This is a genomic window from Streptomyces sp. TLI_146, from assembly GCF_002846415.1.
Taxonomy (GTDB): Bacteria; Actinomycetota; Actinomycetes; order Streptomycetales; family Streptomycetaceae; genus Streptomyces.
Window position 1 is genome coordinate 2,272,247 of the sequence record NZ_PJMX01000001.1, and the last position, 113,647, is coordinate 2,385,893.

Here is a 113,647-nt window from a genome sequence, read left to right on the forward strand (position 1 = left end):
CGTTGACGGCGATCGAGTCGCCGTGCCGGGCGCCCTCGGTGACGACGGGGCCGCGCAGGCGGAAGCGGGAGGAGTCGCCGAGCTTCTCGACGGCGGTGACCTCACCCAGCTCTTCGACGATTCCGGTGAACACGCTCATCGCTCCTTGGGAGTGGCACTGATACGGAGATCGGGGCCGATGCGGACGGTCTCGGTCAGTTCGAGCCGCAACGCGTCGGCGATCGTGGTGATTCCGGCGCCGGTGAGGGCCGCGGGGCCCGCGCCGAGCAGGACGGGTGCCAGGTAGCCGACGACCTTGTCGACGGCGCCCGCGGCGACGAAGGCCCCGGCGAGGGCCGGGCCGCCTTCGAGGAGTACGGACCGGACGCCGCGCCCGTGCAGGGCGGCCAGCAGCGCCGGGATGTCCAGACCGGAGGCCGCGCGCGGCAGGCGCACGACGTCGATGTCGGCATCCGCCAGCGGGGCGGTGTCGGCGTCCTCGGCGACCGCGACCAGGGTCGGCGCGGCGTCGTCGAGGACCCGGGCGCCGGGCCGTACGGCCTTGGCCTCCGTGTCGACGACGACCCGCAGCGGCTGGACGGCGCCCTCGACGCCCCGTACCGCGAGGTGCGGGTCGTCGGTGCGGGCGGTGCCGGAGCCGACCACCACGGCGTCGGCCTCGGCGCGCAGCCGGTGGACGTCGGCGCGGGCCTCGGGCGAGGTGATCCAGCGGCTGGTGCCGTCCTCGGCCGCGATCCGGCCGTCGAGGGTCGCCGCGTACTTCCACAGGACGTAGGGCCGGCCGAGCCGTACGGAGGTGAGCCAGGCGGCGTTGCCCGCCTCGGCCTCCTCGGCGAGCAGGCCCTGCTCGACCTCGACCCCGGCCGCCCGCAGGGTGTCGGCGCCGCCGGTGGCCTGCGGGTTCGGGTCGCCGACCGCGTACACGACCCGGGCGATCCCGGCCTGGAGGAGCGCCTGGGCGCAGGGGCCGGTGCGGCCGGTGTGGTTGCAGGGTTCGAGGGTGACGTACGCGGTGCCGCCCCGGGCGCTGTCGCCCGCGGCGGACAGGGCGTGGACCTCGGCGTGCGGGCCGCCGGCCTGCTGGTGGAAGCCCTCGCCGACCAAGGCGCCCGAGGCGTCGGTGATGACGCACCCGACGACCGGGTTGGGGCTGGTGGAGCCGAGTCCGCGCGCGGCGAGCTCAATGGCTCGGCGCATGGCGTCTGCGTCGGCTGCGGTGGCCACCGGGTCCTCCTGCCTCTTCGGGCACGGACTCCGGGGCTGTCGATGAACGACAGAGAGCGGGAAACAAAGCCGTACAGACTGCTCACGCATGGCCGAAGGACACCGACCGTCGCGGACGACGATCAGCGGAACGGCCGGCATGAGCCCTGATGGGGCCCGCCCGCCGCGCACTGCCTCCCATCCGGACTTTCACCGTCGGTCCAGGAATTCCACCTGGTCAACCGGCCACTGGATGCGGCCGGGTCGCGGACTATTACCGCCGGTTCGGAATTACACCGACCCCGGAGTGCGCTGCTGCTGGTACAGGGTCAGTGTGCCACGACTGATCGTCGGCCATACGGGCGAACATCTATGGCCTGGGTCACAGTGCGGTCGCGGCCCGTAGCGGAGGTTCACCGTCCGCCCCATCGCGCGGCCCTCGCGGCCCCTGCATTGGTCCATACCTATTGACGCTCTGGTCTAGTCCTCTTAATCTCCGTGTCACCTCAGAGGTGAGGCCCGCCGGTGTGCGCACGCCGGGGCGCCGCCGCACGACCGCCTGCAGTCCTGTGCCCCACCGACCTCCCCTGGAGGAACAGATCGTGCTGTCCCCCACTCGTACGAGAGCCACGCTGCTCGCGGCCGGTGCCGCGGTCGCCGGGCTGGTGCTCTCCTCGCTCTCCGCGGGCGTCTCGCACGCCGCCGACAACGAGACCTGTCGCCCCGACGGGCTGTACAAGACGCCCGGCGTCGACGTCCCCTACTGCTCCGTGTACGACACGGACGGCCGCGAGAAGATGGGCGCCGACCACCAGCGCCGGGTCATCGGGTACTTCACCGGCTGGCGCACCGGCCAGGACGGGACCCCCGCCTACCTCGCCTCCGACATCCCGTGGGACAAGGTCACCCACGTCAACTACGCCTTCGCGCACATCGGTTCCGACAACAAGATCTCGGTCGGCGGCGACAGCGAGAAGAACGCGGCGACCGGAGCGACCTGGCCGGGCGTCGCGGGGGCCGAGATGGACCCCGCGCTCCCCTACAAGGGCCACTTCAACCTCCTGAACAAATTCAAGAAGCAGCACCCGAACGTCAAGACGCTCATCTCCGTGGGCGGTTGGGCCGAGACCGGCGGCTATTTCGGCGACGACGGAAAGCGCGTCTCCTCGGGCGGCTTCTACTCGATGGCCACCAACGCCGACGGTTCGGTGAACCAGCCGGGCATCGACACCTTCGCGGACTCGGCCGTCGCCTTCATCAAGAAGTACGGGTTCAACGGCGTCGACATCGACTACGAGTACCCCACCACGATGAAGGACGCGGGCAACCCGCTGGACTGGAGCCTGTCCAACGGGCGCCGTGCGGGCCTGGTCAAGGGCTATGCGGCGCTGATGAAGTCGCTGCGCGAGAAGCTGGACCGCGCGGGAGCGGCTGACGGAAAACACTATCTGTTGTCTGTCGCCGCACCTTCGTCCGGCTATCTGCTGCGCGGCATGGAGACGTTCCAGGTCCAGAAGTACCTGGACTACGTCAACATCATGTCGTACGACCTGCACGGCGCCTGGAACGAGTACGTGGGGCCGAACGCCTCGCTCTTCGACGACGGCAAGGACGCGGAACTCGCCGCGGCGGGCGTCTATTCGACCTCCCAGTACGGCGGAATCGGCTATCTCAACGCGGACTGGGCCTACCACTACTTCCGCGGCTCGATGCCGGCCGGGCGCATCAACATGGGCCTGCCGTACTACACCCGCGGCTTCAAGAACGTGAGCGGCGGGACGGACGGGCTGTGGGGCAAGGCCGCGACCACCAGCTGTCCGGCCGGGTCGGGGCTGACCAAGTGCGGTGACGGCGCCACCGGCATCGACAACCTCTGGCACGACCTCGACGACAACGGCAAGGAGGCCCCGGCGGGCTCCAACCCGATGTGGCACGCCAAGAACCTGGAGAAGGGCGTCGTCGGCGACTACGCGGCCAAGTACGGCTTCCCCGCCGACACCAAGCTGACCGGCACCTACGCCCGCAAGTACGACGCGACGCTGGTGGCGCCCTGGCTGTGGAACGACCAGAAGAAGGTCTTCCTCTCCACCGAGGACGAGCAGTCGGTGAACGCCAAGGCCGACTACGTGGTCGACAAGGGCATCGGCGGCACGATGGTCTGGGAGCTGGCGGGCGACTACAAGTACAACGCCGCCAAGGGGCAGTACGAGCCGGGCTCGACGCTCACGTCCGCGATGTACGACAAGTTCAAGTCGGCAGCCCCGTACGGCGCCAAGCGCTCCACGGTCACGCTGCCCACGCAGGCGCTGAACATCGGGGTGGACTTCGGGCAGTTCCCGCTCGGCGACTCCAACTACCCGATCAGCCCCAAGGTGACGCTGACCAACAACACCAAGGCGACGCTGCCGGGCGGTACGGAGTTCCAGTTCGACTACGGGACCTCGGCCCCGGCGAACGCCAAGGACCAGTCCGGTTTCGGCACGGCGATCGTCCGCAGCGACCACAGCGGCAGCAACGTGGGCGGTCTGAAGGGTGACTACAACCGGGTCTCGCTGAAGCTCCCGGCCTGGCAGTCGCTGGCGCCGGGCGCCTCGGTGACCCTCGACTTCGTCTACTACCTGCCGGTGTCGACGCCCTCCAACTGGACGGTGACGTTCGGCGGCCGCACCTACGCGCTGGCCGGGGACCTCACCCGGGGCGCGACGGTCACCGAGCCGGAGACCGGCACGCCGTCTCCGTCGCCCTCGCCGTCCGGCGGTACGACGGGCGGCTCGACCGGCGGCTCCACGGGCGGCGGCTCCTGCACGGCACCCGCCTGGACGGCCACGGCCGAGTACGGTGGCTCCACGACCGTCTCGTACAAGTCCCACAACTGGAAGTCGAAGTGGTGGACGAAGGGCGAGGAGCCCGGAACCACCGGCGACTGGGGAGTCTGGCAGGACCTCGGCGCCTGCTGATCCCCCGCCCCCGAACGCCCGGCGGCGCGACTCGAGGCCCTTGCCGCTGTCGCCGGGCACCCCCTGACGCCCGCGCCCCGGCCGGATCTCCCCGGCCGGGGCGCGGGCGTCAGAACAGCTCGTCCTGGGCCGCGTCCCGGGCCGCGAGCAGGGCGCCGCGCAATACCGCCCGGTCGCCGAGTTCGCTGGGCCGGACCTCGGCGCCCAGCGGGGTGAGCGCGGCGAGCCTGCCGCGCACCCGGGTGGCGAGCAACGCGCCGCCCGTGTGGCCGAGTTCGCCGCCGAGCACGATCAGGCCGGGGTCCAGTACGGAGACCACGGCCGCCGCGCCGATGGCGATCCGCTCGGCCAGCGCGTCGAGGAACGGGCCGGCCGCCTCCCGCACCAGCGTCTCGGCGCTGCCCGTCAGACCGTGCGCGGCGGCGAGGCGCACCACCGCCTCGGCGCCCGCGAGCGCGTGGAACCCGCCGTCGCAGCCGGTCGCGGAGGGCAGCGCGCCGGTGCCCGGAACGGGCAGGAAGCCGATCTCGCCCGCGCCGCCGGACGCCCCCCGGCGCAGCTTCCCGTCCAGGAAGACCGCCGCGCCCACGCCCTGGCCCAGCCAGAACAGCACGAAGTCGTCCTGGCCGCGCGCGGCGCCGAGCCGGTGCTCGGCCAGCGCCGCCAGATTCACCTCGTTCTCCACCAGGACCGCGGCCGACAGCCGCCGCTGGAGGGCGGGGACCAGCTCCCGGTGCCAGGCGGGCAGGCCCGTGCTGTCGCGCAGTTCGCCCGTCGCCGGGTCGATCAGGCCGGGCGCCCCGATGCCGACGCTGTGCAGCCGCTCGGCGCCCGCCTCCTTCGCGGTCCGCTCCAGGAGCGCCACCGTCCGCTCCACCGCGGGCCCGGTCCCGGCCTCGGCCCCGATCGGGAGGGCGGCCTCGGCGAGGGGCGCGCCGAGCAGATCGGCCACGAGCACGGTGACGCCGTCGGTGCGCACGTCCAGGGCGGCGAGGTGGGCCCGGTCGGCGACGATCCCGTACAGCCGGGCGTTGGGTCCGCGCCGCTCGGCGCCGGACTCCCCCACGACCTCGACGAGCCCCGAGCCCTGGAGCCGTTCGACCAGGTCGGCGACGGTGGGGCGGGACAGCCCCGTGAGCTTCTTGAGCTGACCCGCCGTCAACGGGCCCTCGTCCTGGAGCAGCCGCAGGGCGAGGCGGTCGTTGATGACCCGGGCGGTGCTGGGTGATGCGGGCATGCCGGGAATCCTTCCAGACGACCGGAACCCGATGGACGGCGGAGTATTTATCAGGCAGGGTTCCTGATAGTTTATCGCACACCGGAACCCAGGGGAGGGCCGCGCTGATGGCGAGCGAAGCGGACGACGGCATACGGCAGTTGAGGCGGGCCAGGATCGCGATCGCCGCGGTGTTCTGCGTCCACGGCACGGTCACCGGGAACTTCGCGACCCGGCTCCCGTGGATCCAGGACCACACCGGGGCCTCCACCGGCCTGCTCGGTCTGGCGCTGGCGTTCCCCGCCATCGGCTCGTCGCTGACGATGCCGCTCTCGGGCGCGGTCACCCACCGCTTCGGGGCGCGCCGCGCACTGCGCGGGCTGCTCGCCCTGTGGACCCTGGCCCTCGCGCTCCCGGCGCTCGCGCCGAACCTCTACACGCTCTGCGCGGCGCTCTTCGTGTTCGGGGCGACCGCGGGGATGTCGGACGTGGCCATGAACGCGCTGGGCGTGGAGACCGAGAACCGGCTCGGCCGCTCCATCATGTCCGGGCTGCACGGCCTGTGGAGCGCGGGCGCCCTGATCGGCTCGACCACCGGCACGCTCGCCGCGCACCTCGACGTCGACGCGCGCGTGCACCACCTGGTCGCGGCGACCGTCCTCACCGCCCTCGGCGCGCTCGTCTGCGGCGGCGTGCTCGACCTGCGCAGCGCGCCCGACGAGACCCCGCCGCCGCGCTTCGCCCGGCCGCCGAGGTCGGCGCTGGTCATCGGGCTCGTCGCGTTCTGCGCGGTGTTCGCCGAGGGGGCCAGCCTGGACTGGTCGGCGGTGTACCTGCGGGACACCATGGACGCCTCGGCCGGTCTCGCCGCCGCCTCGACGACCGCGTTCACCCTGACCATGGCGGTGGCGCGGATCGCGGGCGACAAGGTCGTGGACCGGTTCGGCGCGGTACGGACGGTCCGCTGCGGGGGCGTGCTGGCGACCGTCGGCGGCCTCGCGGTGGTCCTCGCGCCCGGGCCCGCCGTGGCGATGGGCGGGTTCGCGCTGATCGGCCTGGGGGTCGCGGTCGTGGTGCCGCTGGCCTTCGCGGCGGCCGGACGCAGCGGCCCCCATCCCAGCCAGGCCATCGCGGGCGTCGCCACCATCACGTACACCTCGGGTCTCATCGCCCCCTCGACCATCGGCGGCATCGCCGATCTGACCTCGCTGGTGGTGTCGTTCGGCCTGGTCACGCTGTTGGCGCTGGGGCTGGTGGCGGGGGCGGAGGTGCTGCGTACGGGAGTGCGCGCCCGGACGGGCGGCGGCCACGCGGCGAAGGCGGCGCCGGTGCGGTCCACCGACGCTGCCCAGTAGCGGCGGCCGAACCGTATGGGGGGGGCGGTTCGGCCGGGGCGCTCCTTCCGCCTCAGCCCGCGATCGAGTCCAGTTGTTCGGCGGCGGGGCGCAGCGCCCAGAGGTCGCCGGCGGGCGGGGCCTGGAGCTTCGGCACGGCCGCGCGGGCTTTCTTGTCGCCCGCGTCGGCCGCCGCGTGCACCACGTCACTGGCCGCGTACCGGTAGAACTCCAGCTCCGGGTGGGGCCAGACGGCCGCGCCGGTCGCGGCGGGCAGCAGATAGTCGACGGCCTTGAACAGGCTCTGCCCCTGCGGCCCCCGGTAGCCCCACAGGTCCACCCCGACCTGCTGGCCGATGGCGGCGAGCCGGGCGTACGCCACCAGGTCGAAGACCGAGTAGTGCCAGCTGCGGGTGCGGGCGAGCTCCTTGGGCTGGCTGCCGTCGGCGGCGATCTGCGGATCGATACGCAGCTTCCCGACGGCCCGGACCTTCTTCGCCGCGAGGGCCCTGTCGCCGGTGGCCAGCGCGAGTGCGGCGATCTGCATGTCCTGGAAGGTGCCGTGGTTGTTGTCGGCCGCCGACTCCTCCTTGCCGAACGGCGAGGTCACCAGCCAGTTCAGGAACTTCTTGTTCCAGTCGAGCATCCGCGCGCGGTCGTCCGCCCGCCAGCCCGGCGCGCCCAGGTCGAGGACGGCGACCGCGTCCAGGACGCCGGTGTACTGCTGCGAGAAGTCGATGATGCCGATCGCCCGGCCGTCGTACTTGCAGGGGATGAACTGCCCGTGGTCCAGGTTGGGGTTCATCCGGGTCGCCGGGTCCAGGAACCAGGTGCGCAGGGCGGTCGAGGCCTGTTCGGCGTACTGCGCCCGGCCGGTGTAGTACCAGGCGAGGCTGAGCGTGGTCACGGAGCTGACGACCTTGCCGAGGTCGGGCCGGTCGGTGCCGGTGTCGACCTCGGGGTTGCGCTGCCCGTCCCTCTGCACGTACGGGCAGCCCCAGGGGTTGTCGGCGGTCCTGGGCTTGGAGGGCCACCAGTACGGGGCCTGGCTGAGGTAGTCGTGGGGGTCGCCGCCCGGCGCGGGCTTCGGCTTGTCCACGACCGTCCAGGGGCCCTGCCCGAGCCAGCCGTCGGCGGCCCCGGTCAGCTTCGCCACGGCGGTGCGCAGCGCCGGGTCGCCGGCGTCGAGCCGCAGCCGCGCGTCCCGCATGCGCGCCCCGTCGACGACCACGGTGTGCGGGGCCTTCACGGCGGCGGGCTTCCTGGTGGCGGCGTGCGAGGCGGCCGGTACGAGCACCGACGCGAGCAGCGCGGCCGTGGCCAGCAGGGCCATGAGCCCGCTGCGAGATCTTCCGCCGTCCATAAGGGCATCCTCTTCGGCCGGAGTTTCACAGTCAGCCAGAGTTCACGGGATTCATATATGCGAACTCTGTTCATGGATAGGGCGGTTGGAGCGTAGGGCCAGCAGTTCCGGGTGACAATGCCTCGCGCAGGATTCACGGATGGGACCTGAGATCACGGGGCCCACTACCATTGCGCTGATTCTTCTCAGCACGGAACGAACTGGAGCAAACTCATGGGCCTCGGCGTGCGCTGGACCCTGCACGGTGACGGGCGGACCCCCGCCCCCGGCGCGGTCGTCCGTCCCGACGAGCGGCTGTCCTGGCCGCGGACGATCGGCCTCGGCGCGCAGCACGTGGTGGCCATGTTCGGCGCGTCGTTCGTCGCGCCGGTCCTGATGGGCCTGGACCCCAACCTCGCGATCATGATGTCCGGCGTCGCCACGGTCATCTTCCTGCTCGCCACCAAGGGCCGGGTGCCCAGCTATCTGGGCTGCTCCCTCTCCTTCGTCGGCGTCGCGGCCGCCATCCGGGCCACCGGCGGCACCAGCGCCACCGTCACCGGCGCCGTCTTCGTCGTCGGGATCGTGCTGTTCGCGGCGGGCCTCGCGGTGCAGCGGTTCGGCGCGCGGATCATCCACGCCGCGATGCCGCCGATCGTGACCGGCGCGGTGGTCATGCTGATCGGCTTCAACCTGGCGCCGGTCACCGCGTCCACCTACTGGCCGCAGGACCAGTGGACCGCGCTCCTGGTGATGCTCTTCACCGGGCTCGCCGTGGTCTGTCTGCGCGGCTTCTGGTCCCGGGTCGCGATCTTCCTCGGCCTGCTCTTCGGCTACGGCGTCTCCTGGCTCTTCGACCGCCTCTTCGGCAAGATCCACTCGGTCGCGGGTGCGGGCGAGGCCACCGACCACTGGCGCCTGGACCTCTCCGGCGTCGGCCGGGCCGACTGGATCGGCCTGCCCTCCTTCCATGCCCCGCACTTCGAGTGGTCCGCCATCCTGGTCGCCCTGCCCGTCGTGATCGCGCTCGTCGCCGAGAACGCCGGGCACGTCAAGGCCGTCGGCGAGATGACCGGCGACGACCTCGACGACAAGCTGGGCACCGCGATCGCCGCGGACGGCGCCGCCTCGATGCTCTCCACCGCCGTCGGCGGCCCGCCCAACACCACGTACTCCGAGAACATCGGCGTCATGGCCGCCACCCGCGTCTACTCGACCGCCGCCTACTGGGCCGCCGCCGCCTTCGCGCTGCTCTTCGGCGTCTGCCCCAAGTTCGGCGCGATCGTCGCGGCCATCCCCGGCGGCGTACTCGGCGGCATCACCGTCATCCTGTACGGCATGATCGGCCTCCTGGGCGCCCAGATCTGGATCAACGCCAAGGTGGACCTGCGCAATCCGCTGAACCTGGTCCCGGCGGCCGCGGGCATCATCATCGGCATCGGCGGCGTCACGCTGAAGTTCACCGACGACTTCCGGCTCAGCGGGATCGCGCTGGGCACCATCGTGGTCATCACCGGCTACCACGTGCTGCGCGCCCTGGCCCCGGCCCATATGAAGGAGCAGGAGCCGCTGCTCGACGAGGGCACGTCGTCGTACGACGAGGCCGGCGCCGGGGACGAGGCGGCCGAAGGGGCTCAGCGCGCCAAGTCGTAGGCGTAGTCGGGGGTGAAGCTGCCCGCCGCGCCCCGGCAGCCGTCGGACTCGCCGGGCACCTTCACCCACAGATAGGCGTCGACGCGCGCCTCGCCCGTGTGGGTGGTGGGGGCGTGTCCCAGCGCCCGCCCGGCCGGGTCGCACCACTGCCCGTCGGGCGGCGCTCCCCTGCCGTTGCGGCTGGTGTCGATCACCGCGCCCAGCCGCGCGGGACCGCCCAGCGCCTTGAGCACCCGCCGCGCGTACGCCACCTCGTCGGAGGTGCGGTGGAAGTTGGAGACGTTGGTGAAGACGCCGTCGCCGCTGGTGGCCGCGCCCGCCGCGCGCAGCAGGCCCGCCATCTCCTCGGCGTCGCGCCATCCGGAGTGGCCCGCGTCGAAGTACACCCTGGCCCGGGCGTCGGCGGCGTGGATCGCGCGCCCCGCCCTGGCCAGCGAGGCGAACCGGGCGGCGCGCTCGCTCTCGGAGAGGCAGTCCGACTGGGCGATCGCGTCCGGCTCCAGGACCACGATGACCGGTGAACGCCCGAGCCCCGCCGCGAAGTTCCCCATCCAGGTGTCGTACGCCTCCAGGCTCGGCGCACCGCCCTGGGAAGCGCCGCCGCAGTCCCGGCCGGGAATCGCGTACGGGACGAGCACCGGCACCCGGCCCTGCCCGGCCGCCGCCGAGGTCACCGCCCGCACCTCGCGGGTGATCGCGCCGGGGTCGTACTCGGTGAACCAGACCGCCGTCGGCTGGTCCGCGATCCGCCGCTCGATCAGCGCCCGCCGGGGGTCGTCCGGGTGGGCCCGCACCCAGTCCAGGACCTGCGAGTCGGGCGAGCGGTAGAGCGCGGCGGAGACCGCGGACCGCGGCGGCGACGGGGTGGCCGAGGGCTTCGGGGCGGGGGACGGGCTGGCCAGGCGCGGCGTCGCGCGCGTGGCGGACGGCGTCGCGGACGGCGAGGTGGGCACGGCGGGCAGGGTCACCGTGGCGGGCGACGCGGTCGCCGTGGGCCGGGCCGTGTCCTCGCCCCCGCCCCCGAGGGCCGCCACGGCGCCCGAGACCGCGCCGACGGCCGCGACGGCGCAGGCCAGCGAGACCATGGCGGTGCGCCGCGCGGCCGAACGGCGCTCGGCTCTGTCGTCCCGGCGTCTGCGCGCGCGTGACGGCGGTGTTCCCGACACCGTGAACTCCCCTCCCCCGAGGCCCCGATGGCCCCTCGTTCACCCGTTCCGGGGAAGCCCCGGGCCCGGCGACGTCCCGAAAAGCGCGGTGCTGGGACGCTGCCCTCATGGTGCTGATCGAACAGCGGGCAGGTGGAACGGCGCTCTCCGGGGTGTCGGTGGACACCGTAGCGGTGCGGATGCGGGCGCTGCGCGCGAGCCTGCCGCCCAAGGACGGCCTGGCCGTCTTCAACCGGGTCTATCTGGCGGTCACCGAGGAGATCGGCCGGTCCCTCACCGGGGGCGCGTTCGACGACCCCCGGGCCGCGGCGACGCTGGACGTACTCTTCGCCGGGCGCTATCTGCGGGCGGTCGACGCGGTGGCGGCGGGGCTGCGGCCGCCCGCCTGCTGGCGGCCGCTGTTCCAGTACCGGCGCCACCCCGGCGTACGCCCGCTCCAGTTCGCGCTCTGCGGCATCAACGCCCACATCGGGCACGACCTGGCGCTCGCCGTCGTCGACAGCTGCCGCGTCCTGGGGTGCGAACCGGAGGAGCTCGAGCGGGACTTCGAACGGGTCGGCGACACGCTGGTGGCCCTTGAGGAGCGGGTGCGCGAGGAGCTGATGCCCGGGCCCGACCTGCTGGAGATCGCGGACCCGCTCACGCACCTGCTGGCGTCGTGGAGCCTGGAGCGGGCGCGGGACGCGGCCTGGTCGTCGGCCCGGTTGCTGTGGAGGCTGCGGGAACTTCCTGACCTCTCCCGGGAGTTCAGGGAGCGGATGGACGCGGGTGTCGGCCTGGTGGGGCGGTGCCTGCTGACGCCTTACGCAGATCCTTCTTCCGCACGAGGAGTTCACCCATGGCGATCCGGCTCGGACTCGGCCTTCCGCAGATGAGGCAGTACGACATCGGCCGCGACATCCCCGCGGTCGCGCGCGCTGCCGAGGAGCTGGGCTACGAGAGCCTGTGGGTGTTCGAGCGGGTGCTCTTCCCGACGCCCGCGACCCAGGGGCTGTACGGAATACCGGGCCTGGCCTGGCCGGACGCCTACCGGTCGGTGGCCGACCCGCTGGTCTCGCTCACCCTCGCGGCAGCGGCCACCGAGCGGGCGCGCCTGGGCACCAGCGTGCTGGTGGCCCCGCTGCACATGCCGTTCCAGCTGGCCCGCTCGCTCGCCTCGCTGGACGCGGCGAGCGGCGGCCGGGTCCTCGCGGGGATCGGCACGGGCTGGTCCCTCGACGAGTACGCGGCGGCGGCCGTGGCGCCGTTCGAGCAGCGCGGCAAGGTGCTCGACGAGACGCTGGACGTGTTCGCGGCGGTCTGGGGCCCGGACCCGGTCGCGTACGAGGGCGAGTTGACCACCATCGCCCCCTCCGAGGTCGGCCCCAAGCCGGCCCGGCCGATCCCGGTGTACCTCGCGGCGGCGGGCCCGAGGGCGGTGCGCCGGGTGGTGGACCGGGCGGACGGCTGGATGCCGGTGGCCCAGGGCGCGGCGCAGCTCGGCGAGGCGTGGCACAAGCTGCGGGAGCAGGCCGCCGAGCGCGGCCGGGAGCGCCCGCTGGAGGTGTGCGTCCGCGTGAACGCGCGGTACACCCCGAAGCCGTACGAGAACGGCGAGCGCCCGCCGTTCACCGGCAGCGCGGCCCAGATAGTGGAGGACCTGGTGGCCCATGCCCACGAGGGCATAGGCGAGTTCCTGCTCGACCTCCAGGGCTCCGCGCGCGACGCGGAGGAGCTGAAGGACGTGGCGGCGGAGGTGTACGGGCTGGCGCGCGCGGCGGGGCTGTGACAGCGGCGGAGCTGTAACAGCGGACCGGCGGCAACCGGACGGACCGAAACGGAACGGGCCCGGGGGCAGAAGCCCCCGAGCCCGTCGCGATCAGCGGCCCTCTTGGGCCACCGGCGGCCGTCAGTCCTCCGGCAGCTCGACCGGCGCGATCTCGTCGTAGACGTCGCCCGGGCCGGGGTTGGTGGCGTCCGTGGCGCCGCCGAGGTGGTGCATGACGCCCCACACCGCGTTCAGGGCGGTCTGCACCGCGCCCTCGGCCCAGCCCGCCGTCCAGGAGATGTCGTCGCCCGCGAGGAAGATGCCCCGCTTGTCCTCGGGCAGCGAGTCCTGCATGAAGTGCGTGAACAGACGGCGCTGGTAGCGGTAGTGGCCCGGCAGGTTCGCCTTGAACGCGCCCATGAAGTAGGGCTCGTTCTCCCACGACACGGTCACCGGGTTGCCGATGATGTGCTTGCGGATGTCGACCTTCGGGTAGATCTCGCCGAGCGACTTGAGCATGACCTCCATGCGCTCGTTCGCCGACAGCGGGAGCCACTTCAGGCTGTCGTCGCACCAGGTGTAGGAGAGGCAGATGACGGCGGGCTGGTCCGGCCCGTTGTCCAGCAGGTAGGTGCCTCGGGTCATCCGGTCCGTGAGCGTCATCGACATGACGTCCCGGCCGGTCTCCTCGTCCTTGTCCAGCCAGAACGGCCTGTCCACCGGAATGAAGAGCTTCGAGCTCTCCATGTAGTGGGTGCGTTCCATCGCCGTCCAGTGGTCGATCGGGAACAGCGAGTCGTCGCACTCGATCTTGGACAGCAGCATCCACGACTGCGCGGTGAAGATCGCCGCGCGGTAGGTGCGGATGTCTCCGGAGGCGTCGGTGACGGTGATGCGGTTGCCGGCCGTGCGGTGCAGACGCGTCACCGCCGGGCGCGGGGTGCCGTCGTGCAGGGAGGACAGCGAGGTGCCCTGCGCCCAGTGGACGATCTTCTCGGGCTCGCGCTCCCACAGGCGCAGCGGCAGCTGCTGCGAGCCGCCGACGATGCCGCGGTGGTGGTCGTCCGCCTCGGTGTAGACGACGCGCAGGATCTCCAGGATGGAGTTCGGGAAGTCGGTGTCCCAGCCGCCGGTGCCGAAGCCGACCTGGCCGAAGATCTCGCGCTTGCGGAAGGACTGGAAGGCCTCGGACTTGCAGAGGTAGCCGTAGAAGGTCTCGTCGTCGAGCTTCTCGACGAGCCGGGCCCAGATCTCGCGGATGCGCGGGACGTCCCGCTCGCGCATCGCGGTGTTCATGTCCGAGAAGTCGGCGCCCTCTTCGAGGCAGGCGTTCCACGCCTCGGCGACGTCGCGGTAGATCTGCGGCAGGTCCGCGATCGTCTCCGCGTAGTGGGTCTCGCCCTTGAGGTCGACGACCGTCGACGGGGTGGCCTCGGCGAGCGGGTTCGGGAACGGCTCGGTGACCAGGCCGACGAGGTCGATGTAGTGCTGGAGCGCCGTCGAGGAGGGCGGGAAGCGCATCGCGCCCATCTCGGCGGTCAGACCGGCCGTGCCGGGCCCGTCGAACTCGACGGTGCGCAGCCGCCCGCCGATCTGGTCGGCCTCGTACACGACGGGCTTGAGGCCCATCTTCATCAGCTCGTACGCGGAGATGATGCCGGACAGACCGCCGCCGATGACGGCGACCTCGGTGCCGTGCTCGGTCGCGGGTATCTGGCCGAGCCCGGCCGGGTGGGCCAGGAAGTCGTCGTACGCGTAGGGGAAGTCCGGACCGAACATGGTGATCGGCGGCTGGCCGTCGGTGTGCGGGACAGCGGTGGGCACCGTGGACGTCATGGGGTACGGACTCCTTGCGCGGTACGAAGGGGGGTGGGGGCGGGCCGGAAGGGTCCGGGTCAGACGAGGGAGGTGTAGAGGCCGGGGCGGCGGTCCCGCAGATACGGGTTGCCGGCGCGCGAGGCGGCCAGGAACTCGGGGTCGGCGTCGCCGACGACCAGTTCGGCCTCGCGGCCCGCGCGGGCCCGGGCGGTGCCGTCGGGCCCGGCCAGGCAGCTCAGCCCGACGAACTCGAACTCGCCCTCGGTGCCGGTCCGGTTGACGTACGCGATGTACATCTGGTTCTCGAAGGCGCGCACCGGCACCACGGACTCGGCGACGAACTGGAAGGGGTGCATCTGCGCGGTGGGCACCAGGAGGAGGTCGGTGCCGGCCAGCGCGTGCGCCCGGACGTTCTCGGGGAACTCCACGTCGTAGCAGATCATCATCCCCAGCCGCAGCCCGTTCAGCTCGGCCTGGACGACCTGCTGGTCGCCGGGGGTGAACCACTCCTGCTCGAAGCAGCCGAAGAGGTGGGTCTTGCGGTAGTTCGCGAGGCGCCGCCCGTCGGCGTCGATGAGCTGCGCCGAGTTGTAGACGGTCTCGCCGTCCCGCTCGGGGTAGCCGTAGACGACCGCGAGCCCGTGGCGCACGGCGATCTCGGCGACGGCCTGCGCCCCGGGGCCGTCGGCGGCCTCGGCGAGCCTGGGCACGTCGTCCCCGATGGCGTAGCCGGTGAGGAACATCTCGGCGGTGACCAGCAGACCCGCTCCGGTCGCCGCGGCCCGGGCCGCCGCCTCGTCCAGCACCTTCAGGTTCGCGGCGACGTCACCCGGACGGCCGGAGCTCTGAAGCAGGGCGGTGCGCAGCGGCGGCATGGCAGACCTCGGGGGCGTAAGGGGGTGGAGGGGTCGCATATGACGGTACGTTCCGGCCTTCGGCCCGGACAAGGCGCGACCGTTGCGCGCCGGAGGATGATTCATTGCGCGTCGGTGGCCTTCGGCGGTGATTCGTTGCGTGGCGTTGACGGGGCCCTTACGCCTGGGGGCGTACGTGGGGACCCGCTTCCCCCGCCGCACGGCGGAGGCGGTCCCTCCTCGGGTGCGATGTGGCGGACCCCGCGGCGGCGGGAAGCTGAATGCGCCCGGAGGAACCGGGCCACCACGACCGCTTCGGAGGACCCGCCATGAACCGCCCCGCCCTCACTCGCCCCCGTACCCGCACTCTGGCGCTGGCCGCGGCCCTGCTGATCGGGGCGGGCGCCGCCGGGTCGGCGGTGGCCTCCGACAACGGGGCCGGACCGGGCGCGCCGCGCGAGGCGGCCGCGCTGACGGGCACGGCCAAGCTCTACCGCCCGGCCGGTGACGACATCACTTTCTCCTTCGACGCGCATCTGGCGGCGCGGGACGTCAAGGACCCGGAGAAGGCGTTCGGCACGTTCACCTTCCGGCACGTCTTCCCGGACGGCCGGACCGGGACGGCCAAGGCGAAGGTGGACTGTCTGGTCACCGGCGGCAAGGTCGCGGTGGTGACCGGGATCGTCACCGACACCGACACCCCGTTCAAGGGCAAGCGCGTCGGTGTCTCGGTCCACGACCAGGGCACGCACGACCGGCTCGGCTACAGCTGGATCGGCTCGGAGGACGAGGCGACCAAGAAGCTGCCCAAGTGCATGAGCGCCGCCCCCTTCGAGAAGGTCAAGGCGGGCACGGGCGACTTCCACGTGCTGCCGTGGCAGGTCCCGTACAAGTAGAGCCGGTCAGGCGGGCGAGCCCGACGAGAACCGCCTCAGCAGGGGGGACAGCACCAGGACCGACTTGGTGCGCTCCACGTACGGCTCGCCCGCGATCCGTTCGAGGACCCGCTCGAAGTGGCGCATGTCCGAGGCGAAGACCTGGACGATCGCGTCCGCCTCACCGGTGACGGTGGAGGCGGACGCGACCTCGGGGTACCGCTCCAGCCCGCGCCTGATGGCGTCGGGCGAGGTGTTGCGGCGGCAGTAGATCTCGATGAAGCCCTCGGTCTCCCAGCCGAGCGCCGCGGGGTCCACCCGGACGGTGAATCCGGTGATGGCCCCCTCGGCGCGCAGCCTGTCCACGCGCCGCTTCACGGCGGGCGCGGACAGGCCGATCAGCGAGCCGATGTCGGCGTAGGAGCGGCGGGCGTCTTCAGCGAGCGCGTGGACGATGCGCTCGTCGAGGTCATTGAGTCGCACTGCGGGTGGATCACTTCTCTGCGGATGCGGTCTCCGTGGCCGTGGCCAGTCGGGAGCGGCGGATGCCGTATCCGAAGTAGATCACGAGACCGACGGCCATCCAGCCACCGAAATACTGCCAGGTGATCCCCGGCAGGTTCCACATCAGATAGCCGCAGCTGAGGAAGCCGAGCACCGGGATCACCCAGCCGAACGGCACCCGGAAGGTGCGGTGCATCTCGGGGCGGGTGCAGCGCAACACCACTACGGCGACGTTGACCAGGGCGAAGGCGAAGAGCGTACCGATGCTGGTGGCGTTCGCCAGCTCGCCGAGCGGGATCGCGGCCGCGAGCACACCGCAGAACAGCGACACGATGACGGTGTTCACGACCGGCGTCTTGGTGCGCGTGCTGACCTTGGCGAAGGTCTTCGGCACCAGGCCGTCGCGGGACATCGCGAAGAGAATGCGGGTCTGCCCGTACAGCACGGTCAGGACGACACTCGCGATCGCGATCACGGCGCACGCGGCGAGGAGCGTGGCCCAGAAGGACTGACCGGTGACGTCCTTCATGATCCCGGCCAGGGCCGCCTCCGAGCCCTCGAACTTGTCCCAGGGGCGGGCGCCGACCGCGACGACGGCGACGAGGACGTACAGCGCGGTGACGATGACCAGCGAGAGCATGATCGCGCGCGGCAGGTCGCGCTTGGGGTCCTTCGCCTCCTCACCGGCCGTGGAGGCGGCGTCGAAGCCGATGTACGAGAAGAAGAGCGTCGAGGCCGCGCCGCTGACGCCCGCGGTGCCCATCGGCATGAAGTCCGAGTAGTTGCCCGACTTGAAGCCGAGGAAGCCGATCACGCAGAACAGCACGAGCGCGGCCATCTTCACGCACACCATGATCGTGTTGGCGCGGGCCGACTCACGGGCGCCGCCGAGCAGCAGCACCATCGCGAGCACGACCACGATCAGCGCGGGAAGGTTGAAGTACCCGCCGTCGCCCGGCGGCGCGGCGATCGCGTCCGGGATGGTGACGCCTATCGTCCCGTCCAGGAACTCGTTGAGGTACTGGCCCCAGCCGACGGCCACGGCAGCGACCGAGACGCCGTACTCCAGGATCAGGCACCAGCCGCAGATCCAGGCGATGAACTCACCGAGCGTTGCGTAAGCGTACGAGTACGACGAGCCCGCGACCGGGATGGTGCCGGCCAGTTCGGCGTAGGCGAGGGCCGAGAACAGCGCGGTGAGACCGGCGATGACGAAGGAGATCGTGACGGCCGGACCGGCCTCGGGAACGGCCTCGCCGAGGACGACGAAGATGCCCGTGCCGAGCGTGGCGCCGATGCTGATCATCGTGAGCTGCCACATGCCGAGGGTGCGGCGCAGAGTGCCGCCCTCGCCCTTGCCACCCTCGGCGACCAGCAGTTCTACCGGCTTGCGCCGCATCAGCGGATTGCCGGGCCGCTTCGCCCCAGCGGCGGGTGCTTCTGCGGCGGGGGGCGCTGTGCCGTGGTCCAACACTTCAGTGGGCTCCTTGTCGCTGCCTTCGGAAGCCGACGACCGCGACGGTCCGGCCGTTCCCCTACGAGGGGGGAATCCGGGCATGACTGAGCACACCGTGGCCGGTACCGCCGAGCAGGCGGTCGCCGCCACTCCACGTATGGCGAGAAGAGTAAAGGGTTCCGCTTCCCGCTCGTAATGCAGCAACCTTGCGCATCGGTGAATGATCATTGCGCACAAGGGCGACGGATGGGTGTTTGTTGCGCATCAGCGTTCGATCCGTGCGCGAAGGGTGCTCATCGCTGCTCGTCGGCGGGGTAGGAGTGAAGTCCCGCACGTCCCTGGCGGGAGGGTCCGAAGACGATCGGTGGTGCCTGGGTGAACTGGCTGGATCCGGAGCCGTTTCTGCGCGGAGTCGCCTGGCGGGGCACATCGGGCAGGCCGCTGCGCGCCGACCCGGCGCAGCTCGGCCGGCTGCCCCTGGACGTCGTCGAACGGGCCGCGCTGCCGGTCGGCGTACGGCTGGAGTTCACCGCCGAGGGCGCCTCGGCGGTCGAGATCCGCTACCGGGCGGAGGTGCCCGAGCCGTCGCAACCGCTCGCCCCGCTCGCCCACACCTTCTCGGTCTGGACGAGCGAGCGCCAAGTGGCCGAGACGACGGTCCCACCGGCGGGGGAAGCGCTGGTCCGGCTTCAACTGCGGCCCGGCGCGGGCCCGTTCACCGTCCACCCGCCGCAGGCCGTGGCACCCCGGATACTGGCCCTGCGCGGCATCGGCGGCACCCTGCGGCCCGTGCCCGCGGGGCCGCGCTGGCTGGTCCACGGCGACTCCATCACCGAGGGCTGGTGGTCGACGCGCCCCGCCCACGCCTGGCCCGCCGTCGCCGGGCGGGCGCTCGGCCTGGACACCGTCAACCTCGGATACGCGGGATCCGCGCGCGGCGAACTGGCCACCGCCGGACAGCTCGCGTCCCTGCCCGCCGACGCGCTGACCCTCGCGTTCGGCACCAACTGCTGGTCGGACGTGCCGAGTTCGGCGCCGCTGCTGTACGAGACGACGCGCGCGTTCCTGGCCCTGGTGCGCCGGGGCCACCCGCGCACCCCGCTCCTGCTGCTCTCCCCGCTGCTGCACCCGGCGGCCGAACACACCCCGAACGCCCTGGGCGCCACGCTGAGCGCCTTGCGCGCCGCGATGGAGGCGGCGGCCCAGGAGCGCGTGAAAGACGGCGACAGCCACCTCTACGTGCTTCCTGGCCGCAACCTGCTACAACCCGAGGACCTGGCAGACGGCCTGCACCCGAACGACACCGGCCACGAGAAGATCGCGGCAGCGGTGACGAAGACACTGGGCCCGCACCTGAAGAAATGGGCCCCCCGCGCATACGGCACGGGGGGCCCACGTCTTACCTAGGGGCGCGGGGAACTGCGCGACCAGCCACAACCGACCCGCAGACGAACCCCGGGCCTAACTCCAGCTGGCATGCAGCGGCTTGCCCTCGGCGTAACCGGCCGCGGACTGGATCCCCACGACCGCCTTCTCCTCGAACTCCGCCAGCGAGCTCGCGCCCGCGTACGTGCACGAGGACCGCACACCCGCGATGATCGAGTCGATCAGGTCCTCGACGCCCGGCCGGCTCGGGTCGAGGAACATCCGCGAGGTGGAGATGCCCTCCTCGAACAGCGCCTTGCGGGCCCGGTCGTACGCGGACTCGTCGCTCGTACGGTTGCGGACGGCACGCGCCGAGGCCATGCCGAACGACTCCTTGTAGAGACGGCCGTCGGCGGTCTGCTGGAGGTCGCCCGGGGACTCGTACGTACCGGCGAACCAGGAGCCGATCATGACGTTGGAGGCACCGGCGGCGAGCGCCATGGCGACGTCGCGCGGGTGGCGCACACCGCCGTCGGCCCACACGTGCTTGCCGTACTTCTTCGCCTCGGCGGCGCACTCCAGGACCGCGGAGAACTGCGGGCGGCCCACGCCCGTCATCATCCGGGTGGTGCACATGGCGCCGGGGCCCACACCGACCTTGATGATGTCGGCGCCGGCCTCGATGAGGTCGCGCACGCCCTCGGCGGCGACGATGTTGCCCGCGACGATCGGGACCTGCGGGTCGAGGCCGCGCACGGCCTTGATCGCGGAGATCATCGACTCCTGGTGGCCGTGCGCGGTGTCGACGACGATCGTGTCGGCGCCGGCGTCCAGGAGCTGCTTGGCCTTGCCCGCCACGTCACCGTTGATGCCGACGGCGGCGGCGATGCGCAGCTTGCCCTCGGCGTCGGTGGCCGGGCTGTACAGGGTCGCGCGCAGGGCGCCCTTACGGGTGAGGATGCCGGCCAGGCGGCCGTCCTTGTCCACGGCCGGGGCGTAGCGGCGGTTGGCGTTGTCGAGCTTGTTGAACGCCTCGCGCGGGTCGATGTCCGCGTCGAGCAGCAGCAGGTCCCTGGACATGACCTCGGAGAGCTGCGTGAAGCGGTCGACGCCGGTCAGGTCCTCGTCGGTGACGACGCCGACCGGGCGCTGGTCGCCGTCGACGACGACACCGGCGTTGTGGGCGCGCTTGGGCAGCAGCGCCAGCGCGTCGGCGACGGTCTGCGTCGGGGCGAGGACGATCGGGGTGTCGAGCACGTGGTGACGTGTCTTGACCCAGGTGATGACGTCGGTGACGACCTCGATCGGAATGTCCTGCGGAATGACGACGATGCCGCCGCGGCGCGCCACGGTCTCGGCCATCCGCCGTCCCGCGATGGCCGTCATGTTGGCGACGACCAGCGGGATCGTGGTGCCCGTGCCGTCGGGCGAGGCCAGGTCGACGCCCTGGCGGGAGCCCACCGCGGAGCGGCTGGGGACCATGAACACATCGTCGTACGTCAGGTCGTACGGCGGCTTGATGTCGTTGAGGAAACGCACGTGCAGAACATCCCAGTCGATCGGAGTGACCCCAGGCATTTCAGCCGGGGCTAAACGCACGTACTTCATTGTCCCATGTTCGGGTGATTGCGCCGCCCGGGCCGATCATCCAGGGCTTGGGCAGTGCCCTGGTGGGATCACACGAAGGCGCCGAGCGCGAGCACCACGGCGAGGGTGCCGCCGTCGCCGTCGCCCGCCGCCTCGTCGAACACGTCCCGGGCGGTCTCCCACTCGTCGGGGCGCGCCGCCGCGTACCCCTGCCAGCGCCGCACCACGAGGAGGCGGCCGGGTTCGGCCGGGCCCCAGTCGGGGTCGCCCAGGCAGTCGGCGAGGGCGTCCCAGTTCCGGCCGAACCACTCCGGCAGGCGCAGCGCGCGGGCGCAGCGGTCCATGAAACCGGCCTTGTCGGTGACCCCGGCGAGGTCGAGCACGTCGACCTGCCAGCCGGAGGCCCGTACGGCGTCGAACGGGTCGGCCGTCATCGCAGCACCGCCTTGAACGTCTTGTAGTGGTCGCCGGTGTAGTAGACCTCGCCGCTCTGCCCGGTGACCAGGCGCCGGGCGCCGCGGTCGCGCGACTTCGGAGTGGTGACCGTGTACTCGTGGTAGTAGCCGCGCTTCTGCTGCGGCAGGGCCTTCTCGAAGTTCCCGAAGACCGTCCCGTCCTTGGCGTACGGGAACGGGCCGCCCTGGTCGATCAGCTTCAGGGTCTGCTGGGCCTCGGGCGGCAGCTGGGAGGCGCGGACGGTGGCCCTGCCCTTGGCCCAGCCGGGGGTGGCGGCGGTGCTGGAGGCGGCGGCCCCGGAGGGCTTCGCCTCCTTCTTCGACGCTCCCCCGCACCCCGCGAGCAGGAGCGCCAGACACGCGAGCAGGACGGCGACGGTCGTTCGGGCGGACCTGGTGAGCATGGGCCGATGCTGTCATCCAGAGCCTGCGGGCGCGAACGCGCCGGGTGACGATGAGGGCATGCTCCTCGCCGATGTGGCCCTCACCTCCCGGGAGATCGCGGCGACCTCCTCCCGTACGGAGAAGTCCGCGCTGCTCGCCGCGCTGTTCCGCCGGACCGCGCCGGACGAGGCCCCGCTGGTGGTCACCTATCTGGCGGGACGGCTGCCGCAGCGCCGCACCGGGCTCGGCTGGAGCACGCTCAAGGACCGCCCGCCGCCCGCCGCGAGCCCCGCCCTGACGGTCCAGGAGGTCGACGCGGCGCTCGACCGGATCTCCGCCCTGGCGGGCAAGGGCGCCGGGAGCGAGCGCAAGCGGCTCGCGCGTGAGCTGATGGCCGCCGCCACCGAGGAGGAGCAGCGCTTCCTGATCGGCCTGATCACCGGCGAGGTCCGCCAGGGCGCGCTGGACGCGGCCGCCGTGGAGGGGCTCGCCGAGGCGGCCGGCGCCCCGGCGGCGGACGTGCGGCGCGCGGTGATGCTCGGCGGCTCGCTGGGGACGGTGGCCGCGGCGCTCCTCGGCGGCGGCACCGACGCGCTCGCCGCCTTCCGGCTGGACGTGGGCCGGCCCGTGCTGCCGATGCTGGCGCAGACCGCCAAGGACGTGGACGAGGCGCTGGACCGGCTCGGCCCGTGCGCGGTGGAGGAGAAGCTCGACGGCATCCGGGTCCAGGTGCACCGCGACGGCGAGGAGGTGCGGATCTTCACCCGTACGCTCGACGAGATCACCGGACGGCTGCCCGAAGTGGCCTTCGCCGCCCGGGAGTTGACGGCACAGCGGGCGATCCTCGACGGCGAGGTGATCGCGCTTGACCTGGAGGGGCGGCCGCGGCAGTTCCAGGACATCGCGGGCCGGGTCGGCTCGCGGCTGGATGTGGCCGGGGCGCAGGACCGGTTGCCGCTGTTTCCGGTCTTTTTCGATCTGCTCTCGGTGGACGGCCGCGATCTGCTCGACCTCTCCGTACGGGAGCGCGCCGCGGAGCTCGTCCGGGTGGCGCCCGAGCCGCGCCGGGTGCGGCGGGTGGCGGTGGAGGACCCGGACGACCCCGAACAGCGCGCGGCGGCACGGGAGTTCGCGGCCCTGACGCTGGAGCGCGGCCACGAGGGCGTGGTGGTGAAGGCGCTGGACTCGGCCTACAGCGCGGGCCGCAGGGGCGCCTCCTGGCTCAAGGTCAAGCCGGTGCACACCCTCGACCTGGTGGTGCTCGCGGCCGAGTGGGGACACGGCCGGCGCACCGGCACGCTGTCCAATCTGCACCTGGGCGCCCGCCGCCCGGACGGCTCCTTCGCCATGCTGGGCAAGACTTTCAAGGGCCTCACGGACGTGCTGCTCGCCTGGCAGACCGAGCGGCTGAGGGAGCTGGCGGTGGCCGAGGAGCCGTGGGGGGTGCGGGTGCGGCCGGAACTCGTCGTAGAGATCGCCTTCGACGGGGTGCAGAGATCGTCGCGCTACCCGGAGGGGGTGACACTGAGGTTCGCGCGGGTAGTGCGCTACCGCGAGGACAAGAGCGCCTCGGAGGCGGACACGGTCGCCACGGTGAAGGCACTGGGCGGCGGGAGGGACTGAACAAGTGCGGTCGGAGCAGGTGCGGGAGCGGGTACAGCGGGCCCGGCAGGAGGCGGCGCGGCTGGCCGCCGAAGGGGTTCGCGCGGTGGCGCTGACCTCGGTGGACAACGCGGGCATCGCGCGCGTGAAGGCGGTGCCCGCGGGCCGCCTCCCGGCGGTCGTGGAGCGCGGGGTCGGCATGTCGCCGTGCTTCGACGCCTTCCTGGTGGACGACTCGGCCACCTCCAGCCGCTACAGCGGCGGCCCGGACGGCGATCTGCGGCTCTTCCCCGATCTGGACCGGCTCACCGTGCTCGCCGGACAGCCCGGCTGGGCCTGGGCCCCGGTCGACCGCTACGACCAGCAAGGGGGTGAACACCCGGGCTGCCAGCGGCTGTTCGCCAAGCGGATGACGCGCCGGGCCGCCGAGCGGGGCCTGTCGCTGCGGATGGGCTTCGAGACGGAGTGGACGGTCTCGCCCTCCCTCGAAGGCCCGGCGTACGGGATGGCGCGGGTCGTGGAGCGCTCCGCTTACGTGGGTGATGTGCTCGGCGCACTCCTGGAGCAGGGCGTGGAGGTGCTCCAGATCCACCCCGAGTACACCGAGGGCCAGTTCGAGGTGTCGGTGGCCCCCGCCGATCCGGTGGGCGCGGCGGATCTGGCGGTGCTGGTGCGCGAGACGATCCGCGCGGTGTCGGTACGGCACGGGCTCACCCCGCTCTTCGGCCCGGTCGTCACGGCGGGCGGCGTCGGCAACGGCGCCCACCTCCACCTCAGCCTCTGGCAGGAGGGCCGCAACCTGTGCGGCGGCGGGGACGGCCGCTTCGCCATGACGTCGGACGGCGAGTCGTTCCTCGCGGGCGTCCTGGCGGCCCTGCCCGCCCTCCTCGCCGTCGGCGCCCCCTCCCCCGCCAGCTACCTCCGCCTGGAACCCTCCCGCTGGGCCGGCGCGTTCCAGTGCTGGGGGCTGGAGAACCGGGAGGCCGCCCTCCGCTTCATCGCCGGCGCACCCGGCGACCCGGACGCCGCCAACGCCGAGGTCAAGTGCTTCGACCCGGCCGCCAACCCGTATCTGGCGGTGGGCGCGGTGATCGCGGCGGGCCTGGCGGGCCTGGACGCGAAGGCGATGCTGCCGGATCCGGTCACGGGTGACCCGGCGGTGGTCGGCGGCCGCCCCCGGCTCCCCGCCTCCCTGCCCGAGGCGCTGCGCCACTTCACCGCCTCCGACGTGCTGCGCGAGGCGATGGGCGACCCGCTCTTCGAGTCGTTCGCGGCGGTCCGCCAGGCGGAGGCGGCCCTGTTCGAGGGCAAGTCCGCCCAGGAGATCGCGGACGCGACGCGGGGAAGGTACTGAGGTGGCGGGAACGGACGCCCCCCGGAGCACCGCCGTGCAGGCACCGCCGGGCACCCTCCTCGACCACCACTGCCACGGCGTGCTGCGCACCGACCCCGACCCGGCGGCCTTCGAGGCGTTCCTGACCGAGGCCGACGGGCCCGCCGCGCCCGGCACCAGCTTCTTCGACACCCAGCTCGGCTTCGCGGTACGCCGCTGGTGCCCGCCGCTGCTCGGTCTGGAGCCGCACTGCGCGCCGGAGCGCTATCTGGCCCGGCGCCGCGAGCTCGGCGCCCGCGAGGCGACCCGGCTGCTGCTGCGGGGCAGCGGCATCGGGGCGTACGTCATGGACACCGGCCTCCCCGGGGACATCACCGGGCCCGCCGAACTCGCCGAGCTGAGCGGCGCCCCCGTCCACGAGATCGTGCGCCTGGAGCGGCTGGCCGAGCTCGCCGCCGACACGACCGGGGACGCGGACGCGTTCCTGGCGGAGGTGGCGGCGGGGATCCGCTCCGCGGCGAACACGGCGGTGGGCTTCAAGTCGGTGGCCGCGTACCGCTACGGGCTCGACCTCGCCCCCGAGCCGCCCGCGCTCCACGAGGTGCGCGAGGCGGCGGCGAATTGGCTGAAAAAACGGCCGAAGGGCGACCGCCCGAGAGAGAAGGACGACCGGCTGAGGGATCCGGTCCTGCTGCGCCATCTGCTGTGGTCGGCGGTGGCCACCCGGCTCCCGCTCCAGCTGCACACCGGTTTCGGCGACCCGGACCTGCGGCTGCACCGCTGCGACCCGCTGCTCCTGACCGACTTCATCCGGGCCACGCGCCGCTCCGGCACCCCGCTGATCCTGCTGCACGGCTACCCGTACCACCGCAACGCGGCCTATCTCGCCCACGTCTATCCGCACGTGTACGCGGACATGGGCCTCACCCTCAGCCACACGGGCGCCCGGGCCGGCGCCGTACTGGCCGAGATGCTGGAGCTCACCCCGTTCGGCAAGCTCCTGTTCTCGACGGACGCGTACGGCCTGCCCGAGCTGTACGTGGTCGGCGCCCGCCTCTTCAGGGAGGGCCTGGACGAACTGCTGGGGACCTGGACGGGTTCGGGGGCGTGGTCACGTACGGACGCGGACAGGGTGGCGGAGCTGCTGGCGAGCAGGAACGCCGAGCGGGTGTACAGCGCCCCGTAGCGCCCTGGACACGCGGGTGTGCAGCACCACCGTCCCCCTAAGGGGCGCGGGGAACTGCGCGACCAGCCATCCACGGTCCGCAGACGAAAGGGGGCCGGGGGCGAAGCCCCGGAAAGGGGCCCGGCCCCGCCGGAGGACTCAGTCCCCGTCGGGGTCGGCCCGGTCCAGCGCGGGCCGAGGCTGCGCGCCGGTCTCATGCAGCAGGAAATCGGCCGCGGCGGTGTCCGTCACCAGGCTGGTGACGAGGCCGGACCGCAGCACCGCGTCGATGGCGGACGCCTTCCGCTGCCCCCCGGCGATCGCCACGACCTCCGGGATCCGCCGCAGCCGGTCCGCCTCGACCGTGATGCACCGCTCCCCGAGGTCCCGGCCGACCCGGCGGCCCTCCGCGTCGAAGAGGTGCGCGGACATCTCCGCCGCGACGCCGAGCGAGGCGTAGTGCGCCCGCTCCTCGTCGGTCAGCATGTCGTGCACCGTGGAGATGCCCGGCTCCCACGAGCCGATGGAGACCGCCGCGACCGTCACCTTGTCGAAGTACTCGAAGGCCCGCGCGATCCCGGTCTGGTTGCGCAGCGCGGCCGCGGTGGCCGCGTCCGGCAGCAGCATCGGCGCGTAGATGGGGTGGGCGTCGCCGCCGGAGACCTGGGCGGCGCGCCGCACGGCCTCCACCGAGCCGCGCTCGGCCGTGCCCGCGTCGTACACCCCGGTGAGCTGCACGACCGTGCACGGCGGCAGCCGGTCGAGGGCCGCGGCCATGTGGATGGTGGACCGGCCCCAGGCCAGACCGAGCACATCGCCCTCGCTGACCAGCTCGCCGAGCAGGTCAGCGGCGACCTCGCCGAGGTTCTCCGGGTCGGGCGACGACTCGTCCTCGCCGGCCTCGGGGGACTCGACGACGACGGCGTGCCGCAGCCCGTACCGGGCGCGCAGCGCGTCCGAGCGCTCCGCGTCCAGCTCGGCCGGGACGCGGATCTCGATCCGCACCAGGTCGCGTTCGAGGGCGGTCTCCAGGACCCGGGCCACCTTGAAGCGGCTGACGCCGAACTCCTCGGCGATCTGGATCTTGGACTTGCCCTCCAGATAGAAGCGGCGGGCCATGGCCGCCGCCTGCACCAGCTCCGCGGGTCCCATCCGCAGGGCTGACCGACCCGCCGACATTGCAGACACCGCGATCTCCTCACTGCTGTTCACACTCTGGACTCGCTGTTCATCCTGTCAGATCCAACGGTCCTTGATCAGCCCCGTAGGGCCGCGTTCACCGAGCCGTGGCTCAGTGGCCGCATGCCCATGGGGCGCTCGCCGTGCTGCGTTCCGCCATGGAGCGCAGGGTACGCACCGCGTCGGCGGGGTCCTTCGCTCCGTATACGGCCGACCCGGCCACGAAGACGTCCGCGCCCGCCTCCGCGCACCGCTCGATGGTCGTCGCGGAGACCCCGCCGTCCACCTGGAGCCACAGTTCGAGGCCGTGCTTGGAGATCAGCTCCCGGGTGCGGCGGATCTTCGGCAGCATCACGTCCAGGAACGGCTGGCCGCCGAAGCCCGGCTCCACGGTCATGATGAGCAGCATGTCCAGCTCGGGCAGCAGGTCCTCGTACGGCTCGATGGGCGTCGCGGGCTTGAGCGCCATCGACGCCCGCGCCCCCTTGGCCCGGATCTCCCGCGCGAGCCGCACCGGCGCGGCGGCGGCCTCCGCGTGGAAGGTGACCGATCCGGCCCCCGCCTCGACGTACTGCGGGGCCCATCGATCCGGGTCCTCGATCATCAGATGGCAGTCCAGCGGGGTCTCCGTCGCCCGGCGCAGGGATTCCACGATCGGCACGCCGAGCGTGAGGTTCGGCACGAAGTGGTTGTCCATGACGTCCACGTGCAGCCAGTCGGCGCCTTCGACGGCCTTGGCCTCTTCGGCGAGGCGTGCGAAGTCGGCGGAGAGAATGCTGGGGTTGATCTGAGCCATGCCCCAAGCCTGCCATGCCTCGCACCACTTGCCTGCCACGGTACGGATACGGGGCCCCCGGGAGGCGAGACCTACGTCTCTCCTACGACTCGCCGGAGCGCGAGACTCCGTGTAATCCTGGTGTTTCAGGCCATTTCGGAAGCGGCATCCCGCGCCGACCGCGGGCCCCCTGGGGGACGTGATGTCCGACGCGCGCAACCACCCTGACCTCAGCGAAGAACGCCCCGCGGCGACCGGGCGGGCCCCCGGCCCCCGCGGAGTCGCGTGGCTGGTCTGCGGCCGCCGTACCAAATGGCTGGTGCTCGTCCTCTGGCTGATCGTGGTCGCGGTCGCCTTCCCGCTGGCGCAGAAGCTCACCGACGCCCAGGACAACGACGCCACCTCGTGGCTGCCCGGCAGCGCCGAGTCCACCCAAGTCTTCAACTCCGCCAAGGCGTTCAGGCCGGAGGAGGTCCCGGCGATCGTCGTCTACGCGCGCGACGGCGGCCTCACCGTCGCCGACAGGCAGAAGATCGGCGCCGACGCGACGGCGATGCGCGCGATGAGCGCGGACGGGATCCAGGGCGCCCGCGTCCAGGGCCCGCAGTTCGACGCCGGTGCCACCGCCGCGCAGATCCTCGTGCCGATCAAGATGGACAAGAACGGCTGGAACCACATCGCGGACGCCGTGGACCGGCTGCGCGACCGGTCGGGGACCGGCGACAACGGGCTCCAGGTGCACATCACCGGCCCGGGCGGCACCTCCGCCGACTTCGCCAAGGCCTTCTCCGGCATCGATTCGACCCTGCTCTTCTCGGCGCTCGCGGTGGTCGTGGTGATGCTGTTGATCACGTACCGCAGTCCCACGCTGCTCCTGGTGCCGGTGATCTCCGTGGTCTGGGCGCTGTCCGCCGCGCAGGCGCTGATCTATCTGCTGGCCCGGCACGCGGGCCTGACCGTCAACGGCCAGAGCGCGGGCATCCTCACCGTGCTGGTCTTCGGCGCGGGCACCGACTACGCGCTGCTGCTCGTCTCCCGCTACCGCGAGGAGCTGCGCCGCCACGAGGACCGGCACGAGGCGATGGCGCGCGCCCTGCACCGGGCCGGGCCCGCGGTCCTCGCCAGCGGCGCCACGGTGGTCCTGGGCATGCTGGTGCTGATGGTGGCCGAGATGAACTCCACCAAGGGCCTCGGCCCGGTCGCGGCCATCGGCGTCGCGGTCGCGCTGCTCGCCATGCTCACGCTGTTCCCGGCGCTCCTGGTGATCTTCGGCCGGTGGATCTTCTGGCCGGTCAAGCCGGTCTTCGGCTCCCTGGACCCGACCGCGCGCGGGGTCTGGGCCCACACCGGCCGCCGCATCGCCACCCGTCCCCGTACGGTCTGGGTGACGACCGCCGTGGTGCTCGCGGCGTGCTCGCTCGGCCTGCTCCAGCTGAAGGCGGACGGGCTGAGCAACGCGGACTCGTTCACCGGGAAACCGGACTCGATCGTGGGTGCCGAGGTGCAGGCGAAGCACTTCCCCGCGGGCAGCGGCGACCCCCTGGTGATCATTACGGCGGCGGACAAGGCGGCGGACGTACGCCGGGCCGTCGCGGCCACCGACGGCGTGGTGCCCGCGTCGATCGGGGTGCCACCGGGCACCGCGGCCGAGCACGACGGCGAGGTCCTGCTCGAAGCCACCATGACCGCGAGGCCGGACAGCGACGCGGCGCACGCGACCGTCGAGCGGGTGCGGGACGCCGTCCACGCGGTGCCCGGCGCGCACGCCCGGGTGGGCGGCGGCACGGCCGCGGTCCTGGACATGGAGAAGGCCACCACGCACGACAACAAGCTGGTCATCCCGCTGGTGCTGCTTGTGGTGCTGTGCGTCCTGGCGATCCTGCTGCGGGCGCTGGTCGCGCCGCTGCTGCTGATCGCGACGGTGGTGCTGTCGTTCGCGGCGGCGCTGGGCATCAGCGCGCTCGCCTTCCGCCATCTCTTCGACTACGCGGGCGAGTCCACCGACTTCCCGCTCTTCGTCTTCGTCTTCCTGGTGGCGCTGGGCATCGACTACAACATCTTCCTGTCCACCCGGATCCGCGAGGAGGCGGCCCACCAGGGCACCCGCCGGGGCGTGGTGACCGCCCTGGCCGCCACCGGCGCCGTGATCACCTCGGCGGGCCTGGTCCTGGCGGGCACCTTCGCGGTGCTCGGCACCCTGCCGATGACGGGCTTCGCCGAGATCGGCTTCGCGGTGGCGCTGGGCGTGCTGCTCGACACCTTCATCGTCCGCTCGATCCTGGTGACGTCGCTGTTCCTGGACGTGGGGCGGCGGGTGTGGTGGCCGCACCGGTTGTCGGGCCGCGCCGACAACGGGCGCGGGGAACTGCGCGACCAGCCACCACCAAGCCGCACCGTCAACGAAACGCGCGGCTGAGGAAACACGTTTTGCCCGGCGCTCAAGCCGTCCGCCGCAGCAGCGCCAGATACATCGCGTCCGTCCCGTGCAGATGCGGCCACAGCTGTACGTCGGGGCCCTCGCCCAGGCCCGCGACGCCCGGCATCAGCGGCCGTACGTCGATCCACTCCGCCTCGACGGGCGCCCCGCCCCGGCCCTTGAGCACGTCCTCCACCACGATCCGCGTCTCGGCAAGGTGCGGCGAGCAGGTCGCGTAGCCGACCACGCCGCCCACCCGGACCGCCGAGAGCGCCTCGCGCAGCAGCCCGCGCTGGAGCGGCGCGAAGCCCTCCAGGTCCTCGGGGCGGCGGCGCCAGCGGGCCTCGGGGCGGCGGCGCAGCGCGCCGAGCCCGGAGCACGGCACGTCCATGAGGACCCGGTCGAACGAGCCCTCCCGCCACGGCGGCCGGGTGCCGTCGGCCGCGATCACCTGGTACGGGCCGGGGTTGCCGGCGAGCGCGCGCTCCACAAGGCGGGCCCGGTGGGGCTGCTTCTCGGAGGCGAGCAGGGCGGCCCCGCGCCTGGCGGCGAGCGCGGCGAGCAGCGCCGCCTTGCCGCCGGGACCCGCGCAGCCGTCCAGCCAGCGCTCGTCACGGCCCTCGATCGGCGCGTTCGCGAGTGCGACGGCCACCAGCTGGCTGCCCTCGTCCTGCACACCGGCCCGGCCGTCCTTCACCGCCTCCAGCGCGCCCGGCTCGCCGCCCTCGGCCATCCGTACGGCATAGGGCGACCAGCGGCCGGGCAGTGCGCCCTCCTCGCCGAGCGCGTCCATCAGCTCGTCGGTGGTGGACCGGCCGGGGCGGGCGACCAGGGTCACCTCGGGCCGCTCGTTGTCGGCCTCCAGGAGGTCCTCGATGCCCGCGCGGCCGCCACCCAGTGCGTCCCAGAGCGCCGAGACGACCCATCGCGGATGCGAATGCACGATCGCGAGATGGTCCTCGGCGTCGTCGTCGTACGGGGGCGCGACCTTCTCCAGCCAGCCGTCCAGGTCCTGTGCCGCGATCTTGCGCAGTACGGCGTTGACGAACCTGGCCCGGCCGTCGCCGAGCACCACACGGGCGAGCTCGACGCTGGCGGAGACCGCCGCGTGGCTCGGGATGCGGGTGCCGAGCAGCTGGTGCGCGCCGAGCGCGAGCACGTCAAGGACCGGCGGGTCCACCTCGCGCAGCGGCCGGTCGATACAGGCCGCGATGATCGCGTCGTAGGTGCCCTGGCGGCGCAGCGTGCCGTAGACGAGCTCGGTGGCGAGCGCGGCGTCACGGCCGTCGAAGTTGCCGCCCTCGCGGGCCTTGCGCAGCAGCGGCGGCAGCACGAGGTTGGCGTACGCGTCCCGCTCGTCGACGGCGCGCAGCGCCTCGAAGGCGAGGATGCGGACGGGGTCCTTCTTGGGGCGGCGGTACGGCTTGCCGCCGCCCTTGCCGTCGCTGTTCCGGGGACGGCTACGCGGCTGATCGTTCACGTGAAAGGTGCTCCGCTGGTCAGATGGTGCGAACCCGACCAGCGTACGACTCTTCACCGCGCGCCCCCACCCGGGTCGGCGCGCCTCATCGGCCCGGGGCGTGCCCCGGGCCGCTCTCCGGGTCAGCCGACGTGCTCGTCCGGGGCGATGCGCACGCCGCGCGCCCAGTCCGCGCCCTTCATCGGCTTCTTGCCCTGCGGCTGGACCCAGAGCAGCTCGACGGCGTGCGAGCCGGTGCCGACGTACACGTTGTTCTTCCCGGCGGACAGCTCGCCCGGCGCCAGGTCCGTGCGGTCCGGGACCGGCACCGCCTGGACCAGCTTGAGCCGCTCGCCGCGGAAGACGGTCCAGGCACCCGGGGCCGGGGTGCAGCCGCGCACCACGCGGTCGACCCGAAGTGCCGGGGCGGACCAGTCGATCTGCGCGTCCTCGACGGTGATCTTCGGGGCGAGGGTGATCCCGTCGGCGGGCTGCGGAACGGCCTTGAGGGAGCCGTCCTCGATGCCGTCCATGGTCGCCGCGAGCAGCCCGGAACCCGCGAACGCGAGCCGGGTCAGCAGGTCGCCGCTGGTGTCGGTCGGACGGATCACCTCGGTCACCGTCCCGTACAGCGGACCCGAGTCGAGCCCGCGCTCGATCTGGAACGTCGAGGCGCCGGTGATCTCGTCGCCCGCCATCAGCGCGTGCTGCACGGGGGCGGCGCCGCGCCAGGCGGGGAGCAGCGAGAAGTGCAGGTTGACCCAGCCGTGGACCGGGATGTCCAGCGCGACCTGCGGGAGCAGCGCCCCGTAGGCGACGACCGGGCAGCAGTCGGGGGCGATCTCGCGCAGCCGCGCAAGGAAGTCCTCGTCGCTCGGCTTCACCGGCTTCAGCACCTCGATGCCGGCCTCCTCGGCGCGCTGGGCGACGGGGCTGGCCACCAGCCGACGGCCGCGTCCGGCGGGCGCGTCGGGCCGGGTCACCACGGCGGCGACCTCGTGGTGGCCGGAGGCGATCAGGGCGTCCAGGGCGGGAACGGCGACCTCGGGGGTGCCTGCGAAGACGAGCTTCACTGGGGGATACCTCGCTTTGTAGAGAGCGACGCCCAGTCTATTGGGTGTCCGGGCCCGCCGGTTGGGTGTCCCGGCCGTGCCGCCGGGGCTCCGGTCAGGGGTTCCGTACGCGGTAGGAGGGCAGGGGCGTACGCGGCGCCGCGCGCCCCGTGCATATGCCCATACGCCCCCGCAGCGTGACCACAAGAGCAGGTGGCGCGTTGGTCAAAGGAGATTGACCGAAACGGGCCGCGCGTGCGGCCCGATCCCTTTTCAACAACGCCGGTTCGAGAGGCTTGTTCATGGCCGACCACGCAACCCACGACGCCCAGGCACGGGCCAGTCTGCACTTGTTGGTGCGGGACATCGAGCGGGTCCGCCGGCAGGTGGACGCGCTGCGCACCCTCACCGCCCAGCTCGGCAACGTCTACCGTCCGCGCCGCTCCGGCCCGTCCACGGGCTTCGTCGTCTACGGCAGGGCTCCCGCCCCCACCGTCCGGCTCGCGCAGGAGCTGCGGGACAGCGTGGAGACGCTGGTGACCGCGGCGGTGGACTTCGACCGCTCCCTGGGCTTCTCGTGGGACGCGGTGGGTTCGGCGCTGGGGGTCACCAAGCAGGCGGTGCACCGGCGTTACGGGGCGCGGCGGGCCGCCGCCCAGACCGCCGAGGCCGAGCGCCCGGCCGAGGCGACCGTGACGCGCACGCTGCCGGTCCCCGCCGGGATCCCCGCGGTGCCGGCCGCGCGCTCGATGCCGCCGCAGCCGACCGCGACCACGCAGTCGCTGCGCGAGGAGGCCCGCACGACGGCGTTCCCGGGCCCGCGCAACGGCTGACCGCACACCCTTTTCCGTGCCCTCGTCGCACCTGAACGTGCGCCGGGGGCACCTGTCTGCGCGTGCGCGCCTTTGGAGGGCGTACGTACGGGGCAGGGCGCCCCGGGTGCGACGGGTGCGACGGGTGCGACGGCGCAGGCTTCCGGAAGCAGGCCCGCCACCCACGGCAGCCCGCCCGCGCACCCCCCGCGCGCCCAGCCCCCTCAGCCGATGTCCGGCGGATCCACCCTGATCCGCACCGGGTCGCCGCCCCCGCGCGCCAGCCGTCCCGCCTGCGCGGTCTTCAGCGCGGCGGCCAGGGCCGAGCCGCTGCCCGGGGGCACCCTCAGCAGGGCTCGCTCCCAGGTCTCCCCCACCGGAGGGTCTCCGGGGCGCCGGGCCCGGCCCGGCTCGGTCGGCCGCATCAGGACCGGGCCGAGCACCTGCGCGTCGGACGGCAGCCGAGCGCTCTTCAGGAACGCCTCGACCGCCTCGGGGCGGCCCAGGACCTCGGCCATCCGGGAGACCGGCGGGAACCCCAGCTCGGCCCGCTCGGCCAGCTCGCGCAGGGCGTGCCCGACCGGGTCCCAGCGGACCAGGGCCTGGACCGGCCGCAGGGTCGGCTCGGCGACCACCACCACCGTGCCGCCCTCGTCCTGGCCGCGCACCAGCGAGGCCGCGCCGATCCAGCGCCGCAGGGCCTCCTCCCCGGCGCGCAGATCGGGCCGCCCGAGCATCGCCCAGCCGTCGAGCAGCAGCGCCGCCGCGTAACCGCCCTCGGCGACCGGCTCGGCGCCCGGGGTGGAGACGACCAGCGCGGGCCGTCCGGGCACGCTGTCCAGCACGTGGTCGCGCCCGGACGTCCGGACCGGCACCGCCGGGAACGCCCGGCCGAGCTCCTCGGCGGTCCGGCGCGCGCCCACGACCGCCGCCCTCAGCCGTACGCCGCCGCACTCCGCGCAGCGCCACTGCGGCTCGCCGCGCCCGCACCACCCGCACTTCAGGTCCCGCTCGTCCGGCGCCTCAAGGGGTCCGGAGCAGTGCCGGCAGCGCGCGGGCGTGCGGCACCGCTCGCAGGACAGCCTGGGCACGTATCCCCGCCGGGGCACCTGGACCAGGACCGGGCCGCTCTTCAGCCCGTCCCTGACGGCCTGCCAGGCGAGGCTGGGCAGCCGGGCGGCGCGCGCCGCCTCGTCCCGGGCCAGCTCGCCGTCGCCGACGGTGCGCACCAGCGGCGCCGCCGCCCGCACGGTGGCCCGGTCCGCCACCAGCGGCGCCGCCCAGCCGCTCTCGACGAGCTGGGCGGCCTCGACCGTACAGCTCGTACTGCCCAGCAGGAACGCGCATTTGTCGTGGGTGGCGCGCAGTTCGAGGACCTCGCGGACGTGCGGGAACGGCGCGTGGTCGTCGCTGTGGCTGGAGTCGCCGTCCTCCCAGACGACGACCAGGCCGAGCTTCTCGACCGGGGCGAACATCGCGGCCCGGGTGCCGACCACGGCCCGCACCGAGCCCCGCCGCACCGCGAGCCACTGCCGGTAGCGCTTCTCCGGGCCGGACTCTGCGGTCAGCAGCGCGTGCCGGCCCTCGCCGAGCAGCGCGGTGAGCGCGGCGTCGACCCGCCCGGCGCTGCGCCCGTCGGGCACCACGACCAGCGCCCCGCGCCCGCCCGCGAGCGTGGCGGCGACGGCCCGGGCGATCTCGTCGGCCCAGGAGGGCCCGGGCAGCGCGGTCCACACCGCGCGCGGCGCCCCGCCCGCGGCCAGCGCGCGCAGGAACGCGCCCCCGTTCCCGTACCGCACCCAGGTCCCCGGGTCCGGCACCGGCGGCGGCCCCGGCGGCTCGGGCGAGGGCTTCGACTCGGCCCGCGCGTTCCTCGGCGGCACCGCGAGCTGGAGCACGTCCGCCAGGCTGCCCGCGTACCGGTCGGCGACCGCGCGGGCCAGGGCCAGCGTCTCGGGGCTGAGCACCCGCTCCGGCGAGACGACGCTGGCGAGCGCGGCCAGCGGCCCCGAGTAGTCGGACTCGGCGAGGCGCTCGACGACGAACCCGTCGATCAGCCCGCCGCCCTCCCGGCGCCCGCCCTGCACATTGCGCGCCCCGGCCCCGAACCGCACCCGCACCCGCACGCCCGGCTGCGCGTCGGCGTCCAGCTCCTCCGGTACGGCGTAGTCGAAGTACCGGTCGAGGTGGACGCCGCCCTTGTCGACCACGACCCGCGCCACCGGCAGCCCCTTGGCCAGGGCGGCCCCGCGCCAGGTCCGCGGCTTGGCCTTGGGCACCTTGGCCTTGCGCACGGTCTCCCGAATAAGCGCGAGCTGCTCCGCCCCGCCCCCCTCGGCGCCCCCGTCCGGCTTCTCGTTCTCGCTGCTCACAGCCAAATTCCTACCAGACGGCACTGACAGCGGCCCGGGCCCGGACGCACCGCGGCCCCGGACCGCAGGGGTCCGGGGCCGTCGTGAAGCCGGGTCGGGTTACAGGCCCGCGGCCTTGCGCAGCGCGTCCACGCGGTCCGTGCGCTCCCAGGTGAAGTCGGGGAGCTCGCGGCCGAAGTGGCCGTACGCGGCGGTCTGGGCGTAGATCGGGCGGAGCAGGTCGAGGTCGCGGATGATCGCGGCCGGGCGGAGGTCGAAGACCTCGGCGATGGCGTGCTCGATCTTGTCCGTGTCGATCGTGGCGGTGCCGAAGGTCTCGACGAAGAGGCCGACCGGCTCGGCCTTGCCGATCGCGTACGCGACCTGGACCTCGCAGCGGGCCGCGAGGCCGGCCGCGACGACGTTCTTGGCGACCCAGCGCATCGCGTACGCCGCGGAGCGGTCGACCTTGGACGGGTCCTTGCCCGAGAAGGCGCCGCCGCCGTGGCGGGCCATGCCGCCGTACGTGTCGATGATGATCTTGCGGCCGGTCAGACCGGCGTCGCCCATCGGGCCGCCGATCTCGAAGCGGCCGGTCGGGTTGACCAGCAGGCGGTAGCCGTCGGTGTCGAGCTTGATGCCGTCCTCGACGAGCTGCTTGAGCACGTGCTCGACGACGAACTCGCGGATGTCCGGGGCGAGCAGCGAGTCCAGGTCGATGTCGCTCGCGTGCTGCGAGGAGACGACGACGGTGTCGAGGCGGACGGCCTTGTCGCCGTCGTACTCGATGGTGACCTGGGTCTTGCCGTCGGGGCGCAGGTAGGGGATGGTCCCGTTCTTGCGCACCTCGGACAGCCGGCGCGAGAGGCGGTGCGCCAGGTGGATCGGGAGCGGCATCAGCTCGGGCGTCTCGTCGCACGCGTAGCCGAACATCAGGCCCTGGTCGCCGGCGCCCTGCTTGTCGAGCTCGTCCTCGTCGCCCTCGACCCGCTTCTCGTACGCCGTGTCGACGCCCTGCGCGATGTCGGGGGACTGCGCACCGATGGAGACCGAGACGCCGCAGGACGCGCCGTCGAAGCCCTTCTTCGACGAGTCGTACCCGATCTCCAGGATCTTGTCCCGGACGAGCTGGGCGATCGGCGCGTACGCCTTGGTCGTGACCTCGCCCGCGACGTGGACCAGACCCGTGGTGATCAGGGTCTCCACGGCGACACGGGACGTCGGGTCCTCGCGCAGGAGCGCGTCGAGGATCGTGTCGCTGATCTGGTCAGCGATCTTGTCGGGGTGACCCTCGGTCACGGACTCCGAGGTGAACAGACGACGGGACACAATGCTCCCTGGGGTTGCAGCGGCTGCTGGCTGATCATGGGTGGGACGGGCCGGAGGCTGCGCCCGGCGTCGTTCCACCACCAGTTTATCGGTCGGCACCGGTCATCGGGCCACTTGTCTCGCACATTGAAAGCTCTGTGACCTGCGACACCGCATTCCGCGGTACGAAGATCGGCCTTCGCCAGGGGCCGCGGGACCGGAATTTGGCGGGTTTGGAGCAGCCTCGGGGATGAACGTGAATTCACGCGAAACGCGGAACGACGAGATCCCACACGACGTCGGCGAGCGCTTCCTTGGGCCCGTACGGAACCGGGGTCTCGGTCCCGTCGGCGCCCAGCACGACCGCTTCGTTCTCCTCCGAGCCGAAGGTCTTGCGCTCCCCCACCTCATTGACGACCAGCAGGTCACAGCCCTTTCGCTGCAATTTCCTGCGGCCGTTGGCGAGGACGTCGTCGGTCTCGGCGGCGAAGCCGACGACCACCTGGTCCGGGCGCGGCCGGTCGGCGGAGAGCTCGGCCAGGATGTCGGGATTGCGGACCAGCGCGAGCGGCGCGGGCTCCTGTCCGTCCTTCTTCTTGATCTTTCCGGCGGCGTACGACTCCGGCCGGAAATCGGCGACCGCGGCCGCCATGACCACCGCGTCCGCGTCCGAGGCGGCCTTCAGCACCGCCTCCCGCAGTTGAACGGCGGTCCCCACCCGGACGACGTCCGCCCCGGCCGGGTCGGGCAGCCCGGTGTTGGCCTCGATCAGCGTGACCCGGGCGCCCCGGGCCACGGCGGTGCGGGCCAGGGCGTACCCCTGCTTCCCGGAGGAACGGTTCCCCAGGTAGCGGACCGGGTCCAGCGGCTCGCGGGTGCCGCCCGCGCTGACCACCACGTGGCGGCCCTCCAGGTCCCGTTCGGCGCTGCCCCGGGCGAGCACCCTGCGGCACACCTCGAAGATCTCGGCGGGCTCGGGCAGCCGCCCCTTGCCGGTGTCGACGCCGGTCAGCCGGCCCACCGCGGGCTCGATGACGACCGCGCCCCGGCGGCGCAGCGTCGCCACGTTCTCCTGGGTGGCGGGGTGCTCCCACATCTCGGTGTGCATCGCCGGGGCGAAGACCACCGGACATCGCGCGGTGAGCAGGGTGTTGGTGAGCAGGTCGTCGGCGAGGCCGTGGGCCGCCTTGGCCAGCATGTCGGCGGTGGCGGGGGCGACCACCACGAGGTCGGCCTGCTGGCCGATCCGCACGTGCGGCACCTCGTGGACGTCGTTCCAGACCTCGGTGGAGACCGGGTGCCCGGAGAGCGCGGACCAGGTGGCCGCGCCCACGAAGTTGAGCGCCGACGCGGTCGGCACCACGCGGGTGTCGTGCCCGGACTCGGTCAGCCGGCGCAGCAGCTCGCACGCCTTGTAGGCGGCGATCCCGCCGCTGACCCCCAGAACGACCTTCGGCTTGTCCACCGCGTCTCCCCGCATTCGGATACGTACTCCCCTATGACACACCGCAGGCCCGGCAGTCGCTCCCCCAGCTGAAACGCTGGGAGGTGCCCCCTGCCGGGCCTGTGGTCACACGAAACGGAGGCCTTACTGGGCCGGGCCCTCGATGGCCTCGGAGGTCAGCAGACCCGCGTTGATCTCGCGAAGCGCGATGGAGAGCGGCTTCTCGTGGACGTGGGTGTCCACCAGCGGGCCGACGTACTCCAGCAGGCCCTCACCGAGCTGCGAGTAGTACGCGTTGATCTGGCGCGCGCGCTTGGCGGCGTAGATCACGAGGCTGTACTTCGAGTCGGTTGCTTCGAGCAGCTCATCAATCGGCGGGTTGATGATGCCCTCGGGCGTGGTGATGGAAGAGGACACGTCTGCCTTCCGAAGGGGGATAAAGATCAAGCGACTTTCATCAAGGCTAGCAGCTCGCGTGCTACGTCCTCGACGGAGGTGTTGACCAGGGTCGTATCGAACTCCTCCTCGGCGGCGAGTTCGATCTTCGCGGCGGCCAGCCGGCGCTCGATGACGTCGGGCGCCTCGGTCCCCCGGCCGGTGAGCCGGCGGACCAGCTCGTCCCAGCTCGGCGGGGCGAGGAAGACCAGTTGGGCCTCGGGCATCGACTTGCGCACCAGCCGGGCGCCCTGGAGGTCGATCTCCAGGAGGACCGGCTCACCGGCCTCCAGTCGCTCCAGGACGGCGCGGCGGGGTGTGCCGTAGCGGTTGCCCGCGAACTCGGCCCACTCCAGCAGCTCGCCGTTGGCGACGAGCTTGTCGAACTCCTCGTCGTCCACGAAGAAGTAGTGAACGCCGTGGCGTTCGCCGGGGCGCGGCTTGCGGGTCGTCGCCGACACCGAGAGCCAGACCTCGGGGTGAACCTTGCGCATATGAGCGACGACCGTGCTCTTGCCGACCCCGGAGGGGCCGGAGAGCACGGTCAGCCGCGGACGTGCGTCCGGGGGTACGGGGGATGACCCCCGGGGTGTAGCTGCCATGCAGCGATTATTCCAGCTTCCCGGGGGTGCCCGGGACGTCAGGCCCCGGAGCCGCCGAACTCACGCTCAAGGGATGCGATCTGGTTGGAGCCGAGACCCCGCACTCGGCGGCTCTCGGAGATCCCCAGCCGCTCCATGATCTGCTTGGCCCGGACCTTGCCCACGCCGGGCAGGGACTCAAGGAGGGCGGAGACCTTCATCTTGCCGATGACGTCGTTCTCCTGGCCCTGCTTGATGACCTCGTGGAGGGAGGCGCCGGAGTGCTTGAGTCGATTCTTGACCTCGGCCCGCTCCCGGCGAGCCGCGGCGGCCTTTTCGAGCGCGGCTGCGCGCTGTTCAGGGGTAAGGGGCGGAAGAGCCACGCCTACGTCACCTCGGATGTCGAACTGTCGGATACGGACCGGTGAGGAACCTAGTCGCCCCACACCAGGCGAGCAACGAGCGACGCACAATGCCCGTTCGCTCGTCTCTGCTCTCGTCGGAGACTAGCGGCCTAGACCGCTCCAGTCAGCGAGAACAGACGAAAAGTCCTGGTCAGCCTTGGCCGACCAGGACATTCGCGACATAACACCCCGGTTTTGGGTATGGAATGCGTCAACTTGGTGGCGCGGAATCTCGCGAAGAGCCCGCGGACCACTACGCCGAGGCCACCGCCGTACGGATCTCGTCCGCGAAACGGGCGGCCGAATCCCGCAGTCCGGCGAGGTCGGGACCGTGACGCAGAACACCCCGGCTGACGTTCGGGACCACGTTGCGGACGGCCGCGCCGAACACCGCGGGAAGGTCCGCGGCCGTCGCGCCCTGCGCCCCGATGCCCGGAGCGAGCAGCGGCCCGTTGATGTCGAGGTCGAAGGCCGACAGATCGCCGAGCGTCGCCCCCACCACGGCGCCGAACGAGCCCATCGGGGTCGCGTCGGCGTTCTCGGCCGCCAGGTGCGCCAGCATGGTCGCGCCGATCGTCCGCCCGTCCTCGCGCACCGCGCGCTGGACCTCCGCGCCCTCCGGGTTGGAGGTCAGGGCGAGCACGAAGAGCCCGGCGCCGCTCTCGCGGGCCAGCTCCACGGCGGGCCTGAGGGAGCCGTAGCCGAGGTAGGGCGAGACGGTGAGCGCGTCGGAGAACAGCGGCGCGTCCTTGTGCAGGAAGGTCTCGGCGTACGCGGCCATGGTGGAGCCGATGTCGCCGCGCTTGGCGTCCATCAGGACCAGCGTGCCGGCCGCGCGGGCGTCCGCGACGGTCCGCTCCAGGACCGCGATGCCGCGCGAGCCGAAGCGCTCGAAGAAGGCCGCCTGCGGCTTGAAGACGGCCACGCGCTCGGCCAGCGCCTCCACGACCGTACGGGAGAACCGCTCCACGCCCGCCACGTCGTCGCTCAGGCCCCAGTCGGCGAGCAGTGAGGCGTGCGGGTCGATGCCGACGCAGAGCGGACCGCGCTCGTCCATGGCGTGGCGCAGCCGCGCGCCGAAGGGAAGAGTCACTTCACGGCCTTTCGGGTCTCGGCGCCGACGGCCTCGGCGAGGGTGGCGTACGGGGAGGCGGCGAGCCGGGCCGCGAGGCCCTTGTGGATCGCGCGGGCGTAGCACGGGCCCTCGTAGATGAAGGCGCTGTAGCCCTGGACCAGGGTGGCCCCGGCCAGGATCCGCTGCCAGGCGTCCTCGGCGGTCTCGATGCCGCCGACGCCCACCAGGGTGAGGGAGTCGCCCACGCGCGCGTAGAGGCGGCTCAGGACCTCCAGGGAGCGGTCCTTGAGGGGAGCGCCGGAGAGGCCGCCGGTCTCCTTGACCAGCGCGGGGTCCGACTTCAGGCCGAGGCCCTCGCGCGCGATGGTGGTGTTGGTGGCGATGATGCCGTCCAGGCCGAGTTCGACGGCGAGGTCGGCGACGGCGTCGACGTCCTCGTCCGCGAGGTCCGGGGCGATCTTGACGAGCAGCGGCACCCGCCGGTCGGTGACCGTGCGGTCGGCGGCCTCGCGCACCGCGGTGAGCAGCGGCCGCAGCGACTCGGTCGCCTGGAGGTTGCGCAGTCCGGGCGTGTTCGGCGAGGACACGTTGACCACGAGGTAGTCGGCGTGCGCGGCGAGCCGCTCGGTCGACTTCACGTAGTCGGCGGCGGCGTCCGCCTCGGGGACGACCTTGGTCTTGCCGATGTTGACGCCGACGGTCGTACGGAAGACAGCCTTGCGGGCCGCCAGCCGCTCGGCGACGGCCGCCGAGCCCTCGTTGTTGAAGCCCATGCGGTTGATCAGCGCGCGGTCCTGGACCAGCCGGAACAGCCGCTTCTTGGGGTTGCCGGGCTGGGCCTCGCCGGTGACCGTGCCGATCTCGATGTGGTCGAAGCCGAGCATCGACATGCCGTCGATGGCCACGGCGTTCTTGTCGAAGCCCGCGGCGAGGCCGAACGGGCCGTGCATCCGCAGGCCGAAGGCCTCGGTGCGCAGTTCCTTGTACCGGGGCGCGAGCGCGGCCGCGAAGAACGTGCGCAGGACGGGGATCCGGGCGGCGAGGCGGATCCAGCGGAAGGCCAGGTGGTGGGCCTGCTCCGGGTCCATCCGCTTGAAGACGAGGTTGAAGAACAGCTTGTACATGTCGGTGTCCTCATGCGGAGGGGGACACCGGATTCCGGTGTCCCCCTCGGGCGGTTGCTAGTCGCGGGCCGCGGTCAGGTGTTCCGCGTGTTCCTGGAGCGAACGGACGCCCACGTCACCGTGGTTGAGGGCGTCGATGCCCTGTACGGCGGCCGCGAGGGCCTGGACCGTGGTCAGGCAGGGGACGCTGCGCGCCACCGCCGCGGTACGGATCTCGTAGCCGTCGAGGCGGCCGCCGGTGCCGTACGGCGTGTTGACGATGAGGTCGACCTGGCCGTCGTGGATGAGCTGGACGATCGTCTTCTCGCCGGCCGGGCCCTCGCCCTCGGACTGCTTGCGCACGACGGTGGCGTTGATGCCGTTGCGCTTGAGGACCTCGGCGGTGCCGGAGGTGGCGAGCAGTTCGAAGCCGTGGGCGACGAGCTCGCGGGCCGGGAAGATCATCGAGCGCTTGTCGCGGTTGGCGACCGAGATGAAGGCGCGGCCCTTGGTGGGCAGCGGGCCGTAGGCGCCCGCCTGCGACTTGGCGTAGGCGGTGCCGAAGACCGAGTCGATGCCCATGACCTCGCCGGTGGAGCGCATCTCCGGGCCGAGGACGGTGTCGACGCCGCGGCCGTGGATGTCGCGGAAGCGGCTCCAGGGCATCACGGCCTCCTTGACGGAGATCGGCGCGTCCAGCGGCAGCGTGCCGCCGTCGCCGTTCCTCGGCAGCAGGCCCTCGACGCGCAGCTGGGCGATGGTGGCGCCGAGCGAGATGCGGGCGGCGGCCTTGGCGAGCGGCACCGCGGTCGCCTTCGAGGTGAAGGGGACCGTGCGGGAGGCGCGCGGGTTGGCCTCCAGGACGTAGAGGATGTCCCCGGCCATCGCGAACTGGATGTTGATCAGGCCGCGTACGCCGACGCCCTTGGCGATGGCCTCGGTGGAGGCGCGCAGCCGCTTGATGTCGTAGCCGCCGAGGGTGATCGGGGGCAGCGCGCAGGCCGAGTCGCCGGAGTGGATGCCGGCCTCCTCGATGTGCTCCATGACGCCGCCGAGGTAGAGCTCGGTGCCGTCGTAGAGCGCGTCCACGTCGATCTCGATGGCGTCGTCCAGGAAGCGGTCGACCAGGACCGGACGGGTCGGGGAGATCTCGGTGGACTCCGCGATGTACGACTCCAGGCGGGTCTCGTCGTAGACGATCTCCATGCCGCGGCCGCCGAGCACGTACGAGGGGCGCACCAGGACCGGGTAGCCGATCTCGTCCGCGATCGCCTTCGCACCCGCGAAGGTGGTGGCGGTGCCGTGCTTGGGGGCGGGCAGTCCGGCCTCGGCGAGGACCTGGCCGAAGGCGCCGCGGTCCTCGGCGGCGTGGATGGCCTCCGGCGGGGTGCCGACGACCGGGACGCCGTTGTCCTTGAGCGCCTGCGACAGACCCAGCGGGGTCTGGCCGCCGAGCTGGACCACCACGCCCGCCACCGGACCGGCCAGCGTCTCGGCGTGGACGATCTCCAGCACGTCCTCGAGGGTGAGCGGCTCGAAGTAGAGGCGGTCGGAGGTGTCGTAGTCGGTGGAGACGGTCTCCGGGTTGCAGTTGACCATCACCGTCTCGTAGCCCGCCTCGCTCAGCGCGAAGGAGGCGTGCACGCACGAGTAGTCGAACTCGATGCCCTGGCCGATGCGGTTGGGGCCCGAGCCCAGGATGATCACCGCGGGCTTCTCGCGCGGCGCGACCTCGGACTCCTCGTCGTACGAGGAGTAGAAGTACGGGGTCTTGGCGGCGAACTCGGCGGCGCAGGTGTCGACCGTCTTGTAGACCGGGCGCACGCCGAGCGCGTGGCGCACCTCGCGCACCACGTCCTCGCGCAGGCCCCGGATCTCGGCGATCTGGGCGTCCGAGAAGCCGTGCCGCTTGGCCTCGGCCAGCAGCGCCGGCTCCAGCTTGTCGGCGGCCGCGAGCTCGTCCGCGATCTCCTTGATCAGGAAGAGCTGGTCCACGAACCACGGGTCGATCTTCGTGGCGTCGAAGACCTCCTCGGGCGTGGCGCCGGCCCGGATGGCCTGCATGACCGTGTTGATCCGGCCGTCGGTCGGGCGCACCGACTCGCGCAGCAGCTCGGCCTTGTCACCCGGCTCGCCGGTGAAGGTGAACTGCGAGCCCTTCTTCTCCAGCGAGCGCAGGGCCTTCTGCAGCGCCTCGGTGAAGTTGCGGCCGATCGCCATGGCCTCGCCCACCGACTTCATGGTGGTCGTCAGCGTCGAGTCGGCCGAGGGGAACTTCTCGAAGGCGAACCGCGGGGCCTTGACCACCACGTAGTCGAGGGTCGGCTCGAAGGACGCGGGGGTCTTCTCGGTGATGTCGTTGGGGATCTCGTCCAGCGTGTAGCCGACGGCCAGCTTCGCCGCGATCTTCGCGATCGGGAAGCCGGTGGCCTTCGACGCCAGCGCGGAGGAGCGCGAGACACGCGGGTTCATCTCGATGACGATGATCCGGCCGTCGTCCGGGTTCACCGCGAACTGGATGTTGCAGCCGCCGGTGTCCACGCCGACCTCGCGGATGATCGCGATGCCGATGTCGCGCAGCCGCTGGTACTCGCGGTCGGTCAGCGTCATCGACGGGGCCACCGTGATCGAGTCACCGGTGTGCACGCCCATCGGGTCGAAGTTCTCGATGGAGCAGACGACCACGACGTTGTCGTTCTTGTCGCGCATCAGCTCCAGCTCGTACTCCTTCCAGCCGAGGATGGACTCCTCCAGGAGCACCTCGGTGGTCGGCGAGAGCGTGAGGCCCTGTCCGGCGATGCGGCGCAGCTCCTCCTCGTCGTGCGCGAAGCCGGAACCGGCGCCGCCCATGGTGAAGGAGGGGCGCACGACGACGGGGTAGCCGCCGAGGGTGTCGACGCCCGCGATCACGTCGTCCATGGAGTGGCAGATGACCGAGCGGGCGGACTCGCCGTAACCGATCTTCGCCTTCACGGCCTCGACGACGCCCTTGAACAGGTCGCGGTCCTCGCCCTTGTTGATCGCCTCGACGTTGGCGCCGATGAGCTCGACACCGTACTTCTCCAGCACGCCCTGCTCGTGCATGGAGATCGCGGTGTTCAGCGCGGTCTGGCCGCCCAGCGTCGGCAGCAGCGCGTCCGGGCGCTCCTTGGCGATGATCTTCTCGACGAACTCCGGGGTGATCGGCTCGACGTAGGTGGCGTCGGCGATCTCCGGGTCGGTCATGATCGTGGCCGGGTTGGAGTTCACCAGGATGACCCGCAGGCCCTCGGCGCGCAGGATGCGGCAGGCCTGGGTGCCGGAGTAGTCGAACTCCGCGGCCTGGCCGATGACGATCGGGCCGGAGCCGATGACCAGGACGGACTGGATATCGGTGCGCTTAGGCACGCTGGCCCTCCATGAGCTCTACGAAGCGGTCGAACAGGTAGGCGGCGTCGTGCGGGCCCGCTGCCGCCTCGGGGTGGTACTGGACGCTGAAGGCCGGCTGGTCGAGCAGCTGGAGGCCCTCCACCACGTTGTCGTTGAGGCAGACGTGGGAGACCTCGGCGCGGCCGAAGGGGGTGTCGGAGACCTTGTCGAGCGGGGCGTCGACGGCGAATCCGTGGTTGTGAGCGGTGACCTCGACCTTGCCGGTCGTGCGGTCCTGCACCGGCTGGTTGATGCCGCGGTGGCCGTACTTCAGCTTGTACGTGCCGAAGCCGAGCGCGCGGCCCAGGATCTGGTTGCCGAAGCAGATGCCGAACAGCGGGGTCTTCCGCTCCAGGACGGCCCTCATCACGGAGACCGGGCCGTCGGCGGTGGACGGGTCGCCGGGGCCGTTGGAGAAGAACACGCCGTCCGGGTTGACCGCGTACACGTCCTCGGCGGTGGCCGTGGCGGGCAGCACGTGCACCTCGATGCCGCGCTCGGCCATCCGGTGCGGGGTCATGCCCTTGATGCCGAGGTCGACGGCGGCCACGGTGAACTTCTTCTCGCCGATCGCCGGGACGACGTACGTCTCCTTGGTGGCGACCTCGGCGGAGAGGTCGGCGCCCGACATCTCGGGGGCCTGGCGGACCTCGGCGAGCATGGTGCCCGCGTCGGGCAGCGCGTTGCCGGAGAAGATGCCGACGCGCATCGCGCCGCGCTCGCGCAGATGGCGGGTGAGCGCGCGGGTGTCGATGCCGGAGATGCCGACGACGCCCTGCTTGCGCAGCTCCTCGTCGAGCGAGCGCCGCGAGCGCCAGTTGGAGGGCACGCGCGCGGGGTCGCGCACGACGTAGCCGGCGACCCAGATCCGCTGCGACTCGGGGTCCTCGTCGTTGACGCCGGTGTTGCCGACGTGCGGCGCGGTCATCACGACGACCTGGCGGTGGTACGACGGGTCGGTGAGGGTCTCCTGGTAACCGGTCATGCCGGTGGAGAACACGGCCTCGCCGAAGGTCACCCCCACGGCCCCGTAGGCGCGGCCGTGGAACGTACGGCCGTCCTCCAGGACGAGTACTGCGGGAGCCTGGGCTCCTCTGGTGGAGGTCGTCATCGTGCGGCGCCTTCCGTCGTGGTGGTGGGGTGGTTCATGGAGTTGATGGCTTCGATCCAGGCGGCGTGCTCGGACGCCCGGTCGGAGCGGAAGCCGGAGTCGATCAGCTTGTCGCCGTGGGCCCAGGTGACGACCAGCAGGCCGCCCTCCGGGAGGACCTTTCCGGCGATGGCCTTCTCGGTCCGGGCCTCGCGCAGCGCGGCGGCCGGGATGAAGAAGTCGTTCGCCCCGGGGCGTACGACGTTCACTCCCTCGGCCGTCAGGGTGAGCTCGGCCTTGCTGCGCACGCCCAGACCGTGCGCGACGATCCGGTCGAGCCACTGCCCGGCCGTGGTGGAGCCGTGGTAGCGGCCGCTCATGCTCAGTGTCGCCGGGCCGGTCGCCTTGGGCACGGCGGGCAGCTCCGGCAGGTCCGACTGGAGGGTGCCGCGCCACTTCCAGCCCTGGCGCATCAGCCAGTACACGAAGCCGATGAAGATCAGCACGCCGACGACCCAGGCGATCCGGGCCCCCCAGTGCGTCACCTCGGCCGACTTCTGCTCGGCGGCCAGCGCCGCCCCGCCGAGATTGAAGAGTGCAGGTGTCATGCCAGCTTCCCGTCCACGACCGTCGCCCTGCCCCGCAGGAAGGTGTGGGTGACGCGACCCGGCAGCTCACGGCCCTCGTACGGGGTGTTGCGGCTGCGGGAGGCGAAGCCCGCGGGGTTCACGGGACCACGGTATGCCGGATCCACCAGCGTCAGGTTGGCGGGCTCGCCTGCCGAGACGGGGCGGCCGTGGTCCTCGGCGCCGCCGATCCTGGCGGGCTTGACGGACATGCGGTCGGCGACATCGGCCCAGTTCATCAGGCCGGAGTCGACCATCGTGTGCTGGACGACGGAGAGCGCGGTCTCCAGGCCCACCATGCCCATGGCGGCCGCGGCCCACTCGCAGTCCTTGTCCTCGTGCGGGTGCGGGGCGTGGTCGGTGGCGACGATGTCGATCGTGCCGTCCGCGAGCGCCTCGCGCAGCGCCATCACGTCGGCCTCGGTGCGCAGCGGCGGGTTCACCTTGTAGACCGGGTTGTACGAGCGGACCAGCTCGTCGGTGAGGAGCAGGTGGTGCGGGGTGACCTCGGCGGTGACGTCGATGCCGCGGGACTTGGCCCAGCGGACGATCTCGACCGAGCCGGCCGTGGAGAGGTGGCAGATGTGGACCCGGGAGCCGACGTGCTCGGCGAGCAGCACGTCGCGCGCGATGATCGACTCCTCCGCGACGGCCGGCCAGCCGCCGAGGCCGAGCTCGGCCGAGACGACGCCCTCGTTCATCTGGGCGCCCTCGGTGAGGCGGGGCTCCTGGGCGTGCTGGGCGACGACGCCGCCGAAGGCCTTCACGTACTCCAGGGCGCGGCGCATGATCACCGCGTCGTCGACGCACTTGCCGTCGTCGGAGAAGACGGTGACACCCGCGGCCGAGTCGTGCATGGCGCCGAGCTCGGCGAGCTGCTTGCCTTCAAGGCCCACGGTGACGGCGCCGATGGGCTGCACGTCGCAGTAGCCGTGCTCGCGGCCCAGGCGCCAGACCTGCTCGACGACGCCCGCGGTGTCGGCGACCGGGAAGGTGTTGGCCATGGCGAACACCGAGGTGTAGCCGCCGCGCGCGGCGGCCCGGGTGCCGGTCAGGACGGTCTCGGAGTCCTCGCGGCCCGGCTCGCGCAGATGGGTGTGCAGGTCGACCAGGCCGGGGAGCAGGATCTGCCCGTCGGCCTCGATCACCTGGGCGCCTTCGTCAAAGAGCCCGGTGCCGACGGCCGCGACCGTCTCGCCGTCGATCAGGACGTCCTGGACCTCGCCGCCCAGCACCTTCGCACCACGGATGAGGATCTTGCTCATGATTACTTGGTCTCCGAATCGACGGGGCGGGCGTGGCTGACGGCGGGCTCGTTGCCGCCCAGAAGCAGATAGAGGACCGCCATCCGGGTGTGGACGCCGTTGGCGACCTGCTCGATGACGGTGCAGCGGTCGGAGTCGGCGACCTCGGCGGTGATCTCCATGCCCCGGACCATCGGGCCGGGGTGCATCACGATGCCGTGCTCGGGCATCCTCGCCATCCGCTCGCCGTCCAGGCCGTAGCGGCGCGAGTACTCGCGCTCGGTCGGGAAGAAGGCGGCGTTCATCCGCTCGCGCTGCACACGCAGCATCATCACCGCGTCGGACTTCGGCAGCACGCTGTCGAGGTCGTACGAGACGTCGCAGGTCCAGTGGTCGACGCCGACCGGCAGCAGGGTGGGCGGGGCCACCAGGGTGACCTCGGCGCCCAGGGTGTGCAGCAGGTCCACGTTGGAGCGGGCGACCCGGCTGTGCAGCACGTCGCCGACGATGGTGATGCGCTTGCCCGCCAGGTCCTGGCCGAGCCCGGCGTCCCGGCCGACCAGGCGGCGGCGCATGGTGAAGGCGTCCAGCAGGGCCTGGGTGGGGTGCTGGTGGGTGCCGTCGCCGGCGTTGATGACGGCCGCGTCGATCCAGTCGGAGGTGGCGAGCCGGTAGGGGGCGCCGGAGGCGCCGTGCCGGATGACCACGGCGTCCACGCCCATGGCTTCGAGGGTCTGGGCGGTGTCCTTCAGGGACTCGCCCTTGGAGACGCTCGATCCCTTGGCGGTGAAGTTGATGACGTCGGCCGACAGGCGCTTCTCGGCGGCCTCGAAGGAGATCCGGGTGCGGGTCGAGTCCTCGAAGAAGAGGTTGACGACGGTACGGCCGCGCAGGGTGGGCAGCTTCTTGATCGGCCGGTCGGCGACCCGGGCCATCTCTTCGGCGGTGTCGAGGATGAGCACGGCGTCGTCGCGGGTGAGGTCGGCGGCCGAGATGAGGTGACGCTTCATCTGGTTTCTTCTCCAGGAGGGTGGAGGTTCGGGCGTACGGGCGCGCAGAAGTGCCGCACGGGCCGGTGCGACCCGTGCTCCGTGCGGAGGGTGGCTTACTGCTCGCCGTCCTGGGCGGTCCGCTTGGCACCGAGCAGCACGGCGTCGCGGCCGTCCTCCTCGGCGAGCAGGACCTTGACCGTCTCCCGCAGCGACGTCGGGAGGTTCTTGCCGACGTAGTCGGCGCGGATCGGGAGTTCGCGGTGGCCCCGGTCGACGAGGACCGCGAGCTGCACGGCGCGCGGGCGGCCGAGGTCGTTCAGCGCGTCGAGCGCGGCGCGGATGGTGCGGCCGGAGAAGAGCACGTCGTCGACGAGGACGACCAGCTTGCCGTCCAGGCCGTCACCGGGGATCTCGGTGCGGGCCAGCGCGCGCGGCGGGTGCATGCGCAGGTCGTCGCGGTACATGGTGATGTCGAGGGAGCCGACCGGGACCTTGCCCGCGGTGATCTCTTCGAGCTTGTCGGCCAGCCTGCGGGCGAGGAAGACGCCACGGGTGGGAATGCCGAGCAGCACCACGTCGTCGGCGCCCTTGGCGCGTTCGACGATCTCGTGGGCGATGCGGGTCAGTACCCGCGCGATGTCGGGGCCCTCGAGAACCGGGCGGGCCGCATCGGGCTGTTGCGTGTCCATACGAAACGGACCTCCTTCTCCGCCTCACGGGACGGACCTTAAAGGACGTCGGAATTACTCCGTCCAAGGTACCAGGGCCTTTGCCCGTCTTCACACGGGGTCGTCACCCGTCTGGGGTGGGGGTATGGACCATTCGGCTTGACGCGGGCAAGTAACGCTGCGTAACCTCACAGTGAGTTACCAGCCACGCGGCGGAGCCGCACGTTGTCACAGCGTCCGGGGAGCTATATGTCCAGCGAATACGCAAAACAGCTCGGGGCCAAGCTCCGCGCCATCCGCACCCAGCAGGGTCTGTCGCTCCATGGTGTGGAGGAGAAGTCCCAGGGCCGCTGGAAGGCCGTCGTGGTCGGGTCGTACGAGCGCGGCGACCGCGCCGTGACCGTACAGCGCCTTGCCGAGCTGGCGGACTTCTACGGGGTCCCGGTGCAGGAGCTGCTGCCCGGCACCACGCCCGGCGGGGCCGCCGAGCCGCCGCCGAAGCTCGTGCTCGACCTCGAGCGCCTCGCGCACGTCCCGCCGGAGAAGGCGGGCCCCCTGCAGAGGTACGCGGCGACGATCCAGTCGCAGCGCGGCGACTACAACGGCAAGGTGCTGTCGATCCGCCAGGACGACCTGCGCACCCTCGCCGTCATCTACGACCAGTCGCCCTCGGTCCTCACCGAGCAGCTGATCAGCTGGGGCGTCCTGGACGCGGACGCGCGCCGCGCGGTCGCCCACGAGGACAACTGACGCCTCCGCCGCTTCAGCAGAAACGTGCCGCCGCCGGGCCGGCCGGGACCCTTCGGGGTTTCCTGGCCGGCCCGGCGGCGTTCTGCGCGCCCCACGCGGCCGGGTGCGTCTCTCGGGTCTCCCTGGGCCCGGACACACGAAGGGGCCCGCTGTACGTGCGTACAGCGGGCCCCTTCGTGTGTCCGGCGCCTGAGGCGTCCGTCGGAGGCTAGGCGTCCCGGCGGAGGCTCGGCTTGAGTTCCTTGAAACGGGCCAGCAGCCCGTTCACGAAGGCCGGGGAGTCGTCCGTGGAGAACTCCTTCGCCAGCTGCACCGCCTCGTCGATGACGACGGCGTCCGGCGTCTCGTCCTCCCAGACGAGCTCGTACGTCCCGAGCCGCAGGATGTTCCGGTCGACGACCGGCATGCGGTCGAGCGTCCAGTCGACGGCGTACGTGGAGATCAGGTCGTCGATCCGCGCCACATGCTGCGCGTACCCCTCGACGAGCTGCATCGTGTACTCGTTGACCGGCGGCTGACGGTCGTCGGACCGCGAGTGGCGCACCCAGTCCGCGAGGACCGTCTGCACGGACTCGCCGCGCTGGTCGGCCTCGAAGAGGATCTGGAAGGCGCGCTTGCGCGCCTTGTTCCGGGCAGCCACGGTTAGCTGTTCACCCGGCCGAGGTAGTCGCTGGTGCGGGTGTCGACCTTGACCTTCTCACCGGTGGTGATGAAGAGCGGGACCTGGATCTGGTAACCGGTCTCCAGGATGGCGGGCTTGGTGCCACCGGTGGAGCGGTCGCCCTGGACACCCGGCTCGGTCTCCTGGATGACGAGCTCGACGGCGGCCGGCAGCTCCACGTAGAGCACCTCGCCCTCGTGCTGCGCCACGGAGGCGGTGAAGCCCTCGATCAGGAAGTTGGCGGCGTCGCCGACGTTCTTGCGGTCGACCATCAGCTGGTCGTACGTGTCCATGTCCATGAAGACGAAGTACTCGCCGTCCATGTACGAGAACTGCATGTCGCGGCGGTCGATGGTGGCGGTCTCGACCTTCACGCCGGCGTTGAAGGTCTTGTCGACGACCTTGCCGGAGAGCACGTTCTTGAGCTTGGTGCGCACGAAGGCCGGGCCCTTGCCGGGCTTGACGTGCTGGAACTCGACGACGGACCAGAGCTGGCCCCCGTCGAGCTTGAGCACCATGCCGTTCTTGAGGTCGTTCGTGGAAGCCACGGTTGCGGAATCTCCTGGACTGAAGCTGGTGGGACCGAGGATGCGCGGCACAGCGGAGCTAGAGCGCGAGCAGTTCCTTGGTCGTAATGGTGAGTAGCTCTGGCCCGCCATCCGCCTCGGGGCGGACGACGAGCGTGTCATCGATTCGGACACCACCCCGGCCCGGGAGGTGGACCCCCGGTTCGACGGTGACCGGCACGCAAGCGTCCAGTTTACCCATGGCTCCAGGTGCGAGCTGCGGGTCCTCGCTGATTTCGAGGCCGACGCCGTGTCCGGTGCACGCTCCCAGGCCCTCCGCGTGGCCCGCCGCGTCCAGCACCTGACGCGCCGCGCGGTCCACCGCACGGTACTCGGCGCCCGGCGCCAGGGCCTCCCGGCCGGCCCGCTGAGCGGCGAAGACGACGTCGTACAGCTCGATCTGCCAGTCGGCGGGAGTCGTCCCGATGACGAACGTACGGCCGATCTCGCAGCGGTAGCCGCGGTAGGTGGCGCCGAGGCAGACGGAGAGGAAATCTCCTTCCTCCACCCGTCGGTCGGAGGGCCGGTGGCCGCCGCGGCCGGAGTTGGGGCCGGTGCCGACGGAGGTGGGGAAGGCGGGGCCGTCGGCGCCGTGGTCGACCAGACGGCGCTCCAGCTCCAGGGCGAGGTGGCGCTCGGTGCGGCCGACGAGGATCGACTCCAGGAGCTCACCGAGCGCCTGGTCGGCGATCTCGGCCGCGATGCGCAGACACGCGATCTCCTCCTCGTCCTTGACCAGCCGCTTCTGCTCGACCGCTCCCCCGAGGTCGCCGAGGAGCAGCCGGGGCGCGACCGAGCCGATCGCCCGGTGCCGGGCGACCGTGAGGTCGTGCTCCTCGACGCTCAGCGAGTCGGCGCCGCTGGCCTGGGCGAGGTCGGCGGCGGCGACCGCGGGGTCGCCCGAGGGCGTGGGCAGCACGGTGATCCGCAGCTGCTCGTCCAGCCGCCCCTCGACGAGGTCACCGGTGGGCGTACGGGGGCAGAGCAGGACGTCCTCGGCCGGGCCGAGCAGCAGGACGGCGCCGGGCGGGGCGCCGCCCGCGAGATAGCGGACGTTGGCGGGGCGGGAGACCAGGGCCGCGGCGCTGCCCGTGGCGGCGCAGCGGTCCTTGAGCCAGCCGCGGCGGAGCCCATACACCTCTGACATGCGTCGAGCGTATGAGGGGGCCGGGGGATCGGCTGTTTCTGCGCGTCCGACCGGGGGCCGGTCCGCGCGGCCGGGTCCCTACCAGCTCGGCGGGCTGGCGATCGCCCTCGCCAGGACGTCGTCCAGGAGGCGGGCCGTCGTGGGGACGTCGTACTGGGAGTTGTCGATGATGGGGAGGCCCGAGCCGTACCAGCCCGCCATGCGGCCGTGGATGCCCGCGACCTCCTCGTCGGAGAGGCGGCGGTTGCCGGACCGTTCGGCGTTGCGCTCCAGGACGATGTCCAGGCCCGGGAGCAGGACGACAGGCAGCAGGCCCGGGCCCACGTGGCGCTTCCAGCCGCCGAGGCCCACCACCGGGCGGTCCGGGAAGACGGCGTCGTCGAGGATGCAGGAGATGCCGTTGGCCAGGAAGTTGCGCGCGGCGAAGCCGCAGGTGCGGCGGGCCAGGCGGTACTGCGCCTCGGAGTGGTCGTTCCAGCCCGACTGGGGGTCGGCGAAGCCCGCGCAGACCCATTCGCGCACGTCGTCCAGGCTGATGTGGGCGGTGGGGACGCGGCGGTGCTGGGCCCAGTAGCGGGCGACCGTGGTCTTGCCCGCGCCCGCCGGGCCTATGAGCAGCACCGCGAGCGTGGTGACCCCGGTGCCCTCCGGGGCCTGCGGCAGCGGCACGGGGCCGCCCGGGGGCAGCTGGACGTGCCCCGTGGTGTCCCGGGAGGGCGGCGCGTGCCAGCCCGGGGCCGTCGGCGGCGCGGGCGGCGGGCCGGGGACGGGGGGCGGCTGGGCGCCGTGGGCGAGGGGCTGGTGGGCACCCGGCGCCACAGGAGCCTGGGCCGCGGGCTGGTGGGCGCCCGGCGCCACGGGACCGGCCTGGGCCACGGGGCGGGCCACGGGCTGGTGGGGGGCGACGAAGGCCCAGTCGGGCCCCGCTCCGTGCCCCGGCGCGTGGGGCGGCGGAAGCGGCGCTCCCGCTTCGTGCTGCATCCGGTGCCACTCCGTCTCGTACAAGGCAACTGGCGCTGTTCCGACGCCCGTCGGAGGCGTCCGGTCCAGAACCGTACCTTCCCCGGCCGTCCCAGTGTGAACGGCCGGGGTACGGCGAAGGTGCCCGGTCAGCCGCCGATCTCGTCGGCGAGCGCGCGCAGCGCCAGGCGGTACGAGCCGATGCCGAAGCCCGCGACGGTGCCGCTCGCCACGGCCGCCACCACGGAGGTGTGGCGGAACTCCTCGCGGGTGTACGGGTTCGAGATGTGCACCTCGATGAGCGGGGCGGTGCGCTGGGCGGCCGCGTCCCGCATTCCGTACGAATAGTGGGTGAACGCGCCCGGGTTGAGAACGACCGGAATCTTTCCGTCGGCCGCCTCGTGCAGCCAGCGGATCATGTCGCCCTCGTCGTTGGTCTCGCGGACCTCCACATCGAAGCCGAGCTCCTTGCCGAGGCTCTCGCAGACCTCGACGAGCCCGGCGTACGTCGTCGCCCCGTAGACGTCCGGCTCGCGCGAGCCCAGGCGGCCCAGGTTGGGGCCGTTGAGCACCAGGACGCGACGGCTCACGAGGACACCTCGCCGTACGCCGCGAGCAGCACCGCCGGGTCCGGGCCCTCCAGGACCGTCGGCTTGGCGAGCCCGTCCAGGACGATGAAGCGCAGCAGGTTGCCCCGCGACTTCTTGTCCAGCTTCATGTTCTCGACCAGCTTGGGCCACTGGTCGGCGCGGTAGGTCAGCGGCAGCCCCACCGACTCCAGGATGGAGCGGTGCCGGTCGGCCGTGGCGTCGTCCAGGCGCCCGGCGAGGCGGCCCAGCTCGGCCGCGAAGACCATGCCGACGGAGACGGCGGCGCCGTGGCGCCACTTGTAGCGCTCGTTCTTCTCGATGGCGTGCGCGAGGGTGTGCCCGTAGTTCAGGATCTCGCGCAGGCCCGACTCCTTGAGGTCGCTGGAGACGACCTCCGCCTTCACCCGGATCGCCCGCTCGATCAGCTCGGCCGTGTGCGGGCCCTGGGGGGTGCGGGCACCCGCCGGGTCGGCCTCGATCAGGTCGAGGATGACCGGGTCGGAGATGAAGCCGGCCTTGATGACCTCGGCCATGCCGGAGACGAAGTCGTGGACCGGCAGCGAGTCCAGCGCCGCGAGGTCGCACAGGACGCCCACGGGCGGGTGGAACGCGCCCACCAGGTTCTTGCCCTCGGCGGTGTTGATGCCGGTCTTGCCGCCGACGGCCGCGTCGACCATGCCGAGCACGGTGGTCGGGACCGAGATCCAGCGCACCCCGCGCAGCCAGGTCGCCGCGACGAAGCCCGCGAGGTCGGTGGTGGCGCCACCACCCACGCCGACGACCACGTCGGTACGGGTGAAGCCGGACTGGCCGAGCGCCTTCCAGCAGTAGGCGGCGACCTCGTAGGTCTTCGCCTCCTCGGCGTTGGGCACCTGGATGGCGATGGCCTCGTAGCCCTGCGCGGCCAGGTCCTCGCGGATGGCGTCGCCGGTGCCGGCCAGCGCCTCCGGGTGGATGACGGCGACCTTGCGGGCCTTGGGGCCGATCAGGCCGGGCAGTTCGGCGAGGAGGTTGCGGCCGACGAGCACTTCGTACGGGTCCGTTCCGGCGGTGCCGCCGACGTGGATCCGGGTGGGTGCCTGCTCGCTCATGCGGATTTCAGCTCCAGTGCGTCGAGGACCGCCTGGGCGACCTCTTCGGGGGTACGGCCGTCGGTCTCGACGACGACCCGGGCTACTTCGGTGTACAGATGGCGCCGGGCTTCCATCAGTTCGCGCCACTGGCGGCGCGGGTTGACGGCGAGGAGCGGGCGGGCGGCGTTGAGACCGACCCGCTTCACCGCCTCCTCGACGTCCATCGACAGATAGACGACCGGCAGGCCGGACAGCAGCGCGCGCGTGGACGCGTCGAGGATGGCGCCGCCGCCCAGGGCGAGCACACCGCTGTGTTCGGCGACCGCGGCGCGCACCGCCTCCCGCTCCAGCTCGCGGAAGTGCGGCTCTCCCTCGTCGACGAAGATGTCGGCGATCTCCCGGCCCTGGGCGGCCACGATGTCGGCGTCGGTGTCCCGGTAGGGCGCGCCGAGCCGCTCGGCCAGCAGCGCGCCCACGGTGGACTTCCCGGAGCCCATCGGGCCGATCAGGACGACCAGCGGACCGGTGGTCACCGGATCTGCAGGTTGTCGAGGTAGGACTGGACGTTGCGGCGGGTCTCGGGGACCGAGTCGCCGCCGAACTTCTCCGCGACCGCGTCCGCGAGGACCAGCGCGACCATGGCCTCGGCCACGATCCCGGCGGCGGGCACGGCGCACACGTCCGAGCGCTGGTGGTGGGCCTTGGCGGCCTCGCCCGTGACCACGTCGATGGTGGCGAGGGCGCGCGGCACGGTCGCGATCGGCTTCATCGCGGCGCGGACGCGCAGCAGCTCACCGGTGGTCAGACCGCCCTCGGTGCCGCCGGCGCGGCCGGAGGTGCGCTTGACCCCGTCGGCGGTCCTGACGATCTCGTCGTGCGCCTTGGAGCCCGGCACCCGGGCCAGGTCGAAGCCGTCGCCGACCTCGACGCCCTTGATCGCCTGGATACCCATCAGGGCGGCGGCGAGCCGGGCGTCAAGGCGCCGGTCCCAGTGGACGTGCGAGCCCAGGCCGACGGGCACGCCGTACGCCAGGACCTCGACCACGCCACCGAGCGTGTCGCCGTCCTTGTGGGCCTGGTCGATCTCCGCGACCATCGCCTTCGACGCGTCCGCGTCCAGGCAGCGCACCGGGTCGGCGTCGAGCTTCTCGACGTCGGCCGGGGTCGGGTACACGCCGTACGGCGCCTTGGCCGAGGCCAGCTCGACCACGTGGGAGACGACCTCGATGCCCGCCGTCTCCTTCAGGTACGACCGGGCCACCGCGCCCAGCGCCACACGGGCGGCCGTCTCGCGGGCGCTGGCGCGCTCCAGGATCGGCCGGGCCTCGTCGAAACCGTACTTCTGCATGCCCGCGAGGTCGGCGTGGCCGGGGCGCGGGCGCGTCAGCGGCGCGTTGCGGGCCAGGTCGGCCAGGATCTCGGGGTCCACGGGGTCGGCCGACATGACCTGTTCCCACTTGGGCCACTCGGTGTTGCCGACCATGACCGCGATGGGCGAGCCCATCGACAGGCCGTGCCGGACGCCGCCGAGGAAGGTCACCTCGTCGCGCTCGAACTTCATCCGGGCGCCGCGTCCATAGCCGAGGCGCCGCCGGGCCAGGTGGTCCGCCACCATCTCCGTGGTGATCGGCACGCCGGCGGGAAGGCCCTCCAGCGTCGCCACCAGTGCGGGTCCGTGGGACTCCCCCGCGGTCAGCCAGCGCAACCTGCTCAACGGTGCTCCTCGTTGCTCGCGCGTCCTGGTGCTTCTTCGGCGCGGCCGGGGTGCGCGGCCCTGGCCCGCCACCCTCTGATCCTCCCACGTCCCCGGTCGTACCTGGTCACCGGTCCAGCAGGCGGACGGTGATTTCGTCAGGTGCGGCACGCCTCAGCGGGACGCCAGGGCCTTCTCGCCCGCCTCGCGCATGGCCGCCAGCGGTGCCTTCTCGGCGCCCGTCATCTGTTCCACCTGGAGCACCGCCTGGTGTACGAGGAGGTCCAGGCCGCCCACCACCGCTCCGCCGCGCGCGGACCAGGCCGCCGCCAGCGCCGTCGGCCAGGGGTCGTACAGGACGTCGAAGAGCGTGCCGGGGCGGTCGGGGACGGCCGTCGCGAGCGTGTCGGTGGTGCCCGCCGGGGTGGTGGCGATGACCAGCGGTGCCTCGAAGGCCTCCGCCGCGTCCGCCCAGTCGGCGGTGCGCAGGGCGACCCCGAGCCGCTCGCCCCAGCCCCGCATCTCCTCGGCCCGGGCGGCGCTGCGCACATACGCGGTGACCTCCCCCGTACAGATACGGGCGAGGGCGGCCAGCGCGGAGGAGGCGGTGGCGCCCGCGCCGAGCACGGCGGCCGACGGCACGCGCTCCACACCGCGCTCGCGCAGCGCGGCGATCATGCCGGGGATGTCGGTGTTGTCGCCGTAGCGGCGCCCGTCGCCGGTGAGGACGACCGTGTTGACCGCCTCCACCGAGGCGGCGGTGTCGCTGATGCCGTCGAGCAGCGGGATGATCGCCCGCTTCAGCGGCATCGTGAGCGAGAGCCCCGCCCACGACCGGTCGAGCGCGTCGACGAAGCCGGGCAGCGCGTCCTCGTCCACCTCGAAGCGGTCGTACGACCAGTGGGTGAGGCCGAGTTCCCGGTAGGCGGCGCGGTGCAGCACCGGGGAGAGCGAGTGCGCGATGGGCGATCCCAGTACGGCCGCCCGTCGCGCACCGCTCTCCTGGCTCACGGAGCTCACTGGCCGGATTTCTCCTTCTCGTACTTCTTGCGGTTCTGCTCGTGCTCTTCGTTGGTGACCGCGAACAGGGTCTCGTTCTCGGTGACGGAGACGAAGTAGTACCACGGGCCCGGCGTCGGGTTGAGCGCCGAGTGCAGCGCGGACTCACCGGGGTTGCCGATCGGACCGGGCGGCAGACCGTGGATGTAGTACGTGTTGTACGGGTGCTTGAAGTGGCGCAGGTCCTTGACCGCGCCGGTGTCCAGGGTCGACTCGCTCTTGGCGTAGTTGACCGTGGAGTCGAAGTCGAGCAGGCCGTAGGTCTCGGTGTTGTTCGGCTTGAGGCGGTTGAGGACGACCCGCGCGACCTTGTCGAAGTCGTGCTTGTACTTGCCCTCCGCCTGGACGAGGCTCGCGACCGTGATGACCTGGAGGGGCGACTTCAGGCCGAGCTTGGCGGCCATGGCCTTCAGGTCGACCTTGCCGTACTCCTGGTTGGCGCGGGAGACCATCTTGCGGAGCACGTCCTCGGGCTTGGCGCCCTTGGCGACCGGGTAGCTGGCCGGGTAGAGGAACCCTTCCAGCGGGTCGGCGATCTCCTTGTTGTCGTTCGCCCAGTCGGGCAGACCGAGGTTCTTCGCCTGGGCCTTGGCGACGTCCTTGGTGGTGCCCGGCTTGAGTTCGAGGCGCTTGTCGATCTGCTCGTAGACCCAGGCGTTGCGCTTGCCCTCGGGAATGATGAAGTTGCTGCGGCTGGCCGGGTTGAGCATGGCCGCGACCGCGTTCGCCGCCGACATCCCCTTGTTGAGCGTGTAGACGCCCGCCTGGAGGGTCTTGCCCTTGGGGTTGTCGTTCTGCGCGGAGACGAACGCGCCCTGGCTCTTGACCACTCCGGCCTTGGCCAGGATGCTGCCGATCTCATAGCCGCCGGCGCCCTGCGGGATCTCCACCTGGACCGGGGTGGTGCCGGTGCCGACGTAGTCGGGAGCCGCGCCGAACTTCTTCTGCCAGAACTGGTAGCCGAAGTAGCCGGCGCCGCCCACGCCGAGCGAGAAGACCACGACGAGCACCAGGCAGGCGCGTCCGCTCTTGCCCTTCTTCTTCCCCTTGCCGCCCCGGCGGTCGCGGCCACCGCCGCCGCGCCGGGAGCCGCGCGGCTCGTCCTCGTCGGAGCCGGGCTCGTCGCCGCCCTTGCCGTCGCTGAAGAAGGGGTGGTTCTCCTCCTCCGGCTCCTGCTCCTCCTCGGGCGTCCACTCCGGCGCCTGCTCGGGCACCGCGCGCCGCTGGCCCGGGGGCTGCGGCGGCGGATACGCCTCGGGCGTGCCGTAGTAGTCCTGGGTCTCGGTGCCGTAGCCCGGGTAGCCCTCGGCGCTCTGCTGGGCCGCGTAGGGCATGGCGGCCTGCTGGCCTGTGGTGTCCCAGCCCGCGGTGTACTGGGCCTGCTGCTGTACGTACTGCTCCTGCGGGTAACCCTGCTGGGGCTGCTCACCGTAGTGCTGCTGCCCGTACGGGTCGTGCGCCTGCTGCGCGTACTGCTGCTGGTGCTGGGGCTGCTGCTGAGGATGCTGCTGGTGCTGCTGGACCTGCGGGTTCTGCTGCTGGGCGTACTGCTGCTGCGCCTGCTGCTCGCCGTACTGAGCCTGACCGGGCGCGACCTGCTGCTGCGCTCCCCACCCCTGGTCCCCGTAGAGGGGATCCTCGGGATGCCACGGTTCGGAGCCTGCGCCCCGGCCATACTCAGTCATCGGTCCCCTAGAGCCGCGAGGCATCCGGACGGTCCGCCTCTTTTGCTGTGCGGCAGCTGTTCGAATGTCGCCGCATCGCGCGGAACGTTACCGTATCGCGATCAGATAACCACTTCGACGCCCTCGCCGGGCGGGCGTCCTGACACCCGTTCGGCCTCAAGCGCGTTCTGCAGGATGACCACCGCGGCGGCCTGGTCGATGAACGACCTGCCCTTCTTCGCCTTCACCCCGGAAGCGCGCAGTCCCTGGGTGGCTGTGACCGTTGTCATCCGCTCGTCGACCAGCCGGACCGGGATCGGGGCGATCCCCTTCGCCAGTTCCCCGGCGAACTTGCGGACCTTGACGGCCGCCGGGCCCTCGCCCCCGCTGAGGGAGCGAGGCAGCCCCACGACCACCTCGATGGGCTCGTACTCCTCGACGATCTGGCGCAACCGCCGGTGGGCGGCCGGGACGTCACGTCCCGGCACGGTCTCCACCGGCGTGGCGAGGACCCCGTCGGGGTCGCACGAGGCGACCCCGATCCGGGCGTCCCCGACGTCGATCGCGAGACGGCGTCCGCGTCGCATCAGACGGTCTCGCCGACCTGGCGCTCGACGGCGTCGATGGCGTCGCCGATCGCGTCCGGGTTCTGGCCGCCGCCCTGGGCGACGTCCGGCTTGCCGCCACCGCCGCCGCCGAGGGTCTTGGCGGCGGTACGGACCAGCTCACCGGCCTTGAGACCGCGCTCGCGGGCGGCCTCGTTGGTGGCGATGACGGTGACCGGGCGGCCGTTGGCCGTGGTGAAGAGCGCCACCACGACCGGACGGTCGGAGGAGATGCGGCCGCGCACGTCGAGCACGAGCTTGCGCAGGTCGTCGGCGGAGGTGCCGTCCGGCACCTGGCCGGTGACCAGGGCGACACCCCGGACGTCCTTGGCGCCCTCGGCCAGCCCGGCGGCGGCCTGGAGCACCTTCTCGGCGCGGAACTTCTCGATCTCCTTCTCGGCGTCCTTCAGCTTGCCGAGCATGGTGGAGATCTTCTCCGGCAGCTCCTCGGGACGGCCCTTGACCAGCTCCTGGAGCTGGGCGACGACCGTGTGCTCGCGGGCGAGGAAGTTGTACGCGTCCACGCCGACCAGGGCCTCGATGCGGCGCACGCCGGAGCCGATGGACGACTCGCCGAGCAGCTTCACCAGGCCCAGCTGGGCGGTGTTGTGGACGTGCGTACCGCCGCAGAGCTCCTTGGAGAAGTCGCCGATGGTGACCACGCGGACGCGCTCGCCGTACTTCTCGCCGAACTCGGCGATGGCGCCCTGCTTCTTGGCCTCGTCGATCGACATGACCTCGGCCTGGACGTCGAGCTCCCGCGAGAGGACCTCGTTGATCTTCTGCTCGACGTCGGTGAGGACCGTGCCGGGAACGGCGGCGGGCGAGCCGAAGTCGAAGCGGAAGCGGCCCGGCGAGTTCTCCGAACCGGCCTGGGCGGCCGTCGGGCCGAGCGCGTCGCGCAGCGCCTGGTGGGTCAGGTGCGTGGCGCTGTGGGCGCGGGCGATGGCGCGGCGGCGCTTGATGTCGATGCTGGCGTAGGCCGAGGCGCCGACCGTGACCTCGCCGACCTGGACGACGCCCTTGTGGACGTGGACGCCGGGGACCGGCTTCTGCACGTCGCGGACCTCGATGACGGCGCCGCTGTCGAGCCTGATGCGGCCCTGGTCGGCGAGCTGGCCGCCGCCCTCGGCGTAGAACGGGCTGCGGTCGAGGACGACCTCGACCTCGTCGCCCTCGGAGGCGGCGGGCGAGGGCACGCCGTCGACGAGGAGGCCGACGACCGTCGACTCGTTCTCGGTGAGCGTGTAGCCGGTGAAGTCGGTCTCGCCGGAGTTGTCGGCCACCTCGCGGTAGGCGGACAGGTCGGCGTGGCCGGTCTTCTTGGCCTTGGCGTCGGCCTTGGCCCGCTCGCGCTGCTCCTTCATCAGACGGCGGAAGCCGTCCTCGTCCACGGAGAGGCCCTGCTCGGCGGCCATCTCCAGGGTGAGGTCGATCGGGAAGCCCCAGGTGTCGTGGAGCAGGAAGGCCTTCTCGCCGGCCAGGACCGTGCCGCCGGAGGCCTTGGTCTCGGTGACGGCGGTGTCCAGGATGTTGGTGCCGCCCTTGAGGGCCTTGAGGAAGGCGGCCTCTTCGGCGAGCGCGACCGTCTCGATGCGCTTGCGGTCGGTGATCAGCTCCGGGTACTGCAGGCCCATCGTGTCGATCACGACGTCGATGAGGTCCTGGACGACCGGGCCGGTGGCGCCCATCAGCCGCATGTTGCGGATGGCGCGGCGCATGATGCGGCGCAGCACATAGCCGCGGCCCTCGTTGCCGGGGGTCACGCCGTCGCCGATGAGCATCACGGACGTACGGATGTGGTCGGCCACCACACGCATGGAGACGTCGGTGTCGTGCTTGTCGCCGTAGCGCACACCGGTCAGCTCGGTGGCCTTGTCCATGACGACGCGCAGGGTGTCGGTCTCGTACATGTTCTGCACGCCCTGCAGGATCATGGCGAGGCGTTCGAGACCGAGACCGGTGTCGATGTTCTTCGACGGCAGGTCGCCGAGGATCGGGAAGTCCTCCTTGCCCTCGCCGGCGCCCCGCTCGTACTGCATGAAGACGAGGTTCCAGATCTCCACGTACCGCTCGTCGTTGACGGCCGGGCCGCCCTCGACGCCGAACTCGGGGCCGCGGTCATAGTTGATCTCGGAGCAGGGGCCGCAGGGGCCGGGGACGCCCATGGACCAGAAGTTGTCCTTCTTGCCCAGACGCTGGATGCGCTCGGCGGGGACGCCGATCTTCTCGCGCCAGATCTGCTCGGCCTCGTCGTCGTCGAGGTAGACCGTGATCCAGAGCTTCTCGGGCTCAAGGCCGAAGCCGCCGTCCGCCACGGAGCTGGTCAGCAGCTCCCAGGCGTACTTGATGGCGCCTTCCTTGAAGTAGTCGCCGAACGAGAAGTTGCCGCACATCTGGAAGAACGTGCCGTGCCGGGTGGTCTTGCCGACCTCTTCGATGTCCGGCGTACGCACGCACTTCTGCACGCTGGTGGCGCGCGGGGCGGGCGGCTTGGTCTCGCCCAGGAAGTACGGCTTGAACGGCACCATGCCCGCGTTGACCAGGAGCAGAGTCGGGTCGTCCGCGATGAGCGACGCCGAAGGGACGACGGTGTGACCGCGCTCCTCGAAGAAGCTCAGCCAGCGGCGGCGGATTTCAGCCGACTCCATCAGTGGTCCTCATTCCGGTTGTACGAGATCTTCTTGTAGGAGATCTTCGGGTTCTGCTGGTTGGGTTGGTCGATGGCCGCGAGGCGGCGCTGCGCCGGGAGTTCCCGCACGTTGGAGGCGTTCAGCCCCAGCGCGTCGTTGAGTTCGGACTCGCGCTGGACCATTCCTGCCTTCACGTCGAGCGCGAAGTCCTTGAGCTTGTGGCCCGCCTCGATCGCCTTGTCGGCGGTGCGCGCGGCCAGCGACTCCGGGGTGAGCTGCTTCAGCTTCCGGTTGACCTTGGTGGTGGCCCACACACCGGCTGCGGCGCCCGCGGTGAACCAGAACGTACGGCGGAACATCGCAGCGTCAGCCCTTTCGCTTGCTCCGCCGCGCGGACGGCAGAGTCCGCCCGACGATCACCGTACGAGGCGGCTCGGCGGGCCCGGTTTTCCGTCCGATGGCCCGGCGCACCCCGTACCCGAAGGCCGCGACCTTCACCAGCGGGCCGCCGAAGGTCGAGGCGACCGTGGTGGAGAGCGCCGACGCGTTGGAGGTGACCTCCTGGACGTCCGAGGCGATCGCGTCGACCCGCTCCAGCTGGGTCTGCGCCGAGCGCACCGCCGTCGAGGCGTCCGCCAGGAGCGGGACGGCCTGTTCGGTCACGTCCGCCACCAGCTTGGTCGTCGCCTTCAGCGTCTGGGCCAGCCTCACGAGGACTACGGCGAGGAAGGACACCAGGATCGCCCAGAAGACGGCCACCAGGATCCCGGCCACCTCTCCACCGGACACTTCGCACCGCTCCCTGCGCATCGACCGTCGGACAAGAAAAAGTTGTCTCCCGACCCTATCGCGCCGAGGGTCTTGCCCCCTACCGCATTAGGGCCCCGCGCGAGCGGAGTCGCGCACGCCGGTTGTACGTACTGCGCACGCGTGAGTACTCTGCGTGTTCCATGCGCTCCCATCTGCCGTCGGAGCTGAACGGCTTCGTCGGGCGAGAACGTGAACTGGCCGCGCTGCACGGGCTGCTGGCCGAGGCGCGGCTGACCACCGTGGTCGGGGTCGGCGGCGTCGGGAAGACCCGGCTGGCCCTGCGCGCCGCGTCGGCCGCGGCGGTGCAGGAACGCTTCCGCGATGGGGTGTGGCCCGTGGACCTCTCCACGGTCACCGACCCGGAACTGCTCGACCACGCGGTCCTGGAGGCGCTCGGCCTCACCGACCACACCAGCCGCCCGCCCCGCCGCATCCTCCTGGAGCACCTCGCCGACCGCACCCCGCTGCTGGTCCTGGACGGCTTCGAACAGCTCGTGGACGCCTGCGCGGAGCTGGTGTGCGACCTGCTGCGGCGCTGCCCGGGGCTGCGGGTGCTCGCCGCGGGACGGCTGCCGCTGCGCCTGGCCGGGGAGCGGCTGCTCGCGCTGGCGCCGATGGACGACGAGGACGCGGTGGCGCTCTTCGCCGACCGCGCCGCCGCCGGACGCGGCGGCTTCGCGCTCACCGACGACCTGGCGGCGGCCGTCCTGGAGCTGTGCCGCAGGCTCGACGGGATCCCGCTCGCCCTGGAGCTGGCGGCCGGGCGGCTCGGCGCGCTCTCGCTGGAGCAGGTGCTGCGCCGCCTCGACGACCGGTTCCGGCTGCTGACCGGCGGCGGGCGCGGGGTGCTCGCGCGCCACCAGACCCTGCGGACGACGATCGGCTGGAGCCACGAGCTGTGCACCCCGGCCCAGCGGCTGCTGTGGGCTCGCCTCTCGGTGTTCGCCGGGCAGTTCGACCTGGAGGCGGTCGAGTACATCTGCGTCGGCCCGGACCTGCCGCCCGAGTCCGTCCTGGACGTGGTGCAGGAGCTGCTGGACCACTCGCTCGTGGTGCGCGAGGACGGCCCGGCGGGCGTGCGCTACCGGATGCTCGACACCGTACGGGAGTACGGCGCGGACTGGCTGGCGGCGGCCGGTGACGCGCAGCGGCTGCGCCGGCGCCACCGCGACTGGTACCTGGGGCTCGCCACCTGGTGCGAGCTGGACTGGTTCAGCCCGCGCCAGGCCGAGGTGGCGGTGCGGGTGGAGGCCGAACTGCCCAATCTGCGCGCCGCGTTGGACTACTCGCTCGACTCCGAGCAGGACACGCATCTGGCCCAGTACCTGGCCGGGACGCTCTGGTTCTGCTGGGTCGGCTGCGGGCGGCTCGCCGAGGGACGGCACTGGCTGTCCCTGGTCCTGGAGGCCGGGGGCGGCGACCACGACGGCGCCCGGCTCAAGGCGCTGTGGGTGCTCGGCTACGTCTCGGTGCTGCGGGGCGAGACCGCGGCGGCGATCGCGGCCCTGCACGAGTGCCGCGAGGAGGCCGAGCGCACCGGCGACGCGGTGGCGCGGGCGTACGCGGTGCACCGGACGGGCTGTCTGGCGCTGGTCTCGGACGACATGCCGAGGGCCGAGGAACTGCTGCGCACGGCCCTCGCCCAGTACGAGGAGATCGGCGAGCTCAACAGCAATGTGCTGATGGCGCGCATCGAGCTGGCGATGGCGGTGGCCTTCGGCGGCCACCTCGAAGAGGCCGTCGTGATGTGCGAGCAGGTGGTGGAGGTCTGCGCGGACCACGGCGAGCGCTGGGCCCGGGCGTACGCGCTGTACGTCCTCGGGTACGCGGCCTGGCACGCCAAGGACCTGGGCCGGGCGCGGACACTGCTCGCCGAGTGCCTGGTGATCGACCACGCCTTCCACGACCTGCTGGGCACCGTGCTGGCGCTGGAACTGCTGGCGCTGGTCGTGGTGGACGGCGGCGATCCGGCGGAGGCGGCGGTGCTGCAGGGGGCGGCCGAGGGGATCTGGCCGTCGGTGGGGCTGCCGCTGTTCGGGTCGGTGTCCTTCAACGCGGCGCATGTGCTGTGCGAGCAGCGGGCCCGGGAGCGGCTGGGCGACCCGGCGTACCAGTCGTTCCGGGCCGTGGGCCGCGGGCTCGGCCCGGACGCGGCGGTGGCCCGGGCGCTGGCGGGACCGGACGACGCGGCCCCCGAGGCGCCCGGGGCCCGTGGCGTACCGGCCCAGGAAACGCGAGGGCCCGCCGCCTCCCGCTCCGTGCGGAGCGAGGGGACGGCGGGCCGGAGCGCGGAGCGCTGACTACTGCGCCTGGATCAGCGGGCGTAGTACTCGACGACGAGCTGCTCGTCGCAGATGACCGGGATTTCCTTGCGGTTCGGGTCACGGTCCAGGCGGAAGGCCAGGGCCTTCAGGTTCACCTGGAGGTAGCGCGGGGTCTCGCCCTCGCCGGCGTAGCCACCCTCGCGGGCAACCTGGAAGGGGTGCTTCTCGCGGCTGCGCTCGCGGACGGTGATGACGTCGTCCGGACGGACACGGAACGACGGCTTGTCGACCTTGCCACCGTTGACCTCGATGTGGCCGTGGACGACCATCTGGCGGGCCTGGTAGATGGTGCGGGCGATGCCCGAACGCAGGACCAGGGCGTCGAGGCGGCGCTCGAGCTCGACGACCAGCGCCTCGCCCGTCTTGCCCTCGGCCTTCTTGGCGCGGTCGTAGGCACGCGCCATCTGACGCTCAGAGATGTCGTACTGGGCGCGCAGACGCTGCTTCTCGAGCAGACGGACCTTGTAGTCCGAGTTCTGCTTGCGGCCACGGCCGTGCTCGCCCGGCGGGTACGGACGGGCCTCGAAGTACTTGACGGCCTTCGGCGTCAGCGCGATACCGAGCGCACGGGACTTCTTGACCTTGGGACGCGACTGGTTAGGCACGTTCTCCAAACCTCCATGGTTGGGTTAGGTTAGGCTCACCTTACTCAAGGAGATCGTATGTCTCGTCCGGGGAACACCAGTCACATCACGGACAGCACGAAGAAGGCCGACCCTCAAGAAGGGGCCGGCTCCACCAGCCCTCAGAATGGGGCCGGTACCGGTGCGCAGCATGCCACCGGTCACGTGACGGAGGTCCGATCAGATCGTGGTCAGCCGCGTCCCAGCGGACTTGAAATCGCGCGGATGCCGTCAGCAGCCGAGCGCACACGAACTCTCGTACATAGTACCTGCTCCTCGGCGCTGCTCATCACCGGCCTCGAGGGCGCCCGCCCGGAGCAGCTGGAGCCACGGCTGCGGAACGTGGGCCCCGAGGGCGATCTGTTCCTGCTCTTCCCCGCCGACTCGCCCGTCGTACGGGCCGCGACCCACGCCCAGGACGACGAGCTGTCGGCCGTCCTGGAGATCACCGATGTGGCGCCGGTCTCCGTCCCGCACCGTATCCGCGGCCGCGCCTGGATCACCGGCTGGCTCACCCGCGTCCCCGGCCTGGCCCCGCCCGGCAGCATGACGCTGCGCCTGGAGGTCAACGAGGCGTACGTGGACGACCTGTGGGGCGCCTGCGCGGTGGAGCCCGAGGCGTTCGCGGCCGCCCTGCCCGATCCGCTGGCCCGGGACGAGACGGAGCTGCTCCAGCATCTGCACGCCCACCACGGGGAGCAGGTGCGGTCGCTGTGCGGGCTGGTCGACCGCGAAGGGCGCGAGGGACACGACGGGAACCGGCGGATCAAGTCGGTCACGCCGCTCGCCCTCGACCGGTTCGGGCTGCGGGTCCGCTTCCAGGACACCGACGGGCGCTGCTTCGACGCGCGCTTCGAGTTCCCCGAGCCGGTGACCGGCCTGGGCCCGCTGCGCCGGGCTATGCGCCGGCTCTTCGAGGCGGCGACGGACTGAGGGGCAGAGACAAGGACACGGTGGTACGAGGCCGAGCGGCCGGGGGCGAGGGAGACTACTCGCCCCGGCCCAGCCGCTCGCGGACCTTCTCCACCACGTCCGCGTACCGCGCCTCCGCGCCGTAGCGCGTCGGCTCGTAGTAGCGCTTGTCGGCCACCGCGTCCGGTGCGTACTGCTGCGCCGCGATCGCGCCCGGCACATCGTGCGGATACACATAGCCCTGGGCGTGGCCGAGCTTGGCCGCGCCCTTGTAGTGGCCGTCGCGCAGATGCGGCGGGACGGGCCCGGCCAGGCCCTTCCGTACGTCCTCCATCGCGGCGAAGATCGCGTTCGTCGCCGCGTTCGACTTGGGGGCGAGCGCCAGGGCGATGGTGGCGTGGCTGAGTGTGAGGGCCGCCTCGGGGAAGCCGATCATGGCGACGGCCTGGGCGGCGGCGACGGCCGTCGGCAGCGCCGTCGGGTCCGCGAGGCCGATGTCCTCGCTCGCGGAGATCATCAGGCGGCGCGCGATGAACCGCGGGTCCTCACCCGCCTCGATCATCCGGGCCAGATAGTGCAGCGCCGCGTCCACGTCCGAGCCGCGGATCGACTTGATCAGGGCGCTCGCCACGTCGTAGTGCTGGTCGCCGTCCTTGTCGTACTTCACCGCCGCCCGGTCGACCGTCTCCTCGACCGTCTGGAGCGTGACCTCCCGCTCCTCCTTGGCCAGGGCCGAGCCCGCCGCCGCCTCCAGGGCGGTCAGGGCGCGCCGGGCGTCGCCGCCCGCGATCCGCAGCAGATGCGCCTCGGCGTCCTCGGCCAGCGCCACCGCACCGCCGAGCCCGCGCTCCTCCGCGACCGCCCGGCGCAGCAGCGCGCGCAGGTCGTCGTCGGTGAGCGGCTCCAGGGTCAGCAGCAGGGAGCGGGAGAGCAGCGGGGAGATCACCGAGAAGTACGGGTTCTCGGTCGTCGCCGCGATCAGCGTCACCCAGCGGTTCTCCACCGCCGGGAGCAGCGAGTCCTGCTGGGCCTTGGAGAAGCGGTGGATCTCGTCGAGGAAGAGGACGGTCTCCTTGCCGAAGCCGCCGATGGCCCGGCGGGCCCCGTCGATCACGGCCCGCACTTCCTTGACGCCCGCGGTGATCGCGGAGAGCTCGACGAACCGCTTGTTGGTCGCCTTCGACACCACGTAGGCGAGGGTCGTCTTGCCGGTGCCGGGCGGGCCCCACAGGATCACGGAGGAGGGTCCGGCGGGGCCGCCGCTCCCCTCCCCCACCAGGCGCCGCAGGGGCGAGCCGGGCTTCAGCAGGTGCTGCTGCCCGACCACTTCGTCGAGGGTGCGCGGGCGCATCCGGACGGCCAGAGGGCTGCCCGCCGGGTCTTTCTCCTGGCGGTCCTCTGCGGCTGCGGTGAACAGGTCGGGCTCCACGTCCAGAACCCTATGCCACCCCACTGACAACGCCGTCAGAGCGGGCGAACCCCCAGGTCAGGCAGGTCAGCTGGTCCAGAAGTCCCACCAGCGCGTCAGGATCAGCATCCCGATGATCCCGACGTGCACCACGGGCAGGACCCAGGTGAACTCCGACAGGAACGACTTCAGCCAGCCCGGCGCCGGCAGCAGGCCGCGGCGGATGTTGTGCGAGGTCAGGTACCAGAACATGAAGATCGTGGCGACCCAGGCCAGGCTGCACCACAGGCACAGCGCGTTGATCCGGTACAGCGACTGGAACTGGAGCCAGGTGCAGAACCCGACGCCGAAGAGCGTGCCCGCGTTGAAGGTCAGCCAGTACCAGCGCCGGAAGCGCGCGCCCGCCAGCAGGCTCATGCCGACCGCGATCACGATCCCGTACGCCACCAGACCCAGCATCGGGTTCGGGAAGCCGAACGCCGAGGCCTGGTCGCTCTTCATGATGTTGCCGCAGGAGACCACCGGGTTGAGGCTGCAGCCCGGCGTGAAGTTCGGGTCCTCCAGCAGCTTGAACTTGTCGATGGTGATGACCCAGGCCGCGAGCAGTCCGGCGGCCCCCGTGATCACCAGGAGCCACGCGAACGCGCGGCTGCCGCCGACGGTGCCCTTGGTGCTCACCTGCTCCTGGCCGGAGGAGACGTCGTCAACTGTTGTGGTCATATCGCCGTTCCGTCATTCCGTGGCTGCTGGGCAGGGCCATTGTGCCGCAATCGGTGGCCCGGCCACCGTTCGCTGGGGATAAGGACGGCGGCGGCCACCGTGCCAAGTCCGGCCCGCGGGGACCGGACTTGGCACTTCGGCCTCGGCGTCATCCATCAGGACGACGCCGTACGCACCGAGTTGACCCGGCCGTCAGGCCAGGCGGGCGCGCACGGCCTCGACGACCTCCGCGACGGGGACCGCCACCTGGTCGCCGGACTCCATGTCCTTGAGCTGGACCACGCCCTCGGCCAGGTCCCGCTCGCCCGCGACGATGGTGAGGCGGGCGCCGGAGCGGTTGGCGTTCTTCATGGCGCCCTTGAGGCCCTTGCCGCCGTAGCTGAAGTCCGTCGCGACCCCGCCCCGGCGCAGCTCGGTGACCACGCGGAACAGCACGCGGCGGGCCTCCTCGCCCAGCGGCACCGCGAACACGCTGGTCGCGGAGGGGATGTCGAGGGCGACGCCCTCGGCCTCCAGCGCCAGCACCGTACGGTCGACGCCCAGCGCCCAGCCCACCGACGGCAGCGCGGGGCCGCCGATCATCTCGGAGAGGCCGTCGTAGCGGCCGCCGCCGCCGACCGCGGACTGCGAGCCCAGGCCGTCGTGGACGAACTCGAAGGTGGTGCGGGTGTAGTAGTCGAGGCCGCGCACCAGCTTCGGGTCGTCCTCGTACGCGACGCCCTCCGCGGTCAGCAGCTCGCGCACCTCCTCGTGGTACGCCTTGCAGGCGTCGCACAGGTAGTCGCGCAGCAGCGGCGCGCCCACCAGCTGCTTCTGGACCGCGTCCCGCTTGTCGTCGAGGACGCGCAGCGGGTTGATCTCGGCGCGGCGCAGGGTGTCCTCGTCGAGGTCGAGGCCGCGCAGGAAGTCCTGGAGGGCGGCCCGGTAGACCGGACGGCACTCCTGGTCGCCCAGCGAGTTCAGCAGGATGCGGAAGTTCCGCAGGCCGAGCGAGCGGTAGGCGTCGTTCGCCAGGATGATCAGCTCGGCGTCGAGCGCCGGGTCCTCCGCGCCAATCGCCTCGGCGCCGACCTGCGAGAAGTGCCTGTAGCGGCCCTTCTGGGGGCGCTCGTAGCGGTAGTACGAGCCCGAGTACCAGAGCTTGACGGGCAGGTTGCCGGCCTTGTGGAGATTGGCCTCCAGGGCCGCGCGCAGCACGGACGCGGTGCCCTCGGGGCGCAGCGCCAGCCTGTCGCCGCCCTTCGTCTCGAAGGCGTACATCTCCTTGGTCACGATGTCGGTGGACTCGCCGACACCGCGCGCGAAGAGCTCGACGTTCTCGAAGCCCGGGGTCTCCACGTAGCCGTAGCCGGAGTTGCGCAGCGGGGCCGCGATCGCCTCGCGGACGGCGAGGTAGGTGGCGCTGTTCGGCGGCAGCAGGTCGTAGGTGCCCTTGGGGGCCTGGAAGGTACTCATGGGGAAGCTTCTCGTCACATTCCTCGTCGGGGAGAGGCGATGCCCTCTCCCAGGCCGGCGGCCACCTGCCGCAGATACGGGTTGGTGGCGCGCTCCTGGCCGATGGTGGTCTGGGAGCCGTGGCCGGACAGCACCACGGTCGAGTCGTCGAGCGGCAGGCACACGCGGCCCAGCGACTCAAGGAGCTCGGCGTGGCTGCCGCCGGGCAGGTCGGTGCGTCCGACGGAGCCGGCGAAGAGCAGGTCGCCCGAGAACAGGATCGGAGGGATGTCCTCCGCCTCGGGCAGCCCGAACGTCACCGACCCCTTGGTATGGCCGGGCGCGTGCGACACGGTGAGCTCCATGCCGGCCAGCTCCAGCGTGGCACCGTCCGTCAGCTCCTTGACGTCGTCCGGTTCGCCGATGGTCAGCTCGCCCATGATCTGCGCGCCGAAGGAGCGGCCGAGCGCCTTCTCCGGGTCGCTCATCATGTACCGGTCCGAGGGGTGGATCCAGGCGGGCACGTCGTGGGCCCCGCAGACCGGGACGACCGAGGCGCAGTGGTCGATGTGGCCGTGGGTGAGGACGACGGCGACGGGCTTGAGCCGATGCTTCCTGAGCGCGTCCTCGACTCCCTGGGCGGCCTGGTGGCCCGGGTCGATGATCACGCACTCCTCGCCTGCGGCGGGGGCGACCAGATAGCAGTTGGTGCCCCAGGCCCCGGCGGGGAACCCGGCAATGAGCACGATCGTCCTCAATTTCTCGTACGACGGGTGATTGCGGCTGTTCAGAGCCTACCGGCGCTGCTCCTGTCACAGCGAACCCATATACGGTACGGGCACAGTCCGCGCGTACACGCGTCCTACCCGACTACACCGCACAAGGAGACCACCGGTGGTCAGCAGCGATCAGCGCCGGCGCCAGCTCGCCCGGGAGAAGTTCGAGCGTCAGCAGCGCCGCCGCGAGGAGGCCCGGCGCAAGTCCAAGCTCCGCAACACCGTCATCGCGGCCGTCCTCGCGGTGGTCGTCGTGGGGGGCGGGGCGGCCTACGCCACGGGAGCCTTCGACGGCGACGACAAGAAGAAGTCGGACTCGGCGGCGCCGAGCGAGACCCCGACGCCCCAGGCGAGCAAGGACTCCGGGCCGGAGCCGAAGATGGCGATCGACCAGAAGGCCTCGTACACGATGTCGCTGAAGACCAGCGCCGGGGACATCGCGTTCAAGATGGCGGCGGCGAAGACCCCGCACACGGTCAACTCGTTCAAGTCCCTCGCCGACAAGGGCTACTTCACCAACACGAAGTGTCACCGACTGACCACGCAGGGCATCTTCGTGCTCCAGTGCGGCGACCCCAAGGGCGACGGCACCGGCGGCCCCGGCTACACGATCCCCGACGAGAACCTGACGGGTCTGGGCAAGGCGGGCGCGGACGGCACCGTGACGTACCCGGCGGGCACCGTCGCCATGGCCAACACCAGCCAGCCGCACACCGGCGGCAGCCAGTTCTTCCTGGTCTACAAGGACAGCAAACTGCCGCCCAGCTACACGCCGTTCGGCACGATGGACGCCGCGACGCTCAAGGTGGTGCAGGACGTGGCGAAGGCGGGCGTGGCCGGCGGTGCCGGGGACGGCGCGCCGAAGACGGCCGTCACCATCACCAAGGCCGCCGTCAACAAGGACTGACCCGCGGAATTCGGCCGTGCTGAGTGCGGACAGCCGGGCGGCCGGTCGCCTAGATTGGCGTTGTGCAGCGCGGTGGAAAACGCGCTGTGGAGGGCGGGCGAGGCCCGTCCCGGAAACTGTGGACGATGCCACGAGGGCCGAACCCCTCGCGCAGGCATCATGTGGAGGAGGCGCTGTGAGCAGCGACCCGTGGGGCCGCGTCGACGAGACGGGCACCGTGTATGTGCGTACAGCCGAGGGCGAAGTGGTCGTCGGATCGTGGCAGGCGGGGACTCCCGAGGAGGCCCTGGCCTACTTCGAGCGCAAATACGAGGGCCTGGTTGTCGAGATCGGCCTCCTCGAACGACGGGTGAAGACCACCGACCTGTCGGCGAAGGACGCCCAGACCGCGATCGACCATCTGCGCACCCAGGTGGACGAGCACCACGCGGTGGGCGACCTCGAAGCGCTGCGCAAGCGGCTCGACAAGCTCGTCGAGACCGTCGAGTCGCGGCGCGAGGAGCGCAAGGTCCAGAAGGCCAAGCAGACCGACGAGGCCAAGCACGCCAAGGAGGCGCTGGTCGCCGAGGCCGAGGAGCTGGCGCAGAGCGAGCAGTGGCGCTCGGCCGGCGAGCGGCTGCGGGCTCTCGTGGACACCTGGAAGGGCCTGCCGCGGCTCGACCGGAAGTCCGACGACGAGCTGTGGCACCGCTTCTCGCACGCGCGCTCGGCGTTCTCCAAGCGCCGCAAGGCGCACTTCGCGTCGCTCGACGCGCAGCGCGAGGAGGCCCGCAAGGCCAAGGAGAAGCTGGTCGCCGAGGCTGAGGCGCTGTCCTCGTCCACGGACTGGGGCACCACGGCCGCCCGCTACCGCGAGCTGATGGCGGACTGGAAGGCGGCGGGCCGCGCCCAGCGCGAGGCCGAGGACGAGCTGTGGAACCGCTTCCGCGGCGCCCAGGACGTCTTCTTCGCCGCGCGCGGCGAGGTCTTCGCGGAGCGTGACGCCGAGCAGACCGAGAACCTGAAGCTCAAGGAGGAGCTGGCCGTCGAGGCCGAGAAGCTCGTCCCGGTGACCGATCTGAAGGCGGCCCGCGCCACCTTCCGCGGCATCAACGAGCGCTGGGAGGCCATCGGCCATGTGCCGCGCGACGCCCGCCCGAAGGTCGAGGGCCGGATGCACGCCGTGGAGCGGGCCCTGCAGGAGGCCGAGGAGTCGGAGTGGCGCCGCACCAACCCGGAGGCACGCGCGCGTGCCGCGGGTCTGACGGGCCAGCTTCAGGCCGCCGTCGACAAGCTGCGCGGCCAGATCGACGCGGCCCGCGCGGCGGGCAACAACGCCAAGGCCGACAAGCTGGCCAAGGAGCTGGAGGGCCGCCAGGCCCTGCTCGACCAGGCCCTGAAGGGCCTGGAGGAGTTCGGCGGCTGACCCACCGCCGTCGCCGCACCTGAAGGGGCCTCCCGTACGTGACGTACGGGAGGCCCCTTGCGTATGTGAGGCCCCTTCGTATGTGAGGCCCCTTCGTTGTGCCGCTCAGGCCGTGGCGCCGGGCTGGCGGGTGGCGCGCTCCAGGCTGTCCAGCGCGTGGCGCAGCACCTCGCAGGCCTGGCTGTGGTTGCCGGCGGTCTGGAGCAGTTCGGACAGCCGCCGGGAGACGGTGACGGCCTCCGGGCCGAACCGCTTGTGGGTCTGGTGGAAGGCGCTCTCCAGGACCTGGATGGCCTGCTGGTCCTGGCCGGTCTCGGTGAGCAGTTCGGCGAGCTCCAGGTGCACGGTGATGGTGTCGCCGTCGGCGTCGGGCACGCTGTTCTGGAGGATCATGCGGAGCACGGGCAGGGCGTCCCTGCTGCGGCCGACGGATCTGAGCAGTCGCGCCAGTTGGAGCCCGGAGGAGACCATCGCGGCCTCCACGTCGGCGTCGATGACCGGCCCGGCCGGGGCGTCGGGCGAGGCCTTGGCGCGGTTGCGCACCAGCGGGAGGCGGCCGACGTCGTTCTCCTGGCTGCGCTGCGGACGCGGCCGGTTGCGCGCGCCGAGCCGGGCGTCGACCGCGCGGAACAGCGTCTCCAGGTCCAGGGTGTCGGGTGCGTCCGGGAGTCCGTTGTCCAGGACGTGCAGCAGCTCGCCGGTGAAGGCGGTGTGCCGCTCGCCTTCCGGGGCGAGGGCGACGTGGTCCTTGGGCGAGGCGGTGAGCACATAGGCGCCCTGGATCCCGGCCTGTGCGGCCAGGGCGCCGGGGCTGCTGAGGGTGCGGGCGGCGCGCCCGCTGAAGCAGCAGTCGAGTACGACGATCTTGCGGCGGGCCGGGGAGGCGAGGATCGCGGCGCGCAGATGCCGGTATTCGACCGCCGTGTAGCCGGAGCTCTCGCGCGAGCCGGTGAGGGCGACGTAGAGGTCGGCGGAGTCGGAGTCGCGCAGGCCGTGGCCGCAGTAGTAGACGAACAGGGTGTCCTCGGCGCGCTCGCCCGCCGCGTACACGGGGTCGAGGAAGGCGGCCGGGGTCTCCGGGTCGGCGACCGTCAGGGTGTTCGCGCCCGGCAGCCCCCACACGGTCGGGTCCTGGAGGATCTTCGACAGGTCCGCGATGTTGGTCTCGACGGCCGGCAGCTGCGGCAGGTGCAGATAGCTGCTCGTGCCGATCAGGACGGCCGCCGAGGCGGAGGGGTCAGGCAGGCCCGCCGGCATCGCCCTGCTCCTCGTCCGTGTGCTCCCTCAGCAGCTCGGCGATCTCCCGTACGGTCCGGGCGTCCGCGCCGTCCACCTCGATCTCCCAGCCGTCCCTGCGCAGCGTGACCCGACGGGCGCCGCGCCGGCCCGCGCGCCACTGGTCGATGGCCAGGGAGAGCTGTGCGGCGGAGAGGCCGCCGCTCACACCGAGCGAGATGAGGTCGAGCAGGACGCCCAGGTGGTCGGGGCGGGCGGGCTCGGAGCTCGCGAGCACCCCGTGCACACCGCGTCCGATGTCGTCGTCCGCCTTGAGCCAGCGCAGCAGTGAGCGCAGCTCCTCCTCGGAGTCGGCTCCGCCGGTCACCCGGACCTCGATCTGCGTCACTGGGCCCTCATCACCTTTCGTCCGGAGGATGCGGTTCGGCGCCCGGGGCGAGCCGGGCGAGCTGCTGCTGGGTGAGGGCGCGGTGGGAAGCGGCGGACACGGTCGAGAACTTGGCGACCGCCTCCCCGGCGGCGCCGAGCCGGGCGAGGCAGACCCCCTGCCAGTAGGCGCAGGTGAGGGTGGCCGGGTGGTCGGGGCCGTGGATGGTGCGCCAGACCTCGGCGACCACGGCGAGGAGCTGCACGGCCTCTTCGAGGGAGCCCCGCAGGACGAGGTTGACCGCTTCGCGCTGGCGGGCCTCGGCGGCCTCGGGCGACATGGCCCGCAGGATCTGGCCGCGGGTGCCGCTGCTGAGGGCGAGCGGCTGGTCGGGCTGCGGCAGCTGCCACGGGGGCGCCTCCCGCGCCGCGGCCGCCGACGGCTCCCCGGTCACCGGGGGGACGTCGAACACGACCTCGGGGGGCGAGGCGAAGGACTCCAGGGCCCGTTCGCGAAGCTCCCCCGTGACGGCCGCCGCGACCAGTGCGTCGGCGTCCGCGGGGCAGCGCAGCAGGGCGATGACCGTCTGGGCGTCGGGCCGGTCGGCCGGATCCTTGCGCAGCAGCGCGTCGACCAGGTCCGCGAGGTCGTCCGGGATCCCTGGGCTGCCGTGCAGAGGCGGCGCCGGTTCCTGGGCGATGCGGAACATGACGGCGTGCATCGAATCCGCCGCGAACGGCGGAGCGCCGGTCAGCATCTCGTAGACGCAGCTGCCCAGGGCGTACATGTCGGACTGCCGTCCGGACGGCGCGCCCCTGACCTGCTCGGGCGCCATGTAGGCGGGCGTGCCGACGACGAGGCCGGACTGGGTGATCGCCGTGGAGTCGTGCTGCTGGGCGATGCCGAAGTCGTGCAGGGCCACCCGGCCCGTCCTGGTGAGCTGGATGTTGCTGGGCTTGACGTCCCGGTGCACCATGCCGGCCTCGTGCACGGCCGCGAGTGCCCGGCAGACCCCGGCGGCCACCGCCCGTACCGTCGCCTCGTCCTGCGGCCCGCGCTCCCGGAGCAGCTGCTGGAGACCGACCCCCTCCAGCAGCTCCATGACCAGGTAGGGGACGTCGTCCTGGACCCCCGCCTCGTACACGGTGACCACGTTGGGGTGGTCGATCCTGGCCAGCGCCCGCGCCTCCCGGGCGAACCGCGCGCCCGACTCCTCGGACAGGAGCGCGGAGCGGATGAGCTTGACGGCGACCCGGCGGTCGAGGGCCGTGTCCAGCGCCTCGTAGACCTCGCCCATGCCGCCGGCTCCCAGGCGCCGCAGCACCGCGAACCGCCCGCCGATCAAGGTTGGCTCCGCCATCTCACCCCCCGTTGCCGCCCGCCCCGATCATTCGCCCAACCCGGCCGTACCGCAAGCCGATTGGAGGATCCGGGCGGGCGCCCGCGAAAGGGTCAGGGCCTGCGCGCCGACGTCACCCGGTAGACGTCGTAGACGCCCTCCACTCCCCTGACCGCCTTCAGGACATGGCCGAGGTGCTTGGGGTCGCCCATCTCGAAGGTGAAGCGGGACGTGGCGACCCGGTCGCGGGACGTCTGGACGGCCGCCGACAGGATGTTGACGTGCTGGTCGGACAGGACGCGGGTGACGTCGGAGAGGAGCCGGGAGCGGTCGAGTGCCTCCACCTGGATGGCGACCAGGAAGACCGACGACTGGGTGGGCGCCCACTCGACTTCGAGGATCCGCTCCGGCTGCTGCGAGAGCGAGTCGACGTTGACGCAGTCCGCGCGGTGCACCGAGACGCCGCTGCCGCGCGTCACGAAGCCGATGATCGGGTCGCCGGGGACGGGCGTACAGCAGCGGGCCAGCTTGACCCACACGTCGTCGACGCCCTTGACCACCACGCCCGGGTCGGCGTTGGCGCGGCGCTTGCTGCGGCCGCGCGAGGGCGGCGCCGACTCGGCGATGTCCTCGTTGGCCGCCTCCTCGCCGCCGAGCGCCTGCACCAGCTTCTGCACGACGCCCTGCGCGGCCACATGGCCCTCGCCGATCGCCGCGTAGAGCGACGAGATGTCGGGGTAGCGCATCTCGTGCGCGAGGGTGACCAGGGAGTCGCCGGTCAGGATGCGCTGGATCGGCAGGTTCTGCTTGCGCATGGCGCGCGCGATGGCGTCCTTGCCCTGCTCGATCGCCTCGTCGCGGCGCTCCTTGGAGAACCAGCCGCGGATCTTGTTGCGGGCCCGCGGCGACTTGACGAAGCCCAGCCAGTCGCGCGAGGGTCCGGCGCCGGCCGCCTTGGAGGTGAAGACCTCCACCAGGTCGCCGTTGTCCAGGGTGGATTCGAGCGGCACGAGCCGTCCGTTGACGCGTGCGCCTATCGTGCGGTGGCCGACCTCGGTGTGCACCGCGTACGCGAAGTCCACCGGCGTGGCACCCGCCGGAAGCGCTATGACGTCGCCCTTGGGGGTGAAGACGAAGACCTCGTTGCGGGAGAGGTCGAAGCGCAGGGACTCCAGGAACTCGCTGGGGTCCTCGGTCTCCTTCTGCCAGTCGAGCAGCTGGCGCAGCCACGCCATGTCGTTGATGTGGTCGTCCTTGCCGGCCTTCTTCGGTACGTCGGTGCGCACCTTGGAGGCTCCGGCGACGGCCTCCTGCTTGTACTTCCAGTGCGCGGCGATGCCGTACTCGGCGCGCCGGTGCATGTCGAACGTACGGATCTGCAGCTCGACGGGCTTGCCGTTGGGGCCGATGACCGTCGTGTGCAGCGACTGGTACATGTTGAACTTGGGCATCGCGATGTAGTCCTTGAACCGCCCCGGAACCGGGTTCCAGCGGGCGTGGACCGTGCCCAGCGCCGCGTAGCAGTCGCGGACCGTGTCCACCAGGACGCGGATGCCCACCAGGTCGTAGATCTCCGCGAAGTCACGGCCGCGGACGATCATTTTCTGGTAGACGCTGTAGTAGTGCTTGGGGCGGCCGGTGACGGTGGCCTTGATCCGGGCCGCGCGCAGGTCGGACTGGACCTCGTCGGTCACTATGGCCAGGTACTCGTCGCGCTTGGGCGCCCGCTCGGCGACCAGCCGGACGATCTCGTCGTACATCTTGGGGTAGAGGATCGCGAAGGCGAGGTCCTCCAGCTCCCACTTGATGGTGTTCATGCCCAGGCGGTGGGCCAGCGGAGCGTAGATCTCCAGGGTCTCGCGGGCCTTCTTCTCCTGCTTCTCCCGCTTGAGGTAGCGCATGGTGCGCATGTTGTGCAGGCGGTCGGCGAGCTTGATGACCAGGACGCGCGGGTCCTTGGCCATGGCGACGACCATCTTGCGCACGGTCTCGGCCTGCGCGGCGTCGCCGAACTGGACCCGGTCGAGCTTGGTGACGCCGTCGACGAGCAGGGCGACCTGGTCGCCGAAGTCGCGGCGCAGGGTGTCCAGGCCGTACTCGGTGTCCTCGACGGTGTCGTGGAGCAGCCCGGCCATCAGGGTCGCCGGGTCCATGCCCAGCTCGGCCAGGATGGTGGTGACGGCGAGCGGATGCGTGATGTACGGGTCGCCGCTCTTGCGCTTCTGGCCGCGGTGCCAGCGCTCGGCGACCTGGTAGGCCTTCTCGACCTGGCGCAGCGTGGCGGTCTCGATCTTCGGGTCGTTGCTGCGCACTATCCGCAGCAGCGGCTCCAGGACCGGGTTGTACGCGGAGGAGCGCTGCACACCGAGGCGGGCGAGCCGGGCGCGGACGCGGTTGGAGGAGCCGGCCGAGCGGGACACCGGGCTCGCGGGGGCCGTGGGCTTGGGGGCCGGGGCCGCGGCGAGGGGCCGCTGGGGCGTGGGGGGCTTGGGCTCCGCCACCGGCTGCTGGGGCGCGGCGGGGGCCGCCGTGGCCTGCTCGGCCTGCTGGTCGGGCCGCTCGGCGGAGAGTGGCTGGGCCTCGTCTGGCAAGAGCGCTCCTCTGGGGGTCCCCCCGGACCGAGTCTGGGGGAGGATCCGGGTCCCCCGGTCAGGCCCGGAGAGCCCATGGTATCGATCCTGGGCGGCCGGTTCGTGTCGGGCGGGTGTGACGGGCTGTACCCAGTGAACGCGGAAGACGGGCGCCGGATTCCTCCGACGCCCGCCTTACGGGGTTTACCGCCCTGGTCAGAGCGTGATGAGTGCCTCCAGCGGGGCCCCGCGCAAGGCGGGTTCCAGCCGGTTGCGCCCGGCCAGGAAGCCGAGCTCCATCAGGACCGCCACTCCGGCCACCTCGGCCCCGGCCCGCCGGATCAGCTCCAGGGAGGCCTCGGCCGTGCCGCCGGTCGCGAGGACGTCGTCGATGACCATGACGCGGTCGCCCGCGGCCAGGTCCTCGGCGTGCACCTCGATCTCCGCCGTGCCGTACTCCAGCTCGTACGCCTGCGAGAGCGTCGCTCCGGGGAGCTTGCCCGCCTTGCGCACGGGGATGAAGCCGATTCCGGCGCGGACCGCGACGGGGGCCGCCAGGATGAAGCCGCGCGCCTCCAGACCGACGATCTTCGTCGCCCCGTGCCGTACGCACAGCTCGGCGAGGGCGTCGGTCAGGGCCGTGAACGCCAGCGGGTCCGCGAGCAGCGGCGTGATGTCCTTGAACAGCACGCCCGGCTTCGGGTAGTCCGGTACGTCACGGATGCGGCTGAGCAGCAGCTCCTGGGTGGAGACCGTCATCGGCGCTTCCCCCGGTTGTTGCGGGACGGCTGGCGGCGCTGGCCGACGACCGCGCCGGCGGTCTCGGCCTCGGCCTCGTCCTGCGGCTCGGCGTCCTGCGGCTCGCCCGTCTCGCCCTTGGCAGCGGCGGCGGCCCGCTTGGCGAGCACCCGCTTCTTGAGGGCCTTCATCTGCGGGTCGCGCTCCTTGAGGTCCGCGACCAGCGGGGTGGCGATGAAGATCGAGGAGTACGCACCGGCCGCGAGGCCGACGAACAGCGACAGCGAGATGTCGTTCAGCATGCCGGCGCCGAGGACGCCGCCACCGATGAACAGCAGGCCCGCCACCGGGAGCAGCGCGACGACCGTGGTGTTGATGGAACGCACCAGGGTGCCGTTGAGGCTCTTGTTCGCCATCTCGCTGTAGGTGAGCCTGGTCTGCTTGGTGAGGCCCCGCTGGCCCTCCTTGAGACCGTCGAAGACGACGACGGTGTCGTAGAGGGAGTAACCGAGGATGGTCAGCAGACCGATCACGGTGCCCGGGGTGACCTCGAAGCCGACCAGCGCGTAGACGCCGACGGTGATCGTGATGTCGTGGATCAGCGCGACCAGGGCCGCGAGCGCCATACGCCACTCGAAGGCGATCGCCAGATAGATCACCACGAGGATCATGAACACGATCAGACCGGTCCACGCCTTGTTGGCGATCTGGTCGCCCCAGCTGGGACCGACGAGGTCGGCGTTGATGTCCTCGGCCGGGACCTTGAGCTCCCTGGAGAGCTCGGTCTTGATCGAGTCCGACTTGTTGGTGTCGATCCCGCTGATCTGGATGCGCAGGCCCTTGTTGCCGAGCTTCTGCACGATCGCGTCGTGGCCGGAGGCCTTCTCCGCGACCTCCTCCGCGTGGGCGACCGAGGCGCTGGTCTTCGGGGTGGTGAAGACGGCACCGCCCTCGAACTCGATGCCCATCGTCAGACCCCGCACCGCCAGGCCCACGATGGCCGTGATGGTGATCAGGATCGAGATGCCGTACCAGATCTTCCGCTTGCCGACGAAGTCGTAGCCGACCTCACCGCGGTAGAGCCGGGCGCCGAGATGACCGAGTCGCGACATCTCACGCCTCCTTCGGGTCGGTGGGGGCGGACGAGGTGCGGCGGGAGCGGCGCAGCGGCGGCTTGGCACCGAGGCGCTGCGGGTCCAGACCGGACCACGAGTGGCCGCTGGCGAAGAACTTCTTGCGCGCCAGGAGCGTCATCACCGGCTTGGTGAACAGGAACACCACGACGATGTCGAGCAGGGTGGTCAGACCCAGCGTGAACGCGAAGCCCTGGACCTTGCCGACGGTCACGATGAACAGCACCGCGGCGGCGAGGAACGACACGAAGTCGGAGACCATGATCGTGCGCCGCGCGCGGGGCCAGGCCCGCTCGACGGCCGGACGCAGCGTGCGGCCCTCGCGGATCTCGTCCCGGATCCGTTCGAAGTACACGATGAACGAGTCCGCGGTGATACCGATGGCGACGATGGCGCCGCAGACCGCGGGCAGGTTCAGCGCGAAGTTGATGGCCGGGCCGAGCAGCGCCATGATCACGTACGTGAGGATCGCGGAGACCACGAGGCTCAGGATCGCGACCAGCGCCAGACCCCGGTAGTAGAGCACCAGGTAGATGATGACCAGCGCCAGACCGATGGCACCGGCGATCAGACCGGCGTGCAGCTGGTCGGCGCCGAGGGCCGCGGTGACGGTGGTGACGCTCTGCTCCTCGAAGGAGAGCGGCAGGGCGCCGTAGGACAGCACGTTCGCCAGGTCGGTGGCGGAGCGCTGGTTGAAGCTGCCGGAGATCTCGGCGCTGCCGCTGAGCGTCTGGCTCACCGACGGGGCCGAGACGACCTGGCCGTCCAGGGCGATGGCGAACTGGTTCTGCGGGGACTGCTGCTTCGACAGCTTGCCGGTGATCGACTGGAACTTCTTCGAGCCCTTGCCCGTGAAGTCCATCTGGACGATCCACATGCCGCGCTGCTGGTCGATGACCGCCTTGGCCTTCTTGACGTCCGTACCCTCGATCTCGGCCGGGCCGAGGATGTACTTGGCGTCACCCGTCTGGCTGCAGGCCGCGATCGTGTCGGTGGCCTTGCTGCCGAAGGCGGCCTTGGCGCGGGACTCCTTGGTGGAGCAGTCGAGCGACTCGAAGTCCTTCTGGAGCTTGGCGACGGCGGCCGCGTCGTTGGCCGGCGGGGGCGTGGTGCCCGGCGTCGTCCCCGGCTTCGGGGTGGTCGGCGGCGTGGTCTTCGGGGACGGCTTGCCGTCCGCCTTCAGACCGTCGGTGAGCGCGCGGCCCTGCGGCGTCGCCTTCGAGCTCGGCTTGTCCGACGGCGTCGAGGACGGCTTGTTCTTGTCGCCGTTCTTGTCCGCGCCCTTGCTGGCCGAGGGGCTCGGCGTGGTGCTGGGGGCGGGCTTCGTCGGGGTACCGGCGGCGACCGTCAGGACGGGCCGGAAGTAGAGCTTGGCGGTGGTGCCGACCTGCTGGCGGGCCTGCTCCGAGTTCGTCCCCTTGGGGATGTTGACGATGATGTTGCGATCGCCCTGGGTCTGGACCTCGGCCTCGGAGACACCCAGGCCATTGACACGGCGGTTCATGATCGAGACCGCGGTGTCCATGTTGGCCTTGTTGATCGCCTTCTCCTGGCCGGGCTCGGCCTTCGCCTTGAGCGTGATGCTCGTACCGCCGGCGAGGTCGATGCCCAGGCGCGGCGTCGTGTGCCCGGAGGCGAACATGCCGCCCGCGAGGGCCACCATGGCGATCAGGAACAGGACCAGGGTGCGCCCCGGCCTGCCCTGGGCCCCCGCCGGCCTTCGGCCCTTCTTCGGTGCTGCCACCTTGTCGTTTCTCCCTGTCCAACCGCCCGCGCCGGGTGTGCGCCTGGGCGGCCACGAAGTGTTGTGGGGACGTCCCCCGTGGAAGTCGTCACCCTCGGCGGGACCGGCGGGCGCGGATGCGCGCCCAGCGGTCCCGGAGAGTGGTTACTTCGCGTCCGACTCGCCGTCTGCCTTGCCGTCCTTGGGCGCGGCGGCGTCGTCCGCCTCGTCCTTCTTGCCCAGGTCGATCTTGTCCGCCGGGGCGGCCTCGGCCGCGTCGTCGGCGGTCTCGGTCAGCGACGAGGCGTCGTCCGGCACGGCCGGGAGGTCGGACGTCTCGCCCGAGTCGCCGTGCACGATGCGGTTGTACTCCTCGTCGGAGAGGACCGCGCCGATCGCGTTCTTCGCGTAGACGGCGTGGACGCCCGGCGCCACCTCCAGAAGGACCGTGTCGTCGCCGAGCTCCTTCACGGTGGCGTACATACCGCCGATGGTGCGGACGCCGGTGCCGGGCTGCATCTCCTCGCGCATCGAGGCGGCCTGCTGCTGCTTCCTCTTCGCCGAGCGGGTCATGAGGAACATGGCCCCGATGAGGACGATGAAGGGGAGAAGGGTCACGAGACTCACGGGACGAACTTCCTTCGCACGACCGCGCAAGGAGTGCGGCCTGATCTGGGGGTGGGTATGCCGACCTGTAAATGTAAGGGCGGCATCGGCGGAGTCTAAGCGAGTCCGCACAGCTGGAACAACGCCCAGCATCCCACCGGGGTTCCTCCCCGCGCACCCACCCGCGCCGTCACGGCCCGAAGAGCCCCTGTTGTCCGCTTCCCGAGACGCCGCCCTGGCCCTGCTGGGGCGGGACCAGGCCCAGGTGCGCCCAGGCGGCGGGGGTGGCGACGCGCCCGCGCGGGGTCCGCGCGAGCAGGCCTTCCCTGACGAGGAAGGGCTCGGCCACCTCCTCGACGGTCTCGCGCTCCTCCCCCACCGCGACCGCCAGCGTGGACAGGCCGACCGGGCCGCCGCCGAACAGTTTCAGCAAGGCCTGGAGCACCGCCCGGTCCAGCCGGTCCAGACCCCGGCCGTCCACCTCGTACACCCCCAGGGCCTTCGCGGCGATCTCCTGGGTGATCACGCCGTCGGCCTTGACCTGCGCGTAGTCCCTGACGCGGCGCAGCAGCCGGTTGGCGATACGGGGCGTGCCGCGCGAGCGGCCGGCGATCTCGGCCGCGCCCGCCGGGTCGATCTCCACGTCGAGCAGACGGGCCGAGCGGTGGATCACCCGCTCCAGCTCGGCGGGCTCGTAGAACTCCATGTGCCCGGTGAAGCCGAAGCGGTCGCGCAGCGGGGGCGGCAGCAGCCCCGCGCGCGTGGTGGCGCCGACCAGGGTGAACGGGGGCAGCTCCAGCGGGATGGCGGTGGCGCCGGGGCCCTTGCCGACGATCACGTCGACCCGGAAGTCCTCCATCGCCATGTAGAGCATCTCCTCGGCGGGCCGCGACATCCGGTGGATCTCGTCGAGGAAGAGGACTTCACCCTCCTGGAGGGAGGAGAGGATCGCGGCGAGGTCGCCCGCGTGCTGGATCGCCGGGCCGCTGGTGATCCGGATGGGGGCGCCCATCTCGGCCGCGATGATCATCGAGAGCGTGGTCTTGCCGAGGCCGGGGGCGCCCGAGAGCAGCACGTGGTCGGCGGTGGCGCCGCGCGCCCGGGCCGCCCGCAGCACCAGGTCGAGCTGCTCGCGGACCTTCTCCTGGCCGACGAACTCCTCCAGGTCCTTGGGGCGCAGGGCGGCCTCCACGGCCTGGTCCTCGCCGTCGGCCACCGAGTCGACCAGCCTCGGGTCGGTGGCGTCGGCTCCGGTCTCGTCCCAGTTCATCAGTGTCGTTCTCGTCTCGGCTCGGTCAGCGGGCGCGGTTGAGGGTCTGCAGCGCGGCCTTCAGGAGCGCTCCGATGTTCGGGTTCCCGTCGGTCTCGGCCTGCGGGGCGACGGCGGCGACCGCCTCGTCGGCCTCCCGGGTCGCGTAGCCGAGGCCGATCAGGGCGGCGTGCAGCTGGTCGCGCCAGCCCGCCGTGACAGGGGCGCCGACGGCCGGGGCGCTGCCGACGGGCGCGCCGAGCCGGTCCTTCAGCTCGATGAGGAGCTTCTGGGCGCCCTTCTTTCCGATGCCGGGGACGGCGGTCAGCGCCTTCTCGTCGCCGGAGGCGAAGGCCCGGCGCAGCGCGTCCGGCGTGTGCACCGAGAGCACCGCCTGGGCGAGCCGGGGGCCCACCCCGTTGGCGGTCTGGAGCAGCTCGAAGACCTGCTTCTCGTCGTCGTCCGCGAAGCCGTACAGCGTCAGGGAGTCCTCGCGCACCACCAACGACGTGGCGAGCTTGGCCTGTTGGCCGATGCGCAGACCGGCCAGTGTGTTCGGGGTGCACTGGAGGGCCATGCCGACGCCGCCGACCTCGACCACCGCGGTGTCGGGGGCGAGGGCGGCGACCGGGCCGCTGACGAAGGCGATCATCGCGTGACCTTCTTTACGGAGAGGTGGGCACGGCGGGCCTGCTCGTGCGCCTGTTGCAGGCGGTTCACGGCGGGGGCGCGCCAGATGTGGCAGATGGCGAGGGCCAGCGCGTCCGCCGCGTCGGCCGGTCTGGGCGGGGCGTCGAGCCGGAGGAGCCGGGTCACCATCGCGCCGACCTGGGCCTTGTCGGCCCGGCCGCTGCCGGTGACGGCGGCCTTGACCTCGCTGGGGGTGTGCAGGGCGACCGGGATGCCGCGGCGGGACGCGCAGAGCATGGCGACGGCGCTGGCCTGGGCGGTGCCCATCACCGTACGCACGTTGTGCTGGCTGAACACCCGCTCCACGGCGACGAATTCGGGCCGGTGCTCGTCCAGCCACGCTTCTATGCCCTGCTCGATGGCGACCAGGCGGTGGCCCAACTCGGCGTCCGCGGGCGTCCGGACGACACCGACGCCCAGCATGGTGAGCGGCCGGCCCGCGACCCCCTCGACGACGCCCACGCCACACCGCGTCAGCCCGGGGTCCACTCCGAGTACGCGCACGGCCCCTCCCCTCGGTGATCTTCGACTTCCTGCCAGGCTATCCGCTGCCACTGACAACAGCGGCGGGCCGGTGGGACGTGTCCCATCGGCCCGCCGGAACTGCGCGGCAAGCGGCAGCGTTACGCGTCGACCTTCTCCATGACCTCGTCGGAGACGTCGAAGTTGGCGAAGACGTTCTGCACGTCGTCGCTGTCCTCCAGCGCGTCGATCAGCTTGAAGATCTTGCGCGCGCCCTCCTCGTCCAGCTCGACCTGCATGGTCGGGACGAAGCTGGAGTCGGCCGAGTCGTAGTCGATGCCCGCCTCCTGGAGCGCGGTACGGACCGCGACCAGGTCGGTGGCCTCGCTGATGATCTCGAAGGTGTCACCGTTGTCGTTGACCTCTTCGGCACCGGCGTCCAGGACCGCGCCGAGCACGTCGTCCTCGGTGAGCTCCGCCTTGGGCAGGATGATGACGCCCTTGCGGTTGAAGAGGTACGAGACGGAGCCCGGGTCGGCCATGTTGCCGCCGTTGCGGGTCATGGCGACGCGGACGTCCGAGGCGGCACGGTTGCGGTTGTCGGTGAGGCACTCGATGAGCACCGCGACACCGTTCGGGCCGTAGCCCTCGTACATGATCGTCTCGTAGTCGGCGCCGCCCGCCTCGAGACCGGCACCGCGCTTGAGCGCGGAGTCGATGTTCTTGTTGGGCACCGACTGCTTCTTGGCCTTCTGCACGGCGTCGAAGAGCGTCGGGTTGCCGTCGATGTCCGCGCCGCCGGTGCGCGCCGCGACCTCGATGTTCTTGATCAGCTTCGCGAAGAGTTTGCCGCGCTTGGCGTCGATCACGGCCTTCTTGTGCTTCGTCGTAGCCCATTTAGAGTGGCCGGACATCTGCCTGTCTCCTTCGCGTAACCAATTCTGCGTCGTTCGCCAGAGATCCTACCGGGAGCGGGTCACCCGGCGTCGCGCACCATGTCCACGAAGAGCGCGTGCATCCGGTGGTCGCCGGTCAGCTCGGGGTGGAACGAGGTCGCGAGGGCGTTGCCCTGGCGCACCGCGACGATGTGGCCGCCGTGCTCGGCGAGGACCTCGGTCTGCGCGCCGACCGACTCCACCCAGGGTGCCCGGATGAAGACGCCCTCGACGGGGCCGACTCCGGTGACCTCCACGGTGGCCTCGAACGACTCGTTCTGCCGTCCGAAGGCGTTGCGGCGCACGATCATGTCGATGCCGCCGATCGTCTCCTGGCCCGAGCGCGGGTCGAGGATCTTGTCGGCGAGCATGATCAGGCCGGCGCAGGTGCCGTAGACGGGCATGCCGTCGGCCACGCGCGCGCGAAGCGGCTCCATCAGCCCGAAGAGGACCGCGAGCTTGGAGATGGTGGTGGACTCGCCGCCGGGGATGACCAGGCCGTCCACCTCGGCGAGCTCCTCGGGGCGCCGGACCGGCCTGGCCACGGCGTCCGCCGCGGCCAGGGCGATCAGGTGCTCCCGTACGTCGCCCTGGAGGGCCAGGACGCCTATGACGGGTGTGCTGCTCATGTCCTTCGGTACCTGTGCCTTACCAGCCGCGGTTGGCGTAGCGCTCGGCCTCGGGGAGGGTGTCGCAGTTGATGCCGACCATGGCCTCGCCCAGGTTGCGGGACGCGTCCGCGATGATCTTCGGGTCGTCGTAGAAGGTGGTGGCCTTCACGATGGCGGCGGCGCGCTTGGCCGGGTCGCCCGACTTGAAGATGCCGGAGCCGACGAAGACGCCCTCGGCGCCGAGCTGGCGCATCAGCGCGGCGTCGGCGGGGGTGGCCACACCACCGGCGGAGAACAGCACCACGGGGAGCTTGCCGAGCTCGGCGACCTCCTTGACCAGCTCGTACGGGGCGCGCAGGTCCTTGGCGGCGGCGAACAGCTCGTTGTTGTCGAAGCCGCGCAGCTTGGCGATCTCGTTCTTGATCTGGCGCAGGTGGCGGACGGCCTCGACGACGTTGCCGGTGCCGGCCTCGCCCTTGGAGCGGATCATGGCCGCGCCCTCGGCGATGCGGCGCAGGGCCTCGCCCAGGTTGGTGGCGCCGCAGACGAAGGGGGTCGTGAAGGCCCACTTGTCGGAGTGGTTGACCTCGTCGGCCGGGGTGAGGACCTCGGACTCGTCGATGTAGTCGACACCGAGGGACTGGAGCACCTGGGCCTCGACGAAGTGGCCGATGCGGGACTTGGCCATGACCGGGATGGAGACGGCCTCGATGATCTCTTCGATCATGTTGGGGTCCGACATGCGCGCCACGCCGCCGTCCTTGCGGATGTCGGCGGGCACCCGCTCCAGGGCCATGACGGCCACGGCGCCGGCGTCCTCGGCGATCTTCGCCTGCTCGGCGTTGACCACGTCCATGATCACGCCGCCCTTGAGCTGCTCGGCCATGCCGCGCTTCACGCGCGCGGTGCCGGTCTCGGGGTTCTGGGCGCTGGTGGGCAGGGTGCTGGACACGGGACCTCGCTGGTGAAGAAGGGGTTCTCTACTGCCTCAGAGGGTCGCCGGGCGGACCAGTCCACTGCAAGGGCCAATGTGGAGGCGGTGGATCGTTTTGCCGGGCGGTTTGGCTGGCCGTGTGGCTGGCCGTTCTGGCCGGTGGGCGCCTTGGCAGGCGGTCCCTGGCGGTTACGGCAGTGAGCCCGGGCGGTCCGCCAGCGCGGCCGGGGGCTCGTCGTCCATCTCGAAGGCGAGGGGGAACGGGGCGTGCCCGGCCAGCCGGAACCAGCGGACCTTGCGGTGCCTGCGCAGGGCGCGGGCTGCGCGTACGGCGTCGTTGTGGAAGCGGCGGGCCATCGGGACGCGGCGTACGGCCTGGGCCAGCTCCTCCGCCGCGTCCACGCCGCCGGGGGCCTCGCGGACCGCGTCCACCTGGGCGGGCTCGCCGAAGACGGCCCGCAGCGCCTGGCTGAGCTCGCTCTCGGCGACCTCCCGTTGCTCCTCCTCGGCCTGGCGTGCCGCGTGCGCCGCCTCGTACAGGACGATGGACGCGGCGGGGTCCAGGACTCCGGAGGTGGCCAGTTCCTGGGTGACCGAGGCGCGGCGCAGCAGCTGGGCGTCGAGGGCGGCGCGGGCGGCGTCGATACGGGCGTGCAGGCGGTCGAGGCGGCCGGCGGTCCAGCTGAGGTACAGGCCGATCGCTACGAGGGCGATGGCGGTCCAGATGAGGGTTGCGGTCACGGGCGGCAAGGCTACCGGGCCCTCCGGGGGGCTGGGGGGGGTGGAGACGGGGTGCCCGGGGCTATGGCCCCGGACCCCGCTTGGGGCTTCGCCCCTTATTGCCCGGTGCTTGTCTGCGGGCCGGTGGTGGGCTGGTCGCGCAGTTCCCCGCGCCCCTTAACGGGCCGGTGCTTGTGTGCGGGTTGTGGTGGGTTGCTCGCGCCGTTCCCCGCGCCCCTTAAGCCGTCTTCGTCTGCGGACCGTGGTCGGTTGCTCGCGCCGTTCCCCGCGCCCCTTAAGCGCCCCTGCGGGGCGCCCAGGGGATTGCCGCGCAGCGGCATTTTCAGGGGCGCGGGGAACTGCGCGACCAGCCCACCACCGGGCCGCAGACGAACTCCGGGCCCTCAGTCCCTCGCCAAGCCGAATCTCGCCCTGAACCCGGGGCGTTCGTCCGCTGCCACCGAGGCCGCGCCGTCCGTCACCGTTTCGTAGACCGCGAGGATGTCCGCGCCTACCGTCGACCAGTCGAAGCGGCGCACATGGGCTGAGCCGCGGGCGCTGAGTTCGGCTCGGCGGGACGGGTCGGAGAGGAGAGCCAGGGCCGAGCGCGCCAGCGCGTCCGCGTCCTCGTTGGCGAAGAGTTCGCCCGCGCCGCCCTGGTCCAGGACCTGCGCGAACGCGTCCAGGTCGCTCGCCAGGACCGCCGCCCCGGCCGACAGGGCCTCGACGAGGATGATGCCGAAGCTCTCGCCGCCGGTGTTGGGCGCCACGTACACGTCGACGCTGCTCAGGAAGCGCGCCTTGTCCTCGTCGCTCACCATGCCCAGGAACTCCACCCGGGAGCGCAGCTCCGGAGGGAGGGACGCCACGGCTTCCTGTTCGTCGCCCCTGCCCGCCACCAGCAGGCGGGTCTGCGGGCGCTCGGCCAGGATCTTCGGCAGCGCCTTCATCAGGACCGGCAGGCCCTTCCTCGGCTCGTCGATGCGCCCTATGAAGCCGAGCGTGTCGCCCTGCCACTGCGGCTTGGGCTCCGCCTTGGCGAAGAAGTCGACGTCGACGCCGTTGGGGATCACCACCGCGTCGCCGCCGAGGTGCTCGACCAGCGTGCGCCGCGCGTACTCGCTCACCGCGATCCGCGCGCTGATCTTCTCCAGGGCGGGCTGGAGGATCGGGTACGCCGCGATCATCGCCCGCGAGCGCGGGTTGGAGGTGTGGAACGTCGCCACGATCGGGCCCTGCGCCGCCCAGCAGCTCAGCAGGCCCAGGGACGGCGAGGCGGGCTCATGGATGTGGATCACGTCGAACGTGCCCTCGTGCAGCCACCGCCGCACCCGGGCCGCCGAGAGGAAGCCGAAGTTGAGCCGGGCCACCGAGCCGTTGTAGGGCACCGGCACCGCCCGGCCCGCCGAGACCACGTACGGCGGGAGCGGCGTCTCGTCGTCGGCCGGGGCCAGGACGGAGACCTCGTGGCCGCGCCGGATCAGATGCTCGGCCAGGTCCCTGATGTGGAACTGGACGCCGCCGGGGACGTCCCAGGAGTACGGGCAGACGATGCCGATCCTCACGCCCGGCGCTCCTCAAGGTCGGCGAGCCACAGTCGCTGCAGCATGTGCCAGTCCTCCGGGTGTTCGGCGATTCCGGTGGCGAAGGCGTCCGCCAGCGCCTGGGTCATCACGGAGGTCTTCTCCGCGCGCGTGCCCGTCTCCGGCACGTCGATCGGCGGGTGCACCCTGCCCTGCATGACGGCCGACTCGTCGTACCAGAGCGTCACGGGCAGCAGCAGCGCGCCCGTCTGCTGGGCCAGCAGGGCCGGACCGGCGGGCATCCGCGCGGTGTCCCCGAAGAACTTCACCTCGACGCCGGAGGCCGACAGGTCGCGGTCGGCGACCAGGCAGACCAGGCCGCCGTCGCGCAGCCGCCGGGCCAGCGTGCCGAAGGCCGAGCCGCCGGTGTGCGGCAGGACCTCCATGCCCAGGCTCTCGCGGTAGGCGACGAACCGGTCGTACAGCGTCTCCGGCTTGAGCCGCTCGGCGACCGTGGTGAACGGGGTGTCCAGCTTGGTGGTGACCCAGGCGCCCGCCAGGTCGTAGTTGCCCATGTGCGGCAGCGCCAGGACCACGCCCCGGCCGGAGGCGAGGCCGTCGACCAGGTAGTGCACGTCCTGCGGCTCGAAACCGGTCTTCATCCGGTCCTTGCTCCAGGCGGGCAGCCGGAACGACTCCATCCAGTACCGCATGTACGAGCGCATTCCGGCCTTGGACAGCTCGGCCAGGCGCTGCGGGGAGGCGTCGGGCACCACGCGCGCGAGGTTGGACTCCAGCCGCAGCACGCTCTTGCCGCGCCGCTTCCACACCGTGTCCGCGATCCGCCGGCCCAGGCCCGTGGCCATCGGCTCGGGGAGCTTCTTGACGGTGGCCCAGCCCAGTCCGTACAGCGTGTCCGTCAGCCGTTCCCTCATGAGGCCGCCTCGCCGGCCGCGGCGGCGGCGTCGGCCTCCGCGGCCTCGCGGCGCACCGTCACCACCCGCTGGACCAGGGTGATCAGGCTGCCCACGGCCACGATCCACAGCGCGATCGGCAGCAGGATCTGGATGCCCGGCACGCCGAACTTGTGCAGTCCCGCCAGACCGGCCGCGACCAGCGAGATCACCAGGCGCTCGGCCCGCTCGATCAGGCCGTTGACGGCGACCGGCAGTCCGATCGACTCGCCGCGCGCCTTGGTGTACGAGACGACCTGGCCGCTGGCGAGGCAGAAGATCGCGACCGCGCACAGCACGTTGTCGTCGCCGTTGCCCGCGTACCAGAGGGCGAAGCCGCCGAAGATCGCGCCGTCCGCGACGCGGTCGAGCGTCGAGTCGAGGAACGCGCCCCAGCGGCTGGAGATCCCGGCCTGGCGGGCCATGTTGCCGTCGACCAGGTCGGAGAAGACGAACGAGGTGATGACGATCGTGCCCCAGAAGAACTCGCCCCGGGGGAAGAAGACCAGCGCCCCCGCCATCACTCCGGCCGTGCCGAGCAGGGTCACGGCATCCGGGCTCACCCCCCGGCGGAGCAGAAACGCGGCGAACGGCGTGAGGACACGCGTGAAGAATGCACGCGCGTACTTGTTCAGCATGGCCTTCCCGACGGTCGGTGTGGCCGCGCGGCCCTGCTGGCCACCGGCTGGCCCATCGTAGCCAGGCCCGGGGGCCTCCATCGCCGCGCACCCTTCCCGGCCCGCGTTCCCGTACGACGTATGGACGCACAGTGACCGGAGTGGAACGCTGGAAAGACCGCGGGCACGCGAAGCCGCCTCCGCCGGGGACCGCCCGGGCCGGGGGCTGGGGGAGGATTCCGCGCGGCCGCGCCCTTTCACCACCTCACCGTGCAAGAAACGGAAGCCATACGGGAGGAACGGCATGGGCGACAAGGCGAGTGCACATCCCGGAGCCGCCGGCAGGGCAGCTACGGCCGACCACCCCTCATCCGTACGGAATGTGGTGCTGGTCGGCCACAGCGGATCCGGGAAGACGACATTGGTGGAAGCGCTCGCGCTGACGGCGGGAGCCGTCAACCGCGCGGGCCGGGTCGAGGACGGCGGGACCGTCTCCGACTACGACGAGATCGAACACCGGCAGCAACGCTCGGTCCAGCTGTCGCTGGTCCCCGTGGAGTGGGGCGGCTGCAAGATCAATATCCTGGATACCCCCGGATACGCCGACTTCGTCGGGGAACTCAGGGCCGGTCTGCGAGCGGCGGACGCGGCCCTTTTCGTCGTCTCCGCCTCGGACGGCGTGGACGGCGCGACCCGGATGGTGTGGGACGAGTGCGCGGCCGTGGGCATGCCGCGGGCCATCGTGGTCACCCACCTGGAGGCGGCCCGCGCCGACTTCGCCGAGATGACCCGGGTGTGCGCCGAGGCGTTCGGCGGCGACGACCCCGACGCCGTACTGCCGCTCTACCTGCCGCTGCACGGACCCGAGGGACCGGACGGCCACGCGCCCGTCACCGGCCTGATCGGGCTCCTCTCGCAGCGCGTCTACGACTACGCGTCCGGCGAGCGCAAGGAGGCCGAGCCCGGACCCGAGCAGCTCCCGCTCGTCGAGGAGGCCCGCAACCGGCTGATCGAGGGGATCATCGCCGAGAGCGAGGACGAGACCCTCATGGACCGCTATCTCGCCGGCGAGGAGATCGACGTCAAGACCCTCGTCGACGACCTGGAGCGGGCGGTCGCGCGCGGCACCTTCCACCCGGTCCTGGCGGCCGCCCCCGCCGCCGAGGGCGCCCGCCAGGGCATCGGCACCGTCGAGCTCCTGGAGCTCGTCACGGGCGGCTTCCCGACCCCGCTGGAGCGCACCGCGCCCGACGTGACGACCCCGCAGGGCTCCGCGCGCCCCACCCCGGTCTGCGCCCCCGACGGCCCGCTGGTCGCCGAAGTGATCAAGACCTCGTCCGACCCCTACGTGGGCCGGGTCAGCCTGGTCCGCGTCTTCTCCGGCACCCTGCACCCCGACGAGACCGTCCACGTCTCCGGCCACGGCATGACCGACCGGGGCCACGAGGACCACGATGTCGACGAGCGGATCGGCGCCCTCTCCTCGCCCTTCGGCAAGCAGCAGCGCACCCTGAGCTCCTGCATCGCGGGCGACATCGCCTGTGTGGCCAAGCTGACCCGCGCCGAGACCGGGGACACCCTCTCCGGCAAGGACGACCCGCTGCTCATGGCGCCCTGGGACATGCCCGACCCACTGCTCCCGCTGGCCATCGAGGCCCACAGCAAGGCGGACGAGGACAAGCTCTCGCAGGGCCTCTCCCGGCTCGTCGCCGAGGACCCGACCATGCGCCTGGAGCAGAACCCGCACACCCACCAGCTGGTCCTGTGGTGCCTGGGCGAGGCCCACAAGGACGTGGCCCTGGAGCGGCTGCGCAGCAGGTACGGAGTCCAGGTCGACGTCGTCCCGTACAAGGTGTCGCTGCGCGAGACCTTCGGCGACACCGCCACCGGGCGCGGCCGGCACGTCAAGCAGTCCGGCGGCCACGGCCAGTACGCGATCTGCGAGATCGAGGTGGCGCCGCTGCCGCCCGGATCCGGCATCGAGTTCGTCGACAAGGTGGTGGGCGGCGCGGTGCCGCGCCAGTTCATCCCCTCGGTCGAGAAGGGCGTACGCGCCCAGGCCGCCAAGGGCGTCGCCGCGGGCTACCCGCTCGTCGACGTACGGATCACGCTCCTGGACGGCAAGGCCCACTCGGTGGACTCCTCGGACGCCGCCTTCCAGACCGCCGGGGCGCTCGCCCTGCGGGAGGCCGCCGCCGACGCCCGCATCCACCTCCTGGAACCCGTCGCCGAGCTCCAGGTGCTGGTCCCCGACGACTATGTGGGCCCGGTCATGAGCGATCTGTCCGGCCGCCGGGGCCGCGTCGTCGGGACCGAGCAGGCGGGCCCGGGGCGCACCCTGGTGCGGGCCGAGGTGCCCGAGATCGAGATCGGGCGGTACGCGGTGGACCTGCGCTCCGTCTCGCACGGCACCGGACGGTTCGACCGCAGCTACGCCCGGCACGAGCCGATGCCTCCGCAACTGGCCGAGAGGATCCGGGATCAGGTGGAAAATACCGCTTAGGTACGGTACTTGACGGATCGTCGGAAACGCCGCCCGCCCAACCCCCTTGCGGCGGGCGGCATTCCGATGCGCCGTGTACCAGGGGCACCGACCCCGATACGCTGTGTCCCTGCTCAGCAGGTGTGCGGGGAACGGCAGTCGGGAAGAGGCCGCAGAGCGACAGCGTGCGGCGATGGGGGCGGCAGTGGCGGACGAACCATTCGACTTCTCACCCGGGGCCCAGGTCCCGCTCCAGGGCGCGGCGGGCCAGACGGCCGCGACCCAGGCGCTGGCCTCGGCCGCCTACCGGGACAGCCTGGTCGCCGACATACTCAAGGCCAACAACGAGTGGCACGAGTCGACGGTCACCAAACCCCGGCTGTCCCTCTTCGAGCCGAACCTCGGTGAGGCCTTCTCCCGCGCCGTGCAGTCCCGCATGCTCGGCGCCACCCGCAAGGCGCTCATCCAGTCCTTCGGCACCGAACCGCAGACGGTCGTCGAGCACTGCCTCGCCGCGATCCGCATCCGCAAGGAGCGCGACGCCAGGCTCACCCTGGTCACCGGCGTCTTCGGCGTGCTCTTCCTGCCCGGACTGCTGCTGTGGCTCGGCCTCTTCCAGCTGCGCCGCACGCTGGCCGGCGCCAAGGACCGCCGCGTCGGGGCGCTGGGCAACCTGCTGCTCGTCGCGTTCGCCGTGCTCGCCGTGATCGCCCTGGTCAAGCTGCCCTTCGGCGGCTTCCTCGCGATCTATCTGCGGGCCATGCTGGTGATGCCCGTGCTCGGCTGGTTCTGGGCCAAGCAGATCTGCGAGTCCACCGCCAAGGACCTGCGGGCCCGCTGGAGCGGCCTCCTCAGCGGCGGCGGAGTCGGCGCCCGGATCCCCGAGGCCGTACCGAAGAACCCGCACGAGACGGCCGCCGAGCAGCTGCGCCAGAACCTCGCCAAGCTCACCGCCGAGCAGCACAGCAACGCCGTCTTCTACGCCGGCCCCAAGGGCATACTCGGCATGGGCACCCGCTGGGGCAGCTGGCAGCTCGCCGAGGAGCTCGTCCCCAAGGAGCCGGGCAAGGAGATCCACGGCTTCCGCAGCTGGGACGTCATAAGGTCCATTCAGGACCGCCTCCAGCTGCTCGAACGCGGCCCCCTGCACACCGGCGGCTTCCCCAGGCCCTCGGTCAACAACTGGGTCGTCTCCCCCGTCGGCGAGAACGCCAAGGAGGTCGCCCGGCCCACCGGCCAGGACGTCGACAACTTCCAGGTGCGCCAGCACGAGGTCCAGCGCATCTGCAACGAGCAGCAGTTCTCCAGCGGCAACCGCCACTACCTGGGCGTGCAGTTCACCCTCTGGGACGGCCAGCTGGTGATCACCATGATGATCACCGTGACCGTGCTCCACGAGACCCTGCGCATCGAGGTCACCGGACACGCCCTGGGCCCGGTGCACGCCCTGTTCACCACCAAGCCCAGCCCCAAGACCAAGTCGGTCGACAAGACCTTCAAGTTCTGGGAGAAGAAGGAGATACAGCTCCCGCTGGTCGAGCCGCGCGAGGTCGTCCGCCTCGCCGCCCGCGCCCCGCTCACCTGGTACCCGCCGCTCCTGGACCACCTCGGCGGCAAGCTGGTGCTGCCCGAGCCGTTCGGCCTGCGGCACGCCTGGGCCGACAAGCCCTGGCGCCACCGCTTCATGGCCGACGACGCGATGCGCGCGGCCACGCCCGTCCTGCGCGTGGTGCACGCCGCCGCGATGAAGGTGCTGGACGAGCACGGCGTGGACATCGAGCGCTTCAACAACCGCTCGATGATGCTCAGCGGCATGGTCCAGGACCCGGCGCCGCGGAGGGCGGACTCGTACGACGCGTGAACCTCAGCCCCTGGGCGGCCACGCCTCCGCGAGCATCTTGCGGGTGTCGCCCAGGAGTTGGGGCAGGATCTTGGTGTGGCCGACGACCGGCATGAAGTTGGTGTCGCCGCCCCAGCGGGGCACGATGTGCTGGTGCAGATGGGCGGCGATACCGGCCCCGGCCACGGTGCCCTGGTTCATGCCGATGTTGAAGCCGTGCGCCCCGGACGCGGTCCGCAGGGCCGTCATGGCCTGCTTGGTGAGCTCCGCGAGCTCCAGCGTCTCGGCGGCGTCCAGGTCCGTGTAGTCGGCGACGTGCCGGTAGGGCACGACCATGAGGTGGCCGCCGTTGTACGGGTAGAGGTTGAGCACCGCGTACACATGCTCGCCGCGGGCCACGATCAGCCCGTCCTCGTCGGATTTGGCCGGGATGGAGCAGAAGGGGCAGCCGTCGCCCGCACCCGGGCCGGTCGGCTTGTTCTCACCCTGGATGTAGGCCATCCGGTGGGGCGTCCACAGGCGCTGAAAGGCGTCCTGGACACCCACCCCGATCTGCTGTTCCGGCTCACTCGTCATGCTGTGCAGCATATGACTTCACGTGCGGGGACGAGGAGCGGCCCCCGGGGAGCAGGGCTTCCCGGGGGCCGCGTCGGGCGGTGAGGGCGTCAGACCTGCGCCCGCTCCTCGACGACCTTGAGCAGCTTGGCCAGCGCCTCGTCGCGCGCGATGCCGTTCTCCTGCGAACCGTCGCGGTAGCGGAACGAGACCGTGCCGGCCGCCATGTCCTCGTCGCCGACGATGATCATGAACGGCACCTTGAGCTTCTGGTGGTTCCTGATCTTCTTCTGCATCCGGTCCGAGGACGCGTCCACCTCGACCCGCAGGCCCTTCTTCTTCGCCTCGGCGGCGAACTCCCGCAGGTACTCGACATGCGCGTCGCCGATCGGGATGCCGACCGCCTGGACCGGGGCCAGCCACGGCGGCATGGCGCCCGCGTAGTGCTCCAGGAGCACCGCGAAGAACCGCTCGATGGAGCCGAACAGCGCGCGGTGGATCATGACCGGGCGCTGCTTCGAGCCGTCCGGGCCGGTGTACTCCAGGTCGAAGCGCTCCGGCAGGTTGAAGTCCAGCTGCACGGTCGACATCTGCCAGGTGCGGCCGATGGCGTCCTTGCACTGCACGGAGATCTTCGGGCCGTAGAACGCGGCGCCGCCCGGGTCCGGGACCAGCGGGAGGCCCTGCTTCTCGGCCACCTGCCGCAGGGTCTCGGTGGCCTCCTCCCAGATCTCGTCCGAGCCGACGAACTTCTCCGGGTCCTTGGTGGAGAGCTCCAGGTAGAAGTCGGTCAGACCGTAGTCGCGCAGCAGGTTCAGGACGAAGGTGAGCGTCTTGTCGAGCTCCTCCGCCATCTGCTCCTTGGTGCAGTAGATGTGCGCGTCGTCCTGGGTGAAGCCGCGGGCCCGGGTCAGGCCGTGCACGACGCCCGACTTCTCGTACCGGTAGACGGTTCCGAATTCGAACAACCTCAACGGCAGCTCGCGGTACGAACGCCCGCGCGCGTCGAAGATCAGGTTGTGCATCGGGCAGTTCATGGGCTTCAGGTAGTAGTCCACGCCCTCGTCGAGCTGCATGGGCGGGTACATGCCGTCGGCGTACCAGTCCAGGTGGCCCGACTGCTCGAAGAGCTTTCCCTTCGTCGCGTGCGGGGTGTAGACGAACTCGTAGCCCTCCTCCTCGTGGCGGCGCCGCGAGTAGTCCTCCATGACCCGGCGGATGATGCCGCCCTTGGGGTGGAAGACGGCGAGGCCGGAGCCGATCTGCTCCGGGATGGAGAACAGGTCCAGCTCGCTGCCGAGCTTGCGGTGGTCGCGCTTCTCGGCCTCGGCCAGGAAGTCGAGGTGCGCCTTCAGCTCGTCCTTGGAGGGCCAGGCGGTGCCGTAGATGCGCTGGAGCATCGGGTTCTTCTCGCTGCCCCGCCAGTACGCGGCCGCGTTCCGCATCAGCTTGAACGCCGGGATGTTCCGGGTGGTCGGCAGGTGCGGACCCCGGCAGAGGTCCTTCCAGCACAGGTCGCCGGTCTTGGCGTCCAGGTTGTCGTAGATGGTCAGCTCGCCGCCGCCCACCTCGACGTCCGCGCCGTCGTCGCTCGACGCGGAGCCCTTGATGCCGATGAGCTCCAGCTTGTAGGGCTCGTCCGCGAGCTCCTCGCGGGCGGCCTCGTCGGTGACGACGCGGCGCGAGAAGCGCTGGCCGCGCTTCTGGATCTCCTGCATCTTCTTCTCGATGGCTTTGAGGTCCTCCGGGGTGAAGGGCCTCTCGACGTCGAAGTCGTAGTAGAAGCCGTCCCGGACCGGCGGGCCGATGCCCAGCTTGGCCTCGGGGAAGAGCTCCTGGACGGCCTGGGCCATCACATGCGCGGTGGAGTGGCGCAGGATGTCGAGGCCGTCCTCGGAGGAGATCTCGACGGGCTCGACCTCCTCGCCGTCCTTCACCTCGTACGCGAGGTCCTTCAGCTCACCGGCCACGCGGGCCGCGACGACGGTGCGCTCACCGGTGAAGAGCTCGGCAGCCGTAGTGCCCGTCGTCACCACGCGCTCTTCCCGCTCGGAATCGCGTTGGATGATCACACGGACGTCTGACACCGGTCTCTCCTGACTGAAGGGGTACGCACGCTCGTAACCGCGTACGCGGGTGAATCCTACCGAGCCACCGGGTGCGGTCGCGAAACGGTTTGGGCGGCGCCGCCGGCACCGCGGCCCGCTCGGCCCCCTCACTCCTCCCCCGTGCACGCCTCCTCGAAGAAGTCCAGATTCTCCTGGAGCGACTTCATCAAGCGGTCCCGCTCCGCGTCGTCCACCTGGACCGGCACCACCCCCGTGGCCCCGGCGAGCCTGCGGAAGCCGCCCCGGCTCTCCAGCCGGCCCACCACCCGGATCGGCAGCCCGACGAGGTGGGCATGGCCCGCGATCCGGTAGGCCTCCTCGTCGAGCTGCATCCGTACGTACGGGATCTCCGCGCCCGCAAGCACCCGCAGCCGTACGGTCCCCGGGCCGCGCGGGCCCGAGCGCCGCAGCCGGACCACCGCGCCGGTGACCCGGACCGGCAGCGGGGGCTCGTCGTCGAGGTAGCGCGCCCCCGCCTCCCGGAGCGCGGGCAGGTCGCCGGGCGAGAACTCCACCGGTTCGGGGCGCGGCGCGCACCCGGCCGGGACGCCCGCCGCCGGAGCCCACTCCAGGGCGACCCGGACGCCTTCCGAGCCCGACACCAGGGCGACGACCGCCTCGGTGAGCTCGCGGCTGGCGCCCGCTCCGACGGCCGCGTCGAAGGCCTCCATGCCGCCGGTGGTGCGGCGGTAGTCGATGGCCTCGCGGACCGCGTACAGCGCCTCGTAGAGCCGGACGACCACCGGGCGGCCCGGCTGCACGGGGACGAACGCGGTGAGCCGCCCGCCCGGCGCCGGGCCGACCAGGACGTGCTCCAGCGCGGCCAGTGCCTGTCGGCGGTGGCGGGCGCCGTAGTACCCGGCCCGGCCGCGCACCGCGAGCGCGCCCGCCAGGAGCATGCGGTGGGCGGCGGCGCGCAGCCGCTCCTGCTCGGTCCAGGGGGCGGTGCCGGAGGGGCCCGGCGGGGTGGCGCGCCACCAGCGGACCTCGTCGCTGGGCACGGCGAGCGAGACCAGCACCTCGCGCGCACAGGGCGCGGCCGAGCGGGCGAGGGCGGTGAGCGCCTCGCCGATCAGGTCCTCGCTGTCGGGGTACGCGCGGCTCTCCGGCACCAGCAGGCTGGTGCCGGCGGCGGCTCCCCCGGGCGGGGTCCAGCGTGTGTACCGCCCGGCCGCGCCGCCGCGCCGCTGCCAGCCGTGCCGGTGCAGCAGCACGCCGAGCACGGCCGGGTCCACCTGTGCCGGATCCGGCTCCACCGTCTCCGGTCCGCCGGACTCCCCGCTCGACAGACGCATCAGGGCCTCCCTCCCACCCCGACCCGGGTCATGATCTCGCAGAGCGCGCGATCGTCGAAGATCCGCGTGGTCGGTATCCGCACTGTGGTCCTGCGCCGCCCGGTCACCGGGTGGCCGGCCAGGTTGGTCCAGTAGCAGCAGTGCCGCAGCGCGAGCCGGTCGTGGCCCGCGCGCAGCCACTCGTCCCGGCTTCTGGGCGCGAGCATCACGACCAGGATCTTGTGCACCGACACGGGTGTGCGGGCCAGCTTCACCAGGTGCTCGTTGTCGAGGGTGAAGGAGAAGGCCCCGCCCGGCGGGTGCGGCGGGATCTGGTACGTGCACTTGAGCTGCACCTTGATCGTGACTTCGTCGTCGACGGTGTGGCCGGGGGCGCTGTGGCTCACGTGCCAGTCGATTCCGTTGTCCGGAAAGGGCTGTGAGAGCGAACACCCGGCGGCGGCCGCCACGGCGTGGAGGTAGCCCACCTGGAGGGTCTCCATGCAGGCGGTGGTGGCGAGTGAGCCGCGCAGTGGTGCGATCCGCTCGGATATCAGCCCGTCCGGCTCCGGCTGCGCGATCGCCATGGCCGTCGTACGCCTTCCGTCAACTTGCGGGGCCGTCACCTGTGTTGTTGCCGGAGGGCGTACGCCGCAAACGGCCCGGGTATCACGGAATCGGGCAGGGGACGCACGCCATCTGCCAAGGGCGCAAAGGGAGTTGAACCATGACGTGCTGGTACGAAGGCCCCCTGGCCGCTTTCGACACCGAGACGACGGGCGTGGACGTGGAGCGGGACCGCATAGTGTCGGCCGCCCTGGTGGTCCAGGACGGGCCGGGTTCGCGGCCCCGGGCGACGCGCTGGCTGGTGAACCCGGGCATATCCGTTCCGGAGAGCGCGACCGCCGTGCACGGGCTCACCGACGAGCACCTCCAGCTGAACGGGCGGTGGCCGGCGCCGGTGATGGAGGAGGTGGCCAGGGCGCTGGCCGAGGAGTGCGCGGCGGGGCGGCCGCTGGTGGTGATGAACGCGCCGTTCGATCTGACGCTGCTGGACCGGGAGTTGAAGCGCCACCGCGCCTCGTCGCTGGCGCGCTATCTGGACGGGGCGCCGCTGCGGGTCCTCGATCCGCGGGTCCTGGACAAGCACCTGGACCGCTACCGCAAGGGCCGCCGCACCCTGACCGATCTGTGCGCGCACTACGGGGTGGAGCTGGACAGCGCGCACGACGCGGCGGCGGACGCGCTGGCCGCCCTTGAGGTCGTACGGGCGGTGGGGCGCCGGTTCGCGGCGCGGCTCGAACGGCTCACCCCGGCGGAGATCCACTCCTTGCAGACCGGCTGGCACGCGGCCCAGGCGCGGGGCCTGCAGGCGTGGTTCACGCGCAACGGGACGCCGGAGACGGTGGACCCGGCGTGGCCGCTGCGGCCCGAGCTGCCCGCGGCGGCGTGAGGTCCCGTACATGCGGAAAGGCCGGTCCGTCGATGACGAACCGGCCTTCTCCCGGTGGGCGATACTGGGTTCGAACCAGTGACCTCTTCGGTGTGAACGAAGCGCTCTCCCACTGAGCTAATCGCCCGGGAACGGACTGAACCATACAGGCCCGGGCGGCCTGGGTTCAAACTCCGTTCAGGACGGCCGTCAGTCCCCGCCGTCCGGCGCGCATCATCAGGGCGTGGTTGGCGAGGAAGACGGGCCGTCCGGGGAGGGCGAGCCGCCGCATCAGCGGCTTGCGCACCTCGACCTCCTGCTCGTACACCGCGCGCGTGCCGTCGGCGTACGCGCTCAGCGTCCAGCGGGCCCAGCCGTCCAGGTCGCCGCTCATGGCGACTTCCAGGACGCCGGCCGCCTCGTCGCGGCGCCGCTCGCGGGCGGTGACGACCAGGTCGTACGGCAGGACGGAGCGGAACCTTGCGATGCCGGTGCGCTCGTCCACGGCGGTCACCTCGCGGATCTGGGGCCACCAGCGCGGATAGCCCTCGGCGCGCTCCAGGACCGCGTAGACGGCGGCGGGCGGGGCGGGCAGGTGCCAGACGCTGCGGAACCGGTAGTGGCTCCAGCCCGCGGTTCTCGGCTTCATGGTTCAAGTCTGCGCCGGGGAACGGGAAGTACACCGGGAGATGGCCGGACTCCGGGAACGCCGAAGGCCCGGAGATCGGTTTCGATCTCCGGGCCTTCGGTCCGGGTGGGCGATACTGGGTTCGAACCAGTGACCTCTTCGGTGTGAACGAAGCGCTCTCCCACTGAGCTAATCGCCCGGGCGCACCGCAAACATTACCGCATGTCAGCGGGGCGTTTGACCATGGTGGCCGGTCCCGCTCGTCACTCGTTGATCTTCCACGGCATGACGAGGCCGAACTTCCAGAGGTAGACCGCGGCGAGCGCCGCCACGATCACCAGGCCGATGGTCGTCAGGATGATGTTGCGCCGCCGCACCGCCGGGTCGAGGGCCCGCTGCGCGGCCTCGGTCACCTTGCGCTTGGTCCAGCGCAGCACCAGCTGGGCCCAGACGAACTCGGTCGCCCAGATCGCCATGCCCCCGAAGATCACCAGCCAGCCCGGGCCCGGCAGCGGAAGCATGATGACGCCCGCGACCACGACCGCGAGGCCCACTATGAAGACGCCGACCTGCCAGCTCAGATGCAGCGGCCTGGACGCCTTGATGAAGGCGGGCGCGCGCGATCCGAGGACCGCCTCCGGCGCACCGGCCTGCTCGTCACTCCCCGTATTCATGCTGTCCAACCTACCCGACCGGGGCCCTCACCAGAATGGCCGCATAACCCAAAGTAATACTCCGCCGTACGAGCTACCTGAACGACCGCAAAACGGCCAGAGGGGTTTACAACGGCACCGTAGGTGGCATGTCGATTTCGCCGACGTGCGAATCCCCGAGCGCACACTGAGCGAAAGGCCCTGGCGCTTATGAACACCACGGTCAGCTGCGAGCTGCACCTGCGCCTCGTTGTGTCGAGCGAGTCCTCACTGCCTGTACCCGCGGGCCTGCGGTATGACACGGCCGATCCCTACGCCGTGCACGCCACCTTCCACACCGGAGCCGAGGAGACCGTCGAGTGGGTGTTCGCCCGCGACCTTCTCGCCGAGGGCCTGCACCGGCCCACCGGTACCGGAGACGTCAGAGTCTGGCCGTCGCGCAGTCACGGCCAGGGCGTCGTCTGCATCGCCCTCAGCTCCCCGGAAGGAGAGGCCCTGCTCGAAGCCCCTGCGCGGGCTCTGGAGTCGTTCCTCAAGCGGACGGATGCCGCGGTGCCACCGGGTACCGAACACCGCCACTTCGATCTGGACACGGAGCTCTCGCACATCCTGGCGGAGAACTGAGCCAGGCCGAGAGCCGCACGGCGCCGTCCGACTCGGGGAGACGGCGCCGCGCGGACATCCGCATAGGCACGCCCACCGCATAGCCACCCCCACCGGCGCCCGTCCCGCGAACACCCTCGCGGGACGGGCGCCGGTGCGCTCGCGCGCGAGCCGCTAGAGTCACCGGGCATCGGCGGGCACCGGCCCGCAGCAGGCCAGGGAGCGAATCGTGCTGATCCCTCACGACACCCGGATCGCCCTCGACATGGTGGTCGATCTGGTGAACACCTCGCCGGAGAGCGAGGCGCCCGACCGCCTCGCCGACATCGAGGCGCTGTACGGCTTCGTACGGGACCACGACATCAGCGGCGTCGAGAGCCTCACGGCACGCGATCTCTCCGGCGTACGGACCGTACGGAGCCGTTTCGCAGGTGTTTTCGAGGCGCCGGACGCCCGGGCGGCGGCGGGCCTGGTCAACGAGATCGTGGCGGAGGCGGGCACCACGCCCCAGCTCACCGACCACGACGGCTACGACTGGCATGTGCACTACTTCGCGCCCGGCGCCTCGATCGCGGACCACCTGGCCGCCGACGGCGGAATGGCGCTGGCGTTCATCGTGGTGGCGGGCGAGCAGGAGCGGCTGCGCCGGTGCGAGGCGCCGGACTGCGGGCGGGCCTTCGTGGACCTCTCGCGCAACCGCTCGCGCCGCTACTGCGACAGCCGCACCTGCGGGAACCGGCTGCACGTGGCCGCCTACCGGGCCCGGCGCAAGGAAGCCGCAGGCTGAGCCCGGGGCCGACCGCTCCCGTACGACCGCTCCCGTACGGCCGGTCACAGCAGGTACAGATCGTGCAGGGCCGCCATGAGCAGCAGGCAGCCGATCACCCCGAGGAAGATCATCAGGGGTGGCTGCGAAAGGGCGAAGAGACAGCCGCGCGGCTCGTCGGACGGGGGCGCGGCGTGCGGGTCTTCGGGCGGCGCGGGGACGTGCCCCGGGGAAGTGTCCAGCATCTCGGGGTGATGATGGACCAGCGGCGGCGCCACGGGCCGCCAACACGCCCACCCGCAGGGGGAGTTACTTCGATGTTGCCGGGCGGGCCCGGCACCGGGTGCCGCCCGGCCCGGCGCCGGTCGGACGTTCGGCGGGGAATTCGCGGCGGGATCGGGAATGAGCCATGGGAGCGCTCCCGGAGCCCGGCCGGAATTCACTCCAACTAGAATTCCGTATAAGGGAATTCACGACCGCGGGAATTCCCCGGTCAGGCCGGTCACGGCAAGTTACGGAGGGTCAGATTCCGACGCTCTTTCAGATTCCGCGCCGTGTTCCGCATCGCGTCCGGTCCCGTACCGGGGTTCCGTATCCGGGCGTGCGCACCGGGGGCGCGGCTCAGATGCCGTGCTTCTTCAGGATCGCCTCGATGTCGCTGAAGTCCTCGGCGCCGCCGGACTTGCCCTTCGCCTTCGGGGCGGGCCGGTCGGCCCGGCGCCCGGCGCCCAGGGAGGGCGCGGAGGCCTTCGGGGCGATCGCCTCTCCCCCGGCCGCCTCGGCCGCCCTGCGCTCCTTGCGGGTGCCGCCCTCGGAGCGGCGCTCGACGAAGCGGGTGGCCGAGAAGAGCAGCCAGGCTATGCCGAGCAGGCCGAAGCCCGCCCAGACGCTCGGCTTGAACACGATGCCGGACACCCATCCCACGACACCGGTCATGACCAGGGCGACGGGGACCAGCGAGTAGGCGGCGATCCGCGTGGCCGACAGGAAGCGCTTGCGGTACGCCGTGACGACGGCGATGCCCAGTCCGGCCGCGGACGCGGCGGAGCAGACGGTCTCGGCAAGCATCCGGTTCCTCCAGACATGGGGGGTGTGGCCCTTCCATCCTGCACCGGAGCGGGCCGTCCGGGCCACGGTGTGCCAGGACATCAGGGAGATCTCGGGGGCGGATCCTCCCCAGGTCCCGGTTGGGGCGCGTCGGGCGGGGCTGGAAGACTGGCCCCATGACCGACAGCACCCCCGAAACCCCCGGCTCCGCCCCCGTCGTCCTCGACGTGTGGTGCGAGCTCCAGTGCCCCGACTGCCACACCGCCCTCGACGACGTCCGCGCCCTGCGGGCCCACTACGGCGACCGGCTGGACATCCGGCTGCGGCACTTCCCGCTGGAGAAGCACAAGCACGCCTACGCCGCCGCGCAGGCCGCCGAGGAGGCGTTCGAGCAGGGGCAGGGCTGGCCGTACGTGGAGGCGGTGCTCGCCCGCACCGAGGAGCTGGGCGAGCGGGGAGAGCGCGTACTGCTCGACGCGGCGCGGGAACTCGGTCTGGACGCCGAGGAGTTCGACACCGCCCTCATCGACGGCCGGCACCTGCTGATCGTCGACGCCGACCAGGCCGAGGGCAAGGCGATCGGCGTCACCGGCACGCCCACGTACGTCATCGACGGGGAGCGCCTGGACGGCGGCAAGAGCCAGGACGGGCTGCGCGCCCGCATCCAGGAGATCGCGGACCGGCTGCTGGGCGCCTGAGACCTACAGGAGCGCCTTGGCCCGGTTGTACTCCGTCGGCTCGTACCCCAGCGACTCGTACAGCCGCACGGCCGGGGTGTTGTCGCTGAAGACGTGCAGGGCCAGCGTGGACATGCCGTCGGCCAGCGCCGCCCGCTCGGCCAGCAGCATCAGGGCCCGGCCGTGCCCCCGGCCCCGGTGCTCCTCGGCGACGGCCACGTCGTAGACATAGGCGGCGGGTCCCGTCTCCAGCTCCTTGCGGGCGACCCAGACGTGCCCGACCACGGAGCCGCCGCTGACCAGCACCTCCAGGTGGACGCCGGGCGTCGCCAGGCCGGCGGGCAGCAGGTCCCGGTGGTCGGCCTCGGCCTTGGCGCGGGCCTGGTCGGCCGGGACGCCCCGGGCGATCCAGCTGCGGGCGTAGTTCTCCTGCTCGTCGTGGTGCCAGACGGTGTACTCGGCCTCGGTCATCGGGCGCCCGGTGACCGAGGCGGGCAGGGCGGGCGGCTCGGCGGGCAGCCGCTTGGCCATGTTGCGGCTGCGTTCGGTGTAGCCGAGCGCGTCGGCGAGCCGCAGGGCCGCCACGGCGTCCGCGGGCACCGCCGCGCGCACCTGGGTGCAGCCCCAGCCGCGCAGCACCTCCTCGGCGGCGAGCGCGGCGACGGTTCCCCGGCCGCGCCCCCGGTCGGGCTCGTCGATGCGCAGCCCGGCGATCACCCCCATGGCGCGGCCGAAGGCCGGATCGGTGGCGACGGTGATGGTGCCGACGCGTCTGCTGTTCACACAGACGTCGTACGTACGGGAGGCGGCGCCGTCGGCGCCCTGCTGGAGCGGCCCGGTCGGCCGAATGGTGGTGGTCATCAAGGCCGTTGTACCTGCCGGGCCGCCGTCCGTCACCGCATTTGTCGCGATACGGGGAGCGCGAGGGGCTTACGGGTCGAGGTCGGAGGCGGCCCGCTCGTCGAAGACGCGCATCGCCTTGGCGGTGACCGGTCCCGGTGTGCCCGTCAGCTCCCGGCCGTCGACCCGGTGCACGGCCTGGACGTCCCGGAGGGTGGAGGTCAGGAAGACCTCCTCGGCTGAGGCGAGCACGTCGAGCGGCAGGTCGGTCTCCTGGGCGCCGGTCCACTCCACGACCAGCTCGCGGGTGATCCCGGCGAGGCAGCCGGAGGCCAGCGGCGGGGTGTGCAACTGTCCGTCGACGACGACGAAGACGTTGGAGCCGGTCCCCTCGCAGAGCGCGCCGACGGTGTTGCCGAAGAGCGCCTCGGTGGCCCCGTGCTCGTGGGCCCGGGCGAGCGCGACGACGTTCTCGGCGTACGAGGTGGTCTTGAGCCCGGCGACGGCGCTGCGCTCGTTGCGCGTCCAGGGGACGGTGACCACGGCGGTGGTGTCGGGGCGGCGCCGGGTCTCGCCGACGGCCACGACCAGCGTCGGGCCGGTGTCCCCGCGCTCGGAGCCGAGCGGGGAGAGGCCGCCGGTGTAGGTGATCCGCATACGGCCGAGGGCGACCGGGTTGGCGTCGAGCACGGCGGCGCAGGCGCGGCGGACCTCGTCCAGATCGGGCTCGGGCAGCCCGAGGCCGCGGGCCGAGCGGGTCATCCGGGCGAGATGGCGGGTGAGCGCGAACGTCGTCCCCTTCTGTGCCTTCACCGTCTCGAAGACGCCGTCGCCCACGGTCATCCCGTGGTCGAGGACGGACACCTGCGCGGCGTCGGCGTCCCGCAGCCCGCCGTTCACCCAGATCTGCATTTACGCGGTCCTTCCACTCTGCGTATACGCGCCCGACGCTACCGCGAGGAGCCGCGACGCCTTCAGCTCGGTCTCGGCCCACTCCCGCTCGGGGTCCGAGCCCCAGGTGATGCCCGCGCCGGTGCCGAAGCGGAGCACGCCGTGGGGGCGGTCGATCCAGAAGGTGCGTATGCCGACGGCGAGCTCGGCCGTGCCCCGGTCGGCGTCGACCCAGCCGATGCCGCCGCAGTAGGGGCCGCGCGGGGCGGTCTCCAGGGCCTCGATGATCCGCAGCGCGCTGGACTTGGGCGCCCCGGTGACCGAGCCTGGCGGGAAGGAGGCGTCCAGGAGCTCCTTCCATCCCGCCCCCTCGCGCAGTTCCCCGCGGACGGTCGAGACGAGGTGGACCAGGCCGGGGTGCGGCTCGACCGCGCAGAGCTCGGGCACGGTGACCGAGCCGGTGGCGCAGACCCGTCCCAGGTCGTTGCGGACCAGGTCGACGATCATCACGTTCTCGGCGTGGTCCTTCTCCAGCAGGTCCTCGGCCGTGCGGCCGGTCCCCTTGATGGGCCCGGACTCGACGACCCGTCCCGTACGCCGCAGGAAGAGCTCGGGCGAGGCGGTGGCGATCTCCACGCCGTGCGCGGGCAGCCGAATCGTTCCGGCATAGGGGGCCGGGTTGCCCCGGGCGAGCAGCGAGGTGAGCGCGTCGACGTCGGCGGCGGCCGGGTCGGGCAGCGGCGCGGTCAGCACGCGGCAGAGGTTCGCCTGGTAGACCTCGCCGGCCGCGATGTGCTCGCGGATCCTGCGTACGCCCGCGGTGTACGCGGCGCGGTCGAGCGAGGACGTCCAGTCACCGGCGGCGGGCCCGCGCCAGGCGCCCGGGACGGGCGCGGGGACGGGGGCGGCCCGTACGTCCGCGAAGCGGGCACAGACGAGACGGCCCTCGAAGTCGGCGGCGACGGCCCAGAAGCCGGCGGAGTCCAGCGCCTCCGGGTCGGCGGTCACATCGCGGAGATCGGAGGCGAGGAGCCCGCCGAAACGGGCCAGAGGAGCGAGGTCATGCACGGTTGTGAGTCTAGGGGTGCTGCCGTGCGGCCGCCCCGGACCGGGCGCGGACCAGGGACGACGCCGGGTGCGGGCCGAGCACACCGCAGCACGCTGCGGAAACGCGTTTTTGTACTGGCCCAGGAATCCGCTAGAGTTCAACACGTCGCCGGGACGCGCAAGCGAAACGGAAACGACAAGCGGACGTGGCTCAGTTGGTAGAGCATCACCTTGCCAAGGTGAGGGTCGCGAGTTCGAATCTCGTCGTCCGCTCGATGTGGGGGATCTTCCCGAACCCCTGCTCTCACTCCTGGTGGAGTGGCCGAGAGGCGAGGCAACGGCCTGCAAAGCCGTCTACACGGGTTCAAATCCCGTCTCCACCTCCAAGGACGATTAGCTCAGCGGGAGAGCGCTTCCCTGACACGGAAGAGGTCACTGGTTCAATCCCAGTATCGTCCACTGGATCTTCTCGAAGATCTGCCCGCGCGATTAGCTCAGCGGGAGAGCGCTTCCCTGACACGGAAGAGGTCACTGGTTCAATCCCAGTATCGCGCACGCAGTACCACCTGGTCCGGAACCGTCCTGTATGGTTCTGACCGACCCCGCGCGATTAGCTCAGCGGGAGAGCGCTTCCCTGACACGGAAGAGGTCACTGGTTCAATCCCAGTATCGCGCACAGCCCGGAGCCCCCGGCCTTCTCGAAGGCCGGGGGCTTCGTCGTGCGCGGACGTCGGCGTACGGGGCCCCGGGGTGCGGGGCCGCGCCGCTCAGGAGTCGCTCAGGACGAGAAGAGCATGTGGCCGAAGCCCTTGTGGCGCTTGTGGCCGCCGTAGTGACCACCGCCGTGGCCGCCGTGCTGCGGGGCGCCCCAGGCCGGGGCGTGCGGGGCCTGGGCCGGGTAGCCCTGCGGGGCCGGGGGCGCGGGATAGGCCTGCGGAGCGGGCGGGGCCTGCTGCACCCACTGCGACTCCAGCCGGGTCAGCGACTCCAGCTCCCCGTAGTCGAGGAAGATCCCCCGGCAGCCGCTGCACTGCTCGATCTGGACACCGTTGCGGTTGTACGTGTGCATCGGTGCGTGGCACTTGGGACACTGCATGACCGGCTCAACTCCTCGCCGTTTCTACGATGGGCAACCAGCACCCTACGTCGGCCGCCGTCACGGGAACTCGGGCGGGAGTGCTGCGATTCGGGTACAGCTCCCGATCATGGCCAGCTCCGCCTCGTCCGGCGCGCGGCGCTCGTCGGCGCATTTGGCGAGGGCCAGGGCCGCCGTCTGTACGGTCAGGGCCCGGGCGGGCACGTCGAGTTGGGGCCAGGGATCGCCCTCCGGCGGGACGGCGGGACCGCCCGCTTCCCGGTACGCGGCGAGGAACCGGGCCCAGTCGTCGGGGTCGAGCAGGCCCGCCGCGTACCAGGCGGCCGGGCGCGCCAAGTCCCAGGCGGGCTCGCCCAGTCCCAGGTCGTCCACGTCGATCAGGAGCCAGTCGCCGGTGCGGGCGTCCCGGACGAGCTGGCCGAGGTGGAGGTCGCCGTGGCAGAGCCGGGCGGTGCTCGCGGCCGGGCCGGGGTGCGGGCCCTCGGCCGGGCGGGGGTGCGGGGCAGTGGCCGGGCCGGGGTAGGGGGTCTCGGCCCGGGCCCATGCGGGGAGTTGGGACCAGGCTCGCAGTACGGCGTCGGCCGTCGACCCCCGGACATCGGCGTTCCGCATCCGCGCCACGGCCCTGGCGGCCTTGACGGGGCCCCGCATGGCGGGCAGTGGCCCTGGCAGGGCGTCGATCGGGACCCGGTGCAGGGCCGCCAGCAGTCGCCCGGCCTCCGCCCAGGGGGCGCTGTCGGGGTCCGTGGGGTCCACGGGGGTGCCGTGGGGCCAGAGGGTGAGGGAGCGGCTCGGTAGGGCTGCGTGTTCGTCTACGGGCCGGTGGGGGCCGGGCGCGCGGTTCCCCGCGCCCCTTGGGGGGACGGGGTCGGTCGGGACCGAGGCCCGGGTGCCCTGGAGGGGGGCCAGCAGCACGCCGTGCAGGAAGGGGTGTGCGGCTACCGCCAGGCGGACGTCCAGCGCGGCCCGGTCCGTGTCAGGGGCATGCGCCTTGGCCACCACGGGGCCGTGCCGCACGACGGTCCCGTCCGGCCGGTCGGCGAGGACTTCGGTACCGGGGTCCCCCGGTTCGCGATCGGCCGCCGCGCACGCGCCGCACGGGTGACGGGATGCGGTGCGGTGGGCCGCCGTGCGGGCGGCCGTGGCCAGGGTGGCGATGAGGGAGCGGCGCATGGGTTTCCCAGCGTACGGCTCGGCCGCGCCGGCTGGGAGTGCCCTCCTGGGGAGGTGCCCGGCGGATGGCAGTCCCGGCGCGGTACCGCGCCCTGAAGGGGCGCGGGGAACCGCGCGACCAGCCACAGACGGCCCGCGGACAAACCCCGGGCACATACAAAGGCGTTGCCCGGACGGCTCCCCAGCCGTCCGGGCAACGCCTCTTTACTGCCGTCCGCCGCACCCCCGTCCCCACGGGGCTGAAAATGGCCGGATGTCCCCGACCCGGTCCGCTCTACCGGGTCCGGGGCGCCGCTCAGCGCCCCAGCATCACGCCCACGGACGACGCTTGTGTGACCACCGCGTCCCAGCCGCCGAAGACGACTGTCAGCAGGGCCGCCAGGGGAAGAGCCATGGCCGTCGCCACCAAGGGGTGGCGCGGATCGGACCGGCGGCCGCCGAACGCCGCGGCGTGAGCCCTGCGTCCTCGCGTGCGGAGAACTGTCCGCGTTGCCGTGTCCGCCATGGTCCCTCTCCTGTCGAATTGGACAGCGGCGGGCGTCTGACCTCGGGGGACGAGTGCTGCGCCCGCCGCTTGACCTCAACAGTAGGGAAACGGCGGACGCCGGGCGTCATGCCCTCGTACCGATTGCCGGGCCTCCCAGGGGATGAGTGGGCCACCCCTCCCGTACTCCCCTGGGTGGAGATGGGGTCCTAGGACTTGGGGTCTTCCCGGAGGGGACGGGTCTGCGCCTCCGACGCGTCCTCCCTGGGGACGGGCTGCTCGACCAGGGCGAGGACCCGGGTCGCCATGAAGCGCGCGGTGCGCACGACTGTCCCGCTACGGGTGACTTCGCTCACTTCCACCACCCCTCTGCGGACGGCCGTCTCCACCCTGCGACCCGCCCGGCTTGCCACCACTTCGTACGTCCGTGTCGTGTCACCCGCGTCCACGACTATCTCCACTCGGTCACCCTTCACCGATCCAATCC

Annotated in this window: 105 protein-coding genes, 7 tRNA genes and 1 riboswitch (1 of these 113 only partly in view); of the genes, 28 read left to right on the forward strand and 84 right to left on the reverse strand. The window is 71.8% G+C overall.

What is annotated here, in order from left to right; translation table 11 throughout:
* Both BX283_RS10385 and ribD read right to left on the reverse strand, forming a co-directional pair.
* Positions 1-133: the start of a riboflavin synthase gene (locus BX283_RS10385; protein WP_101387339.1), read on the reverse strand. Its footprint begins 476 nt before the window's first position; the window shows 133 of its 609 coding nt (coding positions 1-133); the start codon lies at positions 131-133; the stop codon falls past the left edge of the window.
* Positions 134-135: 2 nt separating this feature from the next.
* A complete protein-coding gene (gene ribD / locus BX283_RS10390) occupies positions 136-1,224 on the reverse strand; it encodes a bifunctional diaminohydroxyphosphoribosylaminopyrimidine deaminase/5-amino-6-(5-phosphoribosylamino)uracil reductase RibD (RefSeq protein WP_101387340.1) in 1,089 nt (362 codons plus the stop codon).
* Positions 1,225-1,387: 163 nt separating this feature from the next.
* A riboswitch (FMN riboswitch) is annotated at positions 1,388-1,518 on the reverse strand.
* 287 nt (positions 1,519-1,805) lie between these two features.
* Between ribD and BX283_RS10395 the strand changes: the two genes are divergently transcribed.
* Positions 1,806-4,160, forward strand: a complete 2,355-nt coding sequence (locus tag BX283_RS10395) for a chitinase C-terminal domain-containing protein (RefSeq protein WP_101387341.1) — start codon at positions 1,806-1,808, stop codon at positions 4,158-4,160.
* 109 nt (positions 4,161-4,269) lie between these two features.
* Here the strand turns inward: BX283_RS10395 and BX283_RS10400 are convergent, their stop codons facing one another.
* Positions 4,270-5,397, reverse strand: a complete 1,128-nt coding sequence (locus tag BX283_RS10400) for an ROK family transcriptional regulator (protein WP_101387342.1) — start codon at positions 5,395-5,397, stop codon at positions 4,270-4,272.
* 107 nt (positions 5,398-5,504) lie between these two features.
* Here BX283_RS10400 and BX283_RS10405 point away from each other — a divergent pair, with 107 nt between their 5' ends.
* On the forward strand, positions 5,505-6,731 hold the full coding sequence (locus BX283_RS10405) for an MFS transporter (protein ID WP_101387343.1): 1,227 nt from the start codon (positions 5,505-5,507) through the stop codon (positions 6,729-6,731).
* Between the two features lie 52 nt (positions 6,732-6,783).
* On the opposite strand, the gene BX283_RS10410 is transcribed toward BX283_RS10405, so the two are convergent.
* Entirely contained in the window at positions 6,784-8,073 is a 1,290-nt protein-coding gene (locus tag BX283_RS10410; protein WP_101387344.1) for an alginate lyase family protein, read from the reverse strand.
* Positions 8,074-8,286: 213 nt separating this feature from the next.
* On the opposite strand from BX283_RS10410, the gene BX283_RS10415 reads away from it, so the two are divergent.
* Positions 8,287-9,705 carry a uracil-xanthine permease family protein gene (locus BX283_RS10415; protein ID WP_101387345.1) on the forward strand — a complete coding sequence of 473 codons (1,419 nt, stop codon included), beginning with the start codon at positions 8,287-8,289 and terminating at the stop codon, positions 9,703-9,705.
* On the opposite strand, the gene BX283_RS10420 is transcribed toward BX283_RS10415, so the two are convergent.
* Positions 9,687-10,790 carry a glycoside hydrolase family 6 protein gene (locus BX283_RS10420; RefSeq protein ID WP_101387346.1) on the reverse strand — a complete coding sequence of 368 codons (1,104 nt, stop codon included), beginning with the start codon at positions 10,788-10,790 and terminating at the stop codon, positions 9,687-9,689. The genes BX283_RS10415 and BX283_RS10420 overlap by 19 nt on opposite strands.
* 188 nt (positions 10,791-10,978) lie before the next feature.
* Between BX283_RS10420 and BX283_RS10425 the strand changes: the two genes are divergently transcribed.
* Both BX283_RS10425 and BX283_RS10430 read left to right on the forward strand, forming a co-directional pair.
* A complete protein-coding gene (locus BX283_RS10425; protein WP_101387347.1) occupies positions 10,979-11,746 on the forward strand; it encodes a DUF5995 family protein in 768 nt (255 codons plus the stop codon).
* Positions 11,710-12,639, forward strand: coding sequence for an LLM class F420-dependent oxidoreductase (locus BX283_RS10430; protein WP_101387348.1), 930 nt, complete (start codon positions 11,710-11,712; stop codon positions 12,637-12,639). Before BX283_RS10425 ends, BX283_RS10430 begins: the two co-directional genes overlap by 37 nt.
* Positions 12,640-12,759: 120 nt before the next feature.
* Here BX283_RS10430 and BX283_RS10435 read toward each other — a convergent pair whose 3' ends face one another.
* Both BX283_RS10435 and BX283_RS10440 read right to left on the reverse strand, forming a co-directional pair.
* Positions 12,760-14,454, reverse strand: coding sequence for an NAD(P)/FAD-dependent oxidoreductase (locus BX283_RS10435; protein ID WP_101387349.1), 1,695 nt, complete (start codon positions 14,452-14,454; stop codon positions 12,760-12,762).
* 59 nt (positions 14,455-14,513) lie between these two features.
* Complete coding sequence (locus tag BX283_RS10440; RefSeq protein ID WP_180357126.1) at positions 14,514-15,311, reverse strand: carbon-nitrogen hydrolase family protein; 798 nt, start codon at positions 15,309-15,311, stop codon at positions 14,514-14,516.
* A 308-nt stretch (positions 15,312-15,619) separates the two neighbouring features.
* Between BX283_RS10440 and BX283_RS10445 the strand changes: the two genes are divergently transcribed.
* Entirely contained in the window at positions 15,620-16,186 is a 567-nt protein-coding gene (locus BX283_RS10445; protein WP_101392266.1) for a Repetin, read from the forward strand.
* 6 nt (positions 16,187-16,192) lie between these two features.
* Here the strand turns inward: BX283_RS10445 and BX283_RS10450 are convergent, their stop codons facing one another.
* The gene (locus BX283_RS10450) at positions 16,193-16,648 is read right to left on the reverse strand and encodes an Lrp/AsnC family transcriptional regulator (RefSeq protein WP_101387350.1); all 456 of its coding nucleotides are present in this window, start codon (positions 16,646-16,648) and stop codon (positions 16,193-16,195) included.
* Positions 16,649-16,658: 10 nt separating this feature from the next.
* Positions 16,659-18,143, reverse strand: a complete 1,485-nt coding sequence (locus tag BX283_RS10455) for an amino acid permease (RefSeq protein ID WP_373979157.1) — start codon at positions 18,141-18,143, stop codon at positions 16,659-16,661.
* 357 nt (positions 18,144-18,500) lie between these two features.
* On the opposite strand from BX283_RS10455, the gene BX283_RS10460 reads away from it, so the two are divergent.
* Positions 18,501-19,532: a GDSL-type esterase/lipase family protein gene (locus tag BX283_RS10460; protein WP_101387351.1), complete on the forward strand. Its 1,032-nt coding sequence runs from the start codon at positions 18,501-18,503 to the stop codon at positions 19,530-19,532.
* Positions 19,533-19,586: 54 nt separating this feature from the next.
* Here the strand turns inward: BX283_RS10460 and BX283_RS10465 are convergent, their stop codons facing one another.
* From BX283_RS10465 to BX283_RS10475, 3 genes are all read right to left on the reverse strand, one after another.
* On the reverse strand, positions 19,587-21,068 hold the full coding sequence (locus BX283_RS10465; RefSeq protein ID WP_257582458.1) for a GuaB1 family IMP dehydrogenase-related protein: 1,482 nt from the start codon (positions 21,066-21,068) through the stop codon (positions 19,587-19,589).
* 98 nt (positions 21,069-21,166) lie between these two features.
* The gene (locus BX283_RS10470) at positions 21,167-21,511 is read right to left on the reverse strand and encodes a barstar family protein (protein ID WP_101387353.1); all 345 of its coding nucleotides are present in this window, start codon (positions 21,509-21,511) and stop codon (positions 21,167-21,169) included.
* Positions 21,508-21,936 carry a ribonuclease domain-containing protein gene (locus BX283_RS10475; protein WP_101387354.1) on the reverse strand — a complete coding sequence of 143 codons (429 nt, stop codon included), beginning with the start codon at positions 21,934-21,936 and terminating at the stop codon, positions 21,508-21,510. Before BX283_RS10475 ends, BX283_RS10470 begins: the two co-directional genes overlap by 4 nt.
* Positions 21,937-21,994: 58 nt before the next feature.
* Between BX283_RS10475 and BX283_RS10480 the strand changes: the two genes are divergently transcribed.
* From BX283_RS10480 to BX283_RS10490, 3 genes are read left to right on the forward strand one after another with little or no spacing between them, the layout of a single operon-like run.
* The gene (locus tag BX283_RS10480; RefSeq protein WP_101387355.1) at positions 21,995-23,539 is read left to right on the forward strand and encodes an ATP-dependent DNA ligase; all 1,545 of its coding nucleotides are present in this window, start codon (positions 21,995-21,997) and stop codon (positions 23,537-23,539) included.
* A 4-nt stretch (positions 23,540-23,543) separates the two neighbouring features.
* Entirely contained in the window at positions 23,544-24,872 is a 1,329-nt protein-coding gene (locus tag BX283_RS10485; RefSeq protein ID WP_101387356.1) for a glutamine synthetase family protein, read from the forward strand.
* Position 24,873: 1 nt separating this feature from the next.
* Positions 24,874-26,037: an amidohydrolase family protein gene (locus BX283_RS10490; protein ID WP_257582466.1), complete on the forward strand. Its 1,164-nt coding sequence runs from the start codon at positions 24,874-24,876 to the stop codon at positions 26,035-26,037.
* 138 nt (positions 26,038-26,175) lie between these two features.
* On the opposite strand, the gene BX283_RS10495 is transcribed toward BX283_RS10490, so the two are convergent.
* Positions 26,176-27,228 carry a sugar-binding transcriptional regulator gene (locus tag BX283_RS10495; RefSeq protein WP_101387357.1) on the reverse strand — a complete coding sequence of 351 codons (1,053 nt, stop codon included), beginning with the start codon at positions 27,226-27,228 and terminating at the stop codon, positions 26,176-26,178.
* 79 nt (positions 27,229-27,307) lie between these two features.
* Complete coding sequence (gene rpe / locus BX283_RS10500) at positions 27,308-27,991, reverse strand: ribulose-phosphate 3-epimerase (RefSeq protein ID WP_101387358.1); 684 nt, start codon at positions 27,989-27,991, stop codon at positions 27,308-27,310.
* Between the two features lie 181 nt (positions 27,992-28,172).
* Here rpe and BX283_RS10505 point away from each other — a divergent pair, with 181 nt between their 5' ends.
* Entirely contained in the window at positions 28,173-30,386 is a 2,214-nt protein-coding gene (locus BX283_RS10505) for an MMPL family transporter (RefSeq protein WP_101387359.1), read from the forward strand.
* A 22-nt stretch (positions 30,387-30,408) separates the two neighbouring features.
* On the opposite strand, the gene BX283_RS10510 is transcribed toward BX283_RS10505, so the two are convergent.
* Both BX283_RS10510 and fmt read right to left on the reverse strand, forming a co-directional pair.
* Positions 30,409-31,866, reverse strand: a complete 1,458-nt coding sequence (locus BX283_RS10510) for an RsmB/NOP family class I SAM-dependent RNA methyltransferase (protein ID WP_101387360.1) — start codon at positions 31,864-31,866, stop codon at positions 30,409-30,411.
* A gap of 122 nt (positions 31,867-31,988) precedes the next feature.
* Positions 31,989-32,918 (reverse strand): methionyl-tRNA formyltransferase, encoded by a 930-nt coding sequence (gene fmt / locus BX283_RS10515; RefSeq protein WP_101387361.1) that lies wholly within the window; start codon positions 32,916-32,918, stop codon positions 31,989-31,991.
* A gap of 281 nt (positions 32,919-33,199) precedes the next feature.
* Between fmt and BX283_RS10520 the strand changes: the two genes are divergently transcribed.
* Entirely contained in the window at positions 33,200-33,730 is a 531-nt protein-coding gene (locus BX283_RS10520) for a hypothetical protein (RefSeq protein ID WP_101387362.1), read from the forward strand.
* A 203-nt stretch (positions 33,731-33,933) separates the two neighbouring features.
* Here the strand turns inward: BX283_RS10520 and BX283_RS10525 are convergent, their stop codons facing one another.
* The 14 genes from BX283_RS10525 to pyrR all read right to left on the reverse strand — a co-directional run bounded on the left by BX283_RS10525 (position 33,934) and on the right by pyrR (position 50,459).
* Positions 33,934-36,081: a primosomal protein N' gene (locus BX283_RS10525; protein WP_101387363.1), complete on the reverse strand. Its 2,148-nt coding sequence runs from the start codon at positions 36,079-36,081 to the stop codon at positions 33,934-33,936.
* 99 nt (positions 36,082-36,180) lie between these two features.
* Positions 36,181-37,389 (reverse strand): methionine adenosyltransferase, encoded by a 1,209-nt coding sequence (gene metK / locus BX283_RS10530; RefSeq protein ID WP_101387364.1) that lies wholly within the window; start codon positions 37,387-37,389, stop codon positions 36,181-36,183.
* 241 nt (positions 37,390-37,630) lie between these two features.
* Positions 37,631-38,848 (reverse strand): bifunctional phosphopantothenoylcysteine decarboxylase/phosphopantothenate--cysteine ligase CoaBC, encoded by a 1,218-nt coding sequence (coaBC, locus tag BX283_RS10535; protein WP_180357128.1) that lies wholly within the window; start codon positions 38,846-38,848, stop codon positions 37,631-37,633.
* Between the two features lie 108 nt (positions 38,849-38,956).
* Positions 38,957-39,229 carry a DNA-directed RNA polymerase subunit omega gene (rpoZ, locus tag BX283_RS10540; protein WP_003970369.1) on the reverse strand — a complete coding sequence of 91 codons (273 nt, stop codon included), beginning with the start codon at positions 39,227-39,229 and terminating at the stop codon, positions 38,957-38,959.
* 26 nt (positions 39,230-39,255) lie between these two features.
* Entirely contained in the window at positions 39,256-39,849 is a 594-nt protein-coding gene (gmk, locus tag BX283_RS10545) for a guanylate kinase (protein ID WP_101387365.1), read from the reverse strand.
* A gap of 38 nt (positions 39,850-39,887) precedes the next feature.
* Positions 39,888-40,211: an integration host factor gene (locus BX283_RS10550; RefSeq protein WP_016638838.1), complete on the reverse strand. Its 324-nt coding sequence runs from the start codon at positions 40,209-40,211 to the stop codon at positions 39,888-39,890.
* A gap of 274 nt (positions 40,212-40,485) precedes the next feature.
* Positions 40,486-41,325, reverse strand: a complete 840-nt coding sequence (pyrF, locus tag BX283_RS10555) for an orotidine-5'-phosphate decarboxylase (protein ID WP_101387366.1) — start codon at positions 41,323-41,325, stop codon at positions 40,486-40,488.
* The gene (locus BX283_RS10560; protein ID WP_101387367.1) at positions 41,322-42,431 is read right to left on the reverse strand and encodes a quinone-dependent dihydroorotate dehydrogenase; all 1,110 of its coding nucleotides are present in this window, start codon (positions 42,429-42,431) and stop codon (positions 41,322-41,324) included. Before BX283_RS10560 ends, pyrF begins: the two co-directional genes overlap by 4 nt.
* 57 nt (positions 42,432-42,488) lie before the next feature.
* Complete coding sequence (gene carB, locus BX283_RS10565; protein WP_101387368.1) at positions 42,489-45,797, reverse strand: carbamoyl-phosphate synthase large subunit; 3,309 nt, start codon at positions 45,795-45,797, stop codon at positions 42,489-42,491.
* Positions 45,790-46,929 carry a glutamine-hydrolyzing carbamoyl-phosphate synthase small subunit gene (gene carA, locus BX283_RS10570; RefSeq protein ID WP_101387369.1) on the reverse strand — a complete coding sequence of 380 codons (1,140 nt, stop codon included), beginning with the start codon at positions 46,927-46,929 and terminating at the stop codon, positions 45,790-45,792. The genes carB and carA overlap by 8 nt, the downstream gene beginning before the upstream one ends.
* A complete protein-coding gene (locus tag BX283_RS10575; protein ID WP_101387370.1) occupies positions 46,926-47,516 on the reverse strand; it encodes a hypothetical protein in 591 nt (196 codons plus the stop codon). Before BX283_RS10575 ends, carA begins: the two co-directional genes overlap by 4 nt.
* A complete protein-coding gene (locus BX283_RS10580; protein WP_101387371.1) occupies positions 47,513-48,799 on the reverse strand; it encodes a dihydroorotase in 1,287 nt (428 codons plus the stop codon). The genes BX283_RS10575 and BX283_RS10580 overlap by 4 nt, the downstream gene beginning before the upstream one ends.
* Before the next feature lie 2 nt (positions 48,800-48,801).
* On the reverse strand, positions 48,802-49,788 hold the full coding sequence (locus BX283_RS10585; RefSeq protein ID WP_101387372.1) for an aspartate carbamoyltransferase catalytic subunit: 987 nt from the start codon (positions 49,786-49,788) through the stop codon (positions 48,802-48,804).
* 95 nt (positions 49,789-49,883) lie between these two features.
* Positions 49,884-50,459 carry a bifunctional pyr operon transcriptional regulator/uracil phosphoribosyltransferase PyrR gene (gene pyrR / locus BX283_RS10590; RefSeq protein WP_101387373.1) on the reverse strand — a complete coding sequence of 192 codons (576 nt, stop codon included), beginning with the start codon at positions 50,457-50,459 and terminating at the stop codon, positions 49,884-49,886.
* 228 nt (positions 50,460-50,687) lie between these two features.
* Here pyrR and bldD point away from each other — a divergent pair, with 228 nt between their 5' ends.
* Positions 50,688-51,188, forward strand: coding sequence for a transcriptional regulator BldD (bldD, locus tag BX283_RS10595; protein WP_067155757.1), 501 nt, complete (start codon positions 50,688-50,690; stop codon positions 51,186-51,188).
* Between the two features lie 208 nt (positions 51,189-51,396).
* On the opposite strand, the gene nusB is transcribed toward bldD, so the two are convergent.
* From nusB to BX283_RS10670, 14 genes are all read right to left on the reverse strand, one after another.
* Positions 51,397-51,828, reverse strand: a complete 432-nt coding sequence (gene nusB, locus BX283_RS10600) for a transcription antitermination factor NusB (RefSeq protein ID WP_101387374.1) — start codon at positions 51,826-51,828, stop codon at positions 51,397-51,399.
* A 2-nt stretch (positions 51,829-51,830) separates the two neighbouring features.
* Positions 51,831-52,397, reverse strand: coding sequence for an elongation factor P (efp, locus tag BX283_RS10605; RefSeq protein ID WP_101387375.1), 567 nt, complete (start codon positions 52,395-52,397; stop codon positions 51,831-51,833).
* A 58-nt stretch (positions 52,398-52,455) separates the two neighbouring features.
* Positions 52,456-53,562: an aminopeptidase P family protein gene (locus BX283_RS10610; RefSeq protein WP_101387376.1), complete on the reverse strand. Its 1,107-nt coding sequence runs from the start codon at positions 53,560-53,562 to the stop codon at positions 52,456-52,458.
* Positions 53,563-53,640: 78 nt separating this feature from the next.
* Positions 53,641-54,543, reverse strand: a complete 903-nt coding sequence (locus BX283_RS10615; protein WP_101387377.1) for a Pro-rich N-terminal domain-containing protein — start codon at positions 54,541-54,543, stop codon at positions 53,641-53,643.
* A 128-nt stretch (positions 54,544-54,671) separates the two neighbouring features.
* On the reverse strand, positions 54,672-55,112 hold the full coding sequence (gene aroQ / locus BX283_RS10620) for a type II 3-dehydroquinate dehydratase (RefSeq protein ID WP_067155771.1): 441 nt from the start codon (positions 55,110-55,112) through the stop codon (positions 54,672-54,674).
* Positions 55,109-56,203, reverse strand: coding sequence for a 3-dehydroquinate synthase (aroB, locus tag BX283_RS10625; RefSeq protein ID WP_101387378.1), 1,095 nt, complete (start codon positions 56,201-56,203; stop codon positions 55,109-55,111). Before aroB ends, aroQ begins: the two co-directional genes overlap by 4 nt.
* Positions 56,200-56,718: a shikimate kinase gene (locus BX283_RS10630; protein WP_101387379.1), complete on the reverse strand. Its 519-nt coding sequence runs from the start codon at positions 56,716-56,718 to the stop codon at positions 56,200-56,202. Before BX283_RS10630 ends, aroB begins: the two co-directional genes overlap by 4 nt.
* Complete coding sequence (gene aroC, locus BX283_RS10635; RefSeq protein WP_101387380.1) at positions 56,715-57,899, reverse strand: chorismate synthase; 1,185 nt, start codon at positions 57,897-57,899, stop codon at positions 56,715-56,717. The genes BX283_RS10630 and aroC overlap by 4 nt, the downstream gene beginning before the upstream one ends.
* 153 nt (positions 57,900-58,052) lie before the next feature.
* Positions 58,053-58,889 carry a shikimate dehydrogenase gene (locus tag BX283_RS10640; RefSeq protein WP_101392270.1) on the reverse strand — a complete coding sequence of 279 codons (837 nt, stop codon included), beginning with the start codon at positions 58,887-58,889 and terminating at the stop codon, positions 58,053-58,055.
* A 5-nt stretch (positions 58,890-58,894) separates the two neighbouring features.
* A complete protein-coding gene (mltG, locus tag BX283_RS10645; protein WP_101387381.1) occupies positions 58,895-60,622 on the reverse strand; it encodes an endolytic transglycosylase MltG in 1,728 nt (575 codons plus the stop codon).
* 101 nt (positions 60,623-60,723) lie between these two features.
* Entirely contained in the window at positions 60,724-61,188 is a 465-nt protein-coding gene (gene ruvX, locus BX283_RS10655) for a Holliday junction resolvase RuvX (protein ID WP_101387382.1), read from the reverse strand.
* Entirely contained in the window at positions 61,188-63,857 is a 2,670-nt protein-coding gene (gene alaS / locus BX283_RS10660; RefSeq protein WP_101387383.1) for an alanine--tRNA ligase, read from the reverse strand. The genes ruvX and alaS overlap by 1 nt, the downstream gene beginning before the upstream one ends.
* A complete protein-coding gene (locus BX283_RS10665) occupies positions 63,857-64,198 on the reverse strand; it encodes a DUF6167 family protein (RefSeq protein ID WP_101387384.1) in 342 nt (113 codons plus the stop codon). The genes alaS and BX283_RS10665 overlap by 1 nt, the downstream gene beginning before the upstream one ends.
* Positions 64,199-64,205: 7 nt before the next feature.
* Positions 64,206-64,628, reverse strand: a complete 423-nt coding sequence (locus BX283_RS10670) for a DUF948 domain-containing protein (RefSeq protein ID WP_257582492.1) — start codon at positions 64,626-64,628, stop codon at positions 64,206-64,208.
* 161 nt (positions 64,629-64,789) lie between these two features.
* On the opposite strand from BX283_RS10670, the gene BX283_RS10675 reads away from it, so the two are divergent.
* Positions 64,790-66,949: an AAA family ATPase gene (locus BX283_RS10675; protein ID WP_257582494.1), complete on the forward strand. Its 2,160-nt coding sequence runs from the start codon at positions 64,790-64,792 to the stop codon at positions 66,947-66,949.
* 14 nt (positions 66,950-66,963) lie between these two features.
* Here the strand turns inward: BX283_RS10675 and rpsD are convergent, their stop codons facing one another.
* On the reverse strand, positions 66,964-67,578 hold the full coding sequence (gene rpsD / locus BX283_RS10680) for a 30S ribosomal protein S4 (RefSeq protein WP_101392271.1): 615 nt from the start codon (positions 67,576-67,578) through the stop codon (positions 66,964-66,966).
* Positions 67,579-67,821: 243 nt separating this feature from the next.
* Between rpsD and BX283_RS10685 the strand changes: the two genes are divergently transcribed.
* The gene (locus BX283_RS10685; RefSeq protein ID WP_101387386.1) at positions 67,822-68,529 is read left to right on the forward strand and encodes a DUF2470 domain-containing protein; all 708 of its coding nucleotides are present in this window, start codon (positions 67,822-67,824) and stop codon (positions 68,527-68,529) included.
* 55 nt (positions 68,530-68,584) lie between these two features.
* Here BX283_RS10685 and BX283_RS10690 read toward each other — a convergent pair whose 3' ends face one another.
* The 4 genes from BX283_RS10690 to BX283_RS10705 form a co-directional block, all read right to left on the reverse strand.
* A complete protein-coding gene (locus tag BX283_RS10690; protein WP_101387387.1) occupies positions 68,585-69,937 on the reverse strand; it encodes a replication-associated recombination protein A in 1,353 nt (450 codons plus the stop codon).
* 66 nt (positions 69,938-70,003) lie between these two features.
* A complete protein-coding gene (locus BX283_RS10695) occupies positions 70,004-70,636 on the reverse strand; it encodes a vitamin K epoxide reductase family protein (protein WP_101387388.1) in 633 nt (210 codons plus the stop codon).
* Between the two features lie 192 nt (positions 70,637-70,828).
* Positions 70,829-72,091: a histidine--tRNA ligase gene (gene hisS, locus BX283_RS10700; protein ID WP_101387389.1), complete on the reverse strand. Its 1,263-nt coding sequence runs from the start codon at positions 72,089-72,091 to the stop codon at positions 70,829-70,831.
* 14 nt (positions 72,092-72,105) lie between these two features.
* The gene (locus BX283_RS10705) at positions 72,106-72,816 is read right to left on the reverse strand and encodes an MBL fold metallo-hydrolase (RefSeq protein WP_101387390.1); all 711 of its coding nucleotides are present in this window, start codon (positions 72,814-72,816) and stop codon (positions 72,106-72,108) included.
* A 148-nt stretch (positions 72,817-72,964) separates the two neighbouring features.
* Here BX283_RS10705 and BX283_RS10710 point away from each other — a divergent pair, with 148 nt between their 5' ends.
* Together BX283_RS10710 and BX283_RS10715 are read left to right on the forward strand one after the other, a co-directional pair.
* A complete protein-coding gene (locus tag BX283_RS10710; protein WP_101387391.1) occupies positions 72,965-73,753 on the forward strand; it encodes a peptidylprolyl isomerase in 789 nt (262 codons plus the stop codon).
* Between the two features lie 175 nt (positions 73,754-73,928).
* Entirely contained in the window at positions 73,929-75,158 is a 1,230-nt protein-coding gene (locus BX283_RS10715) for a DUF349 domain-containing protein (RefSeq protein WP_101387392.1), read from the forward strand.
* Positions 75,159-75,263: 105 nt separating this feature from the next.
* Here BX283_RS10715 and BX283_RS10720 read toward each other — a convergent pair whose 3' ends face one another.
* The 18 genes from BX283_RS10720 to pgsA form a co-directional block, all read right to left on the reverse strand.
* Positions 75,264-76,415, reverse strand: coding sequence for a caspase family protein (locus BX283_RS10720; protein WP_101387393.1), 1,152 nt, complete (start codon positions 76,413-76,415; stop codon positions 75,264-75,266).
* The gene (locus BX283_RS10725; protein WP_101387394.1) at positions 76,396-76,782 is read right to left on the reverse strand and encodes a hypothetical protein; all 387 of its coding nucleotides are present in this window, start codon (positions 76,780-76,782) and stop codon (positions 76,396-76,398) included. The genes BX283_RS10720 and BX283_RS10725 overlap by 20 nt, the downstream gene beginning before the upstream one ends.
* A gap of 10 nt (positions 76,783-76,792) precedes the next feature.
* Complete coding sequence (locus BX283_RS10730) at positions 76,793-78,121, reverse strand: serine/threonine-protein kinase (RefSeq protein WP_101387395.1); 1,329 nt, start codon at positions 78,119-78,121, stop codon at positions 76,793-76,795.
* A 92-nt stretch (positions 78,122-78,213) separates the two neighbouring features.
* On the reverse strand, positions 78,214-80,691 hold the full coding sequence (locus tag BX283_RS10735) for a bifunctional (p)ppGpp synthetase/guanosine-3',5'-bis(diphosphate) 3'-pyrophosphohydrolase (RefSeq protein WP_101387396.1): 2,478 nt from the start codon (positions 80,689-80,691) through the stop codon (positions 78,214-78,216).
* A gap of 195 nt (positions 80,692-80,886) precedes the next feature.
* Positions 80,887-81,429, reverse strand: coding sequence for an adenine phosphoribosyltransferase (locus tag BX283_RS10740; protein ID WP_101387397.1), 543 nt, complete (start codon positions 81,427-81,429; stop codon positions 80,887-80,889).
* Complete coding sequence (gene secF / locus BX283_RS10745; RefSeq protein ID WP_101387398.1) at positions 81,426-82,520, reverse strand: protein translocase subunit SecF; 1,095 nt, start codon at positions 82,518-82,520, stop codon at positions 81,426-81,428. Before secF ends, BX283_RS10740 begins: the two co-directional genes overlap by 4 nt.
* A 1-nt stretch (position 82,521) precedes the next feature.
* On the reverse strand, positions 82,522-84,285 hold the full coding sequence (gene secD, locus BX283_RS10750) for a protein translocase subunit SecD (protein ID WP_101387399.1): 1,764 nt from the start codon (positions 84,283-84,285) through the stop codon (positions 82,522-82,524).
* A gap of 144 nt (positions 84,286-84,429) precedes the next feature.
* Positions 84,430-84,891 (reverse strand): preprotein translocase subunit YajC, encoded by a 462-nt coding sequence (yajC, locus tag BX283_RS10755; protein ID WP_101387400.1) that lies wholly within the window; start codon positions 84,889-84,891, stop codon positions 84,430-84,432.
* A 169-nt stretch (positions 84,892-85,060) separates the two neighbouring features.
* Complete coding sequence (ruvB, locus tag BX283_RS10760; protein WP_101387401.1) at positions 85,061-86,140, reverse strand: Holliday junction branch migration DNA helicase RuvB; 1,080 nt, start codon at positions 86,138-86,140, stop codon at positions 85,061-85,063.
* Positions 86,141-86,165: 25 nt separating this feature from the next.
* Complete coding sequence (gene ruvA / locus BX283_RS10765) at positions 86,166-86,771, reverse strand: Holliday junction branch migration protein RuvA (RefSeq protein WP_101387402.1); 606 nt, start codon at positions 86,769-86,771, stop codon at positions 86,166-86,168.
* The gene (gene ruvC / locus BX283_RS10770; protein ID WP_101387403.1) at positions 86,768-87,313 is read right to left on the reverse strand and encodes a crossover junction endodeoxyribonuclease RuvC; all 546 of its coding nucleotides are present in this window, start codon (positions 87,311-87,313) and stop codon (positions 86,768-86,770) included. Before ruvC ends, ruvA begins: the two co-directional genes overlap by 4 nt.
* A 119-nt stretch (positions 87,314-87,432) precedes the next feature.
* A complete protein-coding gene (locus BX283_RS10775) occupies positions 87,433-88,185 on the reverse strand; it encodes a YebC/PmpR family DNA-binding transcriptional regulator (RefSeq protein ID WP_101387404.1) in 753 nt (250 codons plus the stop codon).
* 62 nt (positions 88,186-88,247) lie between these two features.
* On the reverse strand, positions 88,248-88,835 hold the full coding sequence (pdxT, locus tag BX283_RS10780; RefSeq protein ID WP_101387405.1) for a pyridoxal 5'-phosphate synthase glutaminase subunit PdxT: 588 nt from the start codon (positions 88,833-88,835) through the stop codon (positions 88,248-88,250).
* A gap of 19 nt (positions 88,836-88,854) precedes the next feature.
* The gene (gene pdxS / locus BX283_RS10785) at positions 88,855-89,769 is read right to left on the reverse strand and encodes a pyridoxal 5'-phosphate synthase lyase subunit PdxS (RefSeq protein WP_101387406.1); all 915 of its coding nucleotides are present in this window, start codon (positions 89,767-89,769) and stop codon (positions 88,855-88,857) included.
* Between the two features lie 171 nt (positions 89,770-89,940).
* On the reverse strand, positions 89,941-90,492 hold the full coding sequence (locus BX283_RS10790) for a hypothetical protein (RefSeq protein WP_101387407.1): 552 nt from the start codon (positions 90,490-90,492) through the stop codon (positions 89,941-89,943).
* 383 nt (positions 90,493-90,875) lie between these two features.
* A complete protein-coding gene (locus BX283_RS10795; RefSeq protein WP_101387408.1) occupies positions 90,876-92,036 on the reverse strand; it encodes a glycosyltransferase family 4 protein in 1,161 nt (386 codons plus the stop codon).
* Positions 92,033-92,929, reverse strand: coding sequence for a phosphatidylinositol mannoside acyltransferase (locus tag BX283_RS10800; protein WP_101387409.1), 897 nt, complete (start codon positions 92,927-92,929; stop codon positions 92,033-92,035). The genes BX283_RS10795 and BX283_RS10800 overlap by 4 nt, the downstream gene beginning before the upstream one ends.
* Positions 92,926-93,666, reverse strand: coding sequence for a phosphatidylinositol phosphate synthase (pgsA, locus tag BX283_RS10805; protein WP_101387410.1), 741 nt, complete (start codon positions 93,664-93,666; stop codon positions 92,926-92,928). The genes BX283_RS10800 and pgsA overlap by 4 nt, the downstream gene beginning before the upstream one ends.
* A gap of 202 nt (positions 93,667-93,868) precedes the next feature.
* Here pgsA and BX283_RS10810 point away from each other — a divergent pair, with 202 nt between their 5' ends.
* Together BX283_RS10810 and BX283_RS10815 are read left to right on the forward strand one after the other, a co-directional pair.
* Entirely contained in the window at positions 93,869-96,067 is a 2,199-nt protein-coding gene (locus tag BX283_RS10810) for an elongation factor G-like protein EF-G2 (protein WP_101387411.1), read from the forward strand.
* A 184-nt stretch (positions 96,068-96,251) separates the two neighbouring features.
* On the forward strand, positions 96,252-97,907 hold the full coding sequence (locus BX283_RS10815) for a hypothetical protein (protein ID WP_101392272.1): 1,656 nt from the start codon (positions 96,252-96,254) through the stop codon (positions 97,905-97,907).
* 3 nt (positions 97,908-97,910) lie between these two features.
* Here the strand turns inward: BX283_RS10815 and BX283_RS10820 are convergent, their stop codons facing one another.
* From BX283_RS10820 to BX283_RS10835, 4 genes are all read right to left on the reverse strand, one after another.
* The gene (locus BX283_RS10820) at positions 97,911-98,474 is read right to left on the reverse strand and encodes an HIT domain-containing protein (RefSeq protein ID WP_101387412.1); all 564 of its coding nucleotides are present in this window, start codon (positions 98,472-98,474) and stop codon (positions 97,911-97,913) included.
* 77 nt (positions 98,475-98,551) lie between these two features.
* Positions 98,552-100,528, reverse strand: coding sequence for a threonine--tRNA ligase (thrS, locus tag BX283_RS10825; RefSeq protein ID WP_101387413.1), 1,977 nt, complete (start codon positions 100,526-100,528; stop codon positions 98,552-98,554).
* A 128-nt stretch (positions 100,529-100,656) separates the two neighbouring features.
* Positions 100,657-101,844, reverse strand: a complete 1,188-nt coding sequence (locus BX283_RS10830) for a hypothetical protein (RefSeq protein ID WP_101387414.1) — start codon at positions 101,842-101,844, stop codon at positions 100,657-100,659.
* Complete coding sequence (locus BX283_RS10835) at positions 101,844-102,410, reverse strand: DUF4365 domain-containing protein (RefSeq protein WP_101387415.1); 567 nt, start codon at positions 102,408-102,410, stop codon at positions 101,844-101,846. The genes BX283_RS10830 and BX283_RS10835 overlap by 1 nt, the downstream gene beginning before the upstream one ends.
* A 140-nt stretch (positions 102,411-102,550) precedes the next feature.
* Between BX283_RS10835 and BX283_RS10840 the strand changes: the two genes are divergently transcribed.
* Complete coding sequence (locus BX283_RS10840; RefSeq protein WP_101387416.1) at positions 102,551-103,276, forward strand: 3'-5' exonuclease; 726 nt, start codon at positions 102,551-102,553, stop codon at positions 103,274-103,276.
* A 55-nt stretch (positions 103,277-103,331) separates the two neighbouring features.
* Here BX283_RS10840 and BX283_RS10845 read toward each other — a convergent pair.
* The 4 genes from BX283_RS10845 to BX283_RS10860 all read right to left on the reverse strand — a co-directional run bounded on the left by BX283_RS10845 (position 103,332) and on the right by BX283_RS10860 (position 104,557).
* Positions 103,332-103,403: transfer RNA gene (locus tag BX283_RS10845), tRNA-Val, on the reverse strand.
* Between the two features lie 39 nt (positions 103,404-103,442).
* A complete protein-coding gene (locus BX283_RS10850) occupies positions 103,443-103,904 on the reverse strand; it encodes an SRPBCC family protein (RefSeq protein ID WP_101387417.1) in 462 nt (153 codons plus the stop codon).
* Positions 103,905-104,010: 106 nt separating this feature from the next.
* Positions 104,011-104,082, reverse strand: a tRNA-Val gene (locus BX283_RS10855).
* 64 nt (positions 104,083-104,146) lie between these two features.
* Positions 104,147-104,557 carry a TIGR02611 family protein gene (locus BX283_RS10860; protein WP_101387418.1) on the reverse strand — a complete coding sequence of 137 codons (411 nt, stop codon included), beginning with the start codon at positions 104,555-104,557 and terminating at the stop codon, positions 104,147-104,149.
* A 189-nt stretch (positions 104,558-104,746) separates the two neighbouring features.
* Here BX283_RS10860 and BX283_RS10865 point away from each other — a divergent pair, with 189 nt between their 5' ends.
* Together BX283_RS10865 and BX283_RS10870 are read left to right on the forward strand one after the other, a co-directional pair.
* Complete coding sequence (locus BX283_RS10865) at positions 104,747-105,160, forward strand: SsgA family sporulation/cell division regulator (protein ID WP_003987206.1); 414 nt, start codon at positions 104,747-104,749, stop codon at positions 105,158-105,160.
* Between the two features lie 208 nt (positions 105,161-105,368).
* Positions 105,369-105,926: a CGNR zinc finger domain-containing protein gene (locus tag BX283_RS10870; protein WP_101387419.1), complete on the forward strand. Its 558-nt coding sequence runs from the start codon at positions 105,369-105,371 to the stop codon at positions 105,924-105,926.
* A 44-nt stretch (positions 105,927-105,970) separates the two neighbouring features.
* Here BX283_RS10870 and BX283_RS10875 read toward each other — a convergent pair whose 3' ends face one another.
* Both BX283_RS10875 and BX283_RS10880 read right to left on the reverse strand, forming a co-directional pair.
* On the reverse strand, positions 105,971-106,150 hold the full coding sequence (locus BX283_RS10875) for a hypothetical protein (protein WP_101392273.1): 180 nt from the start codon (positions 106,148-106,150) through the stop codon (positions 105,971-105,973).
* A gap of 376 nt (positions 106,151-106,526) precedes the next feature.
* Positions 106,527-106,973 (reverse strand): hypothetical protein, encoded by a 447-nt coding sequence (locus BX283_RS10880; protein WP_101387420.1) that lies wholly within the window; start codon positions 106,971-106,973, stop codon positions 106,527-106,529.
* Between the two features lie 155 nt (positions 106,974-107,128).
* Between BX283_RS10880 and BX283_RS10885 the strand changes: the two genes are divergently transcribed.
* Entirely contained in the window at positions 107,129-107,650 is a 522-nt protein-coding gene (locus BX283_RS10885; RefSeq protein WP_101387421.1) for a DsbA family protein, read from the forward strand.
* Between the two features lie 3 nt (positions 107,651-107,653).
* Here BX283_RS10885 and BX283_RS10890 read toward each other — a convergent pair whose 3' ends face one another.
* The 3 genes from BX283_RS10890 to BX283_RS10900 form a co-directional block, all read right to left on the reverse strand.
* A complete protein-coding gene (locus BX283_RS10890) occupies positions 107,654-108,490 on the reverse strand; it encodes a GNAT family N-acetyltransferase (RefSeq protein ID WP_101387422.1) in 837 nt (278 codons plus the stop codon).
* Positions 108,491-108,559: 69 nt separating this feature from the next.
* Positions 108,560-109,381: an aminotransferase class IV gene (locus BX283_RS10895; RefSeq protein WP_101387423.1), complete on the reverse strand. Its 822-nt coding sequence runs from the start codon at positions 109,379-109,381 to the stop codon at positions 108,560-108,562.
* Positions 109,382-110,428 carry a chorismate-binding protein gene (locus tag BX283_RS10900; protein WP_180357129.1) on the reverse strand — a complete coding sequence of 349 codons (1,047 nt, stop codon included), beginning with the start codon at positions 110,426-110,428 and terminating at the stop codon, positions 109,382-109,384.
* Positions 110,429-110,607: 179 nt separating this feature from the next.
* Between BX283_RS10900 and BX283_RS10905 the strand changes: the two genes are divergently transcribed.
* The 5 genes from BX283_RS10905 to BX283_RS10925 all read left to right on the forward strand — a co-directional run bounded on the left by BX283_RS10905 (position 110,608) and on the right by BX283_RS10925 (position 111,083).
* Positions 110,608-110,680: transfer RNA gene (locus BX283_RS10905), tRNA-Gly, on the forward strand.
* A gap of 39 nt (positions 110,681-110,719) precedes the next feature.
* Positions 110,720-110,793, forward strand: a tRNA-Cys gene (locus BX283_RS10910).
* A 1-nt stretch (position 110,794) separates the two neighbouring features.
* Positions 110,795-110,866 (forward strand) — tRNA-Val (locus BX283_RS10915).
* 24 nt (positions 110,867-110,890) lie between these two features.
* Positions 110,891-110,962 (forward strand) — tRNA-Val (locus BX283_RS10920).
* 49 nt (positions 110,963-111,011) lie between these two features.
* Positions 111,012-111,083 (forward strand) — tRNA-Val (locus BX283_RS10925).
* A gap of 102 nt (positions 111,084-111,185) precedes the next feature.
* Here BX283_RS10925 and BX283_RS10930 read toward each other — a convergent pair.
* The 4 genes from BX283_RS10930 to BX283_RS10945 all read right to left on the reverse strand — a co-directional run bounded on the left by BX283_RS10930 (position 111,186) and on the right by BX283_RS10945 (position 113,636).
* A complete protein-coding gene (locus tag BX283_RS10930; RefSeq protein WP_101387425.1) occupies positions 111,186-111,503 on the reverse strand; it encodes a zf-TFIIB domain-containing protein in 318 nt (105 codons plus the stop codon).
* Between the two features lie 60 nt (positions 111,504-111,563).
* Positions 111,564-112,676, reverse strand: a complete 1,113-nt coding sequence (locus BX283_RS10935) for an aminoglycoside phosphotransferase family protein (RefSeq protein ID WP_101387426.1) — start codon at positions 112,674-112,676, stop codon at positions 111,564-111,566.
* Positions 112,677-112,971: 295 nt separating this feature from the next.
* Positions 112,972-113,181 carry a hypothetical protein gene (locus BX283_RS10940; protein ID WP_101387427.1) on the reverse strand — a complete coding sequence of 70 codons (210 nt, stop codon included), beginning with the start codon at positions 113,179-113,181 and terminating at the stop codon, positions 112,972-112,974.
* Positions 113,182-113,369: 188 nt separating this feature from the next.
* Positions 113,370-113,636 (reverse strand): hypothetical protein, encoded by a 267-nt coding sequence (locus BX283_RS10945; RefSeq protein ID WP_101387428.1) that lies wholly within the window; start codon positions 113,634-113,636, stop codon positions 113,370-113,372.
* Positions 113,637-113,647: the final 11 nt, after the last annotated feature.

Bases quoted from the DNA above. Each gene is read 5' to 3' on its own strand.
- rpe (WP_101387358.1), bottom strand. From the start codon at position 27,991: ATGGCTCAGATCAACCCCAGCATTCTCTCCGCCGACTTCGCACGCCTC.
- ruvB (WP_101387401.1), bottom strand. From the start codon at position 86,140: ATGAACTGGGACGAGACCGGAGCCGACGCCACCGACCCGAGGCTGGTC.
- hisS (WP_101387389.1), bottom strand. From the start codon at position 72,091: ATGAGTACCTTCCAGGCCCCCAAGGGCACCTACGACCTGCTGCCGCCG.
- BX283_RS10695 (WP_101387388.1), bottom strand. From the start codon at position 70,636: ATGACCACAACAGTTGACGACGTCTCCTCCGGCCAGGAGCAGGTGAGC.
- bldD (WP_067155757.1), top strand. From the start codon at position 50,688: ATGTCCAGCGAATACGCAAAACAGCTCGGGGCCAAGCTCCGCGCCATC.
- BX283_RS10475 (WP_101387354.1), bottom strand. From the start codon at position 21,936: ATGCTCACCAGGTCCGCCCGAACGACCGTCGCCGTCCTGCTCGCGTGT.
- BX283_RS10740 (WP_101387397.1), bottom strand. From the start codon at position 81,429: ATGACGGTCTCCACCCAGGAGCTGCTGCTCAGCCGCATCCGTGACGTA.
- BX283_RS10850 (WP_101387417.1), bottom strand. From the start codon at position 103,904: ATGAAGCCGAGAACCGCGGGCTGGAGCCACTACCGGTTCCGCAGCGTC.
- BX283_RS10615 (WP_101387377.1), bottom strand. From the start codon at position 54,543: ATGCAGCACGAAGCGGGAGCGCCGCTTCCGCCGCCCCACGCGCCGGGG.
- gmk (WP_101387365.1), bottom strand. From the start codon at position 39,849: ATGGCAGCTACACCCCGGGGGTCATCCCCCGTACCCCCGGACGCACGT.
- BX283_RS10830 (WP_101387414.1), bottom strand. From the start codon at position 101,844: ATGCGTCTGTCGAGCGGGGAGTCCGGCGGACCGGAGACGGTGGAGCCG.
- ruvA (WP_101387402.1), bottom strand. From the start codon at position 86,771: ATGATCGCCTTCGTCAGCGGCCCGGTCGCCGCCCTCGCCCCCGACACC.
- BX283_RS10585 (WP_101387372.1), bottom strand. From the start codon at position 49,788: ATGAAGCGTCACCTCATCTCGGCCGCCGACCTCACCCGCGACGACGCC.
- BX283_RS10435 (WP_101387349.1), bottom strand. From the start codon at position 14,454: ATGACGTCCACGGTGCCCACCGCTGTCCCGCACACCGACGGCCAGCCG.
- BX283_RS10415 (WP_101387345.1), top strand. From the start codon at position 8,287: ATGGGCCTCGGCGTGCGCTGGACCCTGCACGGTGACGGGCGGACCCCC.
- alaS (WP_101387383.1), bottom strand. From the start codon at position 63,857: ATGGAGTCGGCTGAAATCCGCCGCCGCTGGCTGAGCTTCTTCGAGGAG.
- BX283_RS10465 (WP_257582458.1), bottom strand. From the start codon at position 21,068: ATGCCTGGGGTCACTCCGATCGACTGGGATGTTCTGCACGTGCGTTTC.
- BX283_RS10810 (WP_101387411.1), top strand. From the start codon at position 93,869: ATGGGCGACAAGGCGAGTGCACATCCCGGAGCCGCCGGCAGGGCAGCT.
- BX283_RS10610 (WP_101387376.1), bottom strand. From the start codon at position 53,562: ATGTCAGAGGTGTATGGGCTCCGCCGCGGCTGGCTCAAGGACCGCTGC.
- BX283_RS10505 (WP_101387359.1), top strand. From the start codon at position 28,173: ATGTCCGACGCGCGCAACCACCCTGACCTCAGCGAAGAACGCCCCGCG.
- BX283_RS10470 (WP_101387353.1), bottom strand. From the start codon at position 21,511: ATGACGGCCGACCCGTTCGACGCCGTACGGGCCTCCGGCTGGCAGGTC.
- BX283_RS10675 (WP_257582494.1), top strand. From the start codon at position 64,790: ATGCGCTCCCATCTGCCGTCGGAGCTGAACGGCTTCGTCGGGCGAGAA.
- BX283_RS10685 (WP_101387386.1), top strand. From the start codon at position 67,822: ATGCCGTCAGCAGCCGAGCGCACACGAACTCTCGTACATAGTACCTGC.
- BX283_RS10480 (WP_101387355.1), top strand. From the start codon at position 21,995: ATGCTCCTCGCCGATGTGGCCCTCACCTCCCGGGAGATCGCGGCGACC.
- BX283_RS10405 (WP_101387343.1), top strand. From the start codon at position 5,505: ATGGCGAGCGAAGCGGACGACGGCATACGGCAGTTGAGGCGGGCCAGG.
- BX283_RS10935 (WP_101387426.1), bottom strand. From the start codon at position 112,676: ATGCGCCGCTCCCTCATCGCCACCCTGGCCACGGCCGCCCGCACGGCG.
- secF (WP_101387398.1), bottom strand. From the start codon at position 82,520: ATGTCGCGACTCGGTCATCTCGGCGCCCGGCTCTACCGCGGTGAGGTC.
- BX283_RS10410 (WP_101387344.1), bottom strand. From the start codon at position 8,073: ATGGACGGCGGAAGATCTCGCAGCGGGCTCATGGCCCTGCTGGCCACG.
- BX283_RS10940 (WP_101387427.1), bottom strand. From the start codon at position 113,181: ATGGCGGACACGGCAACGCGGACAGTTCTCCGCACGCGAGGACGCAGG.
- BX283_RS10560 (WP_101387367.1), bottom strand. From the start codon at position 42,431: ATGTACAAGCTGTTCTTCAACCTCGTCTTCAAGCGGATGGACCCGGAG.
- BX283_RS10580 (WP_101387371.1), bottom strand. From the start codon at position 48,799: ATGAGCAAGATCCTCATCCGTGGTGCGAAGGTGCTGGGCGGCGAGGTC.
- BX283_RS10575 (WP_101387370.1), bottom strand. From the start codon at position 47,516: ATGACACCTGCACTCTTCAATCTCGGCGGGGCGGCGCTGGCCGCCGAG.
- BX283_RS10445 (WP_101392266.1), top strand. From the start codon at position 15,620: ATGAACCGCCCCGCCCTCACTCGCCCCCGTACCCGCACTCTGGCGCTG.
- BX283_RS10885 (WP_101387421.1), top strand. From the start codon at position 107,129: ATGACCGACAGCACCCCCGAAACCCCCGGCTCCGCCCCCGTCGTCCTC.
- BX283_RS10895 (WP_101387423.1), bottom strand. From the start codon at position 109,381: ATGCAGATCTGGGTGAACGGCGGGCTGCGGGACGCCGACGCCGCGCAG.
- BX283_RS10800 (WP_101387409.1), bottom strand. From the start codon at position 92,929: ATGAGGGAACGGCTGACGGACACGCTGTACGGACTGGGCTGGGCCACC.
- pdxT (WP_101387405.1), bottom strand. From the start codon at position 88,835: ATGAGCAGCACACCCGTCATAGGCGTCCTGGCCCTCCAGGGCGACGTA.
- BX283_RS10430 (WP_101387348.1), top strand. From the start codon at position 11,710: ATGGCGATCCGGCTCGGACTCGGCCTTCCGCAGATGAGGCAGTACGAC.
- mltG (WP_101387381.1), bottom strand. From the start codon at position 60,622: ATGACTGAGTATGGCCGGGGCGCAGGCTCCGAACCGTGGCATCCCGAG.
- BX283_RS10820 (WP_101387412.1), bottom strand. From the start codon at position 98,474: ATGCTGCACAGCATGACGAGTGAGCCGGAACAGCAGATCGGGGTGGGT.
- BX283_RS10425 (WP_101387347.1), top strand. From the start codon at position 10,979: ATGGTGCTGATCGAACAGCGGGCAGGTGGAACGGCGCTCTCCGGGGTG.
- pyrR (WP_101387373.1), bottom strand. From the start codon at position 50,459: ATGGACACGCAACAGCCCGATGCGGCCCGCCCGGTTCTCGAGGGCCCC.
- aroB (WP_101387378.1), bottom strand. From the start codon at position 56,203: ATGAGCGAGCAGGCACCCACCCGGATCCACGTCGGCGGCACCGCCGGA.
- BX283_RS10875 (WP_101392273.1), bottom strand. From the start codon at position 106,150: ATGCTGGACACTTCCCCGGGGCACGTCCCCGCGCCGCCCGAAGACCCG.
- carA (WP_101387369.1), bottom strand. From the start codon at position 46,929: ATGACGACCTCCACCAGAGGAGCCCAGGCTCCCGCAGTACTCGTCCTG.
- BX283_RS10865 (WP_003987206.1), top strand. From the start codon at position 104,747: ATGAACACCACGGTCAGCTGCGAGCTGCACCTGCGCCTCGTTGTGTCG.
- BX283_RS10520 (WP_101387362.1), top strand. From the start codon at position 33,200: ATGGCCGACCACGCAACCCACGACGCCCAGGCACGGGCCAGTCTGCAC.
- BX283_RS10730 (WP_101387395.1), bottom strand. From the start codon at position 78,121: ATGGCGGAGCCAACCTTGATCGGCGGGCGGTTCGCGGTGCTGCGGCGC.
- pgsA (WP_101387410.1), bottom strand. From the start codon at position 93,666: ATGGAGGCCCCCGGGCCTGGCTACGATGGGCCAGCCGGTGGCCAGCAG.
- BX283_RS10440 (WP_180357126.1), bottom strand. From the start codon at position 15,311: ATGCCGCCGCTGCGCACCGCCCTGCTTCAGAGCTCCGGCCGTCCGGGT.
- coaBC (WP_180357128.1), bottom strand. From the start codon at position 38,848: ATGCGGGGAGACGCGGTGGACAAGCCGAAGGTCGTTCTGGGGGTCAGC.
- ruvX (WP_101387382.1), bottom strand. From the start codon at position 61,188: ATGCGACGCGGACGCCGTCTCGCGATCGACGTCGGGGACGCCCGGATC.
- BX283_RS10930 (WP_101387425.1), bottom strand. From the start codon at position 111,503: ATGCAGTGTCCCAAGTGCCACGCACCGATGCACACGTACAACCGCAAC.
- BX283_RS10890 (WP_101387422.1), bottom strand. From the start codon at position 108,490: ATGACCACCACCATTCGGCCGACCGGGCCGCTCCAGCAGGGCGCCGAC.
- BX283_RS10880 (WP_101387420.1), bottom strand. From the start codon at position 106,973: ATGCTTGCCGAGACCGTCTGCTCCGCCGCGTCCGCGGCCGGACTGGGC.
- BX283_RS10835 (WP_101387415.1), bottom strand. From the start codon at position 102,410: ATGGCGATCGCGCAGCCGGAGCCGGACGGGCTGATATCCGAGCGGATC.
- BX283_RS10720 (WP_101387393.1), bottom strand. From the start codon at position 76,415: ATGCCGGCGGGCCTGCCTGACCCCTCCGCCTCGGCGGCCGTCCTGATC.
- BX283_RS10775 (WP_101387404.1), bottom strand. From the start codon at position 88,185: ATGTCCGGCCACTCTAAATGGGCTACGACGAAGCACAAGAAGGCCGTG.
- BX283_RS10400 (WP_101387342.1), bottom strand. From the start codon at position 5,397: ATGCCCGCATCACCCAGCACCGCCCGGGTCATCAACGACCGCCTCGCC.
- BX283_RS10665 (WP_101387384.1), bottom strand. From the start codon at position 64,198: ATGTTCCGCCGTACGTTCTGGTTCACCGCGGGCGCCGCAGCCGGTGTG.
- BX283_RS10840 (WP_101387416.1), top strand. From the start codon at position 102,551: ATGACGTGCTGGTACGAAGGCCCCCTGGCCGCTTTCGACACCGAGACG.
- BX283_RS10860 (WP_101387418.1), bottom strand. From the start codon at position 104,557: ATGAATACGGGGAGTGACGAGCAGGCCGGTGCGCCGGAGGCGGTCCTC.
- BX283_RS10420 (WP_101387346.1), bottom strand. From the start codon at position 10,790: ATGGTCTCGCTGGCCTGCGCCGTCGCGGCCGTCGGCGCGGTCTCGGGC.